The sequence below is a fragment of the Pseudomonas sp. 20P_3.2_Bac5 genome (assembly GCF_025466035.1).
In the GTDB taxonomy this organism is placed as follows: domain Bacteria; phylum Pseudomonadota; class Gammaproteobacteria; order Pseudomonadales; family Pseudomonadaceae; genus Aquipseudomonas.
Window position 1 is genome coordinate 1 of sequence record NZ_JANLOA010000066.1, and the last position, 113,583, is coordinate 113,583.

Here is a 113,583-nt window from a genome sequence, read left to right on the forward strand (position 1 = left end):
GAGGGTGTGTTTTTTTTATGGTGGCGGGGGGCGGGCCCCCCCCAAGGCCCCAACTGCCCTAACTGACTGGCATCACGCCGAAGCGGGCTTTTCCAACACTAGATCAAACCGAGAGTTCGACCAGCAGTTTGTTCAAGCGGCGAACATAGGCCGCCGGGTCTTTCAGGCTGTCGCCCGCAGCCAGTGCGGCCTGATCGAAGAGGATGTGCGAGAAGTCGGCGAAACGGTCTTCGCTCTGCTCGTGATCCAGTTTCTCGATCAGCGGGTGGCTCGGGTTGAATTCGAAGATCGGCTTGGAATCCGGCACCTTCTGCCCGCTGGCTTCGAGGATCTGGCGCATTTGCAGGCCCAGGTCCTGTTCACCGATGGCCAGGATCGCCGGCGAGTCGGTCAGGCGGTGCGAGACGCGCACTTCACTGACGCTGTCACCCAGCGCGGCCTTGAGGCGTTCCACCAGGCCTTCCTTGTCCTTGGCGACTTCTTCCTGGGCTTTCTTGTCCTCGTCGGAGTCCAGCTTGCCCAGGTCCAGGTCGCCGCGGGCGACATCGACAAAACCCTTGCCGTCGAAATCGCTCAGGTAGCTCATCAGCCACTCGTCGATACGGTCGGTCAGCAGCAGCACTTCGATGCCTTTCTTGCGGAAGACTTCCAGGTGCGGGCTGTTCTTGACCTGCGCGTAGGATTCGCCGGTGAGGAAGTAGATCTTGTCCTGACCTTCCTTGGCGCGCGCCAGGTAGTCGGCCAGGGACACACTCTGCTCGCCGCTGTCGTCGCCGGTGGAGGCAAAGCGCAGCAGGCCGGCGATCTTCTCCTTGTTGGCGAAGTCTTCCGCCGGGCCCTCCTTCAGCACCTGGCCGAAGTTCTTCCAGAACGACTTGTACTGCTCAGGCTCGTTCTTCGCCAGCTTCTCCAGCATGTCCAGGACACGCTTGGTCAGCGCCGATTTCATCGAGTCGATGATCGGGTCTTTCTGCAGGATTTCACGGGAGACGTTCAGCGACAGGTCGTTGGAATCGACCACGCCCTTGATGAAGCGCAGGTACAGCGGCAGGAAGGATTCCGCCTGGTCCATGATGAACACGCGCTGCACATACAGCTTCAGGCCGCGTGGCGCTTCGCGCTGGTACAGGTCGAACGGCGCGCGGGCCGGGACGTACAGCAGCGAGTTGTACTCCAGCTTGCCTTCGACCTTGTTGTGGCTCCAGGCCAGCGGGTTCTCGAAATCGTGGCCGATGTGCTTGTAGAACTCCTGGTATTCCTCGTCCTTGATCTCGGTACGCGGACGGGTCCACAGGGCGCTGGCGCGGTTGACGGTTTCCCATTCTTCGGCCGGCGCTTCTTCACCCTCGGCAACTTCGACCTGCTTCGGCAGTTCGATTGGCAGGGCGATGTGGTCGGAGTATTTCTTGATGACGTTGCGCAGACGCCAGCCATCGGCGAACTCGGTCTCGTCTTTTTTCAGGTGCAGGACGATGCGGGTACCGCGCTCGGCCTTTTCGACGGTGGCAACTTCGAAATCACCTTCGCCCTTCGACGACCAGTGCACGCCTTCGGCGGCCGGCAGGCCGGCACGGCGGCTGAATACATCAACCTTGTCGGCGACGATGAACGCCGAGTAGAAGCCCACACCGAACTGGCCGATCAGGTGCGAATCTTTCTTCTGGTCGCCGGTGAGGTTTTTCATGAAGTCGGCGGTGCCGGACTTGGCGATGGTGCCCAGGTGCGCGATCACGTCCTCGCGGCTCATGCCGATGCCGTTGTCTTCGAGGGTGACGGTACCGGCATCCTTGTCGAAGCTGACGCGGATTTTCAGGTCCGCGCCGCCTTCCAGTAGCTCAGGCTTGGACAGCGCTTCGAAACGCAGTTTGTCCACGGCGTCGGAGGCGTTGGAAATCAGTTCCCGGAGGAAGATTTCCTTGTTCGAGTACAGCGAGTGGATCATGAGGTGCAGCAGTTGCTTCACCTCGGTCTGGAAGCCCAGGGTTTCTTTTTGTGACTCCACGCTCATGGTCTTCAAAACTCCGATCTGATGGCATTGGTCACGCTGGCTGACGGGCCCGAAGGCACTCGCCCGACCTTGCGTGGCGGGATGAACAGCAGATGGGGGACGTACCCGGCTATTTCAAGGGCGCGGTCAGCTCTTTGATCTTGAAGTGCGCGCGAGCGGTGGCGATCGGCTCGCCTGGATCGGTCTGCCAAGCGGTAATCGCCACGTTGGTGACCCGCCGCCCCTGCCGCCACAACTGGCAGCGCGCGTAGGTGTCGCGGAAATGTCCGGCACGCAGGTAGTCGATGGAGAAGTCGATGATCTTCGGTACGCTCGCGCTCTCGCTGAAGATCAGCAGGTAGAGCGCCGCCGACAACTCCATGAAGCCGGCGATCACGCCGCCGTGGATCGCCGGCAGCAAGGGGTTGCCGATATTGTCCGGATTGGCCGGCAGGCGGAACAGCAGGTCATCGCCGTCGCGGCTGCATTGGATGCCGATCAGCCCGGCATAAGGAATGAATTGCAGCAGTTGCGAGTAGTCGCCCCGGGCATGGGCTTCGCGCAGTTGAGCGCGGATATCGGTCGGGATCATTGCGTGCCCTCCTTCAACTTGCGGGAGAAGCCCAGGCCGCCCTTGATGTCCTTGCCCAGGCGCATATAAGTGCCGACCACCTCGGCGATCGGCTGCGCGGGATCGTCCTGGTAGGCGGTGCCGCGAATGAAGATCACGTCGCGGCTGACCCGATAGCAGTGGGCATGGCCGTACACATCCTGATTGGCAACACCCGGGCTCATGTAGTCGATGCGCAGGTCAAGGGTCGGGCACACCTCGAATTCAGGCAGGACGCACAGCGTGGCCATCCCGAGCGCGGTGTCCATCAGCGTGGTGATGGCGCCGCCATGGATCGACCCGGTCTGCGGGTTGCCAACAATAGAGGGCGAATAAGGCAGCAGCAGCGTGATGCCTGTGTCGTCCGCGGCTTGAACTTGCATGTTCAGTACCTGGCAGTGGCGCAAGGCGGAAAGGAAGCGCCTGGCACGCCCCATCAACGGCGTTTCATTCATTTCTGGTTATTCCTCGACCCTTGTGCGGACCTGCATAAGACCAGCAAAAAGTCTATATGGATCCGTAACTTATATATGTGTATGGTGCGCGGAACTTAAACCGGCAGAGACAACTCGAATGGTTTAAGTAAAGTTATTCCACAAGGAGAAACACCCCATGCGTAAACCTTTTGCTTATGCCGTTATGCTCGCCGCTGCTCTGGGCCTCGCCGCTTGCGATAAAGCCAGCGAGAACAAGGCTCAAGACGCCCAACAACATGCCGAGCAAGCCCAGCAGAAGATGGACGAAGCTCAGGATAAAGTGAACGAGGCTGCCAAAGAAAACGCCGAAGCCGCCAAAGACAGTGCCGAAGCGCAACAGAAAGCGGCTGAAGAAGCCGCTCCAGCCGCTCCGGCTCCAGCACCAGAAGCCGCGCCTGCTGCACCAGCTGCTCCTGCAGAACCTGCCAAGTAAGCGTTCTTGCTGGAATAAAAAAACCCGACTCAGGTCGGGTTTTTTTATTCATATCAAAAGCTGTCTGAACGTTGGGCTCAACATCAACAAGAGTGAACAAATCAGACCGACACTCCAAACGAGTGTGCGCTGCCAGGCAAAGTCATACCAGTACAGCGGCAGATAAATAATCCGCGCCAGAACAAAAATGATCGCCAGTGCATCGATCAGAAAACCTTGTGTCTGCGTGGTATGCGCCATCAGCACACCCACCGAAAACAGCATGAACGCCTCGAAACTGTTCTGGTGCGACGCTACCGCCCGGGCACCGAGACCAGTCAAGCGTGCCTGCTGCTCCCGCGGCAGATGGTTGTCATAACCGCCCTGCTCTTTCATGGCCCGGCTCACCGGGATTCGCGCGACAAAAATCAGCACGGCACTGATCAATACACACCAGAACGGAATACTCACGGAAGTGCCTCCTTGCCCGGTTCGGACGATGATACGTCTGTAGGGGTATAGACCATCACGTCGAGCACGTCGGAATGAAACTCCCGGCGGTAGAGCACCAGCACCACACCCGCGCTCATCACCATGAACATCCACGGGCTGATGAACCAGCTGAGCATGGTCATTCCGAAGTAGTAGGAACGCAGGCCGAAGTTGAACTGGTTTGCCGCCATCGAAATGACCCGGGCGCCCCGCGAAGCAAAGGCCTTGCGCTCCATCTCGCTGACCTGGCGCTCACCGATCATGGGCGCCGAGCCCACCAGCACTGCCGCGAAGTTGTACTGGCGCATACACCAACTGAAGGTGAAGAAGGCGTAGACGAAGACCATGGCCAGGCACAGCAGCTTGATCTCGGACATGCTCTGAGACGCCTGCTGCACCAATGGCAGGTCGGCCAGCAACGACAGCGCCCGATCCGAAGAGCCGAGCACGGTGAGAATACCGGCGAGAATGATCAGGGTGCTGGAGGCGAAGAACGAGGCGTTGCGCTCAAGGTTGCCGATCACGCTGGCGTCGGCGATCCGGTTGTCGCGCAGCAGCATGCGGCGCATCCAGTCTTCACGGTACAGGTGCATCACACTGGCCAGGCACGCGGTGTCGCGGCCCTTCCAGGTGGCGTAACGGGTGTAACCGCCCCAGCAGGCGATGAACCAGACGGCAGCCAGAAGATTGATCAGATTGCTTTGAATGAAGCTCATGGACATTCCCGGAAGAAGTTGGCCTGCACAGTAAAGTGCAGCGACCGGGTTTCGACGCCAACGAACAGAAAAAGACACTAAAAAGGCAGCTTCGAGCTTATAGCTGCAAGCGACAAGAAGAGGCTTGCCCTCCAGAAAGCAAAGCCCCGCCTCCTGGGTAGGAGACGGGGCTCTTGGAAGCGCCCGGGCCGGGTATCAGTGGCTTGTGGCCTTACCCTGCCCTTGGGCGATCCAGTCAGGCAATCACTTCACGCGGCTTGCCGAGCATACGGTCGCAGACCACGGCGACGAACAGGGTCGCTACGCATGGAACCAGCCAGGCCAGTCCCTTATCACTCAGCGGCAGGTGAGCGAACGACGCCGGCATCCAGGCATCCAGCTTCGCGCCCTTGAGGGCATCGATCACGCCGAACAGCAGCGAGACCGCCATCACAGGCGCCATGATGCGGGTTTGCGAATGCCACATACCTTTGCAGAAGCTCAGGCCTACCAGCACGATGCACGGCGGATAGATCGCGGTGAGTACCGGCACGGAGAACATGATCAGCTTGGTCAGGCCGAGGTTCGAGACCAACAGCGAGAACGCCGCCAGCAGGACCACCAGCGCACGATAGGACAGCGGCAGGATACGGCTGAAGTACTCGGCGCAGGCGCAGGTCAGGCCAACCGCAGTTACCAGGCACGCCAGCGCGATCAGCACGGCGAGGAAGCCACTGCCCAGCGAGCCGAAGGTGTGCTGCACATACGCGTGCAGGACCACCGCGCCATTGCCGGCGTTGGCCGCGATGTCATGGCTGCCGGCACCCAGGCGGAACAGGCTGACGTACACCAGGGTCAGGCCAAGGCCGGCGATCAGGCCGGCGATGATCGCGTAACGGGTGATCAGTCGCGGCGACTCAACCCCACGGGAACGGATCGCGTTGACGATAACGATGCCGAACACCAGTGCACCCAAGGTATCCATCGTCAGGTAACCCTGAATGAACCCCTGCGAGAACGGCGCCGCGACGTAGGCCGGCTGAGCTTCACCGATGGTGCCGGCGGGCAGCGCGAACGCCGCGATGCCAAGCACCGCCAGGGCGATGATCTTCAGCGGCGCGAGGAAGCGACCGACGGTATCCAGCAGCTTGCCCGGATACATCGACACCGCCAGCACGACGGTGAAATACACCAGGCTGTAGATGAACAGTGCAATCGGGCTCTCACCGGTCAACGGCGCCACGCCCACTTCGAAGGACACAGTAGCGGTACGCGGAGTGGCGAACAGCGGGCCGACAGCCAGGTACGCAGCGGCCGCCAACAGGCCACCGGCCACCTTACCGATCGGACTGCTCAGCGCGTCCATGCCGCCACCGACCTTGGCCAGCGCGACAACGGTCACGACCGGTAGGCCTACCGCAGTGACCAGGAAGCCCAATGCTGCCATCCACACGTTCGGACCGGACTGCAAGCCAACGATTGGCGGGAAAATAATATTGCCGGCCCCGACGAACAACGCGAACGTCATGAAGCCAAGCGCCAGGATGTCCTGGCCTTTCAACACTTTCATTTAAGGAAATACCACACTACTGAAATCGGAATTTAGAGAGGGATTTCCCCTTGGATTAGGGAAATGTTTTATCCACCCGGATGAGGCGGACCTTTAACGCGTGGCGCTCCCTTTTGGGGAGCGGGCACAAAAAGAGTGCGCATGTTAACGAATTTGCCGGGCCGGCGCACGACCGCAAGGCGGCTTGTCCGATAAGCGAATCTCTATGTCGCAAACGGTTGCGCTGAATCAAAATTTACCCCAACGAAAAAGGCCACCCGAAGGTGGCCTTTCTCTACTGCATCAGCGAAGAAGGATTACTTCTTGGCTTCCCAACCGGTCAGCTCGGCCAGGGCCTTGCCGATGTCGGCCAGCGAACGCACGGTTTTGACGCCCGCGTCCTGCAGGGCAGCGAACTTCTCGTCCGCAGTGCCTTTGCCGCCAGAGATGATGGCGCCAGCATGGCCCATGCGCTTGCCCGCTGGGGCAGTCACACCGGCGATGTAGGAAACCACTGGCTTGGTCACGTGTGCCTTGATGTAGGCAGCCGCTTCTTCTTCGGCCGAACCACCGATTTCGCCGATCATGACGATGGCTTCGGTTTTCGGGTCTTCCTGGAACAGCTTCAGGATGTCGATGAAGTTCGAGCCTGGGATCGGGTCACCACCGATACCAACGCAGGTGGACTGACCGAAACCGGCGTCAGTGGTCTGCTTGACCGCTTCATAGGTCAGGGTGCCGGAACGGGAAACGATACCGACCTTGCCTGGCAAGTGGATGTGACCTGGCATGATGCCGATCTTGCACTCGCCCGGAGTGATGACGCCTGGGCAGTTAGGGCCGATCAGGGTAACACCCAGCTCGTCGCACTTGACCTTGGCATCCAGCATGTCGAGGGTAGGGATACCCTCGGTGATGCAGACGATCAGCTTGATGCCGCCGAAGGCCGCTTCCAGGATCGAGTCTTTGCAGAAAGGAGCCGGAACGTAGATGACCGAAGCGTCAGCGCCGGTAGCTTCCACAGCTTCCTTGACGGTGTTGAACACCGGCAGGCCCAGGTGGGTGGTGCCACCCTTGCCTGGAGTAACGCCGCCGACCATCTTGGTGCCGTAGGCGATGGCTTGTTCGGAGTGGAAGGTACCTTGCGAGCCGGTGAAGCCCTGGCAGATAACTTTGGTGTCTTTATTGATCAGGACGCTCATTACTTGCCCTCCGCAGCTTTGACAACTTGTTGAGCAGCGTCGGTCAGGCTGGTGGCCGCAATGATGTTCAAACCGCTTTCTGCCAGTACTTTAGCGCCCAGTTCAGCGTTGTTGCCTTCCAGACGAACAACAACCGGTACCTTGACGCCAACTTCTTTCACTGCACCGATGATGCCTTCGGCAATCATGTCGCAACGAACGATGCCGCCGAAGATGTTGACCAGAACGGCCGCGACATTGCTGTCGGACAGAATGATCTTGAACGCTTCGGTAACGCGTTCTTTGGTAGCACCGCCGCCCACGTCGAGGAAGTTGGCTGGCTTGCCGCCGTGCAGGTTGACGATGTCCATGGTACCCATGGCCAGGCCAGCACCGTTGACCATGCAACCGATGTTGCCTTCCAGCGCCACGTAGTTCAGCTCGAAGCTGGCAGCGTGGGCTTCACGAGGATCGTCCTGGGACGGGTCGTGGAAGGTTTTCAGCTTAGGCTGACGGTACATGGCGTTGGCGTCGATGTTGATCTTGGCGTCCAGGCAATGCAGATCGCCGTCAGCCTTGATCACCAGCGGGTTGACTTCCAGCAGGGCCAGGTCGTGTTCTTTGAACAGCTTGGCCAGGCCTACGAAAATCTTGGCGAACTGAGCAACTTGCTTGCCTTCCAGACCCAGCTGGAAAGCCAGTTCACGACCCTGGAACGGCTGAGCGCCGACCAGTGGATCGATAGTAGCCTTGATGATCTTCTCGGGAGTGTCGTGAGCGACTTTCTCGATGTCCACGCCACCTTCGGTGGAAGCCATGAACACGATGCGGCGGCTCGAACGATCGACTACAGCGCCCAGATACAGCTCTTTGGCGATGTCAGTGCAGGACTCGACCAGGATCTTGGTCACTGGCTGACCGTTGGCGTCGGTCTGGTAAGTCACCAGACGCTTGCCCAACCATTGCGCAGCGAACGCCTTGGCGTCTTCCTTGCTGCGAACCAGCTTGACGCCACCCGCTTTACCGCGACCACCGGCGTGAACCTGGGCTTTGACAACCCACTCGGTGCCACCGATTTTTTCGCAGGCTTCTGCTGCTGCTTCAGGGGTGTCGACTGCGAAACCCTTGGAAACTGGCAGGCCGTATTCAGCGAACAGCTGCTTACCCTGATACTCGTGAAGATTCATGCTTTTTACCGTCTTCGTTAGGTACTGCGCTTCGGCGCTGCGCTCCACTGGAGTGCCGCGCCACCTGTGACCGCTTACTCCCGGTATGCTCCGGGAGTTCGAGTCCGGCGGACTTTCCGCGGTGAGTCATGCACGCAAGACTCACGACGGGCCGCCCGCCGTGGTTTTCTTATAGTTAACGCTTCTTACGGTTGGCTACGTGGATGGCACCGCCATTCACAGCCAGCGCGGCTTCATGCAGCGCTTCGGACAGGGTCGGATGGGAGAAGACCATCATGCCCAGGTCTTCGGCACTGGTGCCGAATTCCATTGCGATTGCACCCTGCTGAACCAGTTCGGCAGCGCTTGGGCCAATCACGTGTACACCCAGGACGCGGTCGGTCTTGGCATCGGCGATGACCTTGACGAAACCACCGGTGTCGTTTGCGGCCATTGCACGGCCACTGGCCGCGAACGGGAAGGTGCCCACGTTAACCTCAACGCCTTCAGCCTTCAAGGTTTGCTCGGTTTTGCCGACCCATGCAATTTCCGGGTGGGTGTAGATAACCGACGGGATCAGGTCGTAGTTCATCTGGGCTTTGTGGCCCTTGATGCGCTCGACGACCATGATGCCCTCTTCCGAGGCCTTGTGTGCCAGCATCATGCCGCGAACCACATCACCGATGGCGAAAACGCCAGGAACGCTGGTAGCGCAGTGGTCGTCGACGAAGACGAAGCCGCGCTCGTCGATGGTCACGCCGCTGTCGGCAGCCAGCAGATCGGTGGTCACCGGACGACGGCCGACCGCAACGATCAGTTTGTCGAAGGTGATTTTCTGTTCGCCGTTGGCGTCGGTGTAGGTCACTTCGACTTCTTCGCCGTTGACCTTGGAACCGGTTACGCGAGCGCCCAGCTTGATGTCCAGACCTTGTTTGGTCAGGGTTTTCAGCGCTTCCTTGGAGACGGCAGCGTCAGCAGCCATCAGGAAGGTGTCCAGGGCTTCCAGGACGGTAACTTCCGCGCCCAGGCGAGCCCAGACCGAACCCAGTTCCAGACCGATCACACCGGCACCGATAACGCCCAGGCGCTTCGGCACGGCCTGGAATTCCAGGGCGCCAGTGGAGTCGACGATAACGTTCTGGTCAACCGGAGCTGGCGGAATGTCGATCGGACGCGAGCCGGACGCCAGGATCACGTTTTCGGCTTCGATGACTTCGGTAGTACCGTCAGCCTTGGTGACTTCGACTTTCTTGCCAGCCAGCAGCTTGCCGTGGCCCTGGATCGAAGTAACGCCGTTGGCTTTGAACAGGGTGGCAACACCACCGGTCAGGTTCTTGACGATACCGGCCTTGCGGCCAACCATCGCGGCGACGTCCATTTTGACTTCACCGGTGGAGATACCGTGGACGTTGAAGCTCTCTTTCGCTTCCTTGTACTTCCAGGAGCTGTCCAGCAGCGCCTTGGATGGAATGCAGCCAACGTTCAGGCAGGTGCCGCCCAGGGCCAGTTTGCCCTCGCCATCGGTGTACTTCTCGATGCAAGCGGTCTTCAGGCCCAGTTGCGCGGCCTTGATAGCGGCCACGTAGCCGCCAGGACCTGCACCAATTACTACTACGTCGAACTTCTGGCTCATAAAAGATTCCTTTATAGCTACAAGCAGCAAGCCACACGCTACAAGGCCAGCGGCTTCTGTTTCGAAGCTCGCCGCCTGTAGCTTGCAACTGTGTGTTTAGATATCCAGCAGCAGACGCGCCGGGTCTTCCAGCAGGTTCTTGATGGTCACCAGGAAAGTCACAGCTTCTTTACCGTCGATCAGGCGGTGATCGTAGGACAGCGCCAGGTACATCATCGGACGGATCACGACCTGGCCATTGATGGCCATAGGACGCTGGATGATGTTGTGCATGCCCAGAATGGCGGCTTGCGGCGGGTTGACGATCGGGGTCGACATCATCGAACCGAAAGTACCGCCGTTGGTGATGGTGAAGGTGCCGCCGGTCATCTCGTCGATGGACAGCTTGCCGTCACGGGCCTTCTTGCCGAAGGTGGCGATGCCGTTCTCGATCTCGGCCAGGCTCATCAGCTCGGCGTTGCGCAGAACCGGTACCACCAGGCCACGGTCGCTGGAGACAGCAACACCGACGTCAGCGTAACCGTGGTAGACAATGTCGCTGCCGTCGATCGACGCGTTGACTGCCGGGAAACGCTTCAGCGCTTCGGTAGCGGCCTTGACGAAGAACGACATGAAGCCCAGGCGTACGCCGTTGTGGGACTTCTCGAACAGGTCCTTGTACTTCGAACGCAGGGCCATGACTTCGGTCATGTCGACTTCGTTGAAGGTGGTCAGCATGGCCATGTTCGACTGTGCTTCAACCAGACGCTCGGCAACCTTGGCGCGCAGGCGGGTCATCGGAACGCGCTTCTCGGTGCGGTCGCCGGTGGCGACAACAGGAGCAGCGGCAGCAGCTGCGGCCGGCTTGGCAGCAGGCGCTGCGGCTGGAGCGGACTTCTTGGCGGCAACAGCAGCCACGACGTCTTCCTTGGTCACGCGACCGCCTTTACCGGTACCAGCAACGCTGGCCAGGTCGATGCCGTTTTCTTCAGCCAGCTTGCGCGCGGCTGGAGCAGCGATCGGGTCGTCTTCGCCAGCGTCGGCAGCAACGGCCTGGGCAGGCGCGGCAGCTTGGGCAGCGGCGGCAGGAGCGGCGGCAGCGCCACCGGCTTCGATCGAACCCAGAACTTCGTCGGACAGAACGGTGTCGCCTTCGTTCTTGACGATTGCGCCCAGGACGCCATCAGCGGTGGCCAGTACTTCCAGGACGACCTTGTCGGTCTCGATGTCGACGATCAGTTCGTCACGCTTGACGGCTTCGCCCGGTTTTTTGTGCCAGGTGGCAACGGTGCCATCGGCAACCGATTCCGGGAAAGTAGGGGCTTTGATCTCGATAGCCATTATCAGTGGTTCCTTAAATTCGGTTTCTGGTGCGCGAAGGCATTAAACAGTGAAAGCATCTTGCAGCAGTTTTTCCTGCTGCTCGGCGTGCATCGAAGCGTAACCACAGGCTGGAGCCGCAGACGCATCACGACCGGCGTACTCAAGGACCAGCGCCTTGTTGTGACGACCGAGGATACGGCGCATGTGGTGTTGGCTGCTGTACCAGGCGCCCTGGTTCATCGGTTCTTCCTGACACCACACCACGTTCTTCAGTTCGGTGTATGGCGCGAGGATTTCAACCAGATCGTCTTCAGGGAACGGATACAGTTGCTCGATACGCACGATGGCGATGTCTTCACGACCTTCGGCACGGCGTTTTTCCAGCAGATCGTAGTAAACCTTGCCGCTGCACAGGACCAGGCGAGTGACCTTTTTCGGATCGAGAGTATCGATTTCCGGGATCACGGTCTGGAACGAGCCTTCGGCCAGATCTTCCAGAGTCGAGATGGCCAGCTTGTGGCGCAGCAGCGACTTCGGCGTCAGCACGATCAGCGGCTTGCGCAGCGGACGGATCACCTGGCGGCGCAGCAGATGGTAGATCTGTGCCGGGGTGGTCGGTACGCAAACCTGGACGTTGTGCTCGGCGCACAGTTGCAGGTAACGCTCAAGACGTGCCGAGGAGTGCTCAGGGCCCTGACCTTCATAACCGTGTGGCAGCAGCATGGTCAGACCGCACAGACGGCCCCACTTGTGCTCGCCGCTGGTGATGAACTGATCGACAACCACTTGCGCACCGTTGGCGAAGTCACCGAACTGGGCTTCCCAGATCACCAGCGCGTTTGGCGTGGTGGTTGAGTAGCCGTATTCGAAGGCCAGCACGGCTTCTTCTGAGAGGAAGGAGTCGTACAGGTCAAACCGCGGCTGACCCGGGAACAGGTTCTGCAGCGGAATGTAGGTGCTGGCGTCCTTCTGGTTGTGCAACACCGCATGGCGGTGCGAGAAGGTGCCACGGCCGATGTCCTGGCCGGTCATGCGGATCGGGTGACCTTCGAACTGCAGAGTGGCGTAAGCCATGGTCTCGGCATAACCCCAGTTGATCGGCAAGCCACCGGCCTGCATCTTCTGGCGATCTTCGTAGATCTTCGACACCTGACGCTGAACCACGAAACCTTCGGGCAGTTCCAGCAGCTTGGCCGACAGTTCCTGCAGGGTCTTGAGGTCGAAACGGGTGTCGTGACGCGCGGTCCAGGCATGGCCCAGGTAAGGACGCCAGTCAACGAACAGCTCTTTGTTCGGCTCCTTGACCAGGCTCTTCACCACGTGCAGGCCATTGTCCAGCGCGTTGCGGTACTCATCGACCTTGGCCTGGACGCGATCGGCGTCGAGACGACCAGCCTGGGTCAGGCTTTCGGCGTAGAGTTCGCGGGTGGTGCGCTGCTTGGCGATCTGCTGATACATCAGAGGCTGGGTGCCGTTCGGCTCGTCGGCCTCGTTGTGGCCGCGACGACGGTAGCAGACCAGGTCGATGACGATGTCACGCTTGAACTGCATGCGGTAATCGACCGCCAACTGGGTCACGAACAGCACCGCTTCCGGATCATCACCATTCACGTGCAGGATCGGCGCCTGGATCATCTTGGCGACGTCGGTGGCGTACTCGGTGGAGCGCGAGTCCAGCGGGTTGCTGATGGTGAAACCAACCTGGTTGTTGATCACGATGTGCACGGTACCGCCGGTCTTGAAACCGCGGGTTTGCGACATCTGGAAGGTTTCCATGACCACGCCCTGACCCGCGAAGGCGGCGTCACCGTGGATGGAGATCGGCAGAACCTTGTCGCCAACGGTGTCGTTGCGACGGTCCTGGCGAGCGCGTACCGAACCTTCCACTACTGGCGAGACGATTTCCAGGTGGGACGGGTTGAACGCCATCGCCAGGTGAACTTCGCCACCGGCAGTCATCACGTTGGACGAGAAGCCCTGGTGGTACTTCACGTCACCGGAGCCCAGCTCGACCTTCTTCTTGCCTTCGAACTCGTCGAACAGCTCGCGCGGGTTTTTACCGAAGGTGTTGACCAGCACGTTCAGGCGGCCACGGTGGGCCATGCCGATCACGACTTCCTTGGTGCCGTAGGAACCGGAACGCTGGATCAGTTCGTCCAGCATCGGAATCAGGCTTTCGCCACCTTCCAGACCGAAACGCTTGGTGCCCGGGTACTTGGTGCCCAGGTACTTTTCCAGACCTTCGGCGGCAGTGACGCGCTCGAGCAGGTGGCTCTGGATGTCGGCGGAGAACGCCGGACGGCCACGCACGCTCTCGAGACGCTGCTGGAACCAGCTACGCTGCTCGGAGTCGACGATGTGGGTGAACTCGGCGCCAATGGTGCGGCAATATGTCTGCTGCAAAGCGTCGAAGATTTCGCGTAGGCTCGCTTCCTCTTTGCCGATGAACAGGTCGCCGGCACGGAAGGTCGTATCAAGATCGGCATTGGTCAAGCCGTAATGATTGATCGACAGGTCTACTGGCGCAGGGCGCTGCCACAACCCCAACGGGTCGAGCTTGGCCGCTTGGTGGCCGCGCATACGGTAGGCCTGGATCAGACGCAGCACTTCAACCTGCTTCTTCTCGTGCTCGCTGCTCACGCTACCGGCAGACACCGGTTGGGCGCGGCGCTGGTTCTTCGCCAGCAGTACGAAATGGTCGCGGATTGTAGAGTGCGATACATCGGTAGCAGTGCTGCCTTCAGCGGGCAACTTCTGGAAGTAGGTGCGCCACTCTTCTGGCACAGCGTTAGGGTCGTGCAGGTAGAGCTCATAGAGCTCTTCCACATATGCAGCATTACCACCTGAAAGGTGGGCGCTGTTCCACATGCGCTGCATCACGCTTTCTTGCATGCTTGGTCACCCTCGGTTAGGGGCCTCGATCGGCAAGAACCACGAAAGCCTGGAATCACGTCAGTAAACCAAGCCACCAAGGATCCCGCAGATTTACCGGGTACCAGCCCGGATGCCCCTGCTGGTCTCATATCTTCATAGGTCAAGCTCGGGCTTTTGACCCTTGCTCGGGTTTCACCTCGGTGCGGGCTGATGCCCGCACCTTGGCGTTCTACGGCTACAACACTTTTTGAATCAGGTGCCGCTTTGCAGCAGCATGTTACGAACGTGGCCGATTGCCTTGGTCGGGTTCAGACCTTTAGGGCAAACGTTTACGCAGTTCATGATCCCGCGGCAGCGGAATACGCTGAACGGGTCATCCAGGGACGCCAGGCGCTCCTGGGTTTTGGTGTCACGGCTGTCGGCCAGGAAGCGATAGGCTTGCAGCAGAGCGGCTGGACCCAGGAACTTGTCCGGGTTCCACCAGAACGACGGGCAGGAAGTCGAGCAGCAAGCGCACAGGATGCACTCGTACAGACCGTCCAGCTTTTCGCGCTCTTCCGGCGACTGCAGACGCTCGATGGCCGGAGCCGGCGTGTCGTTCTGCAGGAATGGCTTCACCTTCTCGTACTGCTTGTAGAAGATGCTCATGTCGACGACCAGGTCACGGATAACCGGCAAACCAGGCAGCGGACGCACGACCAACTTGTTACCTTTTACGACAGCGGACAGCGGCGTGATGCACGCCAGGCCGTTCTTGCCGTTGATGTTCATGCCGTCGGAACCGCAAACGCCTTCACGGCAGGAGCGACGATAGGAGAAGCCCTCGTCCTGCTCCTTGATCAGCGCCAGTACGTCCAGCACCATCAGGTCCTTGCCACCGGTATCGACCTGGAACACCTGGGTTTTAGGTGCCGAGTCGGTGTCCGGGTTGTAACGATAAACTTCGACTTGCAACATAGCGGCCACCCTTAGTAAGTCCGGACTTTTGGTTCGAACGCCGGTACGGTCTTCGGCGCGAAGTTGACTGCACGTTTGGCAACCCGCTTCTCACCTGGGAAGTACAGGGTGTGGCACAGCCAGTTTTCGTCGTCACGGTCTTCGTAGTCTTCACGGGCGTGAGCGCCGCGGGACTCTTTACGAACCTCGGCCGCGATGGCGGTTGCTTCGGCAACTTCCAGCAGGTTCTGCAGCTCCAGCGCTTCGATACGCGCGGTGTTGAAGGCCTGGGACTTGTCGCTGATCTTGACGTTGGCGATACGCTCGCGCAGGCCAGCCAGTTGCTCGATGCCCTTCTGCATGTATTCGCCAGTACGGAACACACCGAAGTAGTTCTGCATGCAGCTCTGCAGCTCGCGACGCAGGGTTGCAACGTCTTCGCCGGAAGTGCGCTCGTTGAGCTTGTTCAGACGGTTCAGGGCAACTTCGATGTCGGTGTCGCTGGCGTCGCGGTATTCGATACCGTCGGTCAGCGCTTTTTCCAGGTGCAGGCCGGCAGCGCGGCCGAAGACCACCAGGTCGAGCAGCGAGTTGCCGCCCAGGCGGTTGGCACCGTGAACCGATACGCACGCCACTTCGCCTACGGCGAACAGACCAGGAATGATGTGATCCACACCGTCGGCATCCTGGGTCATCGCCTGGCCATGAATGTTGGTGGCAACGCCGCCCATCATGTAGTGGCAGGTTGGAACGACTGGAACCGGAGCAACGACCGGGTCAACGTGAGCGAAGGTCTTGGACAGCTCACAGATACCTGGCAGGCGGCTGTGCAGAACTTCTTCACCGAGGTGGTCGAGTTTCAGCATCACGTGGTCGCCGTTAGGGCCACAGCCGTTACCGGCGATGATTTCCTTGACCATGGAACGGGCCACAACGTCACGACCAGCAAGGTCCTTGGCGTTTGGCGCGTAGCGTTCCATGAAACGCTCGCCGTGCTTGTTGATCAGGTAACCGCCTTCACCGCGGCAACCTTCGGTGACCAGTACACCTGCGCCGGCGATGCCGGTTGGGTGGAACTGCCACATTTCGATGTCTTGCACCGGAACGCCAGCACGCAGTGCCATGCCAACGCCGTCACCGGTGTTGATCAGGGCGTTGGTGGTCGACGAGTAGATACGACCTGCACCGCCGGTAGCCAGTACCGTTGCCTTGGCACGGATGTACTGGGTTTCGCCGGTTTCGATGCAGATTGCGATCACACCGACGAACGCGCCGTCCTGGTTTTTCACCAGGTCAACAGCGTAGTACTCGTTCAGGAAGGTGGTGCCTGCTTTCAGGTTGCCCTGATACAGGGTGTGCAGCAGTGCGTGACCGGTACGGTCGGAAGCGGCGCAGGTACGGGCGGCCTGGCCACCTTTACCGAAGTCCTTGGACTGACCGCCGAACGGACGCTGGTAGATACGGCCGGTTTCGGTACGGGAGAACGGCAGACCCATGTGGTCCAGCTCAAATACCGCGGCAGGACCTTCCTGGCACATATATTCGATAGCGTCCTGGTCACCGATGTAGTCGGAGCCTTTGACGGTATCGTACATATGCCAGCGCCAGTCATCGTTCGGGTCAGCCGAAGCGATTGCGCAGGTGATGCCACCCTGGGCGGATACGGTGTGCGAACGGGTCGGGAACACCTTGGTGATCACGGCCGTCTTGTGACCGCCCTGGGCCAGTTGCAGCGCAGCGCGCATGCCGGCACCGCCGCCACCAACAATGATGGCGTCGAAAGAAATCGTTGGAATGATAGCCATGAATCAGATACCCCAGAGAATCTGCACACCCCAGACGAAGTACGCGAACATCGCGACACCACATACCGCCTGGAACAGGAAACGTATCGCTGTAGCCGACTTGCCGAACGCCATTGGCGTCAGGTAGTCGGTTGCAATGGTCCACATGCCGACCCAGGCGTGAGCGCCCAGGGCAACCAGTGCCAGCAAGCTGAAGATACGCATCGCGTTATTGGAGAACAGGGCGTGCCACTGGGCATATTCGATGCCAGGGTGCGCCACCAGGTAGCCGATCAGGAAAATGAAGTAAGCCGCGAGAACGACCGCAGAAACGCGCTGCGCCATCCAGTCATAGAGGCCCGAACGCGAAAGGTTCGTGACGTTGGTTACCATATCCAAACTCCCGCCAGAACGATCACCACCACGGAGATGACGATGACAATTTTCGAGCCCAGTTTGCCGCCTTCCAGCGTCTCACCGATGCCCATGTCCATGATCAGATGGCGCACACCGGCCACCAGGTGATACAGCAAGGCGGACAGCAGGCCCCAGAACACGAACTTGGCCAGCGGACTGGTCAGACACGCCTTCACCTCACCAAAGCCTTCTTCGGAACCCAGGGATTTGCCCAATGCATAAAGCATGATGGCCAGGCCCAGGAACAGAATAACGCCGGAGATGCGGTGGAGAATGGACGTGTAAGCGGTGATCGGGAGTTTGATGGTCCTTAGGTCTAGGTTTACAGGTCGTTGGCTTTTCACGGCTTTTTTCACACTGAAGAGCCCCTAGCAATCAGGGCAAAGTTGTTGGTAAGTGTACTGGTCAGGTACCCACCACCCAGGGAGCGGCGACCCCCAGTGAGACGGGCAAGAAAGCCCCTGGCGGTCGGGTGCCGAGTATAGACAGTTAGGCTACTAATGACAACGTGAAGGGCTAGCCCAAATAGCGCATTGCCTTTACCGAACAAAAGGCGTAAATGGGCGCCAATTTCGAGGAAAAACAGGGCCTAAGGCCCATTACAACCGTGCTTTAGGCAAATTGACATTCGAATTTATCTCACTATAGTGGTGCGGGCCCTGCGTGGGGGGTCTGTCAGATGATTTCAAGCATTAATAGGAGGCCACATGGCTGACAAAAAAGCGCAGTTGATCATCGAGGGCGCAGCCCCCGTCGAGCTGCCCATTTTAACCGGCACCGTTGGTCCAGATGTTATCGACGTCAGAGGGTTGGGGGCCACGGGTCACTTCACTTTCGACCCTGGTTTCATGGCGACCGCATCTTGCGAGTCGAAGATCACCTACATTGATGGCGACAAGGGCATCCTGCTGCATCGCGGCTACCCGATCGAACAGCTCGCCCAGCAATCCGACTACCTCGAAACCTGCTACCTGCTGCTCAACGGCGAACTGCCGAATGCCGAGCAGAAGGCTCAGTTCGTCAGCACCGTGAAGAACCACACCATGGTGCATGAGCAGTTGAAGTCCTTCTTCAACGGCTTCCGCCGCGACGCCCACCCGATGGCCGTCATGTGCGGCGTGGTTGGTGCCCTGTCGGCGTTCTACCATGACTCGCTGGACATCAATAACCCGCAGCACCGGGAAATCTCCGCCGTTCGCCTGGTCGCCAAGATGCCGACCCTGGCCGCGATGGTCTACAAGTACTCCATGGGCCAGCCCATGATGTACCCGCGCAACGACCTGTCGTATGCCGAGAACTTCCTGCACATGATGTTCAACACCCCGTGCGAGATCAAACCGATCAGCCCGGTACTGGCCAAGGCAATGGACCGGATCTTCATCCTCCACGCCGACCACGAACAGAATGCGTCCACCTCCACCGTGCGTCTGGCCGGCTCGTCGGGTGCCAACCCGTTCGCCTGTATCGCCGCCGGTATCGCCGCACTGTGGGGCCCTGCCCACGGCGGTGCGAACGAAGCCGTACTGACCATGCTGGATGAAATCGGCGATGTTTCGAACATCGACAAATTCATCGCCAAGGCAAAGGACAAGAACGACCCGTTCAAACTCATGGGCTTCGGTCACCGCGTTTACAAGAACCGCGACCCGCGTGCCACCGTGATGAAGCAGACCTGCGACGAAGTCCTGCGCGAGCTGGGCATCACCAACGATCCGCAGCTCGAACTGGCCATGCGCCTGGAAGAGATCGCCCTTACCGATCCTTACTTCATCGAGCGTTCGCTATACCCGAACGTCGACTTCTACTCGGGCATCATCCTGAAGGCAATCGGCATTCCAACCAGCATGTTCACCGTGATCTTCGCCCTGGCGCGTACCGTCGGCTGGATCTCGCACTGGAAAGAAATGCTCTCCAGCCCTTACAAGATCGGCCGTCCTCGCCAGCTGTACACCGGCTACGAGTCCCGCGACCTGATCAAGCTGGAAGACCGCAAGTAAGCTTCGGCCGAACGCAAAAAAAGGCTGCCTGATGGCAGCCTTTTTTATTGCCCTTGAAACGTACAGTTATCGATAACGCTATACGTCTCGATAACTGTAATGCTCACATCAAGGTTTTTCAGCTTTCTCTTTCAATGCCTTGAGCGTATTGAAAGGCGCATCCACGACGAACTTGTTCGCGACCATGGAAGGCACGCTACCGCCCGGGTTGGTGTGCAACTGATACGTCACTTCGGTGGCATCGCCTTTCGGAACCAGTTTCCAGTAGCCATTGGCAGTCGCCACCCGTACGAAGCCCTTCTCTTCCGGCAGATAGGTGCTCACGCCTTCGATTTTGCGCGTCACACTGCCATCAGCGTCCTGGGTGGTCGTCACATGCAACACGGAATCACGCGGCGTCACCGGCCATGGCGTGTTGAACTGTGCGTAGGTCCAGCTCTGGTCGCCTTCGTGCTTGAGCAGCTTCTGCAGTTTGCACTCGTGAATCCACGCGCAAGAACCGGCAACGTCCTCCTGCAGCGCCCGAATTTTCGCAACGGGCGCCTTGATCAGGACTACGCCGCGGTATGCCTTGTAATCGGAGCCCTCCACTTTGCTGAGGGAAACCTTGATACCGTCCGCGCTCTTGACCTCCTCCCATTGCTCAGCGAAAGCCAAAGCCGACAACGCACTCAAACCTACGATTACCGCTACACGCTTGAACGATCTCATCCGGTTGTTTTCCTTATTGGTCGGTGATCCAGCATTCAGGCCGCCGTCATTTGCTCCCACCAGCCGATGAGCTTGATAGCCTCGTCACGGTCACTCCCGCATACCTCTGTGTCCGCCTTGAAGCCCGAACAGACTGCCGGCCTTTCCGGCTTGCCGAACAAATCACACAGATTGATGGCGGACAGATGAATACAGCGTTCGCCAGCCGGCTTGCCATCAGGCATTCCAGGAATGAACGAACTGATCGACGGAGCTATGCAGCAGGCGCCACAGCCTTCGCGGCACTTCATGACGTGGTAGACCTCGGAAAGAGCAAATGATGCAGATAGGAAGGATAGTAACGACTAAAACAACCGTTTGAAATTACCGGCCAAATGAAATATTGCTGACTGGGTGGTTCTCGTTTTGACGCTATTGCTTGAATTCGAAATCGATAGCAGCGCCTTCGATGTCCTGGCGACTATCGTTGCGCAACTGCAATTGCATTTCGTTGCTCAGCAAACGCCCGTTGAGCTGGAATGGACTTTCGGCCGCAGGTTTTTCCCCGAACATCGAAGGCAGCAGCGGCTTGCGCACTTCCGCCTCGATCTGCTCGACAGACTTCATTTCCTTGACCATGTCAGGTGGCAAGGTCAGATCGAGTTTGGCCTTGGGCAGCGGCGCAGCGATCGCATCCGCTTTTTTTCGGCTAGCGGTCTTGCTGGCTCTGACCGGCGCCTTTTTCGCAGGTACGGCCTTCTGCCGGGCTGCGGGCTGGGCTTTTGCCGCCGGCTGCGCGGGCTGTTTCTTCTGGCTGGCAGTGCTGGCTTTCTGCTCTTGAGGCTTTGCTTCGGCCAGCAAAACGGACTGAGGAGCGGACGCGGCCATCGCGGAGTCCATCAGCGATACCGCGAACAGCCCAATTAATACCAATCCGCCACGCCGTAATACAGTCATAGACAACAACAAGCACTCCATGAAAGCCGCTATGCTCCGCGTTCCAAGCGCGCCTGACAAGTCCGTCAGCTACAGATAGCCATTATTTGCAGTTTCCTGACATAGCTGATTGGCCAGCATCCCCAACGTCATCAATACCCGCTCCGCCTCCCGATTCCACGGAATGCCGCAGTTGAGGCGAATGCAGTGATTGAATTGCTCGGTGTTACTGAAGATCAGCCCCGGCGCGATACTGATGCCCTGCTGCAGCGCACGCACATGCAACTCCTGGGTATTGACCCGCCCAGGCAGACTGACCCACAGAATGAAACCACCGGTGGGCCGGGTCATCTGGGTGCCTTCCGGGAAATACTGCTGAACCGCCAACTGATAGGCACTGAGGTTCTTGCGGTATTCCTGGCGAATGAAGCGCAGGTGTCGATCGTAACCACCGTTTTCCAGATAAGCCGCCACGCCCATTTGCGTCACGCTGCACGCGGAGTGGGTGCTGAATGTCTGTAGCCGCTGGATCTCCTGCTGGTAGTTGCCAGCGATCATCCAGCCGATCCGCACGCCTGGCGACAGGGTCTTGGAAAAACTCGAACAGTAGATGACACGATCAAGCCGGTCGAACGCCTTGAGCGATTTGCTCTTGCCCTGCTCGAACATCAACTCACCGTAGATATCGTCTTCGATGATCTGGATATTGAAATCCGAGGCCAGGCGCAGCAGTTGTTTCTGGCGATCTTCCGGAATGGTACCGCCCAGCGGGTTGCTCAGCCGCGCCGTGAGCACCAGCGCCTTGATGGACCATTGATTGGCCGCAAGTTGCAGGGCTTCCAGACTGATGCCGGTGGACGGATCACTGGGGATCTCGATCACTTTCAAGCCCAGCAGGTCGGCCAGTTGCAACAGACCGTAGTAGGTCGGCGATTCGGCGGCGATCAGGTCTCCCGGCCGGGTCAGCACGCGCAAAGACATTTGCAGCGCATCAACGCAACCGTGAGTCACCACGATCTCGGAAGGATCGACAATCACCCCGGCATCACGCATGCGAATTGCAATCTGCCGGCGCAGCGGCTCGAAGCCAGGGCTGAACATATAGCTGAAGGCCCGCGGACTCTGGAAGCGCGTGACCTTGGCCAATTGCTGGTGCAGCGCCCGCACCGGCAGGTAATCGACATGGGGCACCGCCGCGCCCAGCGGAAAAACTCCGTCCCGGCGCGCTTCGTCCAAGACCTGCTGGATGATGCTGGCGCGAGTGACCAGCCCCGGTCGCTCAACCCGCGCGATATCCGGGGTCGACGCCGTCAACGCCGGGGTCTGGTGAACGTAATAACCCGATTGCGGCCGAGCCCGGATCAGCCCCTGGTCTTCTAGGTTGGCGTACGCCTGGAGCACGGTTGCATGGCTGACATTCAACTGTGAGCTCATCTTGCGCACGGACGGCACACGCTCACCCGGCTGATAGACACCACGCCGAATATCTTCGGCGAGCTGCTGAGCGATACGCTGATAAAGCAACAGGTTGGTCATGATCCACTCTCGGCACGCAGGCAATCTGATTATTCTTGTACAAGCCGGCACAGAATACCGGAACAGTTCCCAAGTGTACTGGGACAGATTGCAGACTCGTCGACAATACCGTGATGTGAAGACGCATCAAAGTGCTGAAAACGCATAAAAAATCACGGCTAATAAAAAACCCGGTGTCTTTCGATCACCGGGTTTTCGTGTCAGGGACGTATCAACGCTCGGCGCCGAGCCTGCCCTTCTCATCGGAGAAAACGATTTCCACGCGACGGTTCTGCGCCCGGCCACGCTCCGAGGCATTCACCTCGACCGGGTACTGGTCACCATACCCGCGAACCTGGATGCGCTTCTCATCGACACCCAGGTCAACCAGCATGTCAGCCACCGCCTGCGCACGGTCACGCGACAGCTTGAGGTTGTCCTCAGGGTTGCCGGTACTGTCGGTGTAACCCTCGATGCGAACAACGCGCTTGGGGTTCAACTGAAGGAACTGCACCAGCTTGAGCACCGTGCGGCTCGCGGAGTTTTTCAGATCCGCCTGCCCGGTATCGAACAGCACATCGCCCAAGGTCATGACCAGGCCGCGATCACTGTCCGTGGTGGCCAGGCTGACGATCTGCTCCTCGAGCCATTTGCCCTGCTGCTGCACGCTGGACAGCTTGGCCTCGCGCAGCGCCAGTTGCAGACGTTGGCGTTCCAGCTCCAGCTTGGCCTGACGCTCCTGATTGAGCACCAGATTGCTGTGCTCGCGAGCAATCTCGCTGTAGCGCTGACTCAGATAGGCGTAATGCCGTACATCCGAGCCGGTGCCGATATAGCTGGCCAGACGCTCAGCCCGCGCCAGCGACTCGCCTGCACGGATGACATCCCGCGGCGCACTGCGCAGCACGTTTGAATCGTCCTTCACCGACTGAAAGCTGGCCGTCGCTTGTTCCAGCGCGACTTCACTGCGCTCACTGGCACAGCCCTGCAACCCAAGAACACCGGCAATCGCCAGCAATGCCAGAGGCTTGATCGAACTCACTTCTGTTCCCCCAACTGCTTGCGAAGACGATCCACCCGCGACTGCAGAAGGGTCAGTTGCTCCTGACTTTTCAGGGTCAGTACCCGGGCCTCGGCCAGGCGCGCATCCAGTTCGGCCTGTTCGGCACGCATGCGCGCATCGCGGAACGACTCGCTGAGCATATTGCTGCGGGCCCGCGTCAACTTCTCTTCAGCCAGCTTCAGCTCGGCCACTTCATCGGTGGCACCAACGGCCTTGGCCTGCTCAAGCGCCTGCTCGGACAAACGCAACTGTTCATGAGGCGCCGGATCGGACGCACAGCCGGCCAGGGCCAGCAATGCCAGGACGGCGAATAGGGGTCGAGTTCTCACACAAGTTTCCTACTGTTTAGGGGCGTCAAGCGGCGCCTGCAACTGCGCTTGCCAACGCTCGATGTTGCGTTGCAGGACCTCCTGGGCTACGCCAGAGGCCGGCAATTCTGTCAGTTTTTTCGCCAACTGTCCGCGTAACCAGGCGTCATTGCAGGCGGAATTGTGAGACAGCGCCAGATACAACCCCGGCCGATCCAACGGCAAGCCGCGCACAATCAGGTCGTTGGCCATCCCCAGGCTCTGAGCCATGGCCATGCCGGCGTAGCGGCCGGCGAGCACATAATCCACCTGCCCCAGCAAGAGTTTCTGAAATGCCTGGGTGAGGTTCGGGACATGGGTCAGCTTCAGTTCGGTCTTGCTGAACGCCTCGAACTCAGGGGTCAAACGCGCCTTTTCGGAGATGGCGCCCTGATGCTGGTGCAGATCGGCCAGGTTTTCATAAGCCAATGCTGCGTCGTGGCGAGTCCAGACCAAATATTCGTTCTGCAGCACCGGCGGGTGAATATAGTCCAGGGCTGTCAGCTCAGCGACCGCCATAGGCGCGTCCACCAGCAGGTCCATGCGCCCACTGCGCACCTCGGCCTGAGCGTCGCTGCGCTTGCCGGCGTAGAGCACTTCGATCTTGAGCCCCAGCTCGCTGCCGATCTGCTGCAACAACTCGACATTGGCACCGATCAGGTGCCGGGGATCCTGCGGGTCACGCCAGGAATAAGGCGGCGCATCCGGACTGCCGGTCACCACCAGCCGCTCGCATTTGCCGACCGCCATGGCCATCGATGGCAAACACGCGAGCCCGAGCATCGCCACTGTTCCTTTTCGACCAAACCACCCCATGCCAGCGCCCTTTCTCAATCGCGGAAAATCAAAAAGCCCGGTTGTCGCGGGCTGCGGCGAAGCGACCGGAGGATCGCCTGCGCACAGCCCGGAACAACCGGGCTCTTTATAAGTGAAGCGACTGGATTAAACCAGCTTCTCCAGCTCAGGGATGGCTTCGAACAGGTCAGCCACCAGGCCGTAGTCGGCCACCTGGAAGATCGGCGCTTCTTCGTCCTTGTTGATCGCAACGATCACTTTGGAGTCTTTCATACCGGCCAGGTGCTGGATCGCGCCGGAGATACCAACGGCGATGTACAGTTGCGGGGCAACGATCTTGCCGGTCTGACCGACCTGCATGTCGTTCGGCACGAAGCCTGCGTCGACTGCGGCGCGGGAAGCGCCGACTGCCGCGCCCAGCTTGTCGGCCAGGGCGTACAGGTGCTTGAAGTTGTCGCCATTCTGCATGCCGCGGCCGCCGGAAACGACGATCTTGGCAGCGGTCAGTTCTGGGCGGTCGGACTTGGCCAGCTCTTCGCCGACGAAGGACGATTTGCCAGCGTCGTGGACAGCGGCAACGGCTTCAACGGCAGCCGAGCCACCTGCGGCGGCAACGGCGTCGAAACCGGTGGCGCGAACGGTGATGACCTTGATTGCAGCGGTCGATTGCACGGTAGCAATGGCGTTGCCAGCGTAGATCGGGCGCTTGAAGGTGTCAGCCGATTCGACCGCGATGATCTCGGAAATCTGGTCGACGTCCAGCAGCGCGGCAACGCGCGGCAGAACGTTCTTGCCGTTGGAGGTGGCAGGTGCCAGCACGTGGCTGTAGCCCTTGCCCAACTCGGCAACCAGCGGCGCGACGTTTTCCGGCAGGAAGTTGGCGTAGGCGGCGTTGTCGGCTACCAGCACCTTGGCGACACCGGCGATTTTCGCGGCGGCTTCAGCAACACCACCGACGTTCTGGCCAGCGACCAGGACGTGGACATCGCCACCAATTTTCGCGGCAGCGGCAACGGTGTTCAGGGTAGCGGGCGCAACGGCACCGTTTTCGTGTTCAGCGATAACCAGGATAGTCATTTAGATTACCTTCGCCTCGTTCTTCAGTTTCTCGACCAGTTCAGCAACCGACTTGACCTTGATACCCGCGCTGCGTGCAGCCGGCGCTTCGACTTTCAGGGTCTTGTTGGTGGAGGCGGTGGAAACGCCCAGCGCGTCAGGAGTAACGGTCTCCAGCGGCTTCTTCTTGGCCTTCATGATGTTCGGCAGCGACGCGTAGCGCGGCTCGTTCAGGCGCAGGTCGGTGGTGACGATCGCCGGCAGGTTCAGAGCAACGGTCTGCAGACCGCCGTCGACTTCACGGGTAACGTTGATTTTGTCGCCCGCCACTTCCACTTTGGAAGCGAAGGTGCCTTGAGCGAAACCGGTCAGCGCGGCCAGCATCTGGCCAGTCTGGTTGTTGTCGCTGTCGATGGCTTGTTTGCCGAGGATCACCAGTTGTGGCTGCTCCTTGTCGACGACAGCCTTGAGCAGCTTGGCCACGGCCAGGGAGGTCAGCTCTTCGGCGGACTCCACCAGCACGGCGCGATCAGCACCCAGTGCCAGGGCGGTACGCAGTTGTTCCTGGGCGGTAGCCGGGCCGACGGTAACGACGACGATCTCGCTGGCCACGCCTTTCTCTTTCAGGCGGACGGCTTCTTCGACGGCGATCTCGCAGAAGGGGTTCATGGACATTTTGACGTTGGCGAGGTCGACGCCGGAGTTGTCCGCCTTGACGCGAACCTTGACGTTGTAGTCGACCACTCGTTTGACAGCTACAAGAACCTTCATGGATTCCTCGTTACTCTCCGGTGAAAAGAATGTCGCCTGGGCCGAACCCGGCGATTGCGCGTGGGTACAAGGGCACCTCTAAAAACGATTGCAGCCGGTCGAATTTAAGCTGACTCGATAGTCGCGTTCCGACCCTTCATCACAAAACCCGTGGGTCATTCTTTGTGGTGGCGTGTAAACTCCACTACAAAACCCCGGTTTGGCGTAACTGCCCTGCTCTTTGCCAGGTCTTTAGGGGTGCTCCTGCATCCGACGGTCAGCCTACGGCGAGCGTAAAACCGCCCGTATCTTGACCGTAACGCCCAATCCGGTCAATACGGCAAACCCGCCAGCTTCCAGCCGTGCCTCTTTGATTTTACTGGCCTGCGGCAAATTCAAACAAACGTTTGTATTGGACCTCGCAAGTGGTGTAGATATAATGCGCGGCCAAGAGAAAGCGGTGTAGTGCGTCATCTTCCGGAGCTACATACCCGGCCCTTCGAAATGACCGCGCTGACACCCGCCAATAAAGAAAAACCGATGAGCCTTGAGTAGGAGAGAACCTGTGGAACGCGAATACATGGAATTCGACGTGGTCATCGTCGGCGCCGGCCCGGCGGGCCTGTCCGCCGCCTGCCGACTAAAGCAGAAGGCCGCCGAAGCCGGTAGCGAAATCAGCGTCTGCGTGGTCGAGAAAGGCTCCGAGGTCGGTGCCCACATCCTCTCCGGCGCCGTATTCGAGCCGCGCGCCCTGAACGAACTGTTCCCGGACTGGAAGGAACTGGGCGCGCCGCTGAACACCGAGGTCAAGCGCGACGACATCTATGTGCTCAAGGATGGCAACAGCTCGGTCAAAGTCCCTGATCTGTTCGTGCCCAAGACCATGCACAACCAGGGCAACTACATCATCTCCCTTGGCAACCTGTGCCGCTGGCTGGCCCAGCAGGCGGAGAACCTGGGTGTGGAAATCTACCCGGGCTTCGCCGCCCAGGAAGTGCTGTTCGACGACAACGGCGTGGTTCGCGGCATCATCACCGGCGACATGGGCGTGGATCGCGAAGGCCATCCGAAAGACGGCATGTACACCCCAGGCATGGAACTGCGCGGCAAGTACACCCTGTTCGCCGAAGGCTGCCGTGGTCACCTCGGCAAGCAACTGATCAAGCGCTTTAACCTTGACAGCGAGTCCGACGTCCAGCACTACGGTATCGGCCTCAAGGAAATCTGGGAAATCGATCCAGCCAAGCACCAGCAAGGCCTGGTGGTCCACACCGCGGGCTGGCCGCTGGATGTGGTCAGTTCCGAAAACACCGGCGGCTCCTTCCTCTATCACCTGGAAAACAACCAGGTGGTGGTCGGTCTGATCGTCGACCTGTCCTACGGCAACGCCTACCTCTCGCCATTCGATGAGTTCCAGCGCCTGAAGCACCACCCGGTGCTCAAGCAGTACCTGGAAGGCGGCAAGCGCATCAGCTACGGCGCCCGCGCCATCAGCAAGGGCGGCCTGAACTCGCTGCCGAAGATGGTCTTCAACGGCGGCGCCCTGATCGGCTGCGACCTCGGCACCCTGAACTTCGCCAAGATCAAGGGCAGCCACACCGCGATGAAGTCCGGCATGCTCGCCGCCGACGCAGTGGCCGATGCCCTGCTGGCCGGCAGCGAAGGCGGCGACCAGCTCAACAGCTACGTCGAGGCCTTCAAGTCGAGCTGGCTGCACGACGAACTGTTCGCCAGCCGCAACTTCGGCCCGGCCATGCACAAGTTCGGTCCGCTGTTCGGCGCGGCGTTCAACTATGTCGACCAGAACTGGTTCGGCGGCAAGCTGCCGTTCACCCTGCACGACACCAAGCCGGACTACGCCTGCCTCAAGCTCGCGGCCGACTCGAAGAAGATCGACTACCCGAAACCCGACGGCAAGCTGAGCTTCGACAAGCTGAGCTCGGTGTTCCTCTCCAGCACCAACCATGAAGAAGAGCAACCGTGCCACCTGAAGCTGGCCGACGCCAGCATCCCGATCGGTACCAACCTGCCGCTCTACGATGAACCGGCGCAGCGCTACTGCCCGGCGGGCGTGTATGAAGTGATCACCCAGGAAGACGGCAACAAGCGCTTCCAGATCAACGCCCAGAACTGCGTGCACTGCAAAACCTGTGACATCAAGGACCCTTCGCAGAACATCACCTGGGTCACCCCGGAAGGCGCCGGCGGCCCGACTTACCCGAACATGTAAGACGGCGGCCACGAAAAAGCCCCTCCACCGCAAGGTGTGAGGGGCTTTTTACATCCGGGCGGAAAAAGGCCGAGTCAGCCCTTGGCCAGCAACAGGTCTTCCTCGCTGCACAGGCGCTCGCGACCACTGAAGTACAGCGACGTCAGCACGCCGACAAAGCCCATTACCGCGCAAAACGCCACGCACACCCACGGACTCCAGGGCATCAGCGCGATCAGCATCAGCGGCGTGGTACTGGCCCACAGCGCGTAGGCAACGTTGTAGGTGAACGAGATGCCGGACACCCGGATCCGCGCCGGGAACAGCCCGACCATCACCGAAGGCACCACCCCCACTACCCCGCAGCCAAGTCCGGCCAGAGCGTAGGCAATACCGACCGTGTCCCACCCGGCAACCAGACTGCCGTACAGCGCGCCAATGCCCAGCGGCAGCAGCAGCGAATACAGCAGCAGCGCCCGCCAGGCGCCGATGCGATCCACCAGCAGGCCAGCCAGCACGCAACCAATATTGAGGAAGACAATCCCCAGGCTGCTCAAGGCGAAGGTATGCCCGGCAGTCATGCCGAAGCGCTGCTGCATCACGGTCGGGGTGATCACCACCAGCACCACCACCGCCGAGGTCAATACGCAGGTCAGCAGCACCGCCGGCAGCAGCGCCTGACGGTGCTCACGCAATACCGCCCGCAGCGAGAACTCCTTCGGCCGGTCGCTGCTCTGGCGCGCCAGGGCGAGGAACACCGGCGTCTCGCTGAGCCAGCGGCGCAGCCACACACCGATCACCCCGAACACACCACCCAGCAGGAACGGGTAACGCCAGGCGTAATCGAGGATTTCCTGCGGCGTGAACATCTGCGCCAGGGCCGTGGCGGTCAATGCGCCGAGCAGATAGCCGAACGTCAAACCGGCCTGCAGGAAGCCCAAGGCATAACCGCGCCGGCCAGGCGGCGCGTGCTCGGCGACGAAAGTCCAGGCGCTGGGCACCTCGCCGCCGACCGCCGCGCCCTGCAGGATCCGCAGCGCCAGCAGGATCAACGGCGCGGCATAGCCGATATCGGCGTAGGTCGGCATCAGGCCGATCAGCAGGCAAGGCAGCGCCATCATCAGAATGCTCAGGCTGAAGACCTTCTTGCGCCCGAGATGATCGGCGAAATGCGCCATGAGGATGCCGCCCAGCGGACGCGCCAGGTAGCCGGTGACGAAAATCCCGAAGCTCTGCAACAGTCGCAGCCACTCGGGCATTTCCGGCGGAAAGAACAGCTGGCTGAGGGTCAGGGCGAAGAACACGAAGATGATGAAATCGTAGATTTCCAGCGCGCCGCCCAGGGCCGCCAGGCCGAGGGTCTTGTGGTCACCGCGCGAAAGGCGCGCGGAGTCGTTGGCAGTCATAGGGGTTTCCGCAGGGATGAACGGGACCGCGCGCAGCCAGGCGCGCCTGAACGAGCGCCAGAGCATAACAAAATGAGCCCGGGCGCAGGCGATTCAGGAGGGGCGGGAGAACACCGTCTGGCCCTGACCCAGCCAGTGCCGGGAGGGCCCACGCGGAGAGTTCTTGCCCCTCGGGCTGGGTAACTGAGCGAGTACCCGCGGGGTATCGATGAGGGCCATGAACGCATGCAGCGTCTCATCGTCCGGCACCTTCGCCAGGCTTATGGTCACCGCTTGGCGCTGCCCCGTGGGCACCGCCGGCATTTTCAGGTGCTGCGACTCATACAACAGCGCGTGCTGGATCTGCACATTGACCCGGCAGAAGCGCTCTAGGTCGACCCCGGCATGGCTGGCCAGGTCGATGTTGCCGATCAGCAGGTTGAACGGCAGCAGTGCGTTCTGCACAAGGTGGCGCAGGTCTTCGAAGGACTGTACCGGCGCGATGCGGTAGTAGCCCATGCCGTTGAGCATCTTCTCCAGTTGCAGCAACTGCATGGGATGCGCGTCGGCCAACAGGATTCGCAGGGTTTTGTCAGCCATGGTGAATGACCAAGGTGATAGTTGTTGGGGAACACTCCTTGACCTTTCACCGCGCCGACGAATCGGGCAGTAATTCCGTAGGAACTTTTACTGATAGTTGTCGGGAAACCGTCGGAAATCAAGCGAGCGTCAATATATTGTTGGAATGCCCTTTCCGAGACGCTCGGAATGCACGGAAGATAATACCCAGCAAATGAAAATGGTTCTCACAAAGGTTTAGCCATTTCAGCATAGTATTGCCCTCCCCCGGACGGGCCCTCGACGGCCAGCGCCGCGGGTAAATTACAGCGTGCCCCTCTCGTTTATCTGGGAGCCTCCCGTGTCGGCGCCAAATGCCGCGCGGGCCGAATCCCTCTGGCTGGAACCCCGCATGAGACGTCCTACTTTCAAACGCCGCCTGCTGATCTGTGCCCTGGGGCTTGTCAGCCTGGGTGCCCTGGTTGCCTGGAAAACACTGCCGGGCAACGACCCGCTGAGTACCGTTGCGGTCACCCGTGGCGATATCGAAAGTAGCGTCACCGCGCTGGGCAATCTGCAACCACGGCGCTATGTGGACGTCGGCGCCCAGGCGTCCGGGCAGATCCGCAAGCTGCATGTCGAGCCCGGCGATGAAGTACAGGAAGGCCAGTTGCTGGTGGAGATCGATCCGTCGACGCAACAGGCCAGGCTCGATGCGGGCCGCTATTCCATCGACAACCTCAAGGCCCAGTTGGCCGAGCAGCAGGCCCAGTACAAGCTCGCCGAGCAGCAGTACAAGCGCCAGCAGAGCCTTGCCGCCGGTGGCGCCACCCGCGAGGAAGACGTGCAGACCGCCCAGGCGCAACTCAAGGTGACCCAGGCCCGCATCGACATGTACCGCGCGCAAATCCTTCAGGCCCAGGCGAGCCTTCGCAGTGACGAAGCGGAACTCGGCTACACCCGCATCTACGCGCCGATGTCCGGCACCGTGGTCGCGGTGGACGCTCGGGAAGGCCAGACCCTCAATGCCCAGCAGCAGACCCCGTTGATCCTGCGTATCGCCAGGCTGTCGCCGATGACGGTGTGGGCCGAGGTCTCGGAAGCGGATATCGGCCACGTCAAACCCGGCATGACGGCCTACTTCACCACCCTCGCCGGCGGCAAGCGGCGCTGGAACAGCACCGTGCGGCAGATTCTGCCGATTCCGCCCAAGCCACTGGATACCTCGTCACAGAGCAGTGGCGGCGGCAGTGGCTCGCGCAGCGCCAGTGGCAGCAGCGGCAAAGTGGTGCTCTATACCGTGCTGCTGGACGTGGACAACCCGGACCACAGCCTGATGGCAGAAATGACCGCCCAGGTGTTCTTCGTTGCCGGCCAGGCACAGAACGTACTGACCGCGCCCGTCGCGGCGCTGGAAGATGACGGCGACAAGGCCGACCAGCGCCTGGTACAGGTGGTGAACCGCGACGGCAAGATCGAGCAGCGTCATGTGCGCACAGGCCTCAGCGACCGCCTGCGGGTGCAGATCCTCGACGGCCTGTCCGAGGGCGATCACCTGCTGATCGGCGCCCCCATCGCCAGCGGGGGTTGAATGAGCACGCCCCTGATCGAACTGCGGGACATCCGCAAGTCCTACGGCGGTATCGACACGCCCAAGGTGGAAGTGGTGCGCGGCGTGAGCCTGGCCATCCATCCCGGTGAATTCGTCGCCATCGTCGGCGCCTCCGGCTCCGGCAAGTCGACGCTGATGAACATCCTCGGCTGCCTCGACCGCCCCACCAGCGGCGAATACTTCTTCGCCGGCAAGGACGTCGCCGAACTGGACAGCGACGAACTGGCCTGGCTGCGCCGCGAGGCGTTCGGCTTCGTCTTCCAGGGCTACCACCTGATTACCTCGGGCTCGGCCCAGGAAAACGTCGAGATGCCGGCTATTTATGCCGGCACGCCCGCCGCCGAGCGTCACGCCCGCGCCGCCGCCCTGCTCGACCGCCTCGGCCTTGGCGACCGCACCGCCAACCGTCCGCACCAACTCTCCGGCGGACAACAGCAGCGGGTGTCGATCGCCCGCGCATTGATGAACGGCGGCCACATCATTCTCGCCGACGAACCCACCGGCGCCCTCGACAGCAAGAGCGGCGCCGAGGTCATGGCCCTGCTCGACGAACTGGCCAGCCAGGGCCACGTGATCATCCTGATTACCCATGACCGCGAGGTCGCCGCCCGGGCCCAGCGGGTCATCGAGATTCGCGACGGCCTGGTCATCAGTGACTCGGCCAACGAGCAGCCCGAACGGCAGCCGGCCAAAGCCGGCCCGAAAGCCGAGGAACTGCGCCAGTACCTCGACCACGGTTCGACCCAGACCGGCGCCTGGAAAGGCGAATTGCTGGAAGCCTTGCAGGCCGCCTGGCGAGTCATGTGGATCAACCGCTTCCGCACCGCGCTGACGCTGCTGGGCATCGTGATCGGCGTCGCTTCGGTGGTGGTGATGCTCGCCGTCGGTGAAGGCAGCAAACGCCAGGTGGTGGCGCAGATGGCCGCCTTCGGCTCGAACATCCTTTACCTCAGCGGCAAGTCGGCGAGCATGCACGAGCCCGCCGGGATCATCACCCTCGACGACGTCGAAGCGGTCGGCAGTTTGCCGCAAGTGAAGAAGATCATGCCGGTGATCGGCAACCAGTTAATGGTGCGCTACGCCAACAACAGCCAGAGCTTCTACGTCGGCGGCAACAACACCTGGTTCTCGGAGATCTTCAACTGGCCGGTGGTCGAGGGCAGTTTCTTCACCGAGTCCGATGAACTGAGCGCGGCCTCGGTCGCGGTGATCGGGCAGAAGGTCAAGGAAAAGCTGTTTGCCGAACGCAGCCCCATCGGCCAGTACATCCTCATCGGCAATGTGCCGTTCCAGGTGCTCGGCGTGCTGGCGGCCAAGGGTTCCAGCTCTGGCGACCAGGACAGCGACGGGCGCATCGTGGTGCCCTACTCCGCCGCGGCCATCCGCCTGTTCGGCAGCCGCGACCCGGAGTACGTGACCATCGCCGCCGCCGATTCGGGCCGGGTCAAGGAAACCGAAGTGGCCATCGACCAACTGATGCGCAAACTGCACCGCGGCAAGCACGACTACGAACTGACCAACTACGCGGCGCTGATCCAGGCCGAGGCCCGCACGCAGAACACCCTGTCACTGATGCTCGGCGCGATCGCGGCGATCTCCCTGCTGGTGGGTGGCATCGGGGTGATGAACATCATGCTGATGACCGTGCGCGAGCGGACCCGCGAGATCGGCATCCGCATGGCCACCGGCGCCCGCCAGCGCGACATCCTGCGCCAGTTCCTGACCGAGGCGGTGATGCTGTCGATGGTCGGCGGCGTGACCGGCATCGCCGTGGCGATGTTGATCGGCGGCGGCCTGATGCTGGCCGATATTGCCGTGGCGTTTTCCCTCGGTGCCGTGCTCGGCGCCTTCACCTGCGCCGTCATCACCGGCGTGGTGTTCGGCTTCATGCCGGCACGCAAAGCGGCCCGGCTCGATCCGGTCAAAGCCCTGACAAGCGAATAATCGATGACATTGCCCAGCCGTCTCAGCCTTCTGTCCCTGTGTGTGTTGCTCGGTGCCTGCGCCAACAGCACCCCCGACGCCGCGCCGCCAGCGGCCCCCGAACACTGGCAAGGCCAGCATGACCCGGCCACGTCGATCGCCGACGGGCCATGGTGGCAGGCCTTCGCCAGTGCGCAACTGAACGACTTGATCGAGCAGGCGCGCAGCAACAGTTTCGACCTCGCCGCAGCCGTGGCGCGGATCCGCCAGGCCCAGGCCAGCGCGGTCATCGCCGGCGCGCCATTGCTGCCGGAGGTGAAGTTCGGCCTCAATGCCAGCCGCGAACGGTTGCTGCGCGGCAGCGGCTACAACGGCATCGATGCGACCCGCAGCGACCGCACCTACACCACCTTCAGCACCGGGCTGAACGCCAGTTACGAAATCGACTTCTGGGGCGGCAACGCTGCGGCCCGCGACAGCGCGCTGCGCAGCCTCGATGCCAGTCGCTTCGACCGCCAGACGGTGGAACTGACGCTATTCAGCGGCGTCGCCAGCAGCTACCTGCAAAGCCTCGCGTTGGTCGAACAAGTGCGCATCGCCCGGCTGAACCTGAGCAACGCCCGCGACGTGCTGCAAGTAGTGCAGACCCGCCACGACGCCGGGTCGGCGACCGCCCTGGAACTGGCGCAACAGCGCAGTTTGGTCGCGGCGCAGGAACGCCAGGTGCCGCTGCTCGAACAACAATTGCAGGACACCCGTATCACCCTGGCGACCCTGCTCGGCGAACCGGTGCAGGCACTGCCGCAGACCCGCGAGGATTTCACCGCGATCAACTGGCCGCGCATCGGCACGGGCGTGCCCAGCGACCTGCTCAGCCGCCGGCCGGATATCGCCGCCGCCGAAGCACGGCTGGCGGCGGCCCAGGCCAATGTGCATGTGGCCCGCGCCGCGATGCTGCCGAGCCTGACCCTGGGCGCCAACCTCGCGTCCGGTTCGCAGGTCTTCGACCGCTTGTTGCGCAGCCCCTACTACAACCTGACGGCGGGGCTGGCGGCACCGATCTTCGACAGCGGCCGGCTCAAGGCCGAACGCGACCGGGCCCGCGCCGAGCAGGAAGAGCTGCTCCAGCGCTATCACGCCAGCATCGTTTCCGGTTTCGGCGATGTGGAGAAGGCGCTGAATAGCATTGGCGGCGTCGATCGCCAACGGCAGTGGCAGGACGAAGAAGTGCGTCAGGCACGCACCGCCTTCGAACTGGCGGAGCGGCGCTATCGAGCGGGCGCGGAGACGCTGCTGACGGTGCTGGAAACCCAGCGCACCCTCTACCAGGCCCAGGACCAGCAAGTGCAACTGCGCCTGGCGCGGGTGCAGGGCAGCGTGGCGCTGTACAAGGCGTTGGGTGGTGGGTGGCACGTGACGGAGGTTCGCTGAGCTAGAGAGGGGACCGTTCGCGGTCCCTCACGAGGCAATCCCTTTCATCGACAAATGCCGCGCATACCACGGCCGTTGCGGCACGCGCTTGAACAGCGGCTTGAGCTTGTCTTCCTCGGCAAAGATGAGGCGCAACGCCAGCTTCATCGTCTCGATATCCATCTCCACCGACTTGCCCGGGAACATGCCCGGCGTGGTGCTGCAGCCATGGGTGGTCGGTCCCAGCCACGGATCCTCGACCTCGTTCCAGCGCCCCGGCGCGAACCACTCCACGCCATTGACCTGAAGTCGCCGAACCTGGCCCGGGTTGTGCCGTTCCTGAGCGCGGAACCAGTCGTCGATGCGGTCGTCGATCCAGCCATGAAAGCCCCAGAACACCGGGTTCACATGGGATGAAAACGGATCGCCGAGGAAGTCGTTGCCGGCGCCATACCAACGGGCGGCAAAGTCCGACGGATTGCGGGCGAACGGCACCGGCGCGCCGTTGGACGGGTCACGCGGGACCGACGCCCAGCACATGTGCAGCCAGTCGTGCAGGTTCATTTCCAGTTCCGAACCCAACTCGCCGAGGGTCATGCGCGACAGGTACTGCGGGTCCTGGTATTGCGATTCCCAGACCTGGAAGTTGCTGCAGAACGTCTCCTGCGCCTTGATCGCGGCCACCCACTGGGTGTACTCGCTGTCCCCCGAGGCCAGCCAGGTCGGCGGTACGCTGTAGCCATCGTGGTTATCGAAGTAGCGGGCGAAACCGTGGCGATCGAACTCGACGTTTGGCTGTGGCAAGGGGAAATGGGTCCAGGACGGTAATGCCTGGAAGGTCCGCGCGGTGTTGAGCATATGCCGGTGCATGAACAGAAAATCCACACCGGAGCCGTTGCGGTGCTTGCGTGGCCCGCGGGCATCACGCTCCTTATCCCGCGGCCCGGGTTGCCAGCCGAGGCCGCGCAGTGCGCCATGCTGCTCTTCGGAGAGCCTGTGCCATTTGTCCCGGGTCGAATGCCAGAGCTGGTGGAACAACCGGTGCTCGGCGCCGATCAGCCAGTCGCGTAATTCGGGGGTGTAGGCAATGCGCTCACGCGCCTCGGGAAACATCCGCTTCACGGCGACGAAATGACTGTCTTGCAGGGGCAATGCCATGGACCGGTCGAGGCGCTGCAGGTTACCGCTGAGGGTTCCGCTGCCGGCGTTGCCGAAACTGCCCCAGACCTCATCCAGCGTGGCAATGCACTCGAAACCTGGGCCGCCCTGGTTGCTCAGCAGACGCCAACGCACTTGTTTGCTGGAAGCGCCGACCAGATCGCCCAGCACCCGATAGGCCACCGGGCCGGGTTGTTCCAGCCGCTCACCGGTGTCCAGCACGCCGCGCAGGCCACGGCCTTTGGCGGCGATATCGAGGTACAACTGCGCGCCTTCGCGCGGTAGCCCCGGCAGGCCGCCATCGGCGCCGGTGAAGCGGATATCCCAGACACCGCGCAGTTGATTGGCGAGTTGCTGGCCGGCGATATCCGCCAGTTCAACGCTGGCTTCGCCTGGGGTGACGATGTCGTCCTCGGGGTCGTGGGTCAGCTTGCGATGGCCGTAGTAGACCGCCGGTACCGCCGCGCTGGTCAACGCCAGACCTGCTATGAATCCCCGTCGAGATATCGTCATTGCCCACCCGTGCCAGCCATGGAAACCACTTATGTCCAAGCTAGAACGTTGAATTGGGTGGGAAATTTAGGGGTTATTGCTCATCACACGGCCTCGACGCGCAACGGCATCTGCAGCAGCACCCGCAGACCGTCGGGACGGCTGTCGAAATGCAATGAACAGGCACAGCGCTGAACGATTGCCTGGACGATCGCCAACCCCAGGCCGCTGCCCTCGCTTTGACCATTGCGCCAGAAGCGCTGGGTCAAGTGTTGCAGGTGCTGCTCGGGAATGCCGGGGCCATGGTCGCGGACGAGGAATCCGACCCGGCCCTCCTCCACGTGCACCTCCAGTTCCACCGGGGTTTCGCCGGTGCTGTGGCGCAGAGCGTTATCCAGCAGGTTGCGCAGTGCCGCCACCGCCAAACCCGCCGGCATGTCCAACTGCACCTCTGCGGCCCGTTGCGGCGCCTGCAAGAAGATGCGACGGTTGTCGCCGGTATCCTGAATGGCCTGGCGGGCGGCCTGTTCGGCACTGCACTGCACGCCATCGTCGAACGACAGGCTGCCCTCGACCCGCGCCAGCAGCAGCAACTGTTCGAGGGTCCGGTGCAAGCGGTCGGCGCCCTGCTCGGCATGCTCCAGGGCCTGCTCGCGCACGCTGCCATCGGTCATCCGCGCCACTTGCAGGTGGGTCTTGATTGCGGTCAGCGGGCTACGCAGTTCATGGGCGGCATCGCCGGTCAGGCGGCGCTCGCGCTCGATGGTCTGGCCAATGCGCAGGAACAACTGGTTCTGGGTGTCCAGCAACGGCTGCAACTCGCTGGGCACCGCCTTGATCTGCAGCGGTTCGACGGAATCCGGGCTACGCCTGCGCAGGGCGTCGCGCATCCAGTTCAGCGGCGCCAGGCCCTTGCCGATACCGACCCAGAGCAGGCCGAGACTGCCGAGCAGGGCCACCAGCACCGGCGCCGACGCCGCCAGCAGGATCGAGCGGTTCAGCGCCTCGCGTTCGAGGTGACGGTCGGCGGTGGTGATGCGGATATCGCCGTGGGCGAAGGTGAAGCTGCGCCAGCGCGCGCCATCGATCATCTGGTCATGGAAGCCGCCGCGCCCGTCATCCAGGTGCTGGTCAGCATTCTGATGGCTGCGGGCGAGGATCTCGCCACGCAGCGAAGTGACCTGGCAGGCCATGCCATCGGGGACGCTCAACTGATCGGCGCTGAGGTGGGTGCCCTCGCCCTTGCTGGTCAACGGCTGCGGCAACTGGTCGATCAGCCCGGCGACCATCCGCGCCGACGCCACCAGGCGCTGGTCGAGGGAAAACATCATTTGCTGGCGCAGGTCGCGCAGCATCCAGGCGGCGGCGAGGGCCCAGATCAGGACGAAGGCGATGCCGAGAATCAGGCTCAGGCGCAGGCGCAAGCTCATCACGGTGATCCTGGCAATTGCGCCGGGCCGAGACGGTAGCCCAGGCCGCGGACGGTCTCGACGATGCCGTTGCCCAGCTTGCGGCGCAGGTGATGGATGTGCACGTTCAGGGCATTGCTCTCCACTTCGTCGCCAAAGCCGTAGACGCTGTCCTTGAGTTGCTCGCTGGAAAGCACCCGGCCGGGGTTGTTCAGCAGCGCCTGGAGCAGCGCTTGCTCGCGTCGCGACAGGTCCACCGGCTGGCCGCCCAGGCTGGTTTCGCAGTTGCTCGGGTCGAAACTCAGCGGCCCGTGCTCGATGACGTTCACGCAGCGCCCGGCCATGCGCCGCACCAGGCTGTGCAGGCGGGCGGCCAATTCGCGCAGGTCGAAGGGTTTGAGCAGGTAATCGTCGGCACCGGCCTGCAGGCCGTCGACGCGGTCGGTCACCGCGTCGCGCGCGGTGAGGATCAGCACCGGCAGGCGCTCGCCTTGCTGACGCAAGCGCTGCAACAGCTTGAGACCGTCTTCGTCGGGAAGCCCGAGGTCGAGCACCATCACATCGAAGTGCGCGGCCTGGAGCATGGCGCGCGCGGCACCGGCATTGGCCACGCGGTCCACGGTGAGGCCCTGGGCGCTCAGGCCGGCAATGATGCCGCTGGCGATCAGGTCGTCGTCTTCACAGAGCAGTACATGCATGGGCGGATTCGGTCATCGACGGGGGAAGGCCTGCAGTGGGCCAGAGCAGGATTAACCGGGGATTATGCCCTGCGTCGCACGCCCCGTCGCCTGCCGGCCAGCGGCTTAACCCTGGGTTAATCCAGGGTCGGCAGCCTTGCTCGCTCATGACCTTCCAAGGCTTCGACATGCGTGCATTGCTCCTGGCGATCCTCTGCCTGTTCACTTCCCTGAGCCAGGCACAGAGCTTTGCCAATCCTTTTGCCCAGAGCGACTTCCTCCCGGTGGAAAAGGCCTTCGTCTTTACCAGCGAACGCCTGCCGTCCGGTCAGACCCGCCTGCACTGGGCGATCACCGACGGCTATTACCTGTACCAGAAGCGCCTGAAGTTCGACGGCCTCGCACCGGAGCAGATTCCCCCGCTGCCCCAGGCACTGCCGCACCACGATGAGTTCTTCGGTGAAACGCCGGTCTACCGCGGCGAACTCGAGCTGGTGCTGCCCGCCTCGGCCCAGGGCACCTTGCGCATGGGCTGGCAGGGCTGCGCCGATGCCGGGCTGTGCTATCCGCCACAGACGTCGCTTGTGAACCTCGGCGGTGCCAGCGCCAACACTCCCCAGACCCAGGCCAGCGATCAGGCCCTCGCCGGCACCCTGCAACAGCGGAACCTGGGCTGGGGGCTGCTGGTGTTCTTCGGCCTTGGCCTGTTGCTCGCCTTTACGCCCTGCTCATTGCCGATGCTGCCGATCCTCGCCGGGCTGGTGATGGGCAACAACGCCAGCAGCCGCCGCGGCTGGGCGCTGGCGGGTACTTATGTGTTGAGCATGGCGCTGGTGTACGCCGCGCTCGGCGTGGTCGCCGCCCTGCTCGGCGCGAACCTGCAGGCCTGGCTGCAACAACCCTGGTTGCTGGGCAGCCTGGCCGGGTTGTTCGTGCTGTTGGCCCTGCCGATGTTCGGCGCCTTTGAACTGCAATTGCCGATGTTTCTGCGCGATCGCCTGGAGCGCGCCGGGCGCCACACCCGCGGCGGAAACCTGTTTGGCGCCGCGGCGCTGGGCGCGTTGTCCGGTTTGTTGATGGGACCGTGCATGACCGCGCCGCTGGCCGGCGCCCTGCTGTATATCGCGCAGAGCGGCAATGCCCTGCACGGCGCGCTGGTGCTGTTCAGCCTCGGACTGGGCATGGGCCTGCCGCTGTTGTTGCTGGTCACCGTGGGCAATCGCTACCTGCCGCGTCCCGGTGCGTGGATGAACCTGGTCAAAGGCTTCTTCGGCTTCGTCTTCCTCGCCATGGGCCTGTACACGCTGCGCGTGGTGCTGGAGCCTGCGCTGTGGCTCGGACTGGCGGGCGCCTGGCTGCTGGCCCTGGCCTGGAGCGCCTGGCCGGTCCTGCGCCACTGGCGTGCGGCGCAACCACCGGTGCTGATCGCCGGGCTGTGGGGCCTGCTGTCGATCATCGGCGCTGCCGGGGGTGGCAGCGATCCGTGGCAACCGTTGCAGCCTTACAGCGCATCTCGCGCCACTGCCAGCGCGGTGACCGCCCCGGTCGACGCCTTCACCACCGTCAGTACCCCGCAGGCCTTGCAGGCTGAGCTGGATGCGGCGCGCAGCCAGGGCCAGTGGGTGTTTCTCGACTACTATGCCGACTGGTGCGTGTCCTGCAAGGTCATGGAAAAGCAGGTGTTCGCCCGCGCTGATGTGCTCGCGGCGCTGAGTGGCGTGCGTCTGGTGCGCCTGGATGTCACCGCCGACGCGCCGGCCGCTCGCGAGTTGCTGTCGCGTTACCAGGTGCCCGGCCCGCCGAGCATGCTGTGGATCGGTCCCGATGGCGAAGAACGGCGCAGCCGCCGGCTGGTGGGTGAAGTGGACGCCGCGACTTTCCTGCAACACTGGAATGCAACCAGGAGCCAAGGCTGATGCTGACGGTGAATATCGGCCCGGTGGCCATGGCCCTCGATCACCTGTTGCTGCTTGCGGCACTGGGCCTGGCGACCCTGGTCGGCTGGCGAGTGGCCAAGCGTGGTGGCGACAACCCGGAGTCCTCGCTGTTCGGCCTGTTTCTCCTCGGCCTGCTCGGCGCCCGGGTCGGTTTCGTCATCGCCTACTGGTCGATGTACCGGGATGATCCGCTGCAAATCATCGATATCCGTGACGGTGGTTTCTCGCCCTGGACCGGCCTGCTGGCAGTGCTGATCGGCGCCGTCTGGACCGGCTGGCGCAAACCGGCGCGGCGCCGCCCGCTGGGCTGGGGATTGTTCAGCGGCGCGCTGTTCTGGCTGCTGGCCAGTTGGGGCAGCCATCTTTACGAACAAGGCACCCAGTTGCCGCAACTGAGCCTGCTCGATGCCCGCGGGCAGTCCGTCGCCCTCGACAGCCATCGCGGCCGCCCGCTGGTGATCAACCTGTGGGCGACCTGGTGCCCGCCCTGCCGCCGCGAAATGCCGGTGTTGCAGCAGGCACAACACGAATACCCGGACGTCACCTTCCTGTTCGTCAACCAGGGCGAGACGCCGCAGATCGTCACCAATTTTCTCGCCACCACCGGCCTGAACCTGTCCCACGTGCTGTTCGATGCCGGCGGACAACTGGCCGCGCAGGTCGGCTCCATGGCCCTGCCCACCACACTGTTCTACGACGCCGACGGGCGCCTGGTCGGCAGCCATCTCGGCGAGCTGTCCCGCGCCAGCCTGCGTCACGCGCTGCAGTCGTTCGAGAACGTGCCGAGCGCTCCCCTTTCAGAAACAAGGAATACACCATGAGGATCCCGATCTACCTGGGCCTGGCCCTCGGCATTTTCGCCAGCCCGCTGGTCTTGGCCGAGGAACTGCCCGCAGCGGTCAAGCAGATCGAAGCCAAGGGCGCGAAGATCGTCGGCAGCTTCGATGCCCCCAACGGCCTGAAAGGCTATGCCGCGCAGTTCCAGAACCGCGGCGTGGCGCTGTACCTGACGCCGGACGGCAAACATGTGCTGGTGGGCAGCCTGTTCGACCAGGAAGGTCGCGACCTGAGCGAGAAACCGCTGGAACAACTGGTGTACGCGCCCATGGCCAAGGAAGTCTGGGCAAAGATGGAAAAGACCGCCTGGATCGCCGACGGCAAAGCGGATGCGCCGCGTATCGTCTACCTGTTCAGCGACCCCAACTGCCCTTACTGCAACATGTTCTGGGAACAGGCGCGGCCGTGGGTCGAATCGGGCAAAGTGCAGTTGCGCCACATCATGGTCGGCATCATTCGCGAAGACAGCCGGGCCAAATCCGCGTCGCTACTGGCCAGCAAGGATCCGCAAAAAGCCCTGCATGACCACGAAAGCGCCGGCAAGGCCAGCACGCTCAAGGCGCTGGAAAAAATCCCGGCGGATGTGCAGGCCAAACTCGATGCCAACCTGGCCCTGATGAACGAACTGGGCCTGTCCGCCACCCCGGCGATTTTCTATCTGGACGATCAGCAGCGCCTGCAGCAACAGCAAGGCGCACCGCGTCCGGAACTGCTCGGCAAGATCCTCGGCAAGCGCTGAGCCCTCCTCCCGCCCGGCGTGCATTCAGCCGCACGCCGGCATCCTTGGCCGCCGCTCAGGCGGCTTTTTTTCGTCATCGAAGAGACGTGAGCACGCGCACAAATCCGTCATTTGGCTGTGGGATAAAAGTGCCGGACGCACACCAGCCCGTCGCCGCCCAAAACGCCGAAATCGCTCTGAAGCGAGGCAGCACAAGGCGTCCACGAATGACACTTGCCGGGTCATGAAACAGGCTGATGATCTTAGAACCAAAACGTATATAGAGTTATTAACTTTCGCAATTGACAATAATTATCATTAATACTAGTTTGTCGCACGTCGCAGCGAACAGGTCCCTCGGGAGGTTCGCTATCCACTTAGAGAAAAGGTGATTTCCATGGCGGAACAACTATCCACAGGTAAGTGCGATTCACCGTTACTCCAAGCCTTCGTCGACAACCGCAGCATCCTGGTCAAAATCGCAGCGCGCATTACCGGCTGCCGCTCACGGGCCGAAGATGTCGTGCAGGACGCTTTTTTCCGGCTCAACTCCGCTCCGCAGATCACCTCGTCGTTCAAGGCGCAACTGAGCTACCTGTTCCAGATCGTGCGCAACCTGGCAATCGACCATTACCGCAAGCAGGCAATGGAGATGAAATATTCAGGCACTGAAGAAGAAGGCATGAATGTCGTCATCCACGGCGCATCGCCCGAGGCTGCGCACATCAACTTCGCCACCCTCGAACATATCGCCGAAGCCCTGACCGAGCTGCCCCCACGCACCCGCTACGCCTTCGAGATGTACCGTTTGCACGGCGTTCCGCAGAAAGACATCGCCAAGGAACTCGGCGTTTCGCCCACCCTGGTCAACTTCATGATTCGCGATGCCCTGGTGCATTGCCGCAAGGTTTCCAACGCTCGCGGGGCTGGCCCGCTGAACTGAAATCACAGCCGTTCGGATGATCAGGGCCCGCTCAGTGACGGTGCGGCTCGATCACCTGGATCTGGTAGGGATTGAAGATTCTCAGCAACTCGCCGTTGGCCCGCAGTCGATCCAGCAACGCCGCGAACTCCTCGCCACTGATTTTCGCCTGCGGACGCAGCAGGGCGTAGTGGTGATAGACCTGATCGATCCGCTCCGACGCCAGCAACTGCCCGACGCTTTCCGGATTTCGCACCATGTAGTCGCTCAGGTACGAACGCGTCACCAGCGCGATATCGGCGCGGCCACGCTGCACCATCAGCAGGTTGCTGTCGTGGGAATAAGTCAGCGTGGCGTTGAAGGTCTTGGCCAGGTAGCGGCCATCAGAATTGAAGCTGGCAAAGGCATAGTGATAGCCGTTGAACAGCGCCAAACGTTTGCCGTCCAGACGGGTGAAATACTGCTGGTCGTGATCGCGGGTGCGCTGGGCAACGAAGACCTCGGCATCCTCCAGCCCCATGTCGACGGCGACATGCGGGATATCCTGCCAACCCCAGTCGGGGTTCTCGAAGATCGCCATATCGACCCGCCCTTCCTGGAAATCACGAAAACGTCGCGGGATCGAGGTGGGCACCAGCACGAAGTGATACAGGCTTTGCACGTTGTTCAGCGCTTGCGCCAGTTGCGGCAACAGCCCCGTGTCATCGCCCTGCTCCGGGCGCACCGTATACGGGGGAAAATGTGCCGCGCCGATTCTGATTTCGACGGTGTCGAGGGCGAGAGCCGCGTCGGCCTGCCAGGCCAGGGCAAAACACAATAGCAAGGACAATACCCGCGGTATTGGCGCTGGAATCAAGATGACGACTCTCACAGGGTGGATCTGTCTAAGCTAGGCGTTTTCACGGGGTAGTACAACCCGCCGCATGCGCCATTTTCGAGCATCAGGGCAAAACGCCATGGGATATCGCAGACGCCCGTGTTTGGCTACGCTTGGACGACATCTTGGGTAGGGAATCTGTTATGGGCCATTGGTTGGTGATCGACCTGGAAGCCACCACCGACGACGGTGGCTGGCCGATCACGGATATGGAAGTTATCGAAATAGGCGCCAGCCTGGTCAATCGCGAAGGCCGGGAGGTGGATCATTTCCAGCGTTTCGTGAAACCGCGGCGACGTCCGCAACTCACGGTGTTCTGCCGTGAGCTGACGCACATCAGCCAGGCCAACGTCGACGGGGCACAGCCGTTCAACGAGGTCTGGGCGCAATTCGAGCGCTGGCTGGGCCATTACCAGCCACGCCTGGAGGGCTGGACCAGTTGGGGCGACTACGACCGCAAGCAGTTGCTGCAGGAATGGCAGGCCAACGGCCTCGAAAGCCTGCTCAGCAGCGTCCCCCACCTCAACCTCAAGCAGCACTTTGCCAAGGCCCGCCAGTTGAAGCGGCCTATGGGCCTGAACAGCGCGCTGCAATTGGCCGGCCTGCAGTTCAGCGGGCAACAGCACCGAGCCCTTGAAGACGCCCGCAATACCGCCCGGCTGCTACCGCTGACACTCCCGGTCCAGGGCACCTGAAAGCGGATGACGGGACCAGAAGGCTTGGGCATACTGGCCGGCCTTTTTGGTCCCTTTTTCTTGCAGGAGTCGCCCATGTTTAAGGTCAACGAGTACTTTGATGGCACGGTCAAGTCCATCGCGTTCGGCACTGCCGAAGGTCCGGCTACGATCGGCGTCATGGCCCCGGGCGAATACGAGTTCGGCACTGCCCAGCGCGAAATCATGCACGTGGTGTCCGGCGCCCTGACCGTGAAGCTGCCTGACAGCGACAACTGGGAAACCTTCTCCAGCGGCAGCCAGTTCAACGTACCGGCCAACGCCAAGTTCCAGCTGAAGGTCGCGGTCGACACCGCTTACCTGTGCGAATACCGCGACTGATTCAGCTCGCTCATTTGCTCGAAGCCAGCTCCCCCTGTGGGAGCTCGCCCACATAGTTCACTATCCTCTGCGCCGCCGTCCGCAGATGATCCGCATGACTGAACCCTGAAGCCTTCAACGGCTTGAGGTCATGGTCAGCCGCGTCCAGCCAGCACACCTCGATCGCCGGCGACAGTTCATACCCCTCCACCGTTTGCCGATTGCCCAACGCATCCCGCTCGCCCTGGATAATCAGCGTCGGCGTGCGCAGTTGCGCCAAGTGCGCCACCCGCGGCTTCTCCGGTTTGCCTGCGGCATAGAACGGATAACCCAGGCAAATCAGCGCATCCGCGCCCAATTCGTCCGCCAGCAAGCTGGCCATCCGCCCGCCCATGGACTTGCCACCCATGACCAGCGGCCCAGCGACCAATGGTCGCACCTCCCGATAGACCTCCCGCCAGCAGTCGAGCAATACCGCCTGGGGATTCGGCGGCCTTTTGCCACCCCCCGAGCGGCGCTGAGCCATGTAGGGAAACTCGAAGCGCAGTACACCCAGCCCTTGCCCGGCAAGCCTTTGCGCCATGTCCTGCATGAAATCGCTGTCCATCGGCGCGCCCGCCCCGTGGGCCAGGATCAGACAGCCCCTGGCACCGCCATCTGCCTGATTTTCCGGGGCATTCCATAACCACCCCCGCATTTTCAGCCGCTGCGCCCATTGATCCCCGTCAATACCGGAGATTCGCCCATTACTCATGCTTGCCTCGCTGTTTAGCCTGCCTATAACCGTGGATGGGAACCCATACATGAACACAACCTGCAGTACCGCCTACAACTACAAGGTGGTCCGCCAATTCGCCATTATGACGGTGGTGTGGGGAATCGTCGGGATGGGGCTCGGCGTTTTCATCGCCGCGCAACTCGTCTGGCCTGCCCTCAACTTCGACCTTCCCTGGACCAGCTTCGGGCGCCTGCGCCCTCTGCATACCAACGCGGTGATCTTCGCCTTCGGTGGTTGCGCGCTGTTTGCCAGTTCTTTCTACTCGGTGCAACGTACCTGCCAAACCCAACTGTTCGCGCCCGCCCTCGCGGCGTTCGTGTTCTGGGGCTGGCAACTGGTGATCCTGCTGGCCGCCATTACCCTGCCGCTGGGTTACACCAGCTCCAAGGAATACGCCGAGCTGGAGTGGCCGATCGATATCCTGATCACCATCGTCTGGGTGGCGTACGCCGTGGTGTTCTTCGGCACGCTGATCAAGCGCAATACCAAGCACATCTACGTGGGTAACTGGTTCTTCGGTGCGTTCATCATCACCGTGGCGATCCTGCACCTCGTCAACAACATGGAACTGCCGGTCAGCCTGACCAAGTCCTACTCGCTGTACAGCGGCGCCACCGACGCCATGGTGCAGTGGTGGTACGGCCACAACGCCGTAGGCTTCTTCCTCACCGCCGGCTTCCTCGGGATGATGTACTACTTCGTACCGAAGCAGGCTGAACGCCCGGTCTACTCCTATCGCCTGTCCATCGTGCACTTCTGGGCGCTGATCACCCTGTACATCTGGGCCGGTCCGCACCACCTGCACTACACCGCGCTGCCGGACTGGGCACAATCGCTGGGCATGATCATGTCCCTGGTGCTGCTGGCACCAAGCTGGGGCGGCATGATCAACGGCATGATGACCCTCTCGGGCGCCTGGCATAAGCTGCGCAGCGACCCGATCCTGCGTTTCCTCGTGGTTTCGCTGGCGTTCTACGGCATGTCGACCTTCGAAGGTCCGATGATGGCGATCAAGACCGTCAACGCGCTGTCCCACTACACCGACTGGACCATCGGCCACGTACACGCCGGCGCTCTTGGCTGGGTTGCGATGATCTCCATCGGCGCGCTGTACCACATGATTCCGAAAGTCTTCGGCCGTACCCAGATGCACAGCATCGGCCTGATCAACGCGCACTTCTGGCTCGCCACCATCGGCACCGTGCTCTACATCGCCTCGATGTGGGTCAACGGTATCGCCCAGGGCCTGATGTGGCGTGCAGTCAACGCCGACGGCACCCTCACCTACTCCTTCGTTGAAACCCTGGTGGCCAGCCACCCTGGCTTCATCGTGCGGTTCGTCGGTGGTGCAATCTTCCTGACCGGCATGCTGCTGATGGCCTGGAACACCTGGCGCACCGTGCGTGCCCCGGCTCCGGCAACCGCAGACGCTTCCGCGCAGCTGGCCTGAGGACTAGGACATGAAACACGAAGCTATTGAAAAGAACGTCTTCCTGCTGGTGCTGCTGATGGTCCTGGCCGTCAGCATCGGCGGCCTGACCCAGATCGTTCCGCTGTTCTTCCAGGACGTCACCAACAAGCCGGTCGAAGGCATGAAGCCCTACACCGCGCTGCAACTGGAAGGCCGCGACATCTACATCCGCGAAGGCTGCGTGGGCTGCCACTCGCAGATGATCCGTCCGTTCCGCGCCGAGACCGAGCGCTACGGCCACTACTCGGTGGCTGGCGAGAGCGTCTGGGACCACCCGTTCCTGTGGGGTTCCAAGCGTACCGGTCCTGACCTGGCCCGCGTTGGCGGCCGCTACTCCGATGACTGGCACCGCGCGCACCTGTACAACCCGCGCAACGTCGTGCCTGAGTCGAAGATGCCTTCGTACCCGTGGCTCGTCGCCCAACAGGTCGATACCAGCCACACCGAAGCCAAGCTCAAAGCAATGCGCACCCTCGGCGTGCCGTACACCGACGACGACATCAGCGGTTCCGTTGCCTCGGTCAAGGGCAAAACCGAAATGGACGCGCTGGTCGCCTACCTGCAGGTGCTCGGCACCGCGATCAAGAACAAGAGGTAAGCGCCATGGACTTCACCCTGGATATCGGCCAGTTGCGAGGCCTTGGCACCCTGGTGGTGGCCATCGCCTTCATCGGCCTGTCGCTCTGGGTTTTCAACCGTCGCCGTGACCGTGAATTCGCCGAAGCGAGCCTGCTGCCCTTTGCCGACGAGCGCCTGCCTGGCGCCGAAAAAGAAAACGCCTTGAGGAGTACCCGGCAATGACCACCTTCTGGAGTACGTACATCAGCGTACTGACCATCGGTAGCCTGATCGGCCTGACCTGGTTACTGCTGTCCACCCGCAAGGGTGAGCAGCCAGGCACCACGGACCAGACCATGGGCCACAGCTTCGATGGCATCGAGGAATACGACAATCCGCTGCCACGCTGGTGGTTCTGGCTGTTCGTCGGCACTTTGGTGTTCGCCGTCGGTTACCTGGTCCTCTACCCGGGCCTGGGCAACTGGAAAGGCATCCTGCCCGGCTATGAAAATGGCTGGACCGGCGCCAACGAGTGGCAGAAAGAAATGGAGCGCGCCGACGCCAAGTACGGCCCGATCTTCGCCAAGTTCGCTGCCATGCCGGTGGAAGAAGTGGCCAAGGATCCGCAAGCACTGAAAATGGGGGGCCGCCTGTTCGCCTCCAACTGCTCGGTGTGCCACGGTTCCGACGCCAAGGGTTCCTACGGCTTCCCCAATCTGACCGACAAGGACTGGCGCTGGGGCGGCGAAGCGGAAACCATCAAGGCTTCGATCATGCTCGGTCGTCACGGTGTGATGCCGGCCTGGTCCGAAGTGATCGGTGAGCAAGGTGTGGCAGACGTTGCTGCATTCGTGCTGACCAACCTCGATGGCCGCAGCCTGCCGGAAGGCACCAAGGCTGACGCCGCCAACGGCCAGAAGATCTTCGCCGCCAACTGCGTGGCGTGCCACGGTCCGGAAGGCAAGGGCACTCCAGCAATGGGCGCACCGAACCTGACTCACCCGCAAGCGTTCATCTACGGTTCGAGCTTTGCCCAACTGCAGCAGACCATCCGTTACGGCCGTCAGGGCCAGATGCCTGCACAGCAGGACATTCAAGGCAACGACAAGGTCCACTTGCTGGCCGCCTACGTCTATAGCCTTTCGCAGGACGGCGACAAGACTTCTGCACGGTGACACTTCAGTCCATCTGAGCATTGACTGAAAACGCCGCATCCGAACCGGGTGCGGCGTTCCTGTTTGTATGTGCGACCAAGTGTCGCACCCCTCCGTACCCCCTCCTTGCACCCCCTCTGAACGGGACTAAGCTTGTTGCCACATGTGGCTGGAAGCGATGTCGCGCATGCACCTCTGTTTGGTTCATCACATGTCATCGTGCCAGCGCAAAGGCTGGCGATTGCCGGCTTTGCTCCCTTTTCACGGGGTGAAAAAGCGGCGTCTCACAGGGTTTTCCAGGCCTTGAGAAGCGTGCAATCCACTCTAAAAATGGTGCACATAAACAAGATAATATTGTGTACAATTTGCGCGGTAGACGGGTCGGAAGGGCCGTAAAACAGGCCCTGGCGGGGTGTGGAACAGATTCCCTTGCGTTGCAATACCCACACTGCTTGTAGATACTTGCGCCGATTTTTCTACCTACAAAAACACCTATAAAACCGTGGAACCTTAGAATGAGCACAGCTATCAGTCCGACTGCTTATAACTATAAGGTCGTCCGCCAGTTCGCCATCATGACGGTGGTCTGGGGGATCCTTGGCATGGCCCTCGGTGTCTTCATCGCCTCGCAACTGGTCTGGCCGCAACTCAACCTTGACCTGCCGTGGACGAGCTTTGGACGCCTGCGCCCCCTGCACACCAACCTGGTGATCTTCGCCTTCGGCGGTTGTGCACTGTTCGCCACCTCCTATTACGTCGTGCAGCGTACCTGCCAGACGCGACTGATCTCCGACAGCCTCGCCGCCTTCACCTTCTGGGGTTGGCAAGCGGTCATCGTCGGCGCTCTGATCACCCTGCCCATGGGTTACACCACCACCAAGGAATACGCCGAACTGGAATGGCCGCTCGCCATCCTGCTGGCCATTGTCTGGGTGACCTACGCCGTGGTGTTCTTCGGAACCGTGGTCAAGCGCAAGACCAAACACATCTATGTCGGCAACTGGTTCTACGGTGCCTTCATCCTGGTTACCGCGATGCTGCACATCGTCAACCACATCTCGTTGCCGGTGAGCTTCTTCAAGTCGTACTCGGCCTATGCCGGCGCGACCGACGCGATGATCCAGTGGTGGTACGGCCACAACGCCGTGGGCTTCTTCCTGACCACCGGCTTCCTCGGGATGATGTACTACTTCGTACCGAAGCAGGCCGAGCGCCCGATATACTCGTATCGCCTGTCCATCGTGCACTTCTGGGCGCTGATCACCCTGTACATCTGGGCCGGTCCGCACCACCTGCACTACACCGCCCTGCCCGACTGGGCGCAGTCGCTGGGCATGGTGATGTCGATCATCCTGCTGGCGCCAAGCTGGGGCGGCATGATCAACGGCATGATGACCCTCTCGGGCGCCTGGCATAAGCTGCGCACCGACCCGATCCTGCGTTTCCTCGTGGTTTCGCTGGCGTTCTACGGCATGTCGACCTTCGAAGGCCCGATGATGGCGATCAAGACCGTAAACTCGCTCTCGCACTACACCGACTGGACCATCGGCCACGTACACGCCGGCGCGCTCGGCTGGGTTGCGATGATCTCCATCGGCGCCATTTACCACATGATTCCGAAGCTCTATGGCCGCGTGCAGATGCACAGCGTCGGCCTGATCAACGCGCACTTCTGGCTCGCCACCATCGGCACCGTGCTCTACATCGCCTCGATGTGGGTCAACGGCATCACCCAAGGCCTGATGTGGCGCGCGATCAACGACGACGGCACCCTCACCTACTCCTTCGTCGAAGCGCTGCAAGCCAGCCATCCGGGCTACATCGTTCGCGCCCTGGGCGGTGCGTTCTTCGCCTCCGGCATGCTGCTGATGGCCTACAACGTCCTGCGCACTGTTCGCGCCTCGAAACCGGCCGAAGCTGAAGCCGCCGCTCAGATCGTCGTAGTGGGAGCCCACTGATGAAGCACGAAGTAGTCGAGAAGAATATTGGCCTGCTGGCCTTCTTCATGGTCATCGCCGTGAGCATCGGCGGCCTGACCCAGATCGTTCCGCTGTTCTTCCAGGACGTCACCAACAAGCCGGTCGAAGGCATGAAGCCGCGCACCGCGCTGGAGCTGGAAGGCCGTGACGTGTACATCCGCGAAGGCTGCGTAGGCTGCCACTCGCAGATGATCCGTCCGTTCCGCGCCGAGACCGAGCGCTACGGCCACTACTCGGTGGCCGGTGAAAGCGTCTGGGACCACCCGTTCCTGTGGGGTTCCAAGCGTACCGGTCCGGACCTGGCACGGGTGGGTGGTCGTTACTCCGATGACTGGCACCGCGCGCACCTGTACAACCCGCGCAACGTCGTACCCGAGTCGAAAATGCCGTCCTACCCGTGGCTGGTAGAGAACAAGCTCGACGGCAAAGACACCGCCAAGAAGATGGAAGTCCTGCGCACCCTGGGCACGCCGTACACCGATGCTGACATCGCCGGTGCTCGCGACGCGGTCAAGGGCAAGACTGAAATGGACGCCCTGGTCGCCTACCTGCAGGGTCTGGGCACCATCATCAAAAGCAAACGGTGATTGCGATGGATATCGGGATGATTCGTGGCCTGGGCACCGTCGTGGTGATGGTGGCCTTCGTGGGCCTGGCGTTGTGGGTGTTCAGTTCTCGGCGCAAGTCCGAGTTCGACGAAGCGACACTGCTGCCCTTCGCGGATGATCCCGAAGCCAGCGAGCACGTCGAACAAGCGCAAGCGAAAGCGCAAGCGCAAGCGAAAGCGTCTAGGAGTAACAACGAATGACTACCTTCTGGAGTCTGTACGTCACCGTTCTGAGTCTGGGCACCATCTTTGCCCTGACCTGGCTGCTGCTGTCCACCCGCAAGGGCCAGCGTAGCGAAACCACCGAAGAAACCGTGGGCCACTCCTTCGATGGCATCGAGGAGTACGACAACCCGCTGCCGAAATGGTGGTTCATGCTGTTCGTCGGCACCATCATCTTCGCTCTCGGCTACCTGGCGCTGTACCCGGGCCTGGGCAACTGGAAAGGCATCCTGCCCGGCTACCAGTACCTGGACACCGACAAGAAGACTGACTTCGCCAACGGTCAGGCTGGCTGGACCGGTGTTCACGAGTGGGAAAAGGAGATGCAGCGGGCCGACGCCAAGTTCGGGCCGATCTTCGCCAAATTCGCAGCCATGCCCATCGAAGAAGTAGCGAAAGATCCGCAAGCCCTGAAAATGGGCGGGCGCCTTTTCGCCTCAAACTGCTCGGTCTGCCACGGTTCCGACGCCAAGGGTTCCTACGGCTTCCCCAACCTCACCGACAGCGACTGGCGCTGGGGCGGCGAGCCGCAAACCATCAAGCAGACCATCATGGCTGGCCGCCACGGCGTGATGCCGGCGTGGTCTGAAGTGATCGGCGAGCAAGGCGTGGCCGACGTTGCTGCATTCGTGCTGACCAACCTCGATGGCCGCACCCTGCCGGAGGGCACCAAGGCTGACGCCGCCAACGGCCAGAAGATCTTCGCCGCCAACTGCGTGGCCTGCCACGGTCCGGAAGGCAAGGGGACTCCAGCGATGGGCGCGCCGAACCTGACTCACCCGCAGGCGTTCATCTACGGTTCGAGCTTCGCCCAACTGCAGCAAACCATCCGCTACGGCCGTCAGGGCCAGATGCCGGCGCAGCAGGAAATCCAGGGCAACGACAAGGTCCACCTGCTGGCGGCGTATGTCTGGAGCCTGTCGCAGAAAGACCAGAAACCGGCTGAGGCTCAGTAAGTTTCACGGCTGACAAAAGGCTCCGTCAGTGCAGACTGGTGGGGCCTTTTTTCTTGGTGGGGATGCAGAGGTGTTTTTTCAGGGGCTCAATCACCCTGGTCATGACCTGGATCAATTGACACCGCCAATACACCATTGTCGAGCATTACCCAACGCGACCCAGTGTCGCACCCGCGCCCCAGAATGCCAGCACAGGCGTATCATGCGGGCCAGAGCAGAAACACTTCTGACTGCGGTCGGCATGCACTGACCGCGGCATCTTTCCACTGCCGTGGGACTGTAAACGATGAGCAAGCAGATTCCTGTACAAGACATCACCCCGCCTGCCAACAAGAAGAAAAACGAGAGCGTGGACCTCTACGCCGCGCGGGAAAAAATCTACACCCGAGCCTTCACCGGTATTTTCCGCAACCTGCGAATGGCAGGCGGCGCACTCCTCTTTCTCCTCTATTTCGGCACCGTCTGGCTGAACTGGGGCGGTCACCAGGCCGTCTGGTGGAATCTGCCGGAGCGCAAGTTCTACATCTTCGGCGCCACCATCTGGCCGCAGGATTTCATCCTCCTCTCCGGCATTCTTATCGTCGCCGCCTTCGGCCTGTTCTTCATCACCGTATTCGCCGGGCGCGTCTGGTGCGGCTACACCTGCCCGCAGAGCGTCTGGACCTGGATCTTCATGTGGTGCGAAAAGGTCACCGAAGGCGACCGCAACCAGCGCATGAAACTGGACAAGGCGCCGATGAGCGCCAACAAGGCTGCCCGCAAGACCGCCAAGCACACCCTCTGGCTGCTGATCGGCTTCGTCACCGGCATCACCTTCGTCGGCTATTTCGCACCGATCCGCGAACTGATGGTGGACTTCTTCACGGGTGAAGCGGACGGCTGGGCCTACTTCTGGGTCGGCTTCTTCACCCTCGCCACCTACGGCAACGCCGGCTGGCTGCGCGAACAGGTGTGTATTTACATGTGCCCGTACGCCCGCTTCCAGAGCGTGATGTTCGACAAGGACACCCTGATCGTTTCCTACGACCCGCGTCGCGGCGAGACCCGTGGCCCGCGTAAAAAAGACATCGACTACAAGGCCAAGGGCCTCGGCGACTGCATCGACTGCACCATGTGCGTCCAGGTCTGCCCGACCGGCATCGACATCCGCGACGGCCTGCAAATCGAGTGCATCGGCTGCGCTGCCTGCATCGACGCCTGCGACAACATCATGGAGAAGATGAACTACCCGCGTGGCCTGATCAGCTACACCACCGAGCACAACCTGTCCGGGCAGAAGACCCACATGCTGCGACCGCGGCTGATCGGCTACTTCGTGGTCCTGCTGGTGATGATCGGCGCGCTCGCCAGCGCCTTCTTCATGCGTTCGCTGGTAGGCTTCGACGTCAGCAAGGACCGGGTGCTCTACCGCGAAAACGCCCAGGGCCGGATCGAGAACGTCTACAGCCTGAAAGTGATGAACAAGGATCAGCACGACCACGTCTACGTGCTGGAAGCCGAGGGCCTGCCGGGACTGCGTCTGGAAGGCGCACGGGAGATCCGTGTGGCGGCCGGCGATATCGTCAGCCTGCCGGTACAACTGTCGGTGGCGCCGGAACAACTGCCGTCGACCACCAACGACGTCACCTTCATTCTCAAGGACGCTGACGACAGCGGCACCGAGGTTGAAGCCAAGAGCCGGTTCATCGGCCCGCAAATCCGCTAAGAGAGTCTTTCAATGCCTGCAGCAAGCGCTCACAGCCCCTGGTACAAGCACCTCTGGCCCTGGATCATCATCGGCATTTTGGCCACCTCGGTGACCCTGAGCCTGACCATGGTCAGCATTGCCGTGAACAACCCGGACAACCTGGTCAACGACAACTACTACGAGGCCGGCAAGGGCATCAACCGCTCACTGGACCGCGAACTGCTGGCGCAGACCCTCAACCTCAAGGCCAGCGTGCACCTGGACGAAGTCACCGGCGAAGTCGAACTGCGCCTGAGCGGTGACAGCCAGCCGCAGGCCCTGGAGCTCAATCTGATCTCGCCGACCCAGCCGGAGAAGGACCGCAAGATCGCCCTGACCCTGAGCAGCGAGCCGGGTCGGTATCTGGGCCAACTGGATGATCGGGTCGAAGGTCGTCGCTTCGTCGAACTGCTGGGAACCCAGGAAGGCAAGACCTGGCGGCTGTTCGAAGAGGAAGATGTTGCCCACGACGTGACCCTGCTGCTGGGTGACGAGGCGCTCAAGGGGGCTGAGCACCTCGATAAATAAACCGCCAACGCACGCACGCTCGCGCCTTACCCCTGTAGGAGCGAGCGTGCTCGCGATGCGACCCACACCATAAATCTGCACTAAGACAGCCATGACCACCCCCACGCCTTGCTACCACTGTGCCCTGCCCGTCCCGGCCGGGAGCCGCTTCACCGCCGTGGTCCTCGGCGAGGCGCGGGAATTCTGCTGCCCTGGCTGCCAGGCGGTGGCCGAGGCCATCGTCGCCGGCAAACTGGAGAGCTACTACCAGCACCGCAGCGAAGCCAGCGCCAACCCCGACGCCCTGCCGCGGCAACTGGTGGACGAACTGGCCCTGTACGACCGCGCCGACGTCCAGCAACCCTTCGTCCGACATGATGGCGAGCTGGCGGAAACCACCCTACTGATCGAAGGCATCAGTTGCGCGGCGTGCGGCTGGCTGATCGAGAAACACCTGCGAGGCGTGCCGGGCGTGGCCGAAGCCCGCCTGAACCTGTCCAACCACCGTCTGCTGGTAAGCTGGGCCGACAGCCAGTTGCCGCTGTCGAAGCTGCTCGCCGAACTGCGCCACATCGGCTACGCCGCCCATCCGTACCAGCCCGACCGCGCCGCCGAACAACTGGCCAGCGAGAACCGCACCGCCCTGCGCCAACTCGGCGTCGCCGGGCTGCTGTGGTTCCAGGCGATGATGGCAACCATGGCCACCTGGCCGGAATTCAACATCGACCTCAGCCCCGAGCTGCACATCATCCTGCGCTGGGTGGCGATGTTTCTGACCACACCCATCGTCTTCTACAGTTGCGCGCCGTTCTTCCGCGGCGCCGCCCGCGACCTGCGCACCCGCCACCTGACCATGGACGTCTCGGTCTCGCTGGCCATCGGCCTGGCCTACGGTGCCGGCATCTGGACCGCGATCACCGGCAGCGGCGAGCTGTACTTCGACGCGGTGGGCATGTTCGCCCTGTTCCTGTTGGCCGGGCGCTACCTGGAACGCCGCGCCCGCGAGCGCACCGCCGCCGCCACCGCGCAACTGGTCAACCTGCTGCCGGCCTCGTGCCTGCGCCTGGACGACACCGGCAACAGCGAGCGAATCCTCCTGCGCGAACTACAGATCGGCGACCGCATCCTGGTCCAGCCGGGCGCGGTACTGCCGGCGGACGGACGGATCGTCGAAGGGCAATCGAGCGTCGATGAATCGCTGCTGACCGGCGAATACCTGCCCCATCCGCGCCAGCGCGGCGATGCCGTCACCGCTGGCACCCTCAACGTGGAAAGCGCGCTGACCGTGGAAGTTATGGCGCTCGGCCACGACACCCGACTCTCGGCGATCGTGCGCCTGCTGGAGCGGGCTCAGTCGGAAAAACCGCGACTGGCAGAAATCGCCGACCGCGCTTCGCAATGGTTCCTGCTGTTCAGCCTGATCGCCGCCGCAGGCATCGGCCTGGTGTGGTGGCAGATCGATCCGTCACGGGCTTTCTGGATTGTTCTGGCGATGCTGGTGGCCACTTGCCCTTGCGCCCTCTCCCTCGCCACCCCGACCGCCCTCACCGCCGCCACCGGCACCCTGCACAGCCTCGGCCTGTTGCTGACCCGCGGCCATGTGCTGGAAGGCCTGAACCAGATCGACACGGTGATCTTCGACAAGACCGGCACCCTCACCGAAGGCCGCCTGACCCTGCGCTCGATCCGTCCGCTGGGCGCGCTGGACGCCGATCATTGCCTGCGCCTTGCCGCCGCCCTGGAAAACCGCTCCGAGCACCCCATCGCCCGCGCCTTCGGCCGCACCGTGGCGGTGGCGGACGCCGTTCAGAGCAGCCCCGGCCTGGGTCTGGAAGGCCGAGTCGAAGAGCGCCTGCTGCGTATCGGCCAGCCGGCATTCGTCTGCGAGTTGAGCGGTGCGGCAGTGCCCGCCATGCCGGACGAACCCGGACAATGGCTGTTGCTGGGCGATAGCCAGGGCCCGCTGGCCTGGTTCGTCCTCGACGACCGCCTGCGCGTCGATGCCGCCGACCTGCTGGACGCCTGCCGCGCCCGTGGCTGGAAAACCCTGCTACTGTCCGGCGACAGCTCGCCGATGGTTGCCAGCGTCGCCGCCGAACTGCGCATCGACCAGGCTATCGGCGGCCTGCGCCCGAACGACAAGCTGCAACAACTGAAAGCCCTGCAGGCCGAAGGCCGCAAGGTGCTGATGCTTGGTGACGGGGTCAACGACGTGCCGGTCCTGGCCGCCGCCGACATCAGCATCGCCATGGGCTCGGCCACCGACCTGGCCAAGACCAGCGCCGACGCGGTGCTGCTGTCCAATCGCCTGGACACCCTGGTGCAGGCCTTCAGCCTCGCGCGGCGCACACGGCGGATCATCATCGAAAACCTGCTCTGGGCCGGCCTGTATAATGGCCTCATGCTGCCGTTCGCCGCCCTGGGCTGGATCACACCGATATGGGCGGCGGTCGGCATGTCGGTCAGCTCGCTGATCGTGGTCCTCAATGCCCTGCGCCTGACCCGGCTGCGCGGCGCGCCGGCGTCAAACCGTCCGGCCAGCGCCACCCACCCCGCAACGGCCTGACCAGGAGATCCCATGCCCGCCCTCTACGTGATGATTCCTGCCGCCCTGGTACTCGTCGGCATCGCCCTGTACATCTTCTTCTGGGCGGTGGACAGCGGCCAATACGAAGACCTCGACGGCCCGGCCCACAGCATCCTCTTCGACGACCAGGACCCAAAGCACCAAGCCGCGGTGCAAGAACGACAGGACCCGCCGAACGCCAACCCCGACGAGCCGAAAGAGCCCAAGCCCCGTGTTTGATTTGCTACCCCTGCTGAGTTCGGCACTGATCCTCGGCCTGCTTGGCGGCGGCCACTGCCTGGGGATGTGCGGCGGCCTGATGGGCGCCCTGACCCTGGCGATTCCGCCGGAACAACGCGGCCGCCGCCTGCAACTCTTGCTGGCCTACAACCTCGGCCGCGTACTCAGCTACGCCAGCGCCGGGCTGCTGCTGGGCCTCGCCGGCTGGGCGCTGGCCGGGAGCCCCTTGGCCACGGCGATGCGCGTGGTCGCGGCGCTGCTGCTCATCAGCATGGGCCTGTACCTGGCCGGCTGGTGGAGCGGCCTGACCCGCATCGAAAGCCTCGGCCGTGGCCTGTGGCGACATATCCAGCCGGTAGCGACGCGCCTGCTGCCGGTTTCCAGCATTCCGCGGGCCTTGCTGCTGGGCGCGCTGTGGGGCTGGTTGCCGTGCGGTTTGGTCTACAGCACCCTGCTCTGGGCCGCCAGCCAGGGCAGCGCGGTGAACAGCGCTCTGTTGATGCTGGCCTTCGGTGTCGGCACCTGGCCGGTATTGCTGGCTACAGGCCTTGCCGCCGAGCGCAGCAACGCCCTGTTGCGTCGCCGTGGCGTGCGGGTGGCCGGGGGCCTGCTGGTGATCCTGTTTGGCCTGTGGACCCTGCCCGGCCCGCACCAGCACTGGCTGATGGGTCACTGAAGCGGATTTGATACAAATCAACACCGCTGTACGTGTGGCTCCCTAGACTCCGGACACTGCCGCAATTCCTGGGACTGCCACCATGCACGACGCCCTCCAATGGGACTCTGACCTGATTCGCCGTTACGATCTGGCCGGCCCGCGCTACACCTCCTATCCGACCGCAGTGCAACTGCACAGCGAAATCGGCTCCTTCGACCTCCTGCACGCCCTGCGTGACAGCCGCCGAGCGGCGCGTCCGCTGTCTCTCTACGTCCATGTGCCGTTCTGCGCCAACATTTGCTACTACTGCGCCTGCAACAAGGTCATCACCAAGGACCGCGCCCGCGCACAGCCTTACCTGCAGCGGCTGGAACAGGAAATCCAGTTGATCGCCTGCCACCTCGATCCCGGCCAGACCGTCGAGCAACTGCACCTGGGCGGTGGCACGCCAACCTTCCTCAGCCACGTCGAACTGCGCCAGTTGATGGCGCAACTGCGCAAGCACTTCAACTTGCTGGACGATGACTCGGGCGACTACGGCATCGAAATCGACCCCCGCGAGGCGGACTGGTCGACCATGGGCCTGCTGCGCGAACTGGGCTTCAACCGCGTCAGCCTCGGCGTGCAGGATCTCGACCCGGTCGTCCAGCGGGCGATCAACCGCCTGCAAAGCCTGGAACAGACCCGCACCATCATCGAAGCGGCGCGGACCCTGCAATTCCGCTCGATCAACCTCGACCTGATCTACGGCCTGCCCAAGCAGACCCCGGAAGGCTTCGCCCGCACCGTCGAAGAAGTGATCAAGCTGCAGCCGGACCGGCTGTCGGTGTTCAACTACGCGCACCTGCCCGAACGCTTCATGCCGCAACGGCGCATCGACAGCAGCGACCTGCCAGCACCGGCGGCGAAGCTGGAGATGCTGCACAACACCATCGAGCAACTGACCCGCGCCGGCTATCGCTACATCGGCATGGACCACTTCGCCCTGCCCGACGATGAACTGGCTATCGCCCAGGAAGAATCGACCCTGCAGCGCAACTTCCAGGGCTACACCACCCATGGTCATTGCGACCTGATCGGCCTCGGCGTGTCGGCCATCAGCCAGATCGGCGACCTCTACTGCCAGAACAGCAGTGACCTCAACGAATACCAGAACGCCCTGGATGCCGCGCAACTGGGCACCAGCCGCGGGCTGATCTGCACCCAGGACGACCGCGTGCGCCGGGCCGTGATCCAGGACCTGATCTGCCATTTCGAACTGGATTTCGAACGCATCGAACAGGCCTTCACCATCGATTTCCGGGGCTACTTCAAGGATTTGTGGCCGGCACTGGAAGGCATGGCCAAGGACGGCCTGATCGAGCTGCGCAACGACGGCATCAGCGTGTTGCCAGCCGGTCGCCTGCTGGTGCGCTCGGTGTGCATGGTGTTCGACGCCTACCTGGACCTGAACAACCGCCAGCGTTTTTCGCGAGTGATCTGAGTCGCGGGCGCGGCTCAGGCATTTAGCAACTTGATTGCCTTGCCGACCTGGTCCGGCGTCAGCGCCAACTGCCCCATGGCCCGGACCAGGCCGAAGTTGACGGTGTTCAACGAGGCAGACAATGCACTGACCCGGGCTTCCAAGGCCGCCGTCTTTTTCTGCATTTCCACCGGATCAAGGGAACGATCCCGCATCAGAGACTGCAACTGACGCTGGGCTTCAGCCAATTCCCGCTGCAGCTTGCGGATCATCTTCAACAATTGGCGAACCGACTCCGGCAAGCCGCTTTCGTCGATATCCGCGTCATCTTGACGCTGGCCCGACACCTCCAGCCCCTTGAGAGAAAGGCTGACCTTCACCCCTTCACCCGGTGTTGTGGTGCCCTCGCCTTCTTCTCCGCGCTTCGCCTGAACGGGCTCGGAATGCCCGGAAACAGAGGCCTGGCGAGTGGCCTGAAGATCGACGGTCAACATGCTGGTTCTGCCTGAGAGACGTGATGCAATTGTTATCGGCTTGAAACCCGCGAACTTGAGCGGGGAGCGCACCAAAACAGAGCACGCTGGCCTCAACCGTCCCGGCTGAGTTACCCTTGTGTTCTATGTGTGCTTTCCCACAAGGAATGATGAAATGTCTGAGCCTGTTAAACTGCGCCCTCACAACCAGGCCCATTGCAAGGATTGCAGCCTGGCGCCTCTGTGTCTGCCTCTGTCACTGAACATGGAAGACATGGATTCGCTGGATGAAATCGTCAAACGTGGGCGCCCGCTGAAAAAAGGCGAGTTTCTGTTCCGGCAGGGTGACAACTTCGGTTCGGTTTACGCGGTGCGCTCCGGCGCCCTGAAAACCTTCAGCCTGAGCGACGGCGGCGAAGAACAGATCACCGGCTTCCACCTGCCAAGCGAACTGGTGGGTTTGTCGGGCATGGACACCGAAACCTACCCGGTCTCGGCCCAGGCGCAAGAGACCACGTCGGTATGCGAAATCCCCTTCGAGCGGCTGGACGAACTGTCGGTGCAATTGCCGCAACTGCGCCGGCAACTGATGCGGGTGATGAGCCGGGAAATCCGCGACGATCAGCAAATGATGCTGCTGTTGTCGAAAAAGACCGCCGACGAGCGGATCGCCACCTTCCTGGTCAACCTCTCCGCGCGTTTCCGTGCCCGTGGCTACTCGGCCAACCAGTTCCGCCTGAGCATGTCGCGCAACGAAATCGGCAATTACCTGGGCCTGGCAGTGGAAACCGTGTCCCGCGTGTTTACCCGCTTCCAGCAGAACGGCCTGATCGAAGCCGAAGGCAAGGAAGTACGGATTCTCGACCCGATCCAGCTCTGCGCGCTGGCTGGTGGCGCACTGGAAGCCTGAAATCCTCGGCAAACGGGTATACTGGCGGGCGTTTTGCCTTTCAGGATACCCGCTCCATGCCCAGCGACAGCTTTGACCTCAAATCCCTGATCCGCCCGGTTACGGACTTTCCCAAACCCGGCGTGATCTTCCGTGACATCACCCCGCTGTTCCAGTCGCCACGGGGCTTGCGCCATGTCGCCGACCAGTTCATCGAGCGCTACGTCGAGGCCGAGTTCAGCCATATCGGCGCCATGGATGCCCGCGGTTTCCTGATCGGCTCGATCATCGCCCACCAGTTGAACAAGCCGCTGATCCTGTTCCGCAAACAGGGCAAGCTGCCGGCCGACGTGATTTCCGAGGGTTACCAGACCGAGTACGGCGAAGCCTTCCTGGAAGTGCATGCCGACAGCCTGTGCGAAGGCGACGCGGTGCTGATCTTCGACGACCTGATCGCCACCGGCGGCACCCTGCTGGCCGCCGCGAACCTGGTCCGGCGCATGGGCGCGGCGGTATTTGAAGCGGCGGCGATCATCGACCTGCCAGAGCTGGGCGGTTCGCAGAAACTGCAGGACGCCGGGATTTCGACCTTCTGCCTGACCGAGTTTTCGCTGAGCGAATATTGATCCCGCGATAACGCAGGCCGCCGCCCGGTAGGAGCGGATTCATCCGCGATTGGGCGCGCAGCGGCCATAAAACCTGAGCCCCGGGTGTGCCAGACAAACTCGGGGCTCAGACTCTGCGACCGCTTCGCCGCCGTTCGCGGATAAATCCGCGCCTACGGTGCCCGCGTCAGACTCAGAGCGACATCGGTTTGCGCCCCGCAAACGAATGCGCCAGCGTCCCGCCATCCACCAGTTCCAACTCGCCACCCAGCGGCACACCATGGGCGATCCGCGAGCCCACCAGGCCCTTGTCCGCCAGCAACTGCGCGATGTAATGCGCGGTCGCCTCGCCTTCAACGGTGGGGTTGGTCGCCAGGATCACTTCGGTGAAGGTGCCCTGCTCCGCGATCCGCGCCATCAACTGCGGAATCCCGATCGCCTCCGGCCCAAGCCCGTCCAGCGGCGACAAATGCCCCTTGAGCACGAAGTAGCGACCGCGGTAACCGGTCTGCTCCACCGCATACACATCCATCGGCCCTTCCACCACGCACAACAGCGTGTCGTCGCGCCGTGGATCGGCACATTGCGGGCAAAGCTCCTGCTCGGTGAGGGTGCGGCATTGCCGGCAGTGGCCGACCCCTTCCATGGCCTGGCTCAGGGCCTGGGCCAGACGAACACCGCCGCTGCGGTCACGTTCGAGCAACTGCAAGGCCATGCGCTGGGCGGTTTTCTGACCCACGCCCGGCAAGGTGCGCAAGGCATCGATCAACTGGCGAATCAGGGGACTGAAGCTCATGGTAAAAGGCCTGGCAACTCATCGAATGGGGAGAAACGACGATGGGAGCGACGGCCTTGCAGCCGTGCTCCCACCGGGTGAAACAGATGCGTCTTAGAACGGCATCTTGAAGCCTGGCGGCAACTGCATGCCCGCAGTCATGCCACCCATTTTTTCCTGGCTGTTCTGCTCGACCTTGCGCACGGCGTCGTTGACGGCGGCGGCGATCAGGTCTTCCAGCACTTCCTTGTCTTCCTGCATCAGGCTGTCGTCCAGGCTGATGCGCTTGACGTCATGACGACCGGTCATGACCACGCTGACCAGACCGGCGCCGGATTGACCGGTCACTTCGGCGTTGGCCAGTTCTTCCTGCATCTTGGCCATTTTTTCCTGCATCTGCTGTGCCTGCTTCATCAGGCCGGCCATGCCACCTTTCATCATGGGAATCACCTCGGTATCAAGTTACTTGGCACACCGCGCACCAGGCGCGGCGCTGGGTATCCGGTTATTCGCCCTGGCTGGCCAGGGCATCGACAGGTTCAATAGTATCGTGGCGCACGGTGGCACCGAACTTCTGGATCATCTGTTGGATGAACGGATCGTTCTCGATCGATTCCTCGGCCTCGCGCTGGCGATCGGCGCGCTTGCGGGATGCGGCCTGGGCCGGCGTTTCCTGCTCGGGGCGGATCAGCTCGATGGTCAGCGTCAGGTTGCGGCCCAGGTGCTGGTTCAGCGCATCGTTCAGGCGGCGCTGCTGGGTCGCGTTGAACAGCGCGCTGTGGCCCGGATCCAGGTGCAGCAGCCAGTGATCGCCGTCCACGGCCATCAGCGTACAGTTGGCGGCGATATTACCGGTCATGCCGGAGATCGGCAGGCTCGGGAACATTTCCAACCATTGTAGAGCCAGGCCGGTCGCTGGCTGTGCCGCCGGTTCGGGCTCCGGCTCGGCAGCCGGCTCAGCAGCATGTTCGCTGGCGAGTTCGTCCAGGTAGCTGTAGCTCGCCGGATCGACCTCGCCGCCATAGTAATCATCATCCAGCGGCGGCTCGTCATCGCGATCCATGCCGGCTGGGCTGTAGCTGTGGTCGTCCGGCGGCGGCTCGTCATGCCGCTCGGCCGCTGGTGCTGGCGTAGCGACCGGTGCGGGTTCGGGCTCGGGAACAGGGGTCGGCTCGGGCTGTGCTTCAGGCTCGGGCTTGGGTTCCGAAGCGGCTTCAACTGCCGGTGCCAGGCTCGGCTCGTCCCACGGAAGATCGATTTTCTCCGCCACCGGCTCGGGCTCGGGCTGAACCTCGGCAACCGACTCAGGTGCAGGCTCCGGCTCGACGGCTGGAGCTGGAGCTGGAGCTGGAGCTGGAGCTGGAGCTGGAGCTGGAGCTGGAGCTGGAGCTGGAGCTGGAGCTGGAGCTGCAACAGGCTCGGGGGCTGGTGCGGCAATCGCAACCGGAGCCACCGGCGCTGGGGAATCAGTTGTGGCCTGGCTGATTCCCACTGGCTTTAGCGTCGTGCCCGGTGCATCGCCGCTGTCCGCCGGGCGGAACGCCAGCATGCGCAGCAACGCCATCTCGAAACCACCACGCGGGTCCGGCGCCAACGGCAAGTCGCGGCGACCGATCAGGCCCATCTGGTAGTAGAACTGCACATCCTCGGCCGGCAGCGCCTGGGCCAGGTCCAGCACCCGCTCGCGATCGCCCTGGCCGTTGTCCACCGCCTCGGGCAGCGCCTGGGCGATGGCCACGCGGTGCAGCACATTGAGCATTTCCGACAACACGCCGTTCCAGTCCGGCCCCTGCTCGGCAAGGTGCCGTACCGCTTCGAGCAAGGCACGGGCATCGCCTTCCAGCAACGCTTGGAGCACACCGTAGACCTGACCGTGATCCAGCGTGCCGAGCATCGCCCGCACATCGGCAGCCAGCACCTTGCCTTCGCCAAAGGCGATGGCCTGGTCGGTGAGGCTCATGGCATCGCGCATCGAGCCATCGGCGGCGCGACCCAGCAACCACAGTGCGTCGTCTTCGAATGGCACGTTCTCGACACCCAGCACATGGCTCAGGTGCTCGACCACACGCTCGGGGGTCATGTTCTTCAGGGAAAACTGCAGGCAACGCGACAGGATGGTCGCAGGAAGCTTCTGCGGGTCCGTGGTTGCCAGGATGAACTTGACGTAGGGCGGCGGCTCTTCAAGCGTCTTGAGCAAGGCATTGAAAGAGTGGCTGGAAAGCATGTGCACTTCGTCGATCAGGTAGACCTTGAAGCGCCCGCGGCTCGGCGCGTACTGCACGTTGTCCAGCAGTTCGCGGGTGTCCTCGACCTTGGTCCGGCTCGCGGCGTCGATCTCGATCAGGTCGACGAACCGGCCCTCGTCGATCTCCCTGCACACCGAGCAGGTGCCGCAGGGGGTCGAAGTGATGCCGGTTTCACAGTTGACACATTTGGCGATGATCCGCGCGATGGTGGTCTTGCCGACACCGCGGGTACCGGTAAACAGGTAGGCGTGGTGCAGGCGCTGATTGTCCAGCGCATTGATCAGGGCCTTCAGCACATGGGTCTGGCCGACCATTTCGCGGAACGAGCGCGGACGCCATTTACGTGCAAGAACCTGATAACTCATGAAAAACCATCGCAGCCTGAACGAGCGGGAAGATCGCTAATGCTAGCGGAGCGGGGGCAAAATTGCATCCTGCCATTCCGTCTCGGGCCCGGAAATCGCGGCATCAAGGGCTGCACGTCAGCAACAACGCCGCCAGATACAGCCCCAGACCGAATACACCGTGGGTCATCAGGCTACGCAGACGGTTTTTCCCCGGCGTCGGCGTCCGCGAAGCAAAGAACCCTGCGCCCATCGCCGGCTGCATGACACAAAACGGCGCAATCACTGAAACAATGCCGAACAACAGCGCGGGCAGCACCGTCGGCGCCCGCAGCCAGCCCTGCCCCATCACCGCCACCAACAGCGCGGCGAACAGCACACCCACCGCGTAATGGATGATCCAGCCCCACATCAATTCGTTTGCCACAGGCTCAGTCCGGGCAATCGCCGCATGGTGAAAACGACCGCGAAACAGATGCCCCGCCCAGCGCCCGACCATGGCGAAATTGAGGGTGGTGATACCCAGGCGCTTGAGCAATAGGGCCCACAGGTCCATGACCAGCGTGGCGCCGATACCGATCAGTAGAGTGGAAAGAAGGATGGACATGGAAAACTCCTCGGCACGTTGACGAAACATGCCGCGCAGCTTAGAAGTTGAAGTCAACTTCAAGTCAAGGACATGCCGATGGACATTGCCGACGTCGCCAAACGCACCGGAGTACCGGCCTCGACGCTGCGTTACTACCAGAAGAAGGGCTTGCTCGAATCGCTTGCCCAACCGGGACAGCGCCGGCAGTTCGCGGCGGACGTAGGAGATCGGCTGGCCTTGATCGCGCTAGGACAAGCGGCGGGATTTTCCCTGGATGAAGTGGGAGCGATGCTGGTCAATCTGCAGGTGGATCGCGAGAAGCTGGCGGCCAAGGCGGACGAGATCGATGCGCAGGTCAAGCGCTTGCAGGCGATGAGCAAGGGGTTGCGGCACGCGGCGGCGTGCCCGGCGGACGATCATTTGGCGTGCCCAACGTTTCAGCGGTTGATGAAGGTGTCGTTGCTAAAGCGCTCTTGAGGGCTGCATAGAACCCTGTGGGAGTTGGCTTGCCAGCGATGAAGTCCTGATTGGCAAAACAGGCCAACATCCTGTTGCACTTGCCTAAAAACTTCACCGATATCCGACTTTCTTGTAGGCAACTTCCCAAGCATACTCCCCGACCCCGCCTGGTGGTTGCATCCCTTGGAAACGATGCCTAGTCTTCGCCGGTCGTTGCCAGATCAACGACACGGATTAGCAGTCCGTCGAAATGATGAAACCACCAGCATCCAGTTATGGCGGCTGTGCGTGTGGGCACCCTCGGGTGCGCCGGGTTTTCTCATTTCACCGGTCTGCTAACCCACGTGCAGCCGCCACCCTAGTTCGTTTAGCAGCGAGCCAAGTGGCGAATTCATTGATGAAATGAGGAATACGCCATGAAAAAGCTTGTCCCCGATCCACCCCTGATTTCCCCTGAAAAGAAAGCCATCCGCACAGCCGCGGAGCATCTCGAAAATGCAATCTTCGCCGCTGCGGCGCTACTTGCCCTGCACAACCAGCACCACGAAGGAATGCTCAATGACGCACTGGTGGAAATGCGAATGTCCAGGGCACTTCTCACGGTTGCGCTGACGGCTCCGCCAGAGAGCCCGCCAATGTGAATGAAGACCGCGGAGTTCAACTCCGCGGTCTTCCCGCCTCAATACCCGCCCCATACAGGTAGAATCCCGCCCCACACATTCAGTCGATCGATAGGGAGCAGTAATCGATGAAGTCGCTGTACAAGTTGGGCGTGGCACTGACCCTCGCCGCCGCGCTCGCGGGTTGCAAAAGTGATCGGGAAAAATTGGTCGAATCGCGATTTGATTTTCAAAAGACCTATGACGAACAGACCGAAAAGTCCGTGAAAAGCTTTGCAGCGCTTCGCGAGAACATTCCGGAGAGCAAAGTCCGCGAAACCATCAAGAAGCACCACAGCCTGGAGCAAGGGCGCCAGGACATACTTGCGCTCTACAGCGAGGAAAACTTCACCGACGCCGAATTCACCCAGATCATGGACGCCCGGCAACGCATCATGGCCGGCCAGCAACCCAGCGCGGAACAGAAGCCAGCGATGGAAAAGCTGGTGACGCTGATGCAAAAGCGCTATGAGGATCCCAGCTACAAGGAAAAAGGGAAGGCTCTGTACGACGCCATTCTTGCTGACCTGGACAAGTAAGGCCGGAGCCCACAAGCTTGTCATGGTGGCTGTGCGCGTGGGCACCTTCGGGTACGCCGGATTCCATGTTCCCGGGCGGCCAATCCGCTGGCAGTCGCCACCGAATGGCAGTCGATCAGAAATTTACTGTGGGGCAGGACAACTCTTCACGGCTGCTTCGAATGCTTTGGTGTAATCAACGTAGGTTTCTGGGCTGTAGGGCCTTGCCGTTACAAAGAAGCGATAAGTTCTACTCAAACGGAGGATCTGGTCAACTTCTAAAGCCCATTTGAAGCCCGCATGATCAGTCAAAAGAAAGAACTTATGACTCCAGATCTCGCTGCTTTCACCGACCCCAGAGTAAGCATACTGAAGATTCCCATACCACTCAGGCCTTTCAATAATAGCGCGGATTGCTTCCTTGACAGAGCCAGCATCGCGACGACTCAAATAGTTCATCTCCCCGATAGCCACATCGTCTAGCGCACTCAACTCTGCTAATGGTACGGGCAAGCGCTCGCGACTTATGACACGGGAATATTTGCAGTCAAACACCCAAAGACCACTTTTCACATATTCATCACCGTAAATCACTACGCCGTTGCCTAAGTCAGTTTTATATACACTGGTCAAAACCCTTATTCCATAGTCGACCCCAAGCAACAAAAACGGGGTGAAAACCATGGCTGCAATCCACAAGCCTTTATTTTGGGAAAAACTCAAAAATATGCCCCCAGGTCATTAAAGAATCGCGCCGCGACGGAGAGCAAAGGATCACAAACCTTGCTGCGGCGCAGGACAGCTCTTCACGGCCGCTTCAATTGCCTTGGTGTGATCAACATAGGTTTCTGGATTGTAGGGCCTTCCTGTTAAAACGAATCGGGCGCTTCCACTCAAACGAAGTGACTCGGAGACTTCTACAGCCCATTTCACACCAGCGTGATCCGCCAACACAAAAAATTTGTGACTTACAATATCGCCGCTTGTTGCGCCAACGCCAGAATAAATATACTGCAGGTCTTTGTGCCACTCCGGCACTGCAGTGATAGCCGTGATCGCTTCCTTGGCAGAGGCGACATCACGACCATTGAAATAATACATTTGCCCAAACGTTAGCGTTTCCAGAACACTCAGCTCCGCTAATGGTGCGGGCAAGCGCTCTCGACTGATTGCGCGAGAATATTTACAGTCAAATACCCAAAGACCACTTCTCACATAGTCATCACCGTAAATTACCACGCCGTTGCCCAAGTCATTTTTATATACGCTGGTCAAAACTCTTACGCCATAGTCGACCCCAAGCAGCAGAAACGGAGAGAAAACCAGAACTGCAATCCACAAAGCTCTATTTTGGAAGAAACTCAAAGTACCCCTCCGGCGCGCCAAATGGAGTGCTCGATCGGCGACTGCCGCCTCTCCTTTCCATGGTTCAGATAGTCAATGAATTCCTGAGTCGTTGTGATTTCGACGATGTCCGCACCATAAACATCAGCGGAGCCGCGTGCCTCAATGAGCATGTCTTCGTTGTACGAAGGCGTGAACACCACCAGCGCCCGGGTCAACGCAGGATTGAAACGCTTGAACTGGGCGAGCTCGCGCACAGCCTGGCCGATGAATATCATCTTTTTGCCCGAGCCATTGTCGTGCTGGCTTCCGGCGACGGCGATCAGTTCAGGCGTCAGTGGTTTGCCAGACGCTGTCGAGCGCGACTTATTGGCCGCTGCCGAGGCGATCACCGCCTGTTGGTGGCTAGAGAAGGATTGTTGCCCCGGCTGGACTGGCCGGGCTGGTCGAAGCCGTGGTCGAGGGCTGATTGTGCCTCGGCGCCATGACGCTGTTGGTGGACTCGTAAGAGAAGGCGAAGTCCGAGGGAATCAACCCGGCGTAACACGGGCAGCCACTGAAGCTGTCCAGGCTTCCCGCGACCAGTACGCCTTCGTTGATAAATGACGGAATGCCGCCGTGGATCTGATAGGTCTTCCCGGTCACGCCGCACGTCACCGAGTCACCCTGACGGGCCGAAGGCAAGCCCTCGATGATGAATTCGCTGTCGCCGGTTAGCACCTGACCACCACAGGTGGTCTTGTCGCCAATGCGAATGAGGTAGCCGAGCACCATGAATCTGCGTCCTTCTGCTTTGTCCAAAACCTCCCGGGAAATAGCTCCCAAGGCCAAGGACAGATGCTTGCAAGAGGACAGCTTGATGGTAAGCAGGCGGATTCCGAGCGCTAAGCAGGATCTTTCTGACAGTGCTATCAGTCACCGCAAAAAAGGTCCGCGGGATAATGCCTGCCCCCTTACCCGCTCAGGGCGGCAGGCGACACCAAAACCATCTGGCACAACCACTGGTGAGATTCCATTACGGATTCATCGCTTTTATCGGGACAAAGGAATTCAGAAAAGAGAAGACGACGGAACAGGCAATGCTGCCTAACCCGCAGGTCAGTACAGGCTATGCAGCACACCCCGCCAACATCAGGACAACGCCTGCGGCCAGTCCCTTCAGCGTCCTTCCTTTCATTTCTTCCCAGTGTTGTGCCCGCCAACCCGGCAAAGAATCGTAAAAAAGGCATTTAGAAATGCTTCTGAGGCGCGCATTTTCGGTCGCCGGACTGCACGGCGTTGCATGCATCTTCGGCGGCGCTGTAGGCGTCCAGGTATCGCTTGCGTTCATCGATCCGCTGTTGAGGGGTGCCGCCAGGACATCCTCCGTCGATCATATCGATGGCCGTCTTGGTCATGAACATTACCGTCTCGGTGCTGCTGGTGACGGAGGCGTTATTGGGGATCTTCGTCATCCGAGGTGTCGCTCGAGGTGTCGCCCAAGGTGACGACATCCATGACAACCATGAAAGGCAGGGCAACGCTCATGATTCCGACACCAAGAACGTCGCCGTCCTTGGCGGAGTCGACGATCATCTGACCAGTCTGGCCGGTATGGGTAGAGCAGCCGGCAAGCGCCAGCATCGCCATGACGGTTAGAGTTTTCCGCATGTTTGATTCCTGTAGGGACGGGACACTGGTTTCTTGGCCAATGGCTGCGCCCTTCGGAATTTCTGCCCGCAAGCGTTTGTGATGCCCGGATAGGCCTCGACTCTCTTTGGCCGCCCAGGTCAATGCCAATGCGCCTTTACCGTCTTCCATTTCCCAGGGGCTATACGAATACGGAGTTCTGCCTGGATGGATTGCGCCGGAGTCTGCTACCCGAACTGGGTTTTCTTCAGCTACGTAATCGTCCAGACACTTCGGCAGCAATGTGAACGGCGTCCGAACCTCACCCTCAATGAATCGCTTCATGATTGTCCCTGCCACGATCACGATAATCAGGAGGTTAGACAATCGCTGATGTTTTCACACAATCTGGGCCGTTTTCTGCCATAGGCGCCCCCCCTCAAGCAGCGCCCCAAAGGCCCCTATCTGCTCGCGATGCAGGTCAGCCGCCAAGCGCATGACCGCAAAAAAAGAGAGTTCCCCCATTCCGATCAGACGCGCTTTTCACCCAAGGCAGCGTCAAGACAGGCACGAATGTAGGACACATCCCGATTCAACACCGGACGCTTACTGACTTTTATTGAGAGAAGAAACCTCAGAAAAGAGGCAATGACAGAACAAGCGATGCAGCCTGATCCGCAGGTGAAGGGTGTTTGCCGACAGGGTCAGAGAGACTTTCAGACCCCGGAAATGGAGGCGGCCCCACCAGCCACACCCCGGCACACGATGTTCCCGCTATGGCTGCTGCCTTCCGGCTCTGACCAGGTTCACGGGTAATCGTTGCGGGGGGACCGATGGGGCCACCACTACGCGACTCGCCAAGTGGCGAGCCGCGCCATTGTACCGGTCTGAGAGGGAGTTACAACCTCCAGCGCGAGAAAAAACCATCATTTCTCAATGACTTGTCCCGCTGACCGATCAGACGCTGATGCCCTGCTCCGCCAAAAAGGCCACGAATGCGTCCTCGTCCATCACCTTCACCCCCAATTCACTGGCCTTGGCCAGCTTGGAGCCGGCACCGGGGCCAGCGACGACGCAGTGGGTCTTGCCCGACACGGAACCGGCAACTTTCGCACCGAGGCTTTCCAGTTTGTCTTTGGCGATATCACGGCTCATGCGCTCCAGCGTACCGGTCAGCACCCAGGTCTGGCCGGCCAGGGGCAAGCCTTCGGCAACTTTCTTCTCGCTTGCCCAGTGCATGCCGAACTCCAGCAACTGGGCTTCAATGGCACGTGCCAGTTCGCGGTTGGCTTCAATCAGGAAGAATTCCCGCACGGCTTCGGCCTGCTTGGCCGCCAGGGCCTGGCGCAGGTCGATGCCGTCGGCTTCGATGATTTTTTCCAGACTGCCCAGCTTGGCCACCAGCTTTTCCGCGCCGGTGGGACCGACCGAGGAAATATCCAGCTTGGCGATCATTCCGGCCAGGGTCGTGCTGGCGGCGAATTCGGCGCTCAGTTCGCCCTCGTCCTGAAGCTGCATGCCGCAGTCCAGCAGTTGCTGGATGACGTTGCGGTTGTGCTCGTCCTCGAAGAAGTTGTGAATCTCGTAGGCAACTTCGAGACCGATGTCCGGCAGGTAGGTCAGCACCTGCGGCAGCGCCTTCATCACACGCTGCAACGAGCCCAGCGAGCGAGCCAGGACCTTGGCAGTCTCCTCGCCCACATCAGGGATGCCCAGCGCATAGATGAAGCGCGCCAGACCCGGACGCTTGCTGTCTTCGATGGCGGCCAGCAGTTTGTTGCTGGAGACTTCGGCGAAGCCTTCCAGCTCGACCACCTGTTCATAGGTCAGGCGATACAGATCAGCCGGCGAGGCGATCAGGCCCTCGTCCACCAGTTGCTCGACGCTCTTCTCGCCCAGGCCTTCGATGTCCATGGCGCGGCGCGAGACGTAGTGAATGATCGCCTGCTTGAGTTGCGCCGCGCAGGCCAGGCGGCCAACGCAGCGGTACACCGCGCCTTCGCTGACGGTTTCCTTGCCTTTGCTGCGCTTGACCAGTTGCGTGCGCTCGACCTGCGAGCCGCACACCGGGCACTCGGTGGGAATCTGCACCGGACGGACGCTGGCCGGGTCACGCCGCTCGGTGACCACTTGCATGACCTGCGGAATGACGTCGCCAGCGCGGCGGATGATCACCGTGTCGCCGATCATCACGCCCAGGCGCTCCACTTCGTCCATATTGTGCAGCGTGGCATTGGCCACGGTGACGCCAGCCACCTTGACCGGCTTGAGCCGCGCCACCGGCGTGACGGCACCGGTCCGGCCGACCTGGAATTCCACATCGAGCACTTCGGTGAGTTCTTCCATGGCCGGGAATTTGTGGGCGATGGCCCAGCGCGGCTCACGGGCGCGGAAGCCCAACTCGCGCTGGGAGGCCAGGCTGTTGACCTTGAACACCACGCCGTCGATCTCGTAGGGCAGATCGTTACGTCGCGCGCCGATGTCGTGGTAGTAGGCCAGGCACTCCTCGATTCCGGCGGCGTGTCGCAACTCGCGGCTGATGGGCATGCCCCAGGTCTTGAGCTTTTCGAGGATGCCGATATGGGTGTCGGCGATCGCCTCGGACACCTGGCCCAGGCCATAGCAGCAGAATTCCAGCGGGCGGCTGGCGGTGATCTTCGAATCCAGTTGGCGCAGGCTGCCGGCAGCGGCGTTGCGCGGGTTGGCGAAGGTCTTGCCGCCGATCTCGGCCTGGGCGGCGTTGAGTTTGTCGAAGCCGGCCTTGCTCATGAACACTTCGCCGCGCACTTCCAGCACTTCGGGCCAGCCGGTGCCGTGCAGCTTGAGCGGGATATTACGGATGGTGCGCACGTTGACGCTGATGTCCTCGCCGGTGGTACCGTCGCCGCGAGTGGCGCCCTGCACCAGTTGACCATTGCGGTACAGCAGGCTCACGGCCAGACCATCGAGCTTGGGTTCGCAACTGTAATCGACGGGCGCGCCGCCGCCGAACAGGTCGCCAGCCGGCAGGTCCAGGCCTTCCACCACGCGGCGATCGAATTCACGCAGGTCGGTTTCCTCGAAGGCGTTGCCCAGGCTGAGCATCGGCACTTCATGACGCACCTGGCTGAAGGCAGACAGCGCCGCGCCGCCCACACGCTGGGTCGGCGAATCCTCGCTGACAAGTTCCGGGTGCTCAGCTTCCAGCGCCTGCAGTTCGCGAAACAGGCGGTCGTACTCGGCATCCGGCACGCTGGGCTCATCGAGCACGTAGTAGCGGTAGTTGTGCTGGTCGAGTTCGGCACGCAGTTCGAGGATTCGGGTTTCGGCATTCATGGCGGGATTCTCGTGCAAAGCAAAAGAGCAGCCGGGGCTGCTCTTGCATGTTTCGGTGAGGCTGGCGGGGCATGCCCGCCATTGTTCTTAACGTTTCTGGGTCAGGGCGCGGCGCTCGAACTCGACGATGCGCTGACGGTAGTGCTCGATGGTCTGGGCGGTCATGACGCTGCGCTGATCATCTTTCAATTCGCCGTTCAGCTCGTGGGCCAGTTTGCGCGCGGCGGCGACCATCACGTCGAACGCCTGCTTAGGATGCCGTGGGCCCGGCAGGCCGAGGAAGAAGCTGACGGCGCGGGTGCTGAAGTGGTCGATGTCGTCCAGGTCGAAGACGCCCGGCTTGACCGCGTTGGCCATGGAGAACAGGACTTCGCCATTGCCCGCCATGCTTTCGTGGCGGTGGAAGATGTCCATTTCGCCGAAGCGCAGGCCGCTTTCGAGGATGTTCTGCAGCAGGGCCGGGCCCTTGAAGCCACCATCGTCGCGGGAGATCACGCTGATCACCAGCACTTCCTCGACTTGCGGCAGTTCCTTGCCTTCGCTGGCGGAACCGTAGCCGGTGGTCTTGGTGTTTTCCGCAGGGAAGTCGTCGTCGATGTCACCGAACAGATCAGGCTCGCGCGAATCGGCGCTCAGGTTCAGGTCGCCCTGCTGTGGCTCGGTGCCACGTTTGCCGCGTTTGTTGGCCTTGCCGGCCTTTGGCTCGCGTGCAGGCGCGCTCATCGACGGCAGATCATCCTCGTCGAGTTGCGGCTCCTTGTGCGTGTCGAGTACGCGGGGTGGCCCCAATACTTCGGCGCTGGTTTCTTCATCCGGGATATTGGACAAACTGCGGTCCAGACGGAACTTCAACTTGCCCTTGCCGCCGCGCATGCGGCGCCAGCCGTCAAAGAGAATACCGGCAATGACTATGATGCCGATGACGATCAGCCATTCGCGCAGACCGATTTCCATGTAATCCCGTGCCTCTGTGAAAAATGCTGAAAAATAAAAGGGTTAAAACCCTTTAAAACGTGGCGCCAACTCTATGTTCTGACTGACGTTTTACCCACGTACGAAAAATTGACATTAAGCTAGCACGACCAAAGATAACTTTACACCGTCTGTCGCAACGGACAGGTTCATTTAGCCCGGGTTCGTGCTTCATATCTCGTATCAGGCGTCGACCATGGCCATCGCCTCCTCCACATCCACCGCCACCAGCCGCGAGCAGCCTGGCTCGTGCATGGTTACCCCCATCAGTTGATCGGCCATTTCCATGGCGATCTTGTTATGGGTGATATAGATGAACTGCACGGTCTGACTCATCTCTTTTACCAGCCGCGCATAACGGCCGACGTTGGCATCGTCGAGCGGTGCATCGACTTCATCGAGCATGCAGAACGGTGCCGGGTTCAATTTGAAGATGGCAAATACCAACGCCAGGGCGGTCAGCGCTTTTTCACCGCCGGAGAGCAAATGAATAGTGCTGTTCTTCTTTCCTGGCGGGCGCGCCATGATCGTTACCCCTGTATCGAGTAAATCTTCGCCCGTCAGTTCCAGATACGCACTGCCGCCACCGAAAACTTTTGGAAAAAGTGCCTGCAAACCGGCATTTATCTGATCGAAGGTATCTTTGAAACGATTACGCGTTTCCTTGTCGATCTTGCGAATGACGTTTTCCAGCGTGTCCAGGGCTTCGACCAGATCGGCGTCCTGGGCATCGAGGTAGCGCTTGCGCTCGGACTGTTGCTGGTATTCCTCGATTGCCGCGAGGTTGATTGCGCCCAAACGCTGGATGCGCCCGTCCAGGCGCTCCAGTTCGGCCTCGGCCTCCTGTTCGTTGGCCTCCTCGGTCAGGGTCGCCAGCACGCCGTCCAGGTCGTAGCCGTCGGCATGCAGTTGCTCGTGCAGGGTCTTGCGCCGCACGCTCAGGCCTTGCCATTCCATGCGGTGCTGCTCGAGCTGGCCGCGCAGCAACTGGGATTGTTGCTCGGCCTGGCTGCGGCGCTTCTCGGCGTCACGCAACTCGCGGTCGGCATCCTCCATGTGCAGACGCGCCAGACGCATTTCTTCGTCGACGCTCATGCGCTTTTCCAGCAGTTCTTCGAGCTTGAGGCGCAGCTCTTCCAGCGGGGCCTCGCCCTCTTCCAGGTTCAGGCTCAACTGTTCGCGCTTTTCGCTCAGGCGCTCGGATTGCAGCTCCAGGCGTTCCAGGGCCTGGCGGGTGGAATCGTGCTGGGCCCGCAGCGAGCCGAGGCGCACCGCGAGCTGGTGGGCGTGATCCTTGTGTTGACGCGCTTCCTGGCGCACCCGGTCGAGGTGTTCGCGCAAGCCGTCGCGCTGGGCCAGGAGCATTTCCCGCTGCTCGGTATCCTGAGCCATCAGTTCCAGCGCTTCCTGCAGCACCAAACGGGACTCGCCCAGTTGTTCCTGCTCGATCCCACGCTGCTCCGCAGATTCCGCCAGTTCGTCTTCAAGACGCCGACGACGCAGGCCCAGTTGCTCGGCGCGGGCCTTGCCAGCGGATAGGCGCGCCTTCAGCTCACCTTGCTGGCGGGCTTCGTCCTGGGCACGGCGGCGCAGTTGTTCACGGCCGTCTTCAAGCTGGCGCTGCTGGTCGCGCTGGTCGTTCAGTTCTTCGTCCAGTTGCGCCAGCCGGGCTTGCTGTTCTTCCTGTTCCAGGCCAAGACGCTCCAGCTCCTGGCCGCGGGCGAGCACGCCGCCCTGAGCATCACTGGCACGGCTGACCCGCAGGAAGCTGCGGCCGACCCAATAACCGTCGCGACTGACCAGACTCTCGCCCTCGGCCAGTTGTCCGCGCAGCGCCAGCGCCCGATCGAGACTCTCCACCGGCTTGACCCGGCCCAGCCACGGCGACAGATCCACCGCGCTTTCGACCTTGTCCAGCAGACTGCCCGGCACCTGCGCGGCGCCAAGGCTGGCGTCCAGCAGGCGTAGTTCGCCCTGGTCGAAACCGTCGAAGCCCAGATCGCTGAACGAATCCACCAGCACCGCTTGCAGGTCGGCGCCCAACACGGTTTCCACCGCCAATTCCCAGCCCGGCTCGACGCGCAGGCCTTCGGCCAATCGCGGGCGCTGCTCCAGGCCATGCTCGCGCAGCCACTGGGCGGCGCCGCTGCCAGGTTCCAGCGCAGCCTGTTGCAAGGCTTCCAGCGATGCCAGACGACCACCAAGACGCTGCAACTCGCCCTGCGCCTGCTGCTGGGCCTGGGTGGCCTGTTGCAGGCGTTCGCGCAGGTGATCGAGCCGCTCGGCAGACTGTTGTTCTTCCAGTTGCAGGTCTTCCAGCAGCAGTTCGCTGCTGGCAACTTGCTCGGCCAGCTCGAGGATCGCCGCGTCTTCCGGGTCGGCGCTGAGCTGATCGCGTTCTTCGCCCAGCTTGCGCTGGCGCTCGGCCAGGCGTTCGAGGCTGTGTTCCAGTTGCTGGATGCGCGACTGCTGCACCTCGGCCTGGCGGCGCGGCTCGGCGGAACGGGCGTTGAAGCTGTCCCATTGTTCCTGCCAGCCGTGCATGGTGGTTTCGGCTTCTTCAAGTGTCGCGGAGGCTTCCTCGGCCGCGGCCAGGGTCGTTTCCTGTTCCGGGTCGAGCATCTCCAGTTCTTCGCCAAGGGTCGCCAGCAAGGTGCGGTCGTGCCCCAGGTGCGATTCGGTTTCCTGGCGCGAGCGCTCGGCTTCCTTGAGGTCGTCCTGCAATTGGCGCAGGCGCTGCTGGCCGTGCTGGATACTTTGCTCGACCCGGGCGATGTCGCCGCCGACCGAATAGAAGCGGCCCTGGACCAGATTGAAACGCTCGGACAGTTCGTGATGACCATCGCGCAACCGCTCGATACTCGCATCGGCGTTGCGCTGCTCGGCCACCAGCGCCTCGAAGGACACTTCCTGGTCGCCGATAACGCTTTCGCGCTGGCTGACCTGGGTGTCCAGCGCGCGCCAGCGCAGGGCCGACAGTTGCGCCTTGAGCTGGCGTTCTTCGGCCTTGTATTCCTTGTATTTCTCCGCCGCCTGGGCCTGCCGGTGCAGGCGTTCGAGCTGGCGCTCCAGCTCTTCGCGCAAGTCGGTCAGGCGCTCGAGGTTTTCGTGGGTGCGGCGGATGCGGTTCTCGGTTTCGCGGCGGCGCTCCTTGTACTTGGAGATGCCCGCGGCTTCCTCGATGAAGTTGCGCAGTTCTTCCGGCTTCGCCTCGATGAGCTTGGAGATCATGCCCTGCTCGATGATCGAGTAGCTGCGCGGGCCCAGGCCGGTGCCGAGGAAGATATCGGTGATGTCACGGCGCCGGCACTTGGTGCCGTTGAGGTAGTAAGTGTTCTGCGCGTCGCGGGTGACCTTGCGCCGGATCGAGATCTCGGCGTAGGCGGCGTATTCGCCCACCAGGGTGTTGTCGCTGTTGTCGAAGACCAGTTCGATGCTGGCCTGGCTGACCGGCTTGCGGCTGGTGGAGCCGTTGAAGATGACGTCGGTCATCGACTCGCCGCGCAGGTTCTTCGCCGAGCTTTCGCCCATGACCCAGCGCACCGCGTCGATGATGTTGGACTTGCCGCAGCCGTTAGGGCCGACTACCGCGGCCATGTTGCTGGGAAAATTGACGGTGGTCGGGTCGACGAACGACTTGAACCCCGCCAGGCGAATGCACTTCAGGCGCATGGTCAGTCAGTCACCAGGGCCGACAGCACCAGTTCACAACTGCGTCCGCAGTACTCGGTGAGCACCTGGCGGATTTGCGCCAGGTCACCGGCGACCACCGCCTGAAGCAATTCGGTGAACAGCACCAGGAAGTCGTTCATTTCCGCCTTGCGCTGGTCCAGGGCTAGGTAATAGGTGCGGCTCATGGCAGGCTGCAGGTTTTCGACGGTTTCCTGCAGGTATGGATTGTTGGCAAACGGATAGGCGGCGCGCATCACCGCGAAGCTCTCTTCGACGAAGGCCTTGATGTCCTGACGCGCGCAAGCCTCTTGCAGGCGCTGCTGAATGGCCAGGAACGGCGCCAGCTCGGCATCGCTGGTGCGCCGCGTGGCGACGGCATTGCCGAGCAGGATGTACAGCTCGCTCATCAGGGTGCACAGGCTGCGCACGTTGAGTTCGTTGAGAACGGTCACGTGGGCGCCACGGCGCGGCAGGATGGTCACCAGATGACGGCGTTCGAGAATCAACAGGGCTTCGCGCACCGAGCCACGGCTGACATTCAGTGCCTGGGTGACCTTCTGTTCCTGGATGCGTTCTGCAGGCTTGAGTTCACCCCGGATGATCCGTTCGGCCAGGTAGTGGGCAATTTGCTCGGAGAGGCTGTCCGGCGCCTTGAACGTCATGGTTTTCCTTCAAAATCGTTGAACGGCTAAAAACGCGGAAGTGTAACGCAAATGCCCACTGCCAGCATGCTGGAGCCGTCATCCCCGCGAGGCTTTTCCTACAACACGCTCTCCCCCTCTGGAACGGCCTCCCGCCGTGCGCGCTTCACCCTTCGCGAAAGGATCCCCACAAGGCTAGCTGACGCTTCAACAGCGCGCATCAGTCGTTTCACTCGTCTATTTAGGAATTCAGCTACAGAAAGCCTGCTTAACTGAAACACAGGGATTAGCGCATTGGGAGAGCGGCCGAATGGATTTTCTTGACCTACAGGTCAGAAAATCATTGACCGGAAAGTCAAGGCTGAATACATTTCGCCTCAGTCCGCTCAACAACAATAATTCGCTTGTGAGGCCCTTCCGTGATCCAGTTTCTCTTGAACCAGGAGTTGCGCAGTGAGCATGCCCTGGACCCCAACCTGACGGTACTCGAGTATCTGCGCGAGCACTTGGGTAAAACCGGCACCAAGGAGGGCTGCGCCAGTGGTGACTGCGGCGCGTGCTCCGTGGTGGTCGCCGAACGCATTACTGACGAAAACGGCCAGGACAGCCTGCAATACCGCAGCCTGAACTCCTGCCTGACGTTCGTCTCGTCGCTGCACGGCAAACAGTTGATCAGCGTCGAAGGCCTCAAGCACCAGGGCAAGCTGCACAGCGTGCAACAGGCGCTGTCCGACTGCCACGGCTCGCAGTGCGGTTTCTGCACGCCGGGCTTCGTCATGTCTCTGTTCGCCCTGCAAAAGAACAGCGATCAGCCCGACCTGCACAAAGCCCACGAAGCCCTCGCTGGCAACCTGTGTCGCTGCACCGGCTACCGGCCGATCCTCGCCGCCGCCGAGCAGGCCTGCTGCCAAGCCCAGCCCGACCAGTTCGACGCCGCCCAGGCGCAGACCATCGCCCGCCTCAAGGCCATCGCGCCGACGGAAACCGGAGAACTCAACAGCGGCGACAAGCGCTGCCTGGTGCCGCTGACCGTGGCTGACCTCGCCGATCTCTATGGCTCGCACCCGGAAGCCCGGCTGCTGGCCGGCGGCACCGACCTGGCGCTGGAAGTGACCCAGTTCCACCGGACGCTGCCGGTGATGATCTATGTCGGCAACGTCGCCGAACTCAAGCGCGTCGAGCATTTCGACGACCGCATCGAGATCGGCGCGGCCACCCCGCTGACCGACTGCTACGAAGCCCTGCACACTGAGTACCCGGACTTCGGCGAGTTGCTGCACCGCTTCGCCTCCCTGCAGATCCGCAACCAGGGCACCCTTGGCGGCAACATCGGCAACGCCTCGCCGATCGGCGACTCGCCGCCGCTGCTGATCGCCCTCGATGCGCAGATCGTCCTGCGCAAGGGCGACAGCACCCGCACCCTCAAGCTGGAAGACTATTTCATCGACTACCGCATCACCGCGCGGCAGGAGAGCGAGTTCATCGAGCGCATCATCGTGCCGAAAGCCAAGGCCAACTGGGTCTTCCGCGCGTACAAGGTGTCGAAACGGCTGGACGACGATATTTCCGCGGTGTGCGCCGCCTTCAACCTGCGCATCGACAACGGTGTGATCGAGCACGCCCGGGTTGCCTTCGGCGGCATGGCGGCGATCCCGAAACGCGCCCGCGCCTGTGAAGCCGCGCTGACCGACAAGCCGTTCAACCAGGCCACCCTGGAGAAAGCCTGCCAGGCCCTGAGCGAAGACTTCACACCGCTCTCGGATTTCCGCGCCAGCAAGGAATACCGCCTGCTGAGCGCGCAGAACCTGCTGCGCAAGTACTTCATCGAACTGCAAACACCGCACATCGAGACCCGGGTGACCGATTATGTCTAACCACCACACGCCCAAGAGCCAGGCGGAAATGGCCGAGCTGTTCGCCCAGGACCTGACCACCGGTGTCGGTCGCAGCGTCAAGCACGACAGCGCCGACAAACAGGTGTCCGGCGAGGCCGTGTACATCGATGACCGCCTGGAATTCCCCAACCAGTTGCACGTGTACGCCCGCACCGCCGACCGCGCCCACGCGCGCATCCTCAGGGTGGACACCACGCCGTGCTACGCCTTCGAAGGCGTGCGTATCGTCATCACCCACGAAGACATTCCGGGCCTGAAGGACATCGGCCCGGTCGTGGCCGGCGACCCGCTGCTGGCCATCGACAAGGTGGAGTTCTTCGGCCAGCCGGTGCTCGCCGTGGCCGCCCGTGACCTCGACACTGCGCGCCGCGCGGCGATGGCGGCGATCATCGAGTACGAAGACCTGGAGCCGGTGCTCGATGTGGTCGAGGCGTACCGCAAGAAGCACTTCGTGCTCGACAGCCACACCCACCAGCGCGGCGACTCCGTTACCGCCCTGGCCAGCGCCCCGCACCGTCTGCAAGGCACTTTGCACATCGGCGGCCAGGAACACTTCTACCTGGAAACCCAGATTTCCTCGGTGATGCCCACCGAAGACGGCGGCATGATCGTGTTCTGCTCGACCCAGAACCCCACCGAAGTGCAGAAACTGGTCGCCGAAGTGCTCGACGTGCCGATGAACAAGATTGTCCTCGACATGCGCCGCATGGGCGGCGGCTTCGGCGGCAAGGAAACCCAGGCGGCCAGCCCCGCCTGCCTGTGCGCGGTGGTTGCACGCCTGACCGGCCAGCCCACCAAGATGCGCCTGCCGCGCGTCGAAGACATGATGATGACCGGCAAGCGCCACCCGTTTTACGTCGAGTACGACGTCGGTTTTGACGACAACGGTCGCCTGCACGGCATCAACTTCGACCTGGCCGGCAACTGCGGCTATTCGCCGGACCTCTCGGGCTCGATCGTCGACCGCGCCATGTTCCACTCCGACAACGCCTACTACCTGGGCGATGCCACGGTGCACGGCCACCGCTGCAAGACCAACACCGCGTCCAACACCGCCTACCGTGGCTTCGGCGGCCCGCAAGGCATGGTCGCCATCGAAGAAGTGATGGACCATATCGCCCGCCATCTGGGCCGCGACCCGCTGGACGTGCGCAAGGCCAATTACTACGGCAAGACCGAGCGCAACGTCACCCATTACTACCAGACCGTCGAACACAACCTGATCGAGGAAATGACCGCCGACCTCGAAGCGAGCAGCGACTATGCCGAACGCCGCGAGTCGATCCGCCGCTTCAACGCCCACAGCCCGGTATTGAAAAAAGGCCTGGCGCTGACCCCGGTGAAATTCGGCATCTCGTTCACCGCGACCTTCCTCAACCAGGCCGGTGCGCTGATCCACATCTACACAGACGGCAGCATCCACCTGAACCACGGTGGCACCGAGATGGGCCAGGGCTTGAACACCAAGGTCGCCCAAGTGGTGGCCGAAGTGTTCCAGGTCGATTTCGACCGTATTCAGATCACCGCCACCAACACCGACAAGGTGCCGAACACTTCGCCGACCGCGGCCTCCAGCGGCGCCGACCTGAACGGCAAGGCCGCGCAGAACGCTGCCGAGATCCTCAAGAAACGCCTGGTCGAGTTTGCCGCGCGGCAGTGGAAGGTCACCGAGGAAGACGTGGAATTCCGCAACGGTCACGTGCGCATCCGCGACGAGATCGTCAGCTTCGAGACGCTGGTGCAACAGGCGTACTTCGCCCAGGTATCGCTGTCGAGCACCGGGTTCTACAAGACGCCGAAGATTTTCTATGACCGCAACCAGGCGCGTGGCCGGCCGTTCTACTACTTCGCCTTCGGCGCCGCCTGCGTCGAAGTGATCGTCGACACCTTGACCGGCGAGTACAAGATGCTCCGCGCCGACATCCTCCACGACGTTGGCGACTCGCTGAACCCGGCCATCGACATCGGCCAGGTGGAAGGCGGCTTCGTTCAGGGCATGGGCTGGCTGACCACCGAAGAACTGGTGTGGAACGCCAAGGGCAAGCTGATGACCAACGGCCCGGCCAGCTACAAGATCCCCGCGGTGGCGGACATGCCGCTGGATATGCGGGTGAAGCTGGTGGAAAACCGCAAGAACCCGGAAGACACCGTGTTCCATTCCAAGGCCGTGGGCGAGCCGCCGTTCATGCTCGGCATCGCCGCCTGGTGCGCGATCAAGGACGCCGTGGCGAGCATCGCCGACTACCGCGAGCATCCGCAGATCGACGCGCCGTCGACACCGGAGCGGGTGCTGTGGGGCTGTGAGCAGATGCGCAAGGTAGTGGCGGCACGGGCAGTTGCAAAACCGCAAGTGGAAACCGTGACCCACTGACGCCGCCTACCCCGTAGAAGCGAGCTTGCTCGCGATAGCGATCGAACAGGCGCCATCGCGAGCAAGCTCGCTCCTACACAACGGGCGACATCGAATCCTGAAGAGGATCAGAAATCATGCACCAATGGATCAATGCCCTCGCCGAGCTACAGGAACAGGGCGAGCCCTGCGTCCTGGTGACCATCATCGAAGAGCGCGGTTCGACCCCGCGCAATGCCGGCTCGAAGATGGTGGTCAGCGCCAGCCGTCTGTTCGACACCATCGGCGGCGGGCACCTGGAATTCAAGGCCATGCACATCGCCCGCGAGATGCTCGCCGAAGGCCGTGAATCGCCGCACCTCGAGCGCTTCAGCCTCGGCGCCAGCCTCGGCCAGTGCTGTGGCGGTGTCACGGTGCTGCTGTTCGAGCCCATGGGCGCGGTGCAGGCGCAGATCGCCGTGTTCGGCGCGGGCCACGTCGGCCGCGCTCTGGTACCCTTGCTCGCCGCGCTGCCCTGCCGGGTGCGCTGGATCGACTCGCGCGAGCAGGAATTCCCCGAGCACATTCCCGCCGGCGTCTGGAAAGTCGTCAGCGAGGAGCCGGTGGATGAGGTCGACGAGCTGCCCCCCGGCAGCTACTGCATCGTCATGACCCACAACCATCAGCTCGACCTGGAACTCACCGCCGCCATCCTAAAGCGCAATGACTTCACCTGGTTCGGCCTGATCGGCTCGAAGACCAAGCGCGCCAAGTTCGAGCACCGCCTGCGCGACCGCGGCTTCGAAGCCGAGCGCATGCAACGCATGCGTTGCCCGATGGGGCTGGCCGAGGTCAAGGGCAAGCTGCCGATCGAGATCGCCGTGTCCATCGCCGCCGAAATCATCGCCACCTATAACGCCAGCTTCGGCCTGCACAACCCGGCCGCGAACGCTGAACCCATCGCCCAACTGCTGCCGCCCTCACGGCGCAGCCACGCCATTTGACGAGAGTGTTATGAGCGCAACCCGCAAAGCCTACCGATCCGCCATCCTGCACAGCGTCGCCGACCCGGCCGAAGTCGGCATCGAGGCCTCCTTCGAGTATTTCGAAGACGGTCTACTGGTGGTCGACAACGGCAGGATCAGCCGCCTCGGCCACGCCAGCGACCTGCTGCCGACGCTGCCGGCCGACATCGAAGTGGTGCATTACCAGGACAGCCTGATCACCCCCGGCTTCATCGACACTCATATCCACTTCCCACAGACCGGCATGATCGGCTCCTACGGCGAGCAACTACTGGACTGGCTGAACACCTACACCTTCCCGTGCGAACGCCAGTTCGCCGACAAGGCACATGCCGACAAGGTGGCGAAGATTTTCGTCGAGGAACTGCTGCGCAACGGCACCACCACTGCGCTGGTGTTCGGCAGCGTTCACCCTGAATCGGTCAACGCCTTCTTCGAAGAGGCCGAGCGCCTGGACCTGCGGATGATCGCCGGCAAGGTGATGATGGACCGCAACGCCCCGGACTACCTGACCGACACCGCCGAATCCGGCTACGCCGAAAGCAAGGCGCTGATCGAGCGCTGGCACGGCAAGGGCCGCCTGCACTACGCGGTGACTCCACGCTTCGCGCCGACCAGCACCCCGGAACAACTGCAACTGGCCGGGCAACTGCTGGGCGAGTACCCGGACCTGTACATGCACACCCACCTGAGCGAGAACCTCAAGGAAATCGACTGGGTGAAATCGCTGTTCCCAGAGCGCAGCGGCTACCTGGATGTGTACGACCACTTCAAGCTGCTGGGTCAGCGCTCGGTGTTCGCCCACGGCGTGCACCTGTGCGACGCCGAATGCCAGCGCCTGGCCGAAACCGGCTCGGCGGTCGCCTTCTGCCCGACCTCCAACCTGTTCCTCGGCAGCGGTCTGTTCAACCTGTCGCAGGCCGAGCAGTTCAAGGTCAAGGTGGGCCTGGGCACCGATGTCGGCGCCGGCACAAGCTTCTCGCTGCTCAATACGCTGAACGAGGCCTACAAGGTCATGCAGCTACAGGGCACTCGCCTGCATCCTTTCAAGTCGCTGTACCTGGCCACCCTCGGCGGCGCTCGCGCACTGAGCCTGGATGATCGGATCGGCAGCCTGCGGGCGGGCAATGACGCCGACTTCGTGGTGCTCGACTATAAGGCCACGCCGCTGCTGGACTACCGCCTGCAACAGTCCAACAGCATCGAGGAAACCCTGTTCGTGCTGACCACCCTGGGCGATGACCGCACCATCCGCCAGACCTTCGCGGCGGGGAACTGCGTGCACCAGCGCTGATCTTTCCTGACGGAAACGACACGGGGCCAGTTCCCGCAAGCCTTCACTCAGGCTTGCGGGGACTGGCCCCATGTTCATTGGTGGCGCTTATCAGCTCTTGGCCGAGACCGAACCGCCGCGTTTCTTGCTCTGCAGCAGGTGCGAGAACACCGCGTGCAGGTCGTCCGAGGCGCTTTCCTCGTCGAGGTTGAGCTTGCTGTCGATGTGATCCATGTGATGCATCATCAGGTTCACCGCCAGGGTCGCGTCGCGGGCCTCGATGGCATCGATCAACTGCATGTGCTCGTCATAGGAGCAGTGCGAGCGGTTGCCGCTTTCGTACTGGGCAATGATCAGCGAGGTTTGCGACACCAGGCTGCGCTGGAAACTCACCAGCGGCGCGTTGGCGGCGGCTTCGGCCAGCTTGAGATGAAACTCGCCGGAGAGACGGATGCCGGCGCCACGGTCACCGCGGGAGAAGCTGTCGCGCTCTTCACGGACCATCACGCGCAGTTCGTTCAGTTGCTCGACGGTGGCGTGCTGCACGGCAAGTTCGGTGATCGCCCGCTCCACCATGCGCCGGGAAAAGAACACCTGACGCGCTTCTTCCACGGTTGGGCTGGCAACCACGGCGCCGCGGTTGGGGCGCAACAACACCACACTTTCATGGGCCAGACGCGACAAGGCGCGGCGGATGATGGTGCGGCTGACGCCGAAGATCTCGCCCAGGGCTTCCTCACTCAACTTGGTACCCGGCGCCAATCGCTGTTCGAGAATGGCCTCGAAGATATGCGCGTAGACGATGTCATCCTGGGTACCGCTGCGGCCACCGGTCTTGCCGGCCCGCGGGGCTTTCTTGAGGGGTTGTAGCTGTTCGTTCATGGGCACTCGCGCACGAAGATTCGCCTATCGGACCTCGACTGTAATACCAGCCAGTGGGGCGATGGCAAGTCCTGGGTAGAAAATTAACGGCTAAAGGTATTGCCGCATTGTACACAGCAAACTGCATTTCTGCAGGCGGCGATCTCCGTTATAGCGCCCGCCACCTCTAATGTGCGCACACCTAATAAAACAGTATTTGCATTCTTTGTATACAAACGCATAATCCACCGGGCAACTTCCTGACTCAAAGGTCAACATTCGAGTCGGTCGCCTTGCCAACCCTTCCCTCGCAGAGCCCCGAGTGATCGTGCAGGACCAGCTCTGAAAAACAAGAAAGACTTGAGGAGTACACGCTGTGGAAAGCCGCAAATCCGACGCACCTACGCTGGATCTTGCCCCACCGCTCGAAACGAGCTGGCTGGAGCGGATTTTCAAACTCAAGCTACACGGCACTACCGTAAAGACTGAAATGATCGCCGGCCTGACGACCTTCATCACCATGGCCTACATCATCTTCGTCAACCCCAACATCATGGCCGACGCCGGAATCGACCACGGTGCCGCCTTCGTCGCCACCTGCATAGCCGCCGCCCTGGGCTGCCTGCTGATGGGGCTCTACGCCAACTGGCCGGTCGGGCTGGCACCCGGCATGGGCCTGAACGCCTTCTTCACCTACACCGTGGTCGGAACCATGGGTTACACCTGGGAAGCCGCGCTGGGCGCGGTGTTCGTCTCCGGGGTGCTGTTCATGTTCCTGACCCTTTCACGCGTGCGCGAATGGCTGCTGAACAGCATCCCGGTCAGCCTTCGTCATGCAATGGGCGCCGGCGTCGGATTGTTTCTCGGACTGATCGGCCTCAAGACCGCGGGTATCGTCGTCGACAGCCCGGCCACCCTGATCAAGCTCGGCCACCTGAACGAACCCGGCCCGCTGCTGGCAGCCATCTGCTTCCTGATGATTGCCGTGCTCAGCTACCACCGGGTGTTCGGCGCCATCCTCATCAGCATCATCACCGTCACTCTCGCCGGCTGGGGTCTGGGCCTGGTGGAGTACGGCGGCGTGTTCTCGCTGCCGCCGAGCCTGGCGCCAACCTGGATGGCCATGGATGTCGCCGGGGTGTTCAACGTCAGCATGATCGCCGTGGTTCTGGCGTTCCTCTTCGTGCACATGTTCGACACCGCCGGCACCCTGATGGGCGTCGCCCAGCGCGCCAACCTGGTGAATGCTGACGGCCGCATCGAAAACCTGTCCCGTGCGCTCAAGGCAGACAGTGCGTCGAGCGTGTTCGGCGCGGTGGTCGGCGTGCCGCCGGTGACCAGCTATGTGGAGAGTGCCGCGGGCGTTGCCGCCGGTGGTCGCACCGGTCTGACGGCGGTGGTGGTGGGCTTGCTGTTCGTCGCAGCGATGTTCTTCGCGCCGCTGGCGGGCATGATCCCCGCGTATGCCACCGCAGGAGCGCTGATCTACGTCGCCATGTTGATGATGGGCAGCATGGCCCATATCGAATGGGACGAAGCGACCGACACCATTCCCGCGATCGTCACGGTGATCATGATGCCGCTGACGTTCTCGGTCGCGGACGGCATTGCCCTGGGCTTCATTACTTATGTGGTGCTCAAGGCATGTACTGGCCGGCATAAGGAAGTCTCGGCCAGCCTGTGGGTGCTGTGCGCGATCTTCATTGCCAAGTTCATCTTCCTTTAAGGGATAGATGGCGGGACAGGAGCCTCACCTTCGGGTGGGGTTTTTTTTGAGCTGCACGTTGCAAGCGGCAAGCGATCAGACAAGCTGGGCAGCCCGGCACAAAAACAGCAGACGAAAAAAAGCCCGCCAGTGTGAGCGGGCAAGGACCTACGAAGATTCTTCTAGCGACCAACTAGCTTCCGCGATAGGTCGAGTAACTGTAAGGCGAGATCAGCAGCGGAACGTGGTAGTGCTCCTGCTCGGCATTGATGCCGAAACGCAGCACAACCACATCAAGGAAGGCCGGCTGCGGCAACTGCACGCCACGCGCGCGGTAGTAGTCGCCTGCACTGAATTGCAACTGGTAAACACCGCTGCGGTAGTCATCACCCTGCAGCAGCGGCGCGTCGACGCGGCCATCGCTGTTGGTCAGGGCAGTGTTCACCAGCTCCAGTTGCTGGCCTTCGACACGATAGAGCTCGACCTTGATCGAGCTTCCAGGGCAGCCATGTGCGGCATCCAGTACATGCGTGGTCAAACGTCCCATTGCTTGCTCGCCTCATTGTTCAATCTGTGGGCAAAAAATACCCGCACGGCACCAGGATCGACCACGGTGGTGTGCGGAAGCTGGATCATTAAGACATTTTATTGAAAAATTGTACACAATTTTTCTAACCAGATTGGGCTTCAGCCAATCCCCCCTTCTGTAAATAAGCCATCAGTCGCAAAGCCAGGGCTTTGGCAGACACCAGCGTCATTTGCTGACCAAACAGGCAGGTTTCTTGCAGTCCTTTCTTTATAGGTATGCTGAAAGAAATGCGGAAAAACAGGCTTACAAATCGTCAATAAAGTTGTATACAATCACACCATCGACGTGGCCCCACGCAATCTGCGACCGCCACCCTCCCCGTGTTTACGTACAAGAAGGAAGACTGCAGTGAGCGCTGATTATCCTCGCGACCTGATCGGTTACGGCAATACCCCTCCCCATCCGCGCTGGCCGGGAAATGCCCGTATCGCGTTGTCTTTCGTGCTCAATTATGAAGAAGGCGGTGAACGCAACATCCTTCACGGCGACAAGGAATCCGAAGCCTTCCTCTCCGAGATGGTCTCCGCCCAGCCGCTGCAAGGCGCGCGCAACATGAGCATGGAATCGCTCTACGAATACGGTAGCCGCGCCGGCGTATGGCGCCTGCTGAAATTGTTCAAGGACAGCGGTGTACCGCTGACCGTCTTCGCCGTGGCCATGGCCGCGCAGCGCCACCCTGACGTGATCCGCGCCATGGTCGAAGCCGGCCATGAGATCTGCAGCCACGGCTACCGCTGGATCGACTACCAGAACATGGACGAGGCCCAGGAGCGCGAGCACATGCTCGAAGCCATCCGCATTCTCACCGACCTGACCGGTAAACGCCCGGTGGGCTGGTACACCGGCCGTACCGGCCCGAACACCCGTCGCCTGGTGATGGAGGAAGGCGGCTTCCTCTACGACAGCGATACCTACGACGACGACCTGCCTTACTGGGAATCGAACAACCCGACCGACAAACCGCATCTGGTGATCCCCTACACCCTGGACACCAACGACATGCGCTTCACCCAGGTCCAGGGCTTCAACTGCGGCGAGCAGTTCTTCCAGTACCTCAAGGACGCCTTCGACGTGCTGTACGAAGAAGGTGCCGAAGCGCCGAAGATGCTTTCCATCGGCCTGCACTGCCGCCTGATCGGTCGTCCGGCGCGCCTGGCTTCGCTCAAGCGCTTCATCGACTACGCAAAAAGCCACGACCAGGTCTGGTTTGCCCGCCGCGAGGACATCGCGCGCCACTGGCACACCAACCACCCTTACACCGCAGAGAACGCCCAATGACCGCTTTCAAGACCCTGACCCCTTCGTCCCTGGACCGCGCCGCGTTCGTCGAGGCTTTCGCCGACATCTACGAACACTCGCCATGGGTCGCCGAGAAAGCCTTTGACCTGGGCCAGCTCGAAGAAGTGGATCAGATCGAAAACCTGCACCAGCGCATGAGCGACATCCTCCTGAGCGCCGACCACGCCGCCCAACTGGCGCTGATCAATGCTCACCCGGACCTCGCCGGCAAAGCCGCCATCAAGGGTGAACTGACCGAGTCGAGCACCAATGAACAGGCCGGCGCCGGTATCCACCAGTGCACCGCCGAAGAGTTCGCGCGCTTCACCACGCTCAACGATGCCTACAAAGACAAGTTCGGCTTCCCGTTCATCATGGCGGTCAAGGGCAGCAACCGGCACCAGATCCTGGCGGCCTTCGAAACCCGCATCCACAACGATGCCGAGACCGAGTTCAAGGAAGCCCTGGCGCAGATCAACCTGATCGCCCTGTTCCGCCTGCTGCAACTGTAAGACCTTGCGCGCCGGCCCGGCCGGCGGCTACAGCCTGATAACAACACACAGAATCAAGAGACCTACGCATGCGCACTTTAGTGATTGAGCCCCTGAGCAAAGAAGCCTTCGCCCCTTTCGGTGACGTGATCGAAACCGACGGCAGCGACCACTTCATGATCAACAACGGCTCGACCATGCGCTTCCACAAGCTGGCGACGGTCGAGACCGCGCAGCCGGAAGACAAGGCGATCATCAGCATCTTCCGCGCCGACGCGCTGGACATGCCGCTGACCGTGCGCATGCTGGAACGCCATCCGCTGGGCAGCCAGGCCTTCATTCCGCTGCTCGGCAACCCCTTTCTGATCGTGGTCGCGCCTGTTGGCGACGCACCTGTATCGGGTCTCGTCCGCGCCTTCCTGAGCAATGGAAAGCAGGGCGTCAATTACCATCGCGGCGTTTGGCACCACCCGGTGCTTACGATCGAAAAGCGGGATGATTTCCTGGTGGTTGATCGCAGTGGTTCCGGCAACAACTGCGACGAGCATTTCTTCACCGAGGACGAGCAACTGGTCCTCAATCCCCACCAATAAGAAAAGGCTGGCCATCGGTTTTCCGGTGACCGGCAAGAGGTAAAGACTGTGGAAGCACATCTGTTGGAATGGCTGAACCTTAGCGTGCGCTGGGTTCACATGATTACCGGCGTGGCCTGGATCGGCGCGTCGTTCTACTTCGTCTGGCTGGAAAACAACCTGAATCGCTCCAACCCGCGCGACGGGCTGTCCGGTGATCTCTGGGCGATCCACGGTGGCGGTATCTACCACCTGGAGAAGTACAAGCTGGCCCCGCCGAAAATGCCGGAGAACCTGCACTGGTTCAAATGGGAAGCCTACTTCACCTGGATGTCCGGTATCGCGCTGCTGTGCGTGGTGTTCTACTTCAACCCGACCCTGTACCTGCTGGCCCCTGGCAGCAGCCTGTCGGGCGCTGAAGGGATCGCCATCGGCGTCGGTTCGCTGATCGCTGGCTGGTTCATCTACGACTTCCTCTGCGACTCGCAACTGGGCAAACACCCTGCCCTGCTCGGTCTGGTGCTGTTCGTCCTGATCATCGCGGCGTGCTACGGCTTCAGCCAGGTGTTCAGCGGTCGTGGCGCGTACCTGCACACCGGCGCCATCATCGGCACCATCATGGTGGGTAACGTGTTCCGCACCATCATGCCGGCCCAGCGTCAGCTGGTCGCCGCCATCGAAGCCAACAAGACCCCGGATCCGGTCCTGCCGGCCAAGGGCCTGTTGCGCTCGCGCCACAACAACTACTTCACCTTGCCGGTGCTGTTCATCATGATCAGCAACCACTTCCCGAGCACCTACGGCAGCCAGTACAACTGGTTGATCCTGGCAGGTATCGCAGTGGCCGCGGTCCTGATCCGTCACTACTTCAACACCCGTCACGACAGCAACAAGTACGCCTGGGCCCTGCCCGCCGGCGCACTGGCGATGATCTGCCTGGCCTACGTCACCGGCCCCAAGCCGGTCTCGACCGCGCCTGAGCAAGCCGCCGCGAAAGTCCAATATCAGCCGCTGCCGGAAACCGCACTGGGTGGCAAGACTGCCGCCGAGAAAGCCGCCGAAGACAAAGCCGCAGCCGAACAGGCCGCCCAGGCGCCAGCCGCCCCTGCCGCGCCCGTCGATGCACCTGCCCAGGCAACCGCCGCGGCCCAGGCTGCCGGTGGTGGTTTCGACAAGATCCACAGCGTCATCCAGGAACGTTGCACCGTGTGCCATTCGGCCAAGCCGACCAGCCCGCTGTTCAGCACCGCGCCAGCCGGCGTGATGTTCGACACCCCGCAACAGATCCAGCAACTGGCACCGCGTATCCAGGCCCAGGCCGTCGCCAGCCAGATCATGCCCCTGGGCAACATCACCCAGATGACTGCCGAGGAACGCAAGCTGGTCGGTGACTGGATCGCCAAAGGCGCTCCCGTCAACTAACAGCAGTCGCAAGTTACAAGCTGCAAGTCAGAGCGGTCCTCCTTTGTCAGGAGGTATCCGCTTCGGCTTGCGGTCGAGATACCAGCAACAACTGCACGCCTGATGGCGGCGGCTTCTTCTTGAAGCTTGCCGCCTGAGGCGTGCAGCTAAAAACAAGAACAAAACCGTTGAGGTGCTGCATGTCCGAGTCTCGCAAGGCGTACATTCCCGTTGCGCCGCCACGACAGCCCCTGCCCTTGCTGCAATTGATCCTCGTCGGTCTGCAGCATGTGTTGCTGATGTACGGAGGTGCCATTGCGGTGCCGCTGATCATCGGACAGGCTGCCGGACTCTCCCGTGAAGAAGTTGCTTTCCTGATCAATGCCGATCTGCTGGTCGCCGGTGTCGCCACCATCGTTCAGTCGTTCGGCATTGGTGCTGTAGGGATCCGCATGCCGGTGATGATGGGTGCCAGCTTCGCCGCCGTCGGCAGCATGGTGGCCATGGCCGGGATGCCTGGCGTCGGCCTGCAAGGGATCTTCGGCGCGACCATCGCCGCCGGGTTCTTCGGCATGCTGATCGCGCCCTTCATGTCCAAGGTGGTGCGTTTCTTCCCGCCATTGGTGACCGGCACGGTCATCACCTCGATCGGCCTGTCGCTGTTCCCGGTTGCCGTCAACTGGGCCGGTGGCGGTGCCTCCGCCAGCACCTTCGGCTCGCCGATCTACCTGATCGTCGCCGGCCTGGTCCTGGCCACCATTCTCCTGGTCAACCGCTTCATGCGCGGTTTCTGGGTCAACGTTTCGGTACTGATCGGCATGGGCCTGGGCTACATCCTGGCCGGCTCGATCGGCATGGTCGACCTCTCCGGTCTCGACGAAGCACCCTGGCTCCAGGTCGTGACGCCACTGCACTTCGGCATGCCGACCTTCAGCCTCGCACCGGTCCTTTCCATGTGCCTGGTGGTGGTGATCATCTTCGTCGAATCCACCGGCATGTTCATCGCCCTGGGCAAGGTGACCGATCGCGAAGTCACCCCCGGCATGCTTCGTCGCGGCTTGATGTGCGACGCCGGCGCTTCCTTTGTCGCCGGTTTTTTCAACACCTTCACCCACTCCTCGTTTGCCCAGAACATCGGCCTGGTGCAAATGACCGGCGTGCGTTGCCGCTACGTGACCGTGGTGGCGGGTGGCTTGCTGATCCTGCTCAGCCTGCTGCCGAAGGCCGCGTTCCTGATCGCCTCGATTCCGCCGGCGGTACTGGGCGGTGCGTCGATCGCCATGTTCGGCATGGTCGCCGCCACCGGCATCAAGATCCTCCAGGAAGCGGACATCGCCGACCGGCGCAACCAGTTGCTGGTCGCGGTCAGCGTCGGCATGGGCCTGATTCCCGTCGTGCGTCCAGAGTTCTTCGCGCAAATGCCGCAGTGGATGGAACCGATCACCCATAGCGGTATCGCCATGGCCACGGTCAGCGCCCTGGTGCTGAACCTGCTGTTCAACATCCTCGGCGGCGCCGAGCGCGCTGCGCACAACGAAGCCTCCGCCCACCATTGAGCCTTTTGGGCGGCGCTTTCGCCGCCCCGGCAAACCCGAGCAATACGCAGGACCGTCGACCCGTGGGAGCGGGTCGGCCGGGGCGCTTCGCGCCGAAAAAACCGCAACGAACAATAACAATTAGCCGGGAATCACAACATGAAACGCATCACCACTTCCCTCCTCCTGGGCAGCAGCTTGCTGGCAACACTTCCAGCAGTAGCGGGGGATCTTCTGCTGTGGCAATCCAACAGCCTCAGCTATTTGTACGGCAAGGACTTCCAGGTCAACCCTGCGATTCAGCAGACCATTACCTTCGAACACGCCAACAAGTGGAAGTACGGCGACACCTTCCTGTTTGTCGACAAGATTTTCTACAACGGCCAGGCCGACCGCGGCAAAGGCTACCGCACCTACTACGGCGAGTTCACCGAGCGCTTCTCGTTCGGCAAGATCTTCGACACCAAGGTCGAACTCGGCCCGATCAAGGACGTGCTGCTGGCCGTGAGCTACGAGTCCGGCGAAGGCGACAACGAGGCCTACCTGATCGGCCCCGGCTTCGACCTGGCGATTCCCGGCTTCAACTACTTCACCCTGAACTTCTACAACCGCCACACCGAAGGCAGCCGTGCGGGTGACAACGTCTGGCAGATCACCCCGACCTTCTCCTACACCATTCCCGTGGGCAAGTCCGACATCCTCATCGACGGCTACATTGACTGGGTGGTGGACAACGACGAAACCAAGAAGCGCGGCACCTACCACGCCAACCTGCAGTTCAACCCGCAGGTCAAATACGACCTCGGCAAGGCCCTGAACCTCGGCGCCAAGCAGCTTTATGTCGGTTTCGAGTACAGCTACTGGAAAGACAAATACGGCATCGAGAACAGCGGTCGTCTCGATACCAACCAGAGCGTGACCAGTGCTTTGGTGAAGGTGCACTTCTAAAACCTGACCAGGTGAAAGGATTTTGTTCCACCGGCTCCAGGACGGAGCACTTGAGGGCCAGCGCGCAAGCCAGTAACCTGCGCGCCCCCTCGACCGGGGCGGAAGGATTCCGCCCCCGTTTACTGACCGCTCAGTCAATGAATACGGGCGGTTGGTAGATGTAAGCGCCAACAGTCGTAACCGCTTTGAACTGTTCAGAAAGACGTCGAGCAGGATTGCTGCACCCTTCCGGAAAGACGGGGCCAGCGCTTGCCTTTTTTTCGTGGGCGATCGCAAAAACCTGACCCGCAAGGCAACTCGATCAACCCGACGACGCCGACTCAAGAGCGTCGCTAACAGAATCAATCAAGGGAGCAACCCGATGCGCTTTACCAACAGCCTGATCCTCGCAGGTGGCCTGCTGGCCGCCAGCTCCGCCATGGCCGGCGACCTGTTGCAATGGCAGAACAACAGCCTGACCTACCTGTACGGCAAGGATTTCGCGGTCAACCCGGAAATCCAGCAGACCTTCACCTTCGAGCACGCCGATGCCTGGAAGTACGGTGACAACTTCCTGTTCATCGACAAGATCTTCTACAACGGCAAAAAAGACAGCAGCAACGGCCCGAACACCTACTACGGCGAGTTCAGCCCGCGCCTGTCGTTCGGCAAGATCTTCGGCCAGGACCTGTCGTTCGGCCCGGTCAAGGATGTGCTGCTGGCCATGACCTACGAGTTCGGCGAAGGCGACACCGAGTCCTACCTGATCGGCCCTGGTTTCGACCTGGACATCCCCGGCTTCGACTACTTCCAGTTGAACTTCTACCAGCGCAACACCGAAGGCAGCCGTGCCGGCGACAACGTCTGGCAGATCACCCCGGTGTGGGCCTACACCATCCCCGTGGGCAAGTCCGACATCCTCATCGACGGCTTCATGGACTGGGTCGTCGACAACGACGAAACCAAGAAGCGCGGCACCTACCACGCCAACCTGCACTTCAACCCGCAGATCAAGTACGACCTCGGCAAGGCGCTGGACCTGGGTGAGAAACAGCTCTACGTCGGTATCGAATACGACTACTGGAAAGACAAGTACGGCATCGAGAACAGCTCTGGCTTCGACACCAACCAGAACACCGCCAGCCTGCTGGTCAAGGTGCACTTCTAAGCGCGTCTCCCGCCGCTTCGGCGGCGGCAACCTCTCCAGGCCCCTGCATGCAGGGCCTGAAGAGGTCCAGTTGTTCTCGATAGACCGCCGTTCGCACGCTCATCAGACCCAGTGTCGAATGGAACAGGTTGTCGTGGGACAACGGCAATTCCCGCTGCGCCCGCAGGCAGCCCTGGGTAATGCCGGTCCGAGTCGAAAAGGCGTCGGACAGCCAGGCCACCATCGGCACCCTGGTCTGTTCACTGGGTGCCATCGCGTAAGGCAGGCCATGCAGGTAAACGCCCTTCTCCCCCAGTGACTCACCGTGATCGGACACGTACAGCATGGCCGTGTCGAACTGCGCCTCCCGGCTTTTCAGCAGATCGATAACGCTTGCCAGCACATGGTCGGTGTAAGCGATCGAATTGTCGTAGGCATTGACGATGGTCCCGTTGCTGCATTTGTCCAACTGGCTGGTGTCGCAGGTGGGCGTGAACCGGCGAAACGCCTCGGGATAGCGCTTGAAGTACGCCGGGCCATGGCTGCCCAGCATGTGCAGGACAATCACCGTATCGTCGGCACTGCGATCGATCCGCTCGGCCAGCCCGTGCAACAGCGCTTCGTCGAAGCAACCATCGGCATTGCACAGCTCGCTGATCCCCAGCTTGCCGATGTCTTCGCTCGGCACCCGGTCGCAGACGCCCTTGCAGCCTGAATTGTTGTCGCGCCAGAGCACCGCCACGCCGGCACGCTGCAATACGTCGAGCAATCCTTCGCGACCACGGGCATGGAAACTCTTGTACTCGCGACGCCCCAGGTCCTGGAACATGCACGGCACCGAAATCGCCGTTGCCGTGCCGCAGGAACTCACATCGGTGAAACTGACCACCTCACGCGACGCCAGCGCCGGGTTGGTCTGCCGAGGGTAACCATTGAGCGAGAAACTGGCCGACCGCGCGGTTTCCCCGACCACCAGCACCAGCACCTTGTGCCGCCCCCGCTGCCCGGCTTCGGCCACTCGCACCGCATCCAGCCCCACCGGCTCGAAGGCGGCGGGCGTACGCCATTGCCGCTTGGCATAGCTGTGCACGGCGCCGACGAGGTTCGACGGCACCAGCATCAGGCGCAGTTCCCGGTTATTGCGCAGCAACGACGCGTAGGACTGGTAGGCCAGCGCCAGAATGATCCCTATCAGCAGCAATGCCCCCAGCAGGCTGCCCAGCTTCAATAGCGCGGCGCGGGTCCAGCCATGCCTTGCCAGTGGAATGCGGCTGACCACTATCGCCGGCACGACCCCGACCAGCAGCACCCAGATCAACAGGCCCGGCCCCAGCAGATCAAATACTTCACGGCGATCGGTCTGCATCGCGTTAATCAACATGGAGTAGTCGATCATTATTCCGAAGCTGCTCATGAAATAACTGACGACCGCAGACACTAAAAGCATCAGGATCAAAACAGCCCGCGTCAGTTTCCCCCACGCCAATAAACCCAGGACTACAAAGTTAAACAGGCAAACTAACAGTGGAAGACTGGCGAGAAAGAAAACATGTTCATTATTCCAGCCATCCACCGCATTCCACAGGTGCCGCCAGAAAGAAGCGTTCATGACCAGACTCAGCCACACCGAAACCAGAAATACCAACAATGGCGCCGGAATCTTCCAGGTCGCCCGCTCAAGCGGCTCAACATTCATGCGTGTCTCCTGACACTGGTTCAACTATCCCTGAAACACCGGATCGCACGCTCAGCGAGCGGTGCGAAGACGCTGGCGAACGCACCAGATGGCCAGCGCCGGAGCGCCGAAGCCCGCGAAAAGAAGGGCCAGCAGCATGCCCGAGCTGTCGAGGAAGATCAGCACATCCAGCAGCAGCAAACCGAGGCTGACGAGTACGGCCAAGGCCGGCACACCCCACTGCCCCAACGTGCGTGGCCGGCGAAAGATCAAGCGTGAATTGAAGGCAAGTAACAGACACAAGAACAGCCACATCAACGCGGCAGCAAGATAAACGCCCAGATGATAAACATCGTAGGACAACTTCAAAACGGACATAGAGCGACTTCCCTGCGCAAACGATGGCAAAAACCATTATCACTTCTAGCCGAACTTCCTTGCCCAGCCTGTGCGCAACGAATTTTAGACGAACCTTTCATACTTTCCAGACATGACATTTACATTTCTTTCTCTTTTCACTTGTTAGCGTTCACCGCCTACACTCGCCAGTGCCTGAATGAACGCCGCATCCGTTCCAGGCAATGGACACAATTAAAAAGGGAATTAATGATGTACACACCCAAAACAGCGCCCATGCGCTATTTGCTGTTGCTGACCGCCACTTGGCTGGGGATTTTCACGCTGACCCGCGCCGCCCTGCTGTTCACTCACCTGGACGAAGCCGGGCATGCGTACCTCTCGATTTTCACCATCGGCGTGCTCAACGACCTGGCCTACCTGGTCTACGCCGCACTTCCACTGACCCTGTTCGTGCTGCTCTGCCCTCGACGGCTCTGGGTATCGCGGTTCAATCGCTGGCTGCTGCAAGGCGTGCTGGCGGTGAGCATCTACGCGATGCTCTTCACCGCAGTCGCCGAGTGGCTGTTCTGGGACGAATTCGGTGTGCGCTTCAACTTCATCGCGGTGGACTACCTGGTCTATTCCGACGAAGTGCTGAACAACATTCTTGAGTCCTACCCCATCGGCGCCCTTCTGGGCGGTCTCGGTGTACTGACCCTGGTGATCTGCGTACTTCTGCGCAAGCCGCTGCTGCGCGCCCTGCATGCACCGTTTCCGACGTTCCGGCAACGCGCCGCACAGGCCGCCGGCGTGGCGGTACTGGTGCTCTTGAGCATGCAGTTCCTCGACCAGAACAGCCTGCGTAGCCAGGGTGGCAACACCTACCAGCGCGAGTTGGCCAGCAATGGTCCGTACCAGTTTTTCGCCGCCTTCCGTAACAACGAACTGGATTACCAGCAGTTCTACGGCACCCTGCCCGAAGCGGCGACCGCCGAGCAGATCCATGCCGAACTCAACCAGCCCGGCGTGACCTTCATCGGCAAGGAACCCATGGACATCCGCCGCACCGTGAGCAACCCCGGCACGCCGCGCACGCCCAACATCGTCCTGGTCACCATCGAAAGCCTGAGCGGCAAGTACCTCGGCAGCAACGGTGATCCACGCAACCTCACGCCCAACCTCGATGCACTGCGTAAGCAAAGCCTGTACTTCAACAATTTCTACGCCACCGGCACCCGTACAGACCGCGGCCTCGAAGCCATCACCCTGTCGATGCCACCAACACCGGGGCGTTCGATCGTCAAACGCATCGGTCGTGAAAGCGGCTTCGCCAGCCTCGGCCAGCACCTGAGCGAGGTCGGTTACGACAGCGTGTTCGTGTATGGCGGTCGCGGTTACTTCGACAACATGAACGCCTTCTTCAGCGGCAACGGCTATCGGGTCGTCGACCAGACCAGCGTCGATGAAAGCGATATCAGCTTCAAGAACGCCTGGGGCATGTCCGACGAGGACCTCTACCGGCAGGCGGTCAAACTAGCCGATGCCGATCACGCCAACCAGGTGCCGTTCTTCCTGCAATTGATGACCACCTCCAACCACCGCCCCTACACCTATCCCGACGGCAAGATCGACATCAAGTCAGGCAATGGTCGCGACGGCGCGGTGAAATACACCGACTACGCCATCGGCCAGTTCCTCGCCGAAGCGCGGAAAAAGCCGTGGTTCGACAACACCCTGTTCATCTTCGTCGCCGATCACACGGCCGGCAGCGCGGGCAAGGAAGACCTGCCGGTGCAGAACTACCAGATCCCGCTGTTCATTTATGGACCGAAGCTGATCGAGGCCCGCGAGGAAGGCAAGCTGGCCAGCCAGATCGACCTGGCGCCGACCTTGCTCGGGTTGCTGAACATGAGCTACACCTCGACGTTCTTCGGCCGCAACCTGCTGCTTGAAGACAACCTGCCGCCGCGGGTGCTGATCGGCAACTACCAGCACCTGGGCCTGTTCGACGGCCAGGACCTGGCGATTCTCAGCCCGCGTGGCGGTCTGCGCCTGCACCAGCAGGCACTGGGAGAAAGCCATGAAATCGCGAGCGATGCGGACAATCCGCTGATCAAGCGGGCCATCGCCTATTACGAAAGCGCCAGCTACGGCTTCAAGCAGCGCCTGCTGGACTGGGTGCCGGAGAACCACACACCGCAGACGGCCTCGACGCCTTGAAGAAATGAAAACGGCCCCTCGGGGCCGTTTTACCTCAGGCCTTCACCGCCCGCCAGACCTTGCCCACCCCACCGACCACCGCCAGCACCACCGCACCGGCGACGATACCCACCACACCGCTGAGCAGCGCCGACGTCAAACCACCGCCACGGCCTTCGCTGAAGCCCTGGATCGCGTGATGCAGAGGCTCGATGCCGTGCACCAGAATCCCGCCCCCCACCAGGAACATCGCCGCCGTACCCACCACCGACAGCATCTTCATCAGCCACGGCGCCGAATGCAGGATGCCGCGGCCGATTGTTTTGCCGATGCCCTTGGAGGTCTTGGTCAGCCACAAGCCCAGGTCATCGAGCTTGACGATCCCCGCCACCAGCCCGTAGACGCCCGCAGTCATCACCACGGCGATACCCGAGAGCACGATGATCTGCTGGGTCAACGGCGCGCCGGCAACCGTGCCGAGGGTAATGGCGATGATCTCCGCGGACAGGATGAAATCGGTGCGGACCGCGCCCTTGATCTTGTCTTTCTCGTAGGCCACCAGGTCCACCGCCGGATTGGCCGCGGCGTCGCTCAGGGCCGCGTGCTCGGCGTGCTTTTCGTCGGCGCCATGGAGGAACTTATGGGCGAGCTTCTCGAAGCCTTCGAAACAGAGGTAGGCGCCGCCGATCATCAGCAGCGGCGTGACCGCCCACGGAATAAATGCGCTGATCAGCAGCGCCGCCGGCACCAGGATCAGCTTGTTGAGGAAGGAGCCCTTGGCGACCGCCCACACCACCGGAATTTCCCGGTCCGCCTTTACGCCCGTGACCTGCTGGGCATTGAGCGCCAGGTCGTCGCCCAGGACACCGGCGGTTTTCTTGGCCGCCACTTTGGTCATCAAGGAAACGTCATCGAGTACTGCCGCGATATCGTCGATCAGTAGAAGAAGGCTGCTTCCTGCCATTTGCATGTATCTCGCGTAAAGAATAGTTACAGAAGGATAGCCGGTTGCCGCTTGCGATACACCTGCGAACCGCTTGGGACGCCGCCTTGAGCCCCGCGCGAGCCCGGTGCTACCATGCGCCACCGCCTGCCCGGGCCTGCCGCGGTGCGGGCCGAGACCAAGGAACAGCGCCAAACCATGAGCAGCATTCGCGAGCGCAACAAAGAACTGATCCTGCGTGCGGCCAGTGAAGAATTCGCCGACAAGGGTTTCGCCGCCACCAAGACCAGCGACATCGCGGCCAAGGCCGGCTTGCCCAAGCCCAACGTCTACTACTACTTCAAGTCCAAGGAAAACCTCTACCGCGAGGTGCTCGAGAGCATCATCGAGCCGATCATGCAGGCGTCGACCCCGTTCAACGCCGAGGGTGATCCTGATGAAGTGCTCAGTGCCTATATCCGCTCCAAAGTGCGGATCTCCCGGGATCTACCGTTTGCGTCGAAGGTATTTGCCAGCGAGATCATGCACGGCGCGCCGCACCTCAGTGCGCGGCAAGTGGAGCAACTGAACGTCCAGGCCCGGCACAACATCGCCTGCATCCAGCGCTGGATCGACCACGGCCAGATCGCCCCGGTAGACCCGCATCACCTGATGTTCAGCATCTGGGCGGCGACCCAGACCTACGCTGATTTCGACTGGCAGATTTCGGTGGTGACCGGCAAGGCCAAGCTCGATGACAGTGACTACGAGGCCGCGGCGCAGACCATCATTCGGCTGGTGTTGAAAGGGTGTGCGCCGGACAACTGATGTCCGGTTCAAGGGCCTCATCGCCGCGGTTCGGCACCCCGACAAGCCGGCGATGAGGCCATCAACCACTACCCAGCTATCAAATCAGGCCGCAACCCCGGCATCAGCCCGCAACCCCGCCTCTTCGATCGCACTGATCGCGCACTGCTCGTCGATATCCGACGTATCGCCGCTGATCCCGATCGCCCCCAGCACCACGCCCGCTTCATTGCGAATCAGCACGCCACCCGGCGCCGGCACCACCGCGCTCTGACCCAGGCCATTGAGCGCGGCAAAGAACGCCGGGCGCTGCTGCGCGTCCAGCGCCAGCAAACGCGAGCCCTTGCCCAGGGCGATCGCGCCCCACGCCTTGCCCATCGCCACTTGCGGGCGCAACAGGCTGGCGCCGTCCTCGCGCTGCAAGGCCAGCACGTGGCCACCGGCATCCAGCACCACCACGGTCAGCGGCGCAGCGGAAATCTTGCGACCCGCAGCCAGCGCGCCATTCACCAGGCTGACAGCGACTTTCAAGCTCAATGCATTCATGAAACGGTCCTCTTTTTGTTAGAAGCCCAGGCGGGCAAGTGAAAACTGATAGAACAAATAGAACACAATGGAGAATATTTTTGTATACAATATTTTCCACATCACGCCCCTGATCGTCGCCAAAGCCTTTTTTACGGCATTTCGACGAAAGCACAGACCGCCGATGAAAATGGATTGACCAGCACTGCGTCCCATGAATAAACTCTGGCAAAAAGCAGTTTGTATACAATTACAAAATCAATGAGGCACAAAACCATGAGCAAAATGAGAGCAATCGATGCAGCCGTTCTGGTGATGCGCCGTGAAGGTGTGGACACCGCGTTTGGCATTCCTGGTGCAGCGATCAACCCGCTGTACTCGGCGCTGAAGAAAGTCGGTGGTATCGATCACGTCCTCGCTCGCCACGTTGAAGGCGCCTCGCACATGGCCGAGGGCTACACCCGCACCAAGGCCGGCAACATCGGCGTGTGCATCGGCACCTCGGGCCCAGCCGGCACCGACATGGTCACCGGTCTGTACAGTGCCTCCGCCGACTCCATCCCGATTCTCTGCATCACTGGCCAAGCGCCGCGCGCTCGCCTGCATAAAGAAGATTTCCAGGCCGTCGACATCACCAGCATCGTCAAGCCGGTGACCAAGTGGGCGACCACCGTTCTGGAACCGGGCCAAGTGCCTTACGCCTTCCAGAAAGCCTTCTATGAAATGCGCACCGGCCGCCCAGGCCCTGTGCTGATCGACCTGCCGTTCGACGTGCAGATGGCTGAAATCGAATTCGACATCGATGCCTACGAGCCGCTGGCAATCCACAAGCCTGCCGCAACCCGCGTCCAGGCTGAGAAAGCCCTGGCACTGCTGAATGACGCCGAGCGCCCACTGCTGGTTGCCGGTGGCGGCATCATCAACGCCGACGCCAGCGAAAAACTGGTCGAGTTCGCCGAACTGACCGGCGTCCCTGTAGTTCCGACCCTGATGGGCTGGGGCACCATCCCTGACGATCACGAACTGATGGTCGGCATGGTTGGTCTGCAAACCTCGCACCGCTACGGCAACGCCACGATGCTGAAATCCGACCTGGTGTTCGGTATCGGCAACCGCTGGGCCAACCGTCACACCGGTTCCGTGGACGTCTACACCGAAGGCCGCACCTTCATTCACGTCGACATCGAACCGACCCAGATCGGCCGCGTGTTCACCCCGGACCTAGGCATCGTTTCCGACGCCGGCGCCGCGCTGGACGTGTTCCTGGAAGTGGCCCGCGAGTGGAAAGCCGCCGGCAAGCTGAAGTGCCGCGGCGAATGGCTGAAAGACTGCCAGGCGCGTAAATCGAGCCTGCAGCGCAAGACCAACTTCGACAACGTACCGGTCAAGCCTCAGCGCGTTTACCAGGAAATGAACGAGGTGTTCGGCAAGGACACCACCTACGTCAGCACCATCGGTCTGTCGCAGATCGCCGGCGCGCAATTCCTGCACGTGTACAAGCCGCGCCACTGGATCAACTGCGGCCAGGCCGGCCCGCTGGGCTGGACCATTCCGGCTGCGCTGGGCGTGGTCAAGGCCGATCCGACCCGCAAGGTCGTGGCACTGTCCGGCGACTATGACTTCCAGTTCATGATCGAAGAGCTGGCAGTGGGCGCGCAGTTCAACCTGCCGTACGTCCACGTGCTGGTGAACAACGCCTACCTCGGCCTGATCCGCCAGGCGCAGCGTGGCTTCGAGATGGATTACTGTGTTCAACTGGCGTTCGAGAACATCAACTCGCCTGACCTGAACGGCTACGGCGTCGATCACGTTGCCGTGGTCGAAGGCCTGGGTTGCAAGGCCCTGCGCGTGTTCAAGCCGGAAGAAATCGCCCCTGCCCTGCTCAAGGCGCAGAAGCTGGCCGAAGAGCACCGCGTGCCGGTGGTGGTCGAGGTGATTCTCGAGCGCGTCACCAACATTTCCATGGGTACCGAAATCAACGCGGTCAACGAATTCGAAGACCTGGCACTGGTCGGCAACGACGCGCCAACCGCGATTTCGCTGCTCGACTGATCGACTGTGCGGCCCCGCCCTTCACGGCGCGGGGCCCATCCCAGCAAGGAGACCACCATGCCACGCTTTGCCGCCAACCTGTCCATGCTGTTCACCGAACAGGACTTCCTGGCCCGTTTCAAGGCCGCCGCCGACGCGGGTTTCAGCGGGGTCGAATACCTCTTCCCTTACGACTACAGCTCGACCGAGATCAAGCAACTGCTCGACGCTCACGGCCTGACCCAGGTGCTGTTCAACCTGCCGGCCGGCGACTGGGCCAAGGGTGATCGCGGTATCGCCTGCGATCCGGCCCGGGTCGAGGAATTCCGCGCCGGTGTCGATCTCGCCATCGCCTACGCCAAGGTCCTGGGCAACACCCAGGTCAACGCCCTGGCCGGCATCCGCCCACAAGGCCCGGACTGCGCCACCGTACGCAAGACCTTCGTCGAAAACCTGCGCTTCGCCGCCGACAAGCTGAAGGCCGCCGGTATCAAGCTGGTCATGGAAATGATCAACACCCGCGACATCCCCGGCTTCTACCTGAACACCACCAAACAGGCCCTGGAAATCCAGGCTGAAGTGGGCAGCGACAACCTGTTCCTGCAGTACGACATCTACCACATGCAAATCATGGAAGGTGACCTGGCCCGTACCGTTGAAACCAACCTGGCCAAGATCAACCACATCCAGTTGGCCGACAACCCAGGCCGTCACGAACCGGGCACTGGCGAGATCAACTACCGCTTCCTGTTCGAGCACCTGGACCGTATCGGCTACCAGGGCTGGGTCGGCGCGGAATACAAGCCGAAGACCACCACCGAAGAAGGTCTGGGCTGGCTGAAGACGCATAACGCTATCTGAAAACGGCAATACCCCATCACCGTAGGAGCGAGCTTGCTCGCGATGACCTCAGCCGCGCCGACACCGTCGCCGGCTTCATCGCATTCGCGAGCACGCTCGTTCCTACGGGATGCGCGGCGCCCCCGATCAGAACTCAACAAATAAAAGAGGCAAATTCTCATGGCTAAAATCGGTTTCATCGGCACCGGCATCATGGGCCGCCCAATGGCGCAGAACCTGCAGAAAGCGGGTCACAGCCTGTTCCTGTCCACCCACCACGACGTCGCGCCAGCCGAGCTGATCGCCGCCGGTGCCGTGGCCCTGGCCAATCCGAAGGAAGTGGCCCAGGAAGCCGAATTCATCATCGTCATGGTGCCCGATACCCCACAGGTCGAAGCCGTCCTGTTCGGTGAAAACGGCGTCGCCGAAGGCGTTGGCCCGAACAAGGTGGTGATCGACATGAGCTCGATCTCGCCGACCGCCACCAAAGCCTTCGCCGAGAAGATCAAGGCCACTGGCGCTGCCTACCTCGACGCACCGGTTTCCGGCGGCGAAGTCGGTGCCAAGGCGGCGACCCTGAGCATCATGGTCGGCGGTTGCCCGAATGCCTTCGAACGCACCCTGCCGCTGTTCCAGGCCGTGGGCAAGAACATCACCCGCGTCGGTGGCAATGGTGATGGCCAGACCGCCAAGGTCGCCAACCAGATCATCGTTGCGCTGAACATCCAGGCCGTTGCCGAAGCCCTGCTGTTCGCCGCCAAGAACGGCGCCGATCCAGCCAAGGTGCGTGAAGCACTGATGGGCGGCTTCGCCTCCTCGAAGATCCTCGAAGTGCACGGCGAGCGCATGATCAAAGGCACCTTCGATCCGGGCTTCCGCATCAGCCTGCACCAGAAAGACCTGAACCTGGCCCTGCAAGGCGCCAAGGAATTGAACATCAACCTGCCCAACACCTCCAACGCCCAGCAAGTGTTCAGCACCTGCGCGGCCATCGGCGGTGCCAACTGGGACCACTCGGCGCTGATCAAAGGCCTGGAACACATGGCCAACTTCTCGATCCGCGACGACAAGTAAACACGCGCTGCACGCCGCGCGGCGAAGGGTCCGCGCATCGTTCCCTTCCACCCTCGTGGCTGGCAGTTGCAACCGCGCAACACCGCCCCTGGTTCAGCCTGCACGGAGGCCGTTCCAGGGGCGTTTTCGATTTTGAAGAACAATAAGATTTGGGAGCCTGAGATGTCGGTCGATCCGCAACAATTTCTCCGCGACCTGTTCGCCACGGCCATCGATGCCGCCCATCCGCGTCAGGTCCTTGAAGCACACCTGCCCAGCGACCGCACCGGTCGCGTCATCGTCATTGGCGCCGGTAAGGCCGCCGCAGCCATGGCCGAAGTGGTCGAACGTACCTGGCAAGGCGAAGTCCGCGGCCTGGTCGTGACCCGTTATGGCCACGGCGCCAGCTGCTCGAAGATCGAAGTGGTCGAAGCCGCCCACCCGGTCCCCGACGCCGCCGGCCTCGCCGTCGCCAAGCGCGTGCTGGAAATGGTCAGTGACCTCGGCGCCGACGACCGGGTGATCTTCCTGCTGTCCGGCGGCGGCTCCGCGCTGCTCGCCCTGCCCGCCGAGGGCCTGACCCTGGCGGACAAGCAACAGATCAACAAAGCCTTGCTCAAGTCCGGCGCCACCATCGGCGAGATGAACTGCGTGCGCAAGCACCTCTCGGCGATCAAGGGCGGCCGCCTGGCCAAGGCCTGCTGGCCGGCCACCGTCTACACCTACGCGATTTCCGATGTGCCGGGCGACCTCGCCACGGTCATCGCCTCCGGCCCCACCGTGGCCGACCCGAGCACCTCGGCCGAAGCGCTGGCGATCCTCAAGCGCTACAACATCGAGGCGCCAAAAGCGGTGATCGACTGGCTGAACAACCCCGCCTCGGAAACCGTCAAGGCCGATGACCCGGCCCTGGCCCGCAGCCATTTCCAACTGATCGCCCGGCCCCAGCAGTCGCTCGAAGCCGCCGCGGTGAAAGCCCGCCAGGCCGGCTTCAGCCCGCTGATCCTCGGCGACCTGGAAGGCGAGTCGCGGGAAGTGGCCAAGGTCCACGCCGGTATCGCCCGCCAGGTGGTGCTGCACGGCCAGCCGCTGCCGGCGCCTTGCGTGATTCTGTCCGGCGGTGAAACTACCGTGACCGTGCGCGGCAATGGCCGTGGTGGACGCAACGCCGAGTTCCTGCTGAGCCTCACCGAAAGCCTCAAGGGCCTGCCCGGCGTCTACGCGCTGGCCGGCGACACCGACGGCATCGACGGCTCGGAAGACAACGCCGGCGCCATCATGACCCCGGACAGCTACGCCCGCGCCCAGGCGCTGGGCCTGTCGGCCTCGGACGAGCTGGACAACAACAACGGCTACGGCTACTTCGCCGCGCTCGACGGGTTGATCGTCACCGAACCGACCCGCACCAACGTCAACGATTTTCGCGCCATCCTCATCCTTGAGACCGCTCAACATGACGCCTGACAAAAAAGCCAAGATTCTCGCCACCCTCGGCCCCGCGACCCAAGGCATCGACGACATCCGCCAACTGGTCGAGGCCGGGGTCAACATCTTCCGCCTCAACTTCAGCCACGGCGAGCATGCCGACCACGCCATGCGCTACCAGTGGATCCGCGAGGTGGAGAGCCAGCTCAACTACCCGCTGGGCATCCTCATGGACCTGCAAGGTCCGAAACTGCGCGTCGGCCGTCTGGCCGAGGGCAAGGTGCAACTGCAACGCGGCCAGGCCCTGCGCCTGGACCTCGACCCGACGCCGGGTGACGGCCAGCGCGTCAACCTGCCCCACCCGGAAATCATCGCCGCGCTGGAACCGGGCATGGACCTGCTGGTGGACGACGGGCGTCTGCGCCTGCGCGTGACCGCCAAGCATGCCGACGCCATCGACACCACGGTGCTCAATGGCGGCGAGCTGTCCGACCGCAAGGGCGTCAACGTCCCGCAGGCGGTGCTGGACCTCAGCCCGCTCACCCCAAAAGACCGTCGCGACCTGACCTTCGGCCTGGAACTGGGCGTGGACTGGGTGGCGCTGTCATTCGTGCAGCGTCCCGAAGACATCATCGAAGCCCGCCAGTTGATCGGCGACCGTGCCTTCCTCATGGCCAAGATCGAGAAGCCTTCCGCGGTGACCAAACTGCGCGAGATCGCCGAGCTGAGCGACGCGATCATGGTCGCCCGTGGTGACCTGGGCGTGGAAGTGCCGGCCGAGAGCGTGCCGCAGATCCAGAAAAACATCATCGCCACCTGCCGCCAGCTCGGCCGTCCGGTGGTGGTGGCAACGCAGATGCTCGAATCGATGCGCTTCTCCCCGGCGCCAACCCGCGCCGAAGTCACCGACGTCGCCAACGCCATCGGCGAAGGTGCCGATGCGGTGATGCTGTCGGCGGAAACCGCGTCCGGCGAATACCCGCTCGAAGCGGTGCAGATGATGAGCAAGATCATCCGCCAGGTGGAAAGCGGCCCGGACTACCAGACCCAGCTCGACGTTGGCCGGCCAAAAGCCGAAGCCACGGTGTCGGACGCCATCAGCTGCGCCATCCGCCGTATCAGCGGCATCCTGCCGGTGGCGGTGCTGGTGAACTACAGCGAGTCGGGCAACTCGACCCTGCGCACCTCCCGCGAGCGGCCACGGGCGCCGATCCTCAACCTGACGCCGAACCTGATTACCGCGCGGCGCCTGAGCGTGGTCTGGGGCGTGCACTCGGTGGTCAACGATCGCCTGCGCCAGGTCGACGAGGTGTGTTCCACCGCGCTGGAAATCGCCCAGGCCCAAGGCATGGCCAACCGTGGCGACACCTTGCTGATCACCGCCGGTGTGCCTTTTGGCCAGCCGGGATCGACTAACTCGCTGCGTATCGAAACCCTGCTTTGACGTCTTCGCGGGACAAGCCCGCGGCCGCCGATTCATCCGCGTGAATCTGTGGCCGCGGGCTTGCCTCGCGATCCAGGGCCCTAAAAAAGAAACACCCCTAAACCGTGGGACAAGACCCGCCCAAAGAGGCGACCCACTTCACTCAGACCTACTGCCATGTACACCAAAAATCTAGTTAACCCCTGCCCCGACTGGGCAACCGCCTTGCTCAACGGGTTCAGTCAGGTGCTGCTGCAGCGTAACCCGCTGTGCGGCCTGTGCTGCCTGCTGGCCATCCTTCTCACCGCCCCGCACCTGCTCGGCGGCGCGCTGCTGGGCGCCCTTTCCGGGTTGCTGGTGGCCCAGCGCCGCGGCTACGACCGCGCCGACCGCCAAGCCGGGCTCTACAGCTACAACGGCGTGCTGATCGGCCTGCTGTTCAGCTACCTGCTGCCGTGGTCATCGCTGCTCGCGCCGCTCATCATCGCCGCGGCCGGGCTCAGCAGCATGCTGGTGCACCAGTGGCTCAAGCGCGGTGGCTCCGTGCTGTTGCCGGCCTACACCTTGCCATTCGTACTGATCGGCTGGGCCTTGCTGGTCATCGCCGATCCGGCGGCGGTCGCCAATGCGCCGGTCCCGGCCAACCCGCTGGATGCGCTGGCGCGGGGGCTGGGACAGATCTTCCTGCTGGACCAGCCGTTGGCGGGCCTGCTGATTGCCCTGGGCTTGCTGCTGTCGGATCGCTATGCGGCGGCCTGGGCCTTTGTCGGCGCCGCCATTGGCGGCAGCGTCGCGCTGGTGGGCGGTGAAGCGACTGCGGCCTACATGGGGCTTTATGGCTTCAATGCCGCGCTGGCCGCCCTCGCCTTCAGCGGCACCCGCGCCCAGCCGTGGAAGCCGTTGCTGGCGATCATCCTGGCGATCGCTGTGCAGCCGCTGTTCAACCTGCTGCCGATTTCGGGGCTGACCGCGCCGTTCATCGTGGCGTGCTGGATGGTGCGGCTGGGTGGGTTTCGCAAGGTGAAGACAGTAGCTTTGGGCTGAGCTTCATGGCCTCATCGTCGGCAAAGCCGAGATGAGGCCATGAAAACTTGCACAACTCCCGGCCAGCCCCCTAGGCTTCCCGGCACCACCCGCCTGGAACACATCCCCTCATGAACACCCCTCAGAGCCTGCGCCAGCAGCTCTACGTCATCATCTTCCAAACCGACACCGTCGCCGGCCGCCGCTTCGATACCGCCCTGCTGCTGATCATCCTCGCCAGCCTGGTCATCGTGATCCTGGACAGCATCGACGAAGTTCACCAGAGCTACGCCGGGCTGCTGGCCGGGATCGAGTGGGGCTTCACCGCCGTGTTCCTGGTCGAATACCTGATGCGCCTGTACTGCTCGCCCAAGCCGCTGCGCTACGCCTTCAGTTTCTACGGGCTGGTGGACCTGCTGGCGATCGTGCCGGGGATCATCGCCCTGTATTACAGCGACGCCCAGTACCTGCTGATCATCCGGGTCATCCGCATGCTGCGGATCTTCCGCGTGCTCAAGCTCAGCCCGTACCTCAAGCAGGCCCATTACCTGCTCGACGCCCTGCGCGGCAGCAAGCAGAAGATCATCGTGTTCCTGGTCAGCGTCTCGACCCTGGTCACGGTGTTCGGCACCCTGATGTACGTCGTCGAAGGTCCCGAGCACGGCTTCACCAGCATTCCCAAGGGCATCTACTGGGCCATCGTCACCCTCACCACGGTGGGTTTCGGCGATATCGTGCCGAAGACGCCGCTGGGCCAGGTCATTTCTTCGCTGGTGATGATCACCGGTTACTCGATCATCGCCGTGCCCACAGGTATCTTTACCGCCGAACTGGCCAACGCGATGCGCGGCGAACAGTTGCGTCACGACTGCCCGGTGTGCCGCAAGAACAGCCACGAACATGGCGCGGCCTTCTGCTCGCGCTGTGGCAACGCGTTGTTCAGGAAAGAGGAATAAGCAAAGCAGCTTTTAATCTTTTTGTGCCTAAGGCGCTTTGGCTATAGTCGCTGGCACAATGCCGTCAATTAACTCCAACAAGGAATGCACAGTGAAAAAACTCTTCAGTGCCTCGCTGCTGGCCGCGAGCCTGGCCGTGGGCAGCTTCGCCCAGGCCGCCCCGGCCCCACTGCTGAACGTCTCCTACGACGTGATGCGTGATTTCTACAAGGACTACAACGCCGCGTTCCAGAAGCACTGGGAAGCCGAGCACAAAGAGAAGATCACCGTGCAGATGTCCTTCGGCGGTTCGAGCAAGCAAGCGCGCTCGGTCATCGACGGCCTGCCTGCCGATGTCATCACCATGAACATGGCCACCGACATCAACGCCCTCGCCGACAACGGCCAACTGGTGCCGAACGACTGGGTCACCCGCCTGCCGAACCACAGCGCGCCGTTCACCTCGGCCACTGTGTTCATCGTCCGCAAGGGCAACCCGAAGACCCTGAAAGACTGGCCCGACCTGCTCAAGGACGGCGTTCAGGTGATCGTGCCCAACCCGAAGACTTCGGGTAACGGCCGCTACACCTACCTGTCGGCCTGGGGTTATGTGCTGAAAAACGGCGGCGACGAGAACAAGGCCAAGGACTTCGTCGGCAAGCTGTTCAAGCAGGCGCCGGTGCTGGACACCGGTGGCCGTGCCGCCACCACCACCTTCATGACCAACCAGATCGGCGACGTGCTGGTGACCTTCGAGAACGAAGCCGAGATGATCGCCCGCGAATTCGGTCGTGATCAGTTCGAAGTGATCTACCCGAGCGTCTCCGCCGAAGCCGAGCCGCCAGTGAGCGTGGTGGACAAGGTGGTCGACAAGAAAGGCAGCCGCGCTACCGCCGAGGCCTACCTGAAATACCTGTGGTCGCCGGAAGCCCAGGAAATCGCCGCCAACAACTACCTGCGCCCGCGTGACCCGGCGATCCTCGCCAAGTACACCGACCGCTTCCCGAAAGTCGACTTCCTCTCCGTCGAGAAAACCTTTGGTGACTGGCGCACCGTGCAGAAGACCCACTTCAATGACGGTGGCATCTTCGACCAGATCTATACCGGCAAGTAATCGGTAGTCAGGGGCCTGTCTTCAGGCCCCCTCCCTAATTCCTCGCAGTAATCCCCCGCCGATCATTGTCTACCCTTTCCGTCACCCCCCGGCCGAAGGAGTAGCCCGTGTTCCGATCCGTACTCATGCTGCTGTTCTGCGCCCTGCTCGGTTCCTCCGCGCTGGCCGCCGGACCGCTGTCCACCCTCACCGAAGAAAAACCCGCCGAATCCGAACCCGTGGTTCAGGGTGGGTTGCTCGGCACCCTTGCCAGTGGGCTGGACGATGTCTCCCAGGAACTGAACATCGACCACCACCTGCTCGATGCCTGGCGCCTGCGCACCGACCGGGCGGCCAAGGAGGTGGATCAACTGGTCACCCGCCATGACGCCGGCGACCTGATGGAAATGACCTGGGATTTCCTGATGCTCACCGCCACCTGGGCCGCCGT

107 protein-coding genes, 1 other RNA gene and 1 pseudogene (1 of these 109 only partly in view) are annotated in these 113,583 nt (G+C 61.8%); 55 read left to right on the forward strand and 54 right to left on the reverse strand.

Annotated features, from left to right (window positions below; translation table 11 throughout):
• Positions 1-103: 103 nt before the first annotated feature.
• From htpG to NTD88_RS11110, 3 genes are all read right to left on the reverse strand, one after another.
• The gene (gene htpG, locus NTD88_RS11100) at positions 104-2,008 is read right to left on the reverse strand and encodes a molecular chaperone HtpG (protein WP_095157101.1); all 1,905 of its coding nucleotides are present in this window, start codon (positions 2,006-2,008) and stop codon (positions 104-106) included.
• A 109-nt stretch (positions 2,009-2,117) separates the two neighbouring features.
• On the reverse strand, positions 2,118-2,579 hold the full coding sequence (locus tag NTD88_RS11105) for a PaaI family thioesterase (RefSeq protein WP_262156067.1): 462 nt from the start codon (positions 2,577-2,579) through the stop codon (positions 2,118-2,120).
• A complete protein-coding gene (locus NTD88_RS11110) occupies positions 2,576-3,052 on the reverse strand; it encodes a PaaI family thioesterase (RefSeq protein WP_095157099.1) in 477 nt (158 codons plus the stop codon). The genes NTD88_RS11105 and NTD88_RS11110 overlap by 4 nt, the downstream gene beginning before the upstream one ends.
• Positions 3,053-3,209: 157 nt before the next feature.
• On the opposite strand from NTD88_RS11110, the gene NTD88_RS11115 reads away from it, so the two are divergent.
• Entirely contained in the window at positions 3,210-3,506 is a 297-nt protein-coding gene (locus NTD88_RS11115) for a hypothetical protein (RefSeq protein ID WP_095157098.1), read from the forward strand.
• A gap of 48 nt (positions 3,507-3,554) precedes the next feature.
• Here NTD88_RS11115 and NTD88_RS11120 read toward each other — a convergent pair whose 3' ends face one another.
• The 12 genes from NTD88_RS11120 to sdhC form a co-directional block, all read right to left on the reverse strand.
• Positions 3,555-3,956: an MAPEG family protein gene (locus NTD88_RS11120; protein WP_095157097.1), complete on the reverse strand. Its 402-nt coding sequence runs from the start codon at positions 3,954-3,956 to the stop codon at positions 3,555-3,557.
• Positions 3,953-4,693: a DUF599 domain-containing protein gene (locus NTD88_RS11125; protein WP_095157096.1), complete on the reverse strand. Its 741-nt coding sequence runs from the start codon at positions 4,691-4,693 to the stop codon at positions 3,953-3,955. Before NTD88_RS11125 ends, NTD88_RS11120 begins: the two co-directional genes overlap by 4 nt.
• 235 nt (positions 4,694-4,928) lie before the next feature.
• Positions 4,929-6,242 (reverse strand): branched-chain amino acid transport system II carrier protein, encoded by a 1,314-nt coding sequence (gene brnQ, locus NTD88_RS11130; RefSeq protein WP_095157095.1) that lies wholly within the window; start codon positions 6,240-6,242, stop codon positions 4,929-4,931.
• A 296-nt stretch (positions 6,243-6,538) separates the two neighbouring features.
• On the reverse strand, positions 6,539-7,423 hold the full coding sequence (gene sucD, locus NTD88_RS11135; RefSeq protein WP_003254203.1) for a succinate--CoA ligase subunit alpha: 885 nt from the start codon (positions 7,421-7,423) through the stop codon (positions 6,539-6,541).
• Positions 7,423-8,589, reverse strand: coding sequence for an ADP-forming succinate--CoA ligase subunit beta (sucC, locus tag NTD88_RS11140; RefSeq protein ID WP_038613110.1), 1,167 nt, complete (start codon positions 8,587-8,589; stop codon positions 7,423-7,425). Before sucC ends, sucD begins: the two co-directional genes overlap by 1 nt.
• A gap of 175 nt (positions 8,590-8,764) precedes the next feature.
• Positions 8,765-10,201 carry a dihydrolipoyl dehydrogenase gene (lpdA, locus tag NTD88_RS11145; protein ID WP_095157094.1) on the reverse strand — a complete coding sequence of 479 codons (1,437 nt, stop codon included), beginning with the start codon at positions 10,199-10,201 and terminating at the stop codon, positions 8,765-8,767.
• Between the two features lie 96 nt (positions 10,202-10,297).
• Positions 10,298-11,521 carry a 2-oxoglutarate dehydrogenase complex dihydrolipoyllysine-residue succinyltransferase gene (gene odhB / locus NTD88_RS11150; RefSeq protein WP_262156068.1) on the reverse strand — a complete coding sequence of 408 codons (1,224 nt, stop codon included), beginning with the start codon at positions 11,519-11,521 and terminating at the stop codon, positions 10,298-10,300.
• 42 nt (positions 11,522-11,563) lie between these two features.
• On the reverse strand, positions 11,564-14,395 hold the full coding sequence (locus NTD88_RS11155) for a 2-oxoglutarate dehydrogenase E1 component (RefSeq protein WP_095157092.1): 2,832 nt from the start codon (positions 14,393-14,395) through the stop codon (positions 11,564-11,566).
• A gap of 234 nt (positions 14,396-14,629) precedes the next feature.
• Positions 14,630-15,334, reverse strand: coding sequence for a succinate dehydrogenase iron-sulfur subunit (locus tag NTD88_RS11160; protein WP_095157091.1), 705 nt, complete (start codon positions 15,332-15,334; stop codon positions 14,630-14,632).
• 11 nt (positions 15,335-15,345) lie between these two features.
• Positions 15,346-17,118: a succinate dehydrogenase flavoprotein subunit gene (gene sdhA, locus NTD88_RS11165; protein ID WP_095157090.1), complete on the reverse strand. Its 1,773-nt coding sequence runs from the start codon at positions 17,116-17,118 to the stop codon at positions 15,346-15,348.
• Between the two features lie 3 nt (positions 17,119-17,121).
• A complete protein-coding gene (gene sdhD, locus NTD88_RS11170; RefSeq protein ID WP_009396297.1) occupies positions 17,122-17,490 on the reverse strand; it encodes a succinate dehydrogenase, hydrophobic membrane anchor protein in 369 nt (122 codons plus the stop codon).
• On the reverse strand, positions 17,484-17,870 hold the full coding sequence (gene sdhC / locus NTD88_RS11175) for a succinate dehydrogenase, cytochrome b556 subunit (RefSeq protein WP_170946391.1): 387 nt from the start codon (positions 17,868-17,870) through the stop codon (positions 17,484-17,486). Before sdhC ends, sdhD begins: the two co-directional genes overlap by 7 nt.
• Positions 17,871-18,221: 351 nt before the next feature.
• Between sdhC and gltA the strand changes: the two genes are divergently transcribed.
• Entirely contained in the window at positions 18,222-19,511 is a 1,290-nt protein-coding gene (gltA, locus tag NTD88_RS11180; RefSeq protein ID WP_095157089.1) for a citrate synthase, read from the forward strand.
• A gap of 108 nt (positions 19,512-19,619) precedes the next feature.
• Here gltA and NTD88_RS11185 read toward each other — a convergent pair whose 3' ends face one another.
• The 9 genes from NTD88_RS11185 to NTD88_RS11225 form a co-directional block, all read right to left on the reverse strand.
• Positions 19,620-20,222, reverse strand: coding sequence for an START domain-containing protein (locus NTD88_RS11185; RefSeq protein ID WP_262156069.1), 603 nt, complete (start codon positions 20,220-20,222; stop codon positions 19,620-19,622).
• Positions 20,223-20,257: 35 nt separating this feature from the next.
• Positions 20,258-20,512, reverse strand: coding sequence for a YkgJ family cysteine cluster protein (locus NTD88_RS11190; RefSeq protein ID WP_095157087.1), 255 nt, complete (start codon positions 20,510-20,512; stop codon positions 20,258-20,260).
• 121 nt (positions 20,513-20,633) lie between these two features.
• Positions 20,634-21,158: a translation initiation factor 2 gene (locus NTD88_RS11195; RefSeq protein WP_177454446.1), complete on the reverse strand. Its 525-nt coding sequence runs from the start codon at positions 21,156-21,158 to the stop codon at positions 20,634-20,636.
• A 69-nt stretch (positions 21,159-21,227) separates the two neighbouring features.
• Entirely contained in the window at positions 21,228-22,673 is a 1,446-nt protein-coding gene (locus NTD88_RS11200; RefSeq protein ID WP_095157086.1) for a PLP-dependent aminotransferase family protein, read from the reverse strand.
• A gap of 211 nt (positions 22,674-22,884) precedes the next feature.
• Positions 22,885-23,694, reverse strand: coding sequence for an OmpA family protein (locus NTD88_RS11205; RefSeq protein WP_262129555.1), 810 nt, complete (start codon positions 23,692-23,694; stop codon positions 22,885-22,887).
• Positions 23,691-24,044, reverse strand: a complete 354-nt coding sequence (locus NTD88_RS11210; protein WP_262156070.1) for a DUF4398 domain-containing protein — start codon at positions 24,042-24,044, stop codon at positions 23,691-23,693. Before NTD88_RS11210 ends, NTD88_RS11205 begins: the two co-directional genes overlap by 4 nt.
• 9 nt (positions 24,045-24,053) lie before the next feature.
• On the reverse strand, positions 24,054-24,845 hold the full coding sequence (locus tag NTD88_RS11215) for a substrate-binding periplasmic protein (RefSeq protein WP_262156071.1): 792 nt from the start codon (positions 24,843-24,845) through the stop codon (positions 24,054-24,056).
• A 159-nt stretch (positions 24,846-25,004) separates the two neighbouring features.
• Positions 25,005-25,934, reverse strand: coding sequence for an electron transfer flavoprotein subunit alpha/FixB family protein (locus tag NTD88_RS11220; protein WP_262156072.1), 930 nt, complete (start codon positions 25,932-25,934; stop codon positions 25,005-25,007).
• Positions 25,935-26,684, reverse strand: coding sequence for an electron transfer flavoprotein subunit beta/FixA family protein (locus NTD88_RS11225; protein WP_095157081.1), 750 nt, complete (start codon positions 26,682-26,684; stop codon positions 25,935-25,937). It abuts the gene before it with no gap.
• A 544-nt stretch (positions 26,685-27,228) separates the two neighbouring features.
• On the opposite strand from NTD88_RS11225, the gene NTD88_RS11230 reads away from it, so the two are divergent.
• Positions 27,229-28,893: an electron transfer flavoprotein-ubiquinone oxidoreductase gene (locus NTD88_RS11230; protein ID WP_262156073.1), complete on the forward strand. Its 1,665-nt coding sequence runs from the start codon at positions 27,229-27,231 to the stop codon at positions 28,891-28,893.
• A 74-nt stretch (positions 28,894-28,967) separates the two neighbouring features.
• Here the strand turns inward: NTD88_RS11230 and NTD88_RS11235 are convergent, their stop codons facing one another.
• Together NTD88_RS11235 and NTD88_RS11240 are read right to left on the reverse strand one after the other, a co-directional pair.
• A complete protein-coding gene (locus NTD88_RS11235; protein ID WP_095157134.1) occupies positions 28,968-30,278 on the reverse strand; it encodes an MFS transporter in 1,311 nt (436 codons plus the stop codon).
• Positions 30,279-30,371: 93 nt separating this feature from the next.
• Positions 30,372-30,857: a histidine kinase gene (locus NTD88_RS11240; RefSeq protein ID WP_262156074.1), complete on the reverse strand. Its 486-nt coding sequence runs from the start codon at positions 30,855-30,857 to the stop codon at positions 30,372-30,374.
• Between the two features lie 370 nt (positions 30,858-31,227).
• Here NTD88_RS11240 and NTD88_RS11245 point away from each other — a divergent pair, with 370 nt between their 5' ends.
• From NTD88_RS11245 to NTD88_RS11255, 3 genes are read left to right on the forward strand one after another with little or no spacing between them, the layout of a single operon-like run.
• Positions 31,228-32,406: an efflux RND transporter periplasmic adaptor subunit gene (locus NTD88_RS11245; protein ID WP_262129549.1), complete on the forward strand. Its 1,179-nt coding sequence runs from the start codon at positions 31,228-31,230 to the stop codon at positions 32,404-32,406.
• Positions 32,407-34,371: a MacB family efflux pump subunit gene (locus NTD88_RS11250; protein WP_262156075.1), complete on the forward strand. Its 1,965-nt coding sequence runs from the start codon at positions 32,407-32,409 to the stop codon at positions 34,369-34,371.
• Between the two features lie 3 nt (positions 34,372-34,374).
• Positions 34,375-35,781, forward strand: coding sequence for an efflux transporter outer membrane subunit (locus NTD88_RS11255; protein WP_262156077.1), 1,407 nt, complete (start codon positions 34,375-34,377; stop codon positions 35,779-35,781).
• A 27-nt stretch (positions 35,782-35,808) separates the two neighbouring features.
• Here the strand turns inward: NTD88_RS11255 and NTD88_RS11260 are convergent, their stop codons facing one another.
• The 3 genes from NTD88_RS11260 to NTD88_RS11270 form a co-directional block, all read right to left on the reverse strand.
• Positions 35,809-37,431 carry a PvdJ/PvdD/PvdP-like protein gene (locus NTD88_RS11260; RefSeq protein WP_262156078.1) on the reverse strand — a complete coding sequence of 541 codons (1,623 nt, stop codon included), beginning with the start codon at positions 37,429-37,431 and terminating at the stop codon, positions 35,809-35,811.
• Between the two features lie 83 nt (positions 37,432-37,514).
• On the reverse strand, positions 37,515-38,840 hold the full coding sequence (locus NTD88_RS11265; RefSeq protein WP_262156080.1) for an ATP-binding protein: 1,326 nt from the start codon (positions 38,838-38,840) through the stop codon (positions 37,515-37,517).
• The gene (locus tag NTD88_RS11270) at positions 38,840-39,517 is read right to left on the reverse strand and encodes a response regulator (protein WP_262129543.1); all 678 of its coding nucleotides are present in this window, start codon (positions 39,515-39,517) and stop codon (positions 38,840-38,842) included. Before NTD88_RS11270 ends, NTD88_RS11265 begins: the two co-directional genes overlap by 1 nt.
• A gap of 167 nt (positions 39,518-39,684) precedes the next feature.
• Between NTD88_RS11270 and dsbD the strand changes: the two genes are divergently transcribed.
• The 4 genes from dsbD (at position 39,685) to NTD88_RS11290 (ending at position 43,931) form a co-directional block, all read left to right on the forward strand.
• The gene (gene dsbD / locus NTD88_RS11275) at positions 39,685-41,412 is read left to right on the forward strand and encodes a protein-disulfide reductase DsbD (protein ID WP_262156081.1); all 1,728 of its coding nucleotides are present in this window, start codon (positions 39,685-39,687) and stop codon (positions 41,410-41,412) included.
• Positions 41,412-42,254: a prolipoprotein diacylglyceryl transferase family protein gene (locus tag NTD88_RS11280; protein WP_262156082.1), complete on the forward strand. Its 843-nt coding sequence runs from the start codon at positions 41,412-41,414 to the stop codon at positions 42,252-42,254. The genes dsbD and NTD88_RS11280 overlap by 1 nt, the downstream gene beginning before the upstream one ends.
• Complete coding sequence (gene dsbG / locus NTD88_RS11285) at positions 42,251-43,009, forward strand: thiol:disulfide interchange protein DsbG (RefSeq protein WP_262156083.1); 759 nt, start codon at positions 42,251-42,253, stop codon at positions 43,007-43,009. The genes NTD88_RS11280 and dsbG overlap by 4 nt, the downstream gene beginning before the upstream one ends.
• A 376-nt stretch (positions 43,010-43,385) precedes the next feature.
• Positions 43,386-43,931 carry an RNA polymerase factor sigma-70 gene (locus NTD88_RS11290; RefSeq protein WP_095157070.1) on the forward strand — a complete coding sequence of 182 codons (546 nt, stop codon included), beginning with the start codon at positions 43,386-43,388 and terminating at the stop codon, positions 43,929-43,931.
• 31 nt (positions 43,932-43,962) lie between these two features.
• On the opposite strand, the gene NTD88_RS11295 is transcribed toward NTD88_RS11290, so the two are convergent.
• A complete protein-coding gene (locus NTD88_RS11295; protein WP_262156137.1) occupies positions 43,963-44,727 on the reverse strand; it encodes a substrate-binding periplasmic protein in 765 nt (254 codons plus the stop codon).
• Positions 44,728-44,930: 203 nt separating this feature from the next.
• Between NTD88_RS11295 and NTD88_RS11300 the strand changes: the two genes are divergently transcribed.
• Both NTD88_RS11300 and NTD88_RS11305 read left to right on the forward strand, forming a co-directional pair.
• Positions 44,931-45,482, forward strand: a complete 552-nt coding sequence (locus NTD88_RS11300; protein WP_095157069.1) for an exonuclease domain-containing protein — start codon at positions 44,931-44,933, stop codon at positions 45,480-45,482.
• 75 nt (positions 45,483-45,557) lie between these two features.
• Entirely contained in the window at positions 45,558-45,842 is a 285-nt protein-coding gene (locus NTD88_RS11305) for a pyrimidine/purine nucleoside phosphorylase (RefSeq protein WP_095157068.1), read from the forward strand.
• A gap of 10 nt (positions 45,843-45,852) precedes the next feature.
• Here the strand turns inward: NTD88_RS11305 and NTD88_RS11310 are convergent, their stop codons facing one another.
• Positions 45,853-46,575, reverse strand: a complete 723-nt coding sequence (locus NTD88_RS11310) for an alpha/beta family hydrolase (protein WP_095157131.1) — start codon at positions 46,573-46,575, stop codon at positions 45,853-45,855.
• Between the two features lie 49 nt (positions 46,576-46,624).
• Here NTD88_RS11310 and ccoN (NTD88_RS11315) point away from each other — a divergent pair, with 49 nt between their 5' ends.
• From ccoN (NTD88_RS11315) to hemN, 14 genes are all read left to right on the forward strand, one after another.
• Positions 46,625-48,049 carry a cytochrome-c oxidase, cbb3-type subunit I gene (gene ccoN / locus NTD88_RS11315; protein ID WP_095157067.1) on the forward strand — a complete coding sequence of 475 codons (1,425 nt, stop codon included), beginning with the start codon at positions 46,625-46,627 and terminating at the stop codon, positions 48,047-48,049.
• A 10-nt stretch (positions 48,050-48,059) separates the two neighbouring features.
• Positions 48,060-48,668 carry a cytochrome-c oxidase, cbb3-type subunit II gene (gene ccoO, locus NTD88_RS11320; RefSeq protein WP_110971977.1) on the forward strand — a complete coding sequence of 203 codons (609 nt, stop codon included), beginning with the start codon at positions 48,060-48,062 and terminating at the stop codon, positions 48,666-48,668.
• 5 nt (positions 48,669-48,673) lie between these two features.
• Positions 48,674-48,871, forward strand: coding sequence for a cbb3-type cytochrome oxidase subunit 3 (locus NTD88_RS11325; RefSeq protein WP_095157065.1), 198 nt, complete (start codon positions 48,674-48,676; stop codon positions 48,869-48,871).
• Entirely contained in the window at positions 48,868-49,803 is a 936-nt protein-coding gene (gene ccoP, locus NTD88_RS11330; protein ID WP_262156084.1) for a cytochrome-c oxidase, cbb3-type subunit III, read from the forward strand. The genes NTD88_RS11325 and ccoP (NTD88_RS11330) overlap by 4 nt, the downstream gene beginning before the upstream one ends.
• 494 nt (positions 49,804-50,297) lie before the next feature.
• Positions 50,298-51,740, forward strand: coding sequence for a cytochrome-c oxidase, cbb3-type subunit I (gene ccoN / locus NTD88_RS11335; protein ID WP_262129539.1), 1,443 nt, complete (start codon positions 50,298-50,300; stop codon positions 51,738-51,740).
• Positions 51,740-52,348 (forward strand): cytochrome-c oxidase, cbb3-type subunit II, encoded by a 609-nt coding sequence (ccoO, locus tag NTD88_RS11340; protein WP_095157062.1) that lies wholly within the window; start codon positions 51,740-51,742, stop codon positions 52,346-52,348. Before ccoN (NTD88_RS11335) ends, ccoO (NTD88_RS11340) begins: the two co-directional genes overlap by 1 nt.
• A gap of 5 nt (positions 52,349-52,353) precedes the next feature.
• Positions 52,354-52,569 (forward strand): cbb3-type cytochrome oxidase subunit 3, encoded by a 216-nt coding sequence (locus tag NTD88_RS11345; RefSeq protein WP_262156087.1) that lies wholly within the window; start codon positions 52,354-52,356, stop codon positions 52,567-52,569.
• Complete coding sequence (ccoP, locus tag NTD88_RS11350; RefSeq protein WP_095157060.1) at positions 52,566-53,546, forward strand: cytochrome-c oxidase, cbb3-type subunit III; 981 nt, start codon at positions 52,566-52,568, stop codon at positions 53,544-53,546. Before NTD88_RS11345 ends, ccoP (NTD88_RS11350) begins: the two co-directional genes overlap by 4 nt.
• Positions 53,547-53,832: 286 nt before the next feature.
• Positions 53,833-55,251 (forward strand): cytochrome c oxidase accessory protein CcoG, encoded by a 1,419-nt coding sequence (gene ccoG / locus NTD88_RS11355; protein ID WP_262156088.1) that lies wholly within the window; start codon positions 53,833-53,835, stop codon positions 55,249-55,251.
• A gap of 12 nt (positions 55,252-55,263) precedes the next feature.
• Complete coding sequence (locus NTD88_RS11360; RefSeq protein WP_262156090.1) at positions 55,264-55,800, forward strand: FixH family protein; 537 nt, start codon at positions 55,264-55,266, stop codon at positions 55,798-55,800.
• Between the two features lie 91 nt (positions 55,801-55,891).
• A complete protein-coding gene (locus NTD88_RS11365) occupies positions 55,892-58,345 on the forward strand; it encodes a heavy metal translocating P-type ATPase (protein WP_262156092.1) in 2,454 nt (817 codons plus the stop codon).
• 12 nt (positions 58,346-58,357) lie between these two features.
• Positions 58,358-58,585, forward strand: coding sequence for a cbb3-type cytochrome oxidase assembly protein CcoS (ccoS, locus tag NTD88_RS11370; protein WP_262129533.1), 228 nt, complete (start codon positions 58,358-58,360; stop codon positions 58,583-58,585).
• Positions 58,578-59,261 (forward strand): sulfite exporter TauE/SafE family protein, encoded by a 684-nt coding sequence (locus NTD88_RS11375; RefSeq protein WP_262156093.1) that lies wholly within the window; start codon positions 58,578-58,580, stop codon positions 59,259-59,261. Before ccoS ends, NTD88_RS11375 begins: the two co-directional genes overlap by 8 nt.
• An 82-nt stretch (positions 59,262-59,343) precedes the next feature.
• Positions 59,344-60,726, forward strand: a complete 1,383-nt coding sequence (hemN, locus tag NTD88_RS11380) for an oxygen-independent coproporphyrinogen III oxidase (RefSeq protein ID WP_262129531.1) — start codon at positions 59,344-59,346, stop codon at positions 60,724-60,726.
• A 14-nt stretch (positions 60,727-60,740) separates the two neighbouring features.
• Here the strand turns inward: hemN and NTD88_RS11385 are convergent, their stop codons facing one another.
• Positions 60,741-61,199 (reverse strand): hypothetical protein, encoded by a 459-nt coding sequence (locus NTD88_RS11385; protein WP_262129530.1) that lies wholly within the window; start codon positions 61,197-61,199, stop codon positions 60,741-60,743.
• 154 nt (positions 61,200-61,353) lie between these two features.
• Here NTD88_RS11385 and fnrA point away from each other — a divergent pair, with 154 nt between their 5' ends.
• Positions 61,354-62,088, forward strand: a complete 735-nt coding sequence (gene fnrA / locus NTD88_RS11390) for a Crp/Fnr family transcriptional regulator FnrA (RefSeq protein WP_095157052.1) — start codon at positions 61,354-61,356, stop codon at positions 62,086-62,088.
• 56 nt (positions 62,089-62,144) lie between these two features.
• Complete coding sequence (locus tag NTD88_RS11395) at positions 62,145-62,693, forward strand: adenine phosphoribosyltransferase (RefSeq protein WP_262156094.1); 549 nt, start codon at positions 62,145-62,147, stop codon at positions 62,691-62,693.
• Between the two features lie 172 nt (positions 62,694-62,865).
• Here NTD88_RS11395 and recR read toward each other — a convergent pair whose 3' ends face one another.
• The 4 genes from recR to NTD88_RS11415 form a co-directional block, all read right to left on the reverse strand.
• Positions 62,866-63,468 (reverse strand): recombination mediator RecR, encoded by a 603-nt coding sequence (gene recR, locus NTD88_RS11400; protein ID WP_095157050.1) that lies wholly within the window; start codon positions 63,466-63,468, stop codon positions 62,866-62,868.
• Between the two features lie 93 nt (positions 63,469-63,561).
• Positions 63,562-63,888 (reverse strand): YbaB/EbfC family nucleoid-associated protein, encoded by a 327-nt coding sequence (locus NTD88_RS11405; protein WP_028945400.1) that lies wholly within the window; start codon positions 63,886-63,888, stop codon positions 63,562-63,564.
• Positions 63,889-63,952: 64 nt separating this feature from the next.
• Positions 63,953-66,058 carry a DNA polymerase III subunit gamma/tau gene (gene dnaX / locus NTD88_RS11410; protein WP_262156095.1) on the reverse strand — a complete coding sequence of 702 codons (2,106 nt, stop codon included), beginning with the start codon at positions 66,056-66,058 and terminating at the stop codon, positions 63,953-63,955.
• A 103-nt stretch (positions 66,059-66,161) separates the two neighbouring features.
• A complete protein-coding gene (locus tag NTD88_RS11415; RefSeq protein ID WP_262156096.1) occupies positions 66,162-66,644 on the reverse strand; it encodes a DUF2938 domain-containing protein in 483 nt (160 codons plus the stop codon).
• 78 nt (positions 66,645-66,722) lie between these two features.
• On the opposite strand from NTD88_RS11415, the gene NTD88_RS11420 reads away from it, so the two are divergent.
• The 3 genes from NTD88_RS11420 to NTD88_RS11430 all read left to right on the forward strand — a co-directional run bounded on the left by NTD88_RS11420 (position 66,723) and on the right by NTD88_RS11430 (position 68,283).
• Positions 66,723-67,103, forward strand: a complete 381-nt coding sequence (locus tag NTD88_RS11420) for a helix-turn-helix domain-containing protein (protein WP_262156097.1) — start codon at positions 66,723-66,725, stop codon at positions 67,101-67,103.
• Between the two features lie 398 nt (positions 67,104-67,501).
• Positions 67,502-67,726, forward strand: coding sequence for a hypothetical protein (locus tag NTD88_RS11425; protein ID WP_095157046.1), 225 nt, complete (start codon positions 67,502-67,504; stop codon positions 67,724-67,726).
• Positions 67,727-67,833: 107 nt separating this feature from the next.
• On the forward strand, positions 67,834-68,283 hold the full coding sequence (locus NTD88_RS11430) for a hypothetical protein (protein ID WP_262156098.1): 450 nt from the start codon (positions 67,834-67,836) through the stop codon (positions 68,281-68,283).
• A gap of 123 nt (positions 68,284-68,406) precedes the next feature.
• Here NTD88_RS11430 and NTD88_RS11435 read toward each other — a convergent pair whose 3' ends face one another.
• The 4 genes from NTD88_RS11435 to NTD88_RS11450 all read right to left on the reverse strand — a co-directional run bounded on the left by NTD88_RS11435 (position 68,407) and on the right by NTD88_RS11450 (position 70,380).
• Positions 68,407-68,946 (reverse strand): hypothetical protein, encoded by a 540-nt coding sequence (locus NTD88_RS11435; protein ID WP_262156100.1) that lies wholly within the window; start codon positions 68,944-68,946, stop codon positions 68,407-68,409.
• Positions 68,947-69,036: 90 nt separating this feature from the next.
• Complete coding sequence (locus NTD88_RS11440) at positions 69,037-69,627, reverse strand: hypothetical protein (protein ID WP_262156102.1); 591 nt, start codon at positions 69,625-69,627, stop codon at positions 69,037-69,039.
• On the reverse strand, positions 69,624-69,998 hold the full coding sequence (locus NTD88_RS11445) for a hypothetical protein (protein ID WP_262156103.1): 375 nt from the start codon (positions 69,996-69,998) through the stop codon (positions 69,624-69,626). The genes NTD88_RS11440 and NTD88_RS11445 overlap by 4 nt, the downstream gene beginning before the upstream one ends.
• A gap of 13 nt (positions 69,999-70,011) precedes the next feature.
• The gene (locus NTD88_RS11450; RefSeq protein WP_262156104.1) at positions 70,012-70,380 is read right to left on the reverse strand and encodes a PAAR domain-containing protein; all 369 of its coding nucleotides are present in this window, start codon (positions 70,378-70,380) and stop codon (positions 70,012-70,014) included.
• Here NTD88_RS11450 and NTD88_RS11455 point away from each other — a divergent pair.
• The gene (locus NTD88_RS11455; RefSeq protein WP_262156106.1) at positions 70,379-70,696 is read left to right on the forward strand and encodes a hypothetical protein; all 318 of its coding nucleotides are present in this window, start codon (positions 70,379-70,381) and stop codon (positions 70,694-70,696) included. The two genes, NTD88_RS11450 and NTD88_RS11455, sit on opposite strands and share 2 nt — an antisense overlap.
• Positions 70,697-70,835: 139 nt before the next feature.
• On the opposite strand, the gene NTD88_RS11460 is transcribed toward NTD88_RS11455, so the two are convergent.
• The 7 genes and pseudogenes from NTD88_RS11460 to NTD88_RS11490 all read right to left on the reverse strand — a co-directional run bounded on the left by NTD88_RS11460 (position 70,836) and on the right by NTD88_RS11490 (position 79,835).
• Positions 70,836-71,060: a hypothetical protein gene (locus NTD88_RS11460; protein WP_262156107.1), complete on the reverse strand. Its 225-nt coding sequence runs from the start codon at positions 71,058-71,060 to the stop codon at positions 70,836-70,838.
• 397 nt (positions 71,061-71,457) lie between these two features.
• A pseudogene (locus NTD88_RS11465) lies at positions 71,458-71,559 on the reverse strand (hypothetical protein); the annotation flags it as partial.
• Between the two features lie 394 nt (positions 71,560-71,953).
• Positions 71,954-72,050, reverse strand: an RNA gene (gene ffs / locus NTD88_RS11470) — signal recognition particle sRNA small type.
• Between the two features lie 121 nt (positions 72,051-72,171).
• A complete protein-coding gene (gene ligA / locus NTD88_RS11475) occupies positions 72,172-74,529 on the reverse strand; it encodes an NAD-dependent DNA ligase LigA (protein ID WP_095157041.1) in 2,358 nt (785 codons plus the stop codon).
• Positions 74,530-74,616: 87 nt separating this feature from the next.
• Complete coding sequence (zipA, locus tag NTD88_RS11480) at positions 74,617-75,483, reverse strand: cell division protein ZipA (protein ID WP_175651577.1); 867 nt, start codon at positions 75,481-75,483, stop codon at positions 74,617-74,619.
• A 201-nt stretch (positions 75,484-75,684) separates the two neighbouring features.
• A complete protein-coding gene (gene smc / locus NTD88_RS11485) occupies positions 75,685-79,173 on the reverse strand; it encodes a chromosome segregation protein SMC (RefSeq protein WP_262156108.1) in 3,489 nt (1,162 codons plus the stop codon).
• Positions 79,174-79,175: 2 nt separating this feature from the next.
• Positions 79,176-79,835 (reverse strand): GntR family transcriptional regulator, encoded by a 660-nt coding sequence (locus NTD88_RS11490; protein WP_262156109.1) that lies wholly within the window; start codon positions 79,833-79,835, stop codon positions 79,176-79,178.
• Between the two features lie 398 nt (positions 79,836-80,233).
• Here NTD88_RS11490 and xdhA point away from each other — a divergent pair, with 398 nt between their 5' ends.
• From xdhA to guaD, 4 genes are all read left to right on the forward strand, one after another.
• Entirely contained in the window at positions 80,234-81,688 is a 1,455-nt protein-coding gene (xdhA, locus tag NTD88_RS11495; protein ID WP_262156110.1) for a xanthine dehydrogenase small subunit, read from the forward strand.
• Positions 81,681-84,080 carry a xanthine dehydrogenase molybdopterin binding subunit gene (gene xdhB, locus NTD88_RS11500; RefSeq protein ID WP_262156112.1) on the forward strand — a complete coding sequence of 800 codons (2,400 nt, stop codon included), beginning with the start codon at positions 81,681-81,683 and terminating at the stop codon, positions 84,078-84,080. Before xdhA ends, xdhB begins: the two co-directional genes overlap by 8 nt.
• Before the next feature lie 116 nt (positions 84,081-84,196).
• The gene (xdhC, locus tag NTD88_RS11505; protein WP_262156113.1) at positions 84,197-85,042 is read left to right on the forward strand and encodes a xanthine dehydrogenase accessory protein XdhC; all 846 of its coding nucleotides are present in this window, start codon (positions 84,197-84,199) and stop codon (positions 85,040-85,042) included.
• Positions 85,043-85,052: 10 nt separating this feature from the next.
• The gene (gene guaD, locus NTD88_RS11510) at positions 85,053-86,357 is read left to right on the forward strand and encodes a guanine deaminase (protein ID WP_262156114.1); all 1,305 of its coding nucleotides are present in this window, start codon (positions 85,053-85,055) and stop codon (positions 86,355-86,357) included.
• 90 nt (positions 86,358-86,447) lie between these two features.
• Here the strand turns inward: guaD and NTD88_RS11515 are convergent, their stop codons facing one another.
• Positions 86,448-87,218, reverse strand: a complete 771-nt coding sequence (locus tag NTD88_RS11515) for a GntR family transcriptional regulator (RefSeq protein WP_095157033.1) — start codon at positions 87,216-87,218, stop codon at positions 86,448-86,450.
• Positions 87,219-87,687: 469 nt separating this feature from the next.
• Between NTD88_RS11515 and NTD88_RS11520 the strand changes: the two genes are divergently transcribed.
• Complete coding sequence (locus NTD88_RS11520) at positions 87,688-88,923, forward strand: NCS2 family permease (protein WP_225422462.1); 1,236 nt, start codon at positions 87,688-87,690, stop codon at positions 88,921-88,923.
• Positions 88,924-89,095: 172 nt separating this feature from the next.
• Here the strand turns inward: NTD88_RS11520 and uraH are convergent, their stop codons facing one another.
• Positions 89,096-89,449: a hydroxyisourate hydrolase gene (uraH, locus tag NTD88_RS11525; protein WP_095157031.1), complete on the reverse strand. Its 354-nt coding sequence runs from the start codon at positions 89,447-89,449 to the stop codon at positions 89,096-89,098.
• Positions 89,450-89,839: 390 nt separating this feature from the next.
• Between uraH and puuE the strand changes: the two genes are divergently transcribed.
• The 4 genes from puuE (at position 89,840) to NTD88_RS11545 (ending at position 93,254) form a co-directional block, all read left to right on the forward strand.
• Positions 89,840-90,769: an allantoinase PuuE gene (gene puuE, locus NTD88_RS11530; protein WP_262156115.1), complete on the forward strand. Its 930-nt coding sequence runs from the start codon at positions 89,840-89,842 to the stop codon at positions 90,767-90,769.
• Positions 90,766-91,281 carry a 2-oxo-4-hydroxy-4-carboxy-5-ureidoimidazoline decarboxylase gene (gene uraD, locus NTD88_RS11535; protein WP_095157029.1) on the forward strand — a complete coding sequence of 172 codons (516 nt, stop codon included), beginning with the start codon at positions 90,766-90,768 and terminating at the stop codon, positions 91,279-91,281. Before puuE ends, uraD begins: the two co-directional genes overlap by 4 nt.
• Positions 91,282-91,349: 68 nt before the next feature.
• Positions 91,350-91,853: an ureidoglycolate lyase gene (locus NTD88_RS11540; RefSeq protein ID WP_095157028.1), complete on the forward strand. Its 504-nt coding sequence runs from the start codon at positions 91,350-91,352 to the stop codon at positions 91,851-91,853.
• 48 nt (positions 91,854-91,901) lie between these two features.
• Positions 91,902-93,254 (forward strand): urate hydroxylase PuuD, encoded by a 1,353-nt coding sequence (locus NTD88_RS11545; RefSeq protein WP_262129501.1) that lies wholly within the window; start codon positions 91,902-91,904, stop codon positions 93,252-93,254.
• A gap of 46 nt (positions 93,255-93,300) precedes the next feature.
• Here NTD88_RS11545 and NTD88_RS11550 read toward each other — a convergent pair whose 3' ends face one another.
• Positions 93,301-93,435 carry a hypothetical protein gene (locus NTD88_RS11550; RefSeq protein WP_256680109.1) on the reverse strand — a complete coding sequence of 45 codons (135 nt, stop codon included), beginning with the start codon at positions 93,433-93,435 and terminating at the stop codon, positions 93,301-93,303.
• On the opposite strand from NTD88_RS11550, the gene NTD88_RS11555 reads away from it, so the two are divergent.
• The 3 genes from NTD88_RS11555 (at position 93,434) to NTD88_RS11565 (ending at position 96,863) form a co-directional block, all read left to right on the forward strand.
• A complete protein-coding gene (locus NTD88_RS11555) occupies positions 93,434-94,789 on the forward strand; it encodes a nucleobase:cation symporter-2 family protein (RefSeq protein WP_095157026.1) in 1,356 nt (451 codons plus the stop codon). The genes NTD88_RS11550 and NTD88_RS11555 overlap by 2 nt on opposite strands.
• 138 nt (positions 94,790-94,927) lie before the next feature.
• A complete protein-coding gene (locus NTD88_RS11560) occupies positions 94,928-95,716 on the forward strand; it encodes an outer membrane protein OmpK (RefSeq protein WP_095157025.1) in 789 nt (262 codons plus the stop codon).
• A gap of 361 nt (positions 95,717-96,077) precedes the next feature.
• The gene (locus tag NTD88_RS11565) at positions 96,078-96,863 is read left to right on the forward strand and encodes an outer membrane protein OmpK (protein ID WP_262129500.1); all 786 of its coding nucleotides are present in this window, start codon (positions 96,078-96,080) and stop codon (positions 96,861-96,863) included.
• Here NTD88_RS11565 and NTD88_RS11570 read toward each other — a convergent pair.
• Entirely contained in the window at positions 96,847-98,538 is a 1,692-nt protein-coding gene (locus NTD88_RS11570; RefSeq protein ID WP_262156116.1) for a phosphoethanolamine transferase, read from the reverse strand. The two genes, NTD88_RS11565 and NTD88_RS11570, sit on opposite strands and share 17 nt — an antisense overlap.
• A gap of 51 nt (positions 98,539-98,589) precedes the next feature.
• Positions 98,590-98,895 carry a hypothetical protein gene (locus tag NTD88_RS11575; protein WP_262156117.1) on the reverse strand — a complete coding sequence of 102 codons (306 nt, stop codon included), beginning with the start codon at positions 98,893-98,895 and terminating at the stop codon, positions 98,590-98,592.
• A gap of 231 nt (positions 98,896-99,126) precedes the next feature.
• Between NTD88_RS11575 and NTD88_RS11580 the strand changes: the two genes are divergently transcribed.
• Positions 99,127-101,076 carry an LTA synthase family protein gene (locus NTD88_RS11580; RefSeq protein ID WP_262156118.1) on the forward strand — a complete coding sequence of 650 codons (1,950 nt, stop codon included), beginning with the start codon at positions 99,127-99,129 and terminating at the stop codon, positions 101,074-101,076.
• A 34-nt stretch (positions 101,077-101,110) separates the two neighbouring features.
• On the opposite strand, the gene NTD88_RS11585 is transcribed toward NTD88_RS11580, so the two are convergent.
• Entirely contained in the window at positions 101,111-102,019 is a 909-nt protein-coding gene (locus tag NTD88_RS11585) for a DUF808 domain-containing protein (RefSeq protein ID WP_262156119.1), read from the reverse strand.
• Between the two features lie 177 nt (positions 102,020-102,196).
• Here NTD88_RS11585 and NTD88_RS11590 point away from each other — a divergent pair, with 177 nt between their 5' ends.
• Entirely contained in the window at positions 102,197-102,805 is a 609-nt protein-coding gene (locus tag NTD88_RS11590; RefSeq protein WP_095157130.1) for a TetR/AcrR family transcriptional regulator, read from the forward strand.
• A gap of 84 nt (positions 102,806-102,889) precedes the next feature.
• Here the strand turns inward: NTD88_RS11590 and NTD88_RS11595 are convergent, their stop codons facing one another.
• Positions 102,890-103,330, reverse strand: coding sequence for a GlcG/HbpS family heme-binding protein (locus tag NTD88_RS11595; RefSeq protein WP_095157019.1), 441 nt, complete (start codon positions 103,328-103,330; stop codon positions 102,890-102,892).
• A gap of 255 nt (positions 103,331-103,585) precedes the next feature.
• Between NTD88_RS11595 and gcl the strand changes: the two genes are divergently transcribed.
• The 9 genes from gcl to NTD88_RS11640 form a co-directional block, all read left to right on the forward strand.
• Complete coding sequence (gene gcl / locus NTD88_RS11600; protein ID WP_175651564.1) at positions 103,586-105,361, forward strand: glyoxylate carboligase; 1,776 nt, start codon at positions 103,586-103,588, stop codon at positions 105,359-105,361.
• 57 nt (positions 105,362-105,418) lie between these two features.
• Complete coding sequence (gene hyi / locus NTD88_RS11605; RefSeq protein ID WP_095157017.1) at positions 105,419-106,201, forward strand: hydroxypyruvate isomerase; 783 nt, start codon at positions 105,419-105,421, stop codon at positions 106,199-106,201.
• Between the two features lie 159 nt (positions 106,202-106,360).
• Positions 106,361-107,254, forward strand: a complete 894-nt coding sequence (locus NTD88_RS11610; RefSeq protein ID WP_095157016.1) for a 2-hydroxy-3-oxopropionate reductase — start codon at positions 106,361-106,363, stop codon at positions 107,252-107,254.
• A gap of 162 nt (positions 107,255-107,416) precedes the next feature.
• A complete protein-coding gene (locus NTD88_RS11615; RefSeq protein ID WP_262129497.1) occupies positions 107,417-108,697 on the forward strand; it encodes a glycerate kinase in 1,281 nt (426 codons plus the stop codon).
• Positions 108,687-110,102: a pyruvate kinase gene (gene pyk / locus NTD88_RS11620; RefSeq protein ID WP_262156120.1), complete on the forward strand. Its 1,416-nt coding sequence runs from the start codon at positions 108,687-108,689 to the stop codon at positions 110,100-110,102. The genes NTD88_RS11615 and pyk overlap by 11 nt, the downstream gene beginning before the upstream one ends.
• A gap of 156 nt (positions 110,103-110,258) precedes the next feature.
• Positions 110,259-111,125, forward strand: a complete 867-nt coding sequence (locus tag NTD88_RS11625) for an urea transporter (protein WP_262156121.1) — start codon at positions 110,259-110,261, stop codon at positions 111,123-111,125.
• Between the two features lie 110 nt (positions 111,126-111,235).
• Entirely contained in the window at positions 111,236-112,060 is an 825-nt protein-coding gene (locus NTD88_RS11630; protein ID WP_262156122.1) for an ion transporter, read from the forward strand.
• A 91-nt stretch (positions 112,061-112,151) separates the two neighbouring features.
• Entirely contained in the window at positions 112,152-113,153 is a 1,002-nt protein-coding gene (locus NTD88_RS11635) for a sulfate ABC transporter substrate-binding protein (RefSeq protein WP_095157011.1), read from the forward strand.
• Positions 113,154-113,278: 125 nt separating this feature from the next.
• A protein-coding gene (locus tag NTD88_RS11640) for a mechanosensitive ion channel family protein (RefSeq protein ID WP_256587798.1) crosses the window boundary here: on the forward strand, positions 113,279-113,583 show its beginning. It continues 1,711 nt past the right edge of the window; the window shows 305 of its 2,016 coding nt (coding positions 1-305); its start codon is at positions 113,279-113,281; its stop codon lies beyond the right edge, outside the window.

Excerpts from the sequence above, each read along its gene's own strand:
- NTD88_RS11520 (WP_225422462.1), top strand. The coding sequence starts at position 87,688 with ATGATCGCCGGCCTGACGACCTTCATCACCATGGCCTACATCATCTTC.
- NTD88_RS11265 (WP_262156080.1), bottom strand. The coding sequence starts at position 38,840 with ATGAGCTTGCGCCTGCGCCTGAGCCTGATTCTCGGCATCGCCTTCGTC.
- NTD88_RS11240 (WP_262156074.1), bottom strand. The coding sequence starts at position 30,857 with ATGGCTGACAAAACCCTGCGAATCCTGTTGGCCGACGCGCATCCCATG.
- NTD88_RS11570 (WP_262156116.1), bottom strand. The coding sequence starts at position 98,538 with ATGAATGTTGAGCCGCTTGAGCGGGCGACCTGGAAGATTCCGGCGCCA.
- NTD88_RS11615 (WP_262129497.1), top strand. The coding sequence starts at position 107,417 with ATGTCGGTCGATCCGCAACAATTTCTCCGCGACCTGTTCGCCACGGCC.
- NTD88_RS11515 (WP_095157033.1), bottom strand. The coding sequence starts at position 87,218 with ATGAACGAACAGCTACAACCCCTCAAGAAAGCCCCGCGGGCCGGCAAG.
- NTD88_RS11385 (WP_262129530.1), bottom strand. The coding sequence starts at position 61,199 with ATGTTGACCGTCGATCTTCAGGCCACTCGCCAGGCCTCTGTTTCCGGG.
- NTD88_RS11430 (WP_262156098.1), top strand. The coding sequence starts at position 67,834 with ATGAAGTCGCTGTACAAGTTGGGCGTGGCACTGACCCTCGCCGCCGCG.
- hyi (WP_095157017.1), top strand. The coding sequence starts at position 105,419 with ATGCCACGCTTTGCCGCCAACCTGTCCATGCTGTTCACCGAACAGGAC.
- guaD (WP_262156114.1), top strand. The coding sequence starts at position 85,053 with ATGAGCGCAACCCGCAAAGCCTACCGATCCGCCATCCTGCACAGCGTC.
- NTD88_RS11115 (WP_095157098.1), top strand. The coding sequence starts at position 3,210 with ATGCGTAAACCTTTTGCTTATGCCGTTATGCTCGCCGCTGCTCTGGGC.
- NTD88_RS11625 (WP_262156121.1), top strand. The coding sequence starts at position 110,259 with ATGTACACCAAAAATCTAGTTAACCCCTGCCCCGACTGGGCAACCGCC.
- xdhB (WP_262156112.1), top strand. The coding sequence starts at position 81,681 with ATGTCTAACCACCACACGCCCAAGAGCCAGGCGGAAATGGCCGAGCTG.
- NTD88_RS11255 (WP_262156077.1), top strand. The coding sequence starts at position 34,375 with ATGACATTGCCCAGCCGTCTCAGCCTTCTGTCCCTGTGTGTGTTGCTC.
- NTD88_RS11575 (WP_262156117.1), bottom strand. The coding sequence starts at position 98,895 with ATGTCCGTTTTGAAGTTGTCCTACGATGTTTATCATCTGGGCGTTTAT.
- NTD88_RS11235 (WP_095157134.1), bottom strand. The coding sequence starts at position 30,278 with ATGACTGCCAACGACTCCGCGCGCCTTTCGCGCGGTGACCACAAGACC.
- NTD88_RS11405 (WP_028945400.1), bottom strand. The coding sequence starts at position 63,888 with ATGATGAAAGGTGGCATGGCCGGCCTGATGAAGCAGGCACAGCAGATG.
- NTD88_RS11185 (WP_262156069.1), bottom strand. The coding sequence starts at position 20,222 with ATGAGATCGTTCAAGCGTGTAGCGGTAATCGTAGGTTTGAGTGCGTTG.
- NTD88_RS11550 (WP_256680109.1), bottom strand. The coding sequence starts at position 93,435 with ATGCAGCACCTCAACGGTTTTGTTCTTGTTTTTAGCTGCACGCCTCAG.
- NTD88_RS11125 (WP_095157096.1), bottom strand. The coding sequence starts at position 4,693 with ATGAGCTTCATTCAAAGCAATCTGATCAATCTTCTGGCTGCCGTCTGG.
- NTD88_RS11310 (WP_095157131.1), bottom strand. The coding sequence starts at position 46,575 with ATGAGTAATGGGCGAATCTCCGGTATTGACGGGGATCAATGGGCGCAG.
- NTD88_RS11215 (WP_262156071.1), bottom strand. The coding sequence starts at position 24,845 with ATGCTCGGGCTCGCGTGTTTGCCATCGATGGCCATGGCGGTCGGCAAA.
- NTD88_RS11590 (WP_095157130.1), top strand. The coding sequence starts at position 102,197 with ATGAGCAGCATTCGCGAGCGCAACAAAGAACTGATCCTGCGTGCGGCC.
- NTD88_RS11155 (WP_095157092.1), bottom strand. The coding sequence starts at position 14,395 with ATGCAAGAAAGCGTGATGCAGCGCATGTGGAACAGCGCCCACCTTTCA.
- NTD88_RS11415 (WP_262156096.1), bottom strand. The coding sequence starts at position 66,644 with ATGTCCATCCTTCTTTCCACTCTACTGATCGGTATCGGCGCCACGCTG.
- xdhC (WP_262156113.1), top strand. The coding sequence starts at position 84,197 with ATGCACCAATGGATCAATGCCCTCGCCGAGCTACAGGAACAGGGCGAG.
- NTD88_RS11490 (WP_262156109.1), bottom strand. The coding sequence starts at position 79,835 with ATGACGTTCAAGGCGCCGGACAGCCTCTCCGAGCAAATTGCCCACTAC.
- NTD88_RS11630 (WP_262156122.1), top strand. The coding sequence starts at position 111,236 with ATGAACACCCCTCAGAGCCTGCGCCAGCAGCTCTACGTCATCATCTTC.
- smc (WP_262156108.1), bottom strand. The coding sequence starts at position 79,173 with ATGCGCCTGAAGTGCATTCGCCTGGCGGGGTTCAAGTCGTTCGTCGAC.
- brnQ (WP_095157095.1), bottom strand. The coding sequence starts at position 6,242 with ATGAAAGTGTTGAAAGGCCAGGACATCCTGGCGCTTGGCTTCATGACG.
- NTD88_RS11585 (WP_262156119.1), bottom strand. The coding sequence starts at position 102,019 with ATGGCAGGAAGCAGCCTTCTTCTACTGATCGACGATATCGCGGCAGTA.
- NTD88_RS11280 (WP_262156082.1), top strand. The coding sequence starts at position 41,412 with ATGCTGACGGTGAATATCGGCCCGGTGGCCATGGCCCTCGATCACCTG.
- NTD88_RS11460 (WP_262156107.1), bottom strand. The coding sequence starts at position 71,060 with ATGACGAAGATCCCCAATAACGCCTCCGTCACCAGCAGCACCGAGACG.
- ccoP (WP_262156084.1), top strand. The coding sequence starts at position 48,868 with ATGACCACCTTCTGGAGTACGTACATCAGCGTACTGACCATCGGTAGC.
- hemN (WP_262129531.1), top strand. The coding sequence starts at position 59,344 with ATGCACGACGCCCTCCAATGGGACTCTGACCTGATTCGCCGTTACGAT.
- ccoG (WP_262156088.1), top strand. The coding sequence starts at position 53,833 with ATGAGCAAGCAGATTCCTGTACAAGACATCACCCCGCCTGCCAACAAG.
- NTD88_RS11250 (WP_262156075.1), top strand. The coding sequence starts at position 32,407 with ATGAGCACGCCCCTGATCGAACTGCGGGACATCCGCAAGTCCTACGGC.
- NTD88_RS11200 (WP_095157086.1), bottom strand. The coding sequence starts at position 22,673 with ATGACCAACCTGTTGCTTTATCAGCGTATCGCTCAGCAGCTCGCCGAA.
- NTD88_RS11300 (WP_095157069.1), top strand. The coding sequence starts at position 44,931 with ATGGGCCATTGGTTGGTGATCGACCTGGAAGCCACCACCGACGACGGT.
- pyk (WP_262156120.1), top strand. The coding sequence starts at position 108,687 with ATGACGCCTGACAAAAAAGCCAAGATTCTCGCCACCCTCGGCCCCGCG.
- NTD88_RS11345 (WP_262156087.1), top strand. The coding sequence starts at position 52,354 with ATGGATATCGGGATGATTCGTGGCCTGGGCACCGTCGTGGTGATGGTG.
- uraD (WP_095157029.1), top strand. The coding sequence starts at position 90,766 with ATGACCGCTTTCAAGACCCTGACCCCTTCGTCCCTGGACCGCGCCGCG.
- NTD88_RS11305 (WP_095157068.1), top strand. The coding sequence starts at position 45,558 with ATGTTTAAGGTCAACGAGTACTTTGATGGCACGGTCAAGTCCATCGCG.
- sucD (WP_003254203.1), bottom strand. The coding sequence starts at position 7,423 with ATGAGCGTCCTGATCAATAAAGACACCAAAGTTATCTGCCAGGGCTTC.
- ccoP (WP_095157060.1), top strand. The coding sequence starts at position 52,566 with ATGACTACCTTCTGGAGTCTGTACGTCACCGTTCTGAGTCTGGGCACC.
- gltA (WP_095157089.1), top strand. The coding sequence starts at position 18,222 with ATGGCTGACAAAAAAGCGCAGTTGATCATCGAGGGCGCAGCCCCCGTC.
- NTD88_RS11560 (WP_095157025.1), top strand. The coding sequence starts at position 94,928 with ATGAAACGCATCACCACTTCCCTCCTCCTGGGCAGCAGCTTGCTGGCA.
- dsbG (WP_262156083.1), top strand. The coding sequence starts at position 42,251 with ATGAGGATCCCGATCTACCTGGGCCTGGCCCTCGGCATTTTCGCCAGC.
- NTD88_RS11395 (WP_262156094.1), top strand. The coding sequence starts at position 62,145 with ATGCCCAGCGACAGCTTTGACCTCAAATCCCTGATCCGCCCGGTTACG.
- ccoO (WP_110971977.1), top strand. The coding sequence starts at position 48,060 with ATGAAACACGAAGCTATTGAAAAGAACGTCTTCCTGCTGGTGCTGCTG.
- ccoN (WP_262129539.1), top strand. The coding sequence starts at position 50,298 with ATGAGCACAGCTATCAGTCCGACTGCTTATAACTATAAGGTCGTCCGC.
- NTD88_RS11270 (WP_262129543.1), bottom strand. The coding sequence starts at position 39,517 with ATGCATGTACTGCTCTGTGAAGACGACGACCTGATCGCCAGCGGCATC.
- NTD88_RS11455 (WP_262156106.1), top strand. The coding sequence starts at position 70,379 with ATGAATCTGCGTCCTTCTGCTTTGTCCAAAACCTCCCGGGAAATAGCT.
- NTD88_RS11555 (WP_095157026.1), top strand. The coding sequence starts at position 93,434 with ATGTCCGAGTCTCGCAAGGCGTACATTCCCGTTGCGCCGCCACGACAG.
- NTD88_RS11160 (WP_095157091.1), bottom strand. The coding sequence starts at position 15,334 with ATGTTGCAAGTCGAAGTTTATCGTTACAACCCGGACACCGACTCGGCA.
- ccoN (WP_095157067.1), top strand. The coding sequence starts at position 46,625 with ATGAACACAACCTGCAGTACCGCCTACAACTACAAGGTGGTCCGCCAA.
- NTD88_RS11610 (WP_095157016.1), top strand. The coding sequence starts at position 106,361 with ATGGCTAAAATCGGTTTCATCGGCACCGGCATCATGGGCCGCCCAATG.
- gcl (WP_175651564.1), top strand. The coding sequence starts at position 103,586 with ATGAGCAAAATGAGAGCAATCGATGCAGCCGTTCTGGTGATGCGCCGT.
- NTD88_RS11290 (WP_095157070.1), top strand. The coding sequence starts at position 43,386 with ATGGCGGAACAACTATCCACAGGTAAGTGCGATTCACCGTTACTCCAA.
- sucC (WP_038613110.1), bottom strand. The coding sequence starts at position 8,589 with ATGAATCTTCACGAGTATCAGGGTAAGCAGCTGTTCGCTGAATACGGC.
- NTD88_RS11110 (WP_095157099.1), bottom strand. The coding sequence starts at position 3,052 with ATGAATGAAACGCCGTTGATGGGGCGTGCCAGGCGCTTCCTTTCCGCC.
- ligA (WP_095157041.1), bottom strand. The coding sequence starts at position 74,529 with ATGAATGCCGAAACCCGAATCCTCGAACTGCGTGCCGAACTCGACCAG.
- NTD88_RS11325 (WP_095157065.1), top strand. The coding sequence starts at position 48,674 with ATGGACTTCACCCTGGATATCGGCCAGTTGCGAGGCCTTGGCACCCTG.
- NTD88_RS11435 (WP_262156100.1), bottom strand. The coding sequence starts at position 68,946 with ATGGTTTTCACCCCGTTTTTGTTGCTTGGGGTCGACTATGGAATAAGG.
- ccoO (WP_095157062.1), top strand. The coding sequence starts at position 51,740 with ATGAAGCACGAAGTAGTCGAGAAGAATATTGGCCTGCTGGCCTTCTTC.
- odhB (WP_262156068.1), bottom strand. The coding sequence starts at position 11,521 with ATGGCTATCGAGATCAAAGCCCCTACTTTCCCGGAATCGGTTGCCGAT.
- NTD88_RS11565 (WP_262129500.1), top strand. The coding sequence starts at position 96,078 with ATGCGCTTTACCAACAGCCTGATCCTCGCAGGTGGCCTGCTGGCCGCC.
- dsbD (WP_262156081.1), top strand. The coding sequence starts at position 39,685 with ATGCGTGCATTGCTCCTGGCGATCCTCTGCCTGTTCACTTCCCTGAGC.
- NTD88_RS11540 (WP_095157028.1), top strand. The coding sequence starts at position 91,350 with ATGCGCACTTTAGTGATTGAGCCCCTGAGCAAAGAAGCCTTCGCCCCT.
- NTD88_RS11220 (WP_262156072.1), bottom strand. The coding sequence starts at position 25,934 with ATGACTATCCTGGTTATCGCTGAACACGAAAACGGTGCCGTTGCGCCC.
- uraH (WP_095157031.1), bottom strand. The coding sequence starts at position 89,449 with ATGGGACGTTTGACCACGCATGTACTGGATGCCGCACATGGCTGCCCT.
- lpdA (WP_095157094.1), bottom strand. The coding sequence starts at position 10,201 with ATGAGCCAGAAGTTCGACGTAGTAGTAATTGGTGCAGGTCCTGGCGGC.
- NTD88_RS11245 (WP_262129549.1), top strand. The coding sequence starts at position 31,228 with ATGAGACGTCCTACTTTCAAACGCCGCCTGCTGATCTGTGCCCTGGGG.
- ccoS (WP_262129533.1), top strand. The coding sequence starts at position 58,358 with ATGCCCGCCCTCTACGTGATGATTCCTGCCGCCCTGGTACTCGTCGGC.
- htpG (WP_095157101.1), bottom strand. The coding sequence starts at position 2,008 with ATGAGCGTGGAGTCACAAAAAGAAACCCTGGGCTTCCAGACCGAGGTG.
- fnrA (WP_095157052.1), top strand. The coding sequence starts at position 61,354 with ATGTCTGAGCCTGTTAAACTGCGCCCTCACAACCAGGCCCATTGCAAG.
- NTD88_RS11260 (WP_262156078.1), bottom strand. The coding sequence starts at position 37,431 with ATGACGATATCTCGACGGGGATTCATAGCAGGTCTGGCGTTGACCAGC.
- NTD88_RS11195 (WP_177454446.1), bottom strand. The coding sequence starts at position 21,158 with ATGACTGTATTACGGCGTGGCGGATTGGTATTAATTGGGCTGTTCGCG.
- NTD88_RS11450 (WP_262156104.1), bottom strand. The coding sequence starts at position 70,380 with ATGGTGCTCGGCTACCTCATTCGCATTGGCGACAAGACCACCTGTGGT.
- NTD88_RS11595 (WP_095157019.1), bottom strand. The coding sequence starts at position 103,330 with ATGAATGCATTGAGCTTGAAAGTCGCTGTCAGCCTGGTGAATGGCGCG.
- NTD88_RS11190 (WP_095157087.1), bottom strand. The coding sequence starts at position 20,512 with ATGAAGTGCCGCGAAGGCTGTGGCGCCTGCTGCATAGCTCCGTCGATC.
- NTD88_RS11360 (WP_262156090.1), top strand. The coding sequence starts at position 55,264 with ATGCCTGCAGCAAGCGCTCACAGCCCCTGGTACAAGCACCTCTGGCCC.
- NTD88_RS11580 (WP_262156118.1), top strand. The coding sequence starts at position 99,127 with ATGTACACACCCAAAACAGCGCCCATGCGCTATTTGCTGTTGCTGACC.
- sdhD (WP_009396297.1), bottom strand. The coding sequence starts at position 17,490 with ATGGTAACCAACGTCACGAACCTTTCGCGTTCGGGCCTCTATGACTGG.
- NTD88_RS11105 (WP_262156067.1), bottom strand. The coding sequence starts at position 2,579 with ATGATCCCGACCGATATCCGCGCTCAACTGCGCGAAGCCCATGCCCGG.
- zipA (WP_175651577.1), bottom strand. The coding sequence starts at position 75,483 with ATGGAAATCGGTCTGCGCGAATGGCTGATCGTCATCGGCATCATAGTC.
- NTD88_RS11420 (WP_262156097.1), top strand. The coding sequence starts at position 66,723 with ATGGACATTGCCGACGTCGCCAAACGCACCGGAGTACCGGCCTCGACG.
- NTD88_RS11425 (WP_095157046.1), top strand. The coding sequence starts at position 67,502 with ATGAAAAAGCTTGTCCCCGATCCACCCCTGATTTCCCCTGAAAAGAAA.
- recR (WP_095157050.1), bottom strand. The coding sequence starts at position 63,468 with ATGAGCTTCAGTCCCCTGATTCGCCAGTTGATCGATGCCTTGCGCACC.
- dnaX (WP_262156095.1), bottom strand. The coding sequence starts at position 66,058 with ATGAGTTATCAGGTTCTTGCACGTAAATGGCGTCCGCGCTCGTTCCGC.
- sdhA (WP_095157090.1), bottom strand. The coding sequence starts at position 17,118 with ATGGCTATCATTCCAACGATTTCTTTCGACGCCATCATTGTTGGTGGC.
- NTD88_RS11225 (WP_095157081.1), bottom strand. The coding sequence starts at position 26,684 with ATGAAGGTTCTTGTAGCTGTCAAACGAGTGGTCGACTACAACGTCAAG.
- NTD88_RS11365 (WP_262156092.1), top strand. The coding sequence starts at position 55,892 with ATGACCACCCCCACGCCTTGCTACCACTGTGCCCTGCCCGTCCCGGCC.